Genomic DNA, 99036 nt, shown 5'->3' on the forward strand with positions numbered 1-99036 from the left:
AACCTCTGGTGTATCGGTTGTCTTACCAAAGGCATGGCCGAGTAGCCAAGTTTGGAAGGGATAAACGCTGAAGGCATCTAAGCGTGAAGCCCCCCTCAAGATAAGATATCCCTGCCGAAAGGCAATAAGACCCCTTGCAGACTACGAGGTAGATAGGTCAGAGGTGGAAGTGTGGCAACACATGGAGCTGACTGATACTAATAGGTCGAAGGCTTAATCAAAAAGTTTGGATGAATACAGTGTGTAGTTTTGAAGGTATAGGAAAGAGGCAGCCGAAAGGCTGTTTTTTTTGCGTGTAATAGGAGTTGAAAAGAAATTTCTAATAAAAAGGCGTTAAAAATAGCAATATAGCCATTTTTAACACCAATAGGAAATTTTAAAATAGTATTATTAGAAAAAAGAATCGTGATCACTAAGCTTTGAAACAAAGTTCTGCATTTCCTTTTTTGAATGAATGTCATGGGTTTTATTGATAATTTGCTGCTGCGACGGTTTATCTAACCCAGAAAAATAGGACATGGCATCCAGATTCTGTGCTAATGCCATACCAAATCCAATTGGAATATCCTGATCATTTAATATACTCATGCTAGTACCTCCAAATAAGTCATCAAAATAGAATTAATATATACTTTGGATAGTATTTGCACTTATACGATAAAATATAGAAAAAAATTCAGGATATTTCATCTTTTTTTAAAAAGTCCCAGAGACGAAATAGAAAACGATTTTTCTTTTTTGCAAGATGCTCTTGATAACTGGTAACTGCTGGGTCTTTCATGTTATATACTCGGGTATATTCTTTAGAATTTTCCATTTGTGCAGTTTCAGATTTGTTTTTACATAAAAATTTAGTTAATGCATAACAATCAATCCATATCTCATTATTGCCTTCTTTTTGAGATTCATTAAAAATAAGTTGTATACCAAAATGCAAATGCGAGGTGTCAATATTGTTTGTGTTTTCTTTGTTACTGTATCCAGTTCTTCCAAGATATCCAATTACATCACCTGCTGAAACGACACTGCCAATAGTTAAAGATGTATTATAAGGTAAATCCTTTCTTAAGTGTGCATAATAATAATAACGTTTTTTATCAAAACTTCTGATACCTAAACGCCATCCGCCATACTGGTTCCATCCCATTGCTTCAACATAGCCAGATTCAACAGCAATAATAGGTGTTCCAGTAGAACCCATTAAGTCGTGGCCAAGATGCTGTCTCTTAAATCCATAAGACCTGGAAACACCAAAATCATCATAATCATTATAATAATATCCTTTAGCAATTGGAGAAAATCCTTTTAGGCCGTATTTTTCAACCCATATTTTGTGTCCTGGTTCAGTTTCAGAATAGGTTTCAACTTCATACTCCCCGACTAATCCACCCAGCACAGCATTATATGCTTCCAGATAGTAAGAATAATACTTTAGATTTTCTGTCAGAGAGTCCATTGTAGCATCCTTATTTTTTAGTTCTTCAACAACTTTGCTCATCTGAGTGCTTGTCGAATTAGAAAATTGACCTCCTGTTTTTGCTGCACAATATGCCAGTAGTTCTATCCAGTTAATATGTACCTCTTCACCATAAGACTCTACATCATAAGTATATGCCAAATCTAAGGCATGATAACTTACTGTAAAATCAACCCATTTTATATAGTTCTTTTGAGGCGAAAAAGTAGGAATTATATTAGCATTTGTCTTTGATAAGGTAAGACATAGCACAAGTATTAATAGTACGGCTAACTCAGCAAAAATAGCTTTTTTAGTGAAATATTTTTTATTCATATTGACCTCGAATATGAAATGTGATACTATTCTATGATAAAAATAGAAATATATTACTAATATTGTTAGTTTGAATAACAGATGGAGAGGCAAATCAAATATGAATGCAATGGATAATTATATCATACAATACTTTAATGAATTTAATCAAATTAGTTTTATGGTTAAGTACAAGGGAGAAAAACATATAATTGGAAAAGATAAACCAAGGTTTACAGTAAACCTTTTGAAAGAAATCCCTAAGAAGGATTTATTAAATAGTACATCATTAGCATTAGGAGAAGCTTATATAAAAGGAGACTTGGTAGTGGAAGAAAATATATTTCAGGTACTGCCATATTTTTTGAGTCAGATAGATAAATTTTCTTTAAATAAATATTTATTAAAAAAACTTCAATTGAGCTCGCATAGTAAGTATCATGAGAAAGCCAATGCATCCTATCACTATGATATTGGAAATGATTTTTTTAAGTTATGGCTAGATGATACTATGAGCTATTCCTGTGGATATTTTAGACAAGATAATAACACCTTATATGAGGCACAAATCAATAAAACCCATTATGTCTTAGAGAAACTTTGCCTGCAAGAAGGGATGTCTGTACTAGACATTGGTTGTGGCTGTGGTTTTCTATTACTGGAAGCAGCAAAAAAGTATAAGGTAAAAGGATATGGGATTACTTTAAGTAAAGAGCAGTATAAAGAATTTCAGCAAAAAATCGAAGAAGAAAAGCTGGAGGATATGGTTACGGTCCGATATTTTGATTATCGAGATATTTCACGGTTTGACAAAAAGTTTGATCGTGTTGTCAGTATTGAAATGCTGGAGCATGTTGGGAGGGAAAACTATGATATATTTATCAAAACCTTATGTAATGTTCTAAAACCAGACGGGCTAGTACTCCTTCATTTTATAAGTTCCCTGGAAGAACGTTCAGGCGATCCTTGGATTAGAAAATATATTTTTCCAGGAGGCGTAGTACCAAGCCTGCGGGAAGTTGTCTGGCAATTGGGAGAAAACAAATTACAGATACTAGATGTGGAAAACCTAAGACTTCATTACTGTAAAACTTTACGATGCTGGTATGATCAATTTCAAAAAAACCGTCAGGAGATAGAAGAAAAATTTGGAGAAAGATTTGTACGTACATGGGAGCTGTATTTATGTTCTTGTGAGGCTGCATTTCAAAATGGAATTATTAGTCTGCATCAGATTTTATTATGTAATGGAACAGGAAATAAGCTGCCCGCTGTAAGGTGGTATTGAGAAGATAAAGGAATTGCATATTCCAATTTTTCCTGCTACAATAAAATAAGAATTAATCAGGAGGGAATATGCGAATATATTTAATTAGACATGCCAGGCAGGAAAGTATACTATGTAATGATAATACAGGATTAAGCGAAATCGGAAAAGAACAGGCAACACTGGTTGGACAGAGATTAAGCTCATATCATATTGATGCATTATATTGTAGTGATCTCATGCGGGCGAAGGAAACGGCACATATTATACAAGAACAGATTTGTAAACGGATGAACCAAATACTTTCTATACAAGAACGACGTGGATTAAGGGAGTCTGATTTTGGAGAATTGACGGGACAAAAAGATGAAGATATTCAGAGCAGATATGGCGAGTTTATGGAATCAAGGTATCATGAGAAGGAAGACTGGGCATATCCAGGCGGTGAAAGTGGTAAACAGGTTTTTAACAGAGTCAAACCTGTACTGGATGAGATAACGGCAGCAAGCTATAAAAATATTGCAATTGTTACACATGGTGGAACAATACGCGTAATATTAGCTGAACTGTTGCAGGGCAGTCAGGCAAACCGCCTGCTTTTTGGAAAATATCTTGAGAGAGGTGGCTTTACCGAACTATATTATGATGAGAAAAAGAAGAGATTCTATTTAGAACGCTTTAATGATTATGCACATTTAGAGATAAAGAACGATTTATTGATGAGAAAGGAATAGGAAGATGTTTACACTTATATTAGCGTCTGGGTCACCAAGACGAAAAGAAATTCTGGAACAATGCAAGATAGAATATAAAGTGATTGTCAGTGAGGTAGAGGAAAAAATCAGTTCATCAGAACCAGCTGAAGCAGCGAAGGAGCTGGCGTTTCAAAAGGCAGATGATGTTGCAGGAAAACTTGAAACAGAAGGAGAATATATTGTCCTGGGCGCAGACACGATTGTTGTATTGGAAGACGATATTTTAGGTAAACCCCTAAATGAAAAAGATGCATTCTTTATGTTAAAGAGAATACAAAATAACACACATGCAGTCTATACAGGTGTAGCTGTAATGGTAATAAGGGATGGAAAAGTGGTACAGACAATTTCATTTGCTTCTGAAACAAAAGTTTCTGTGTCGGAGTTAACAGAAGATGAAATATCGGAGTATATATCGACAGGAGAACCAATGGATAAGGCAGGGGCATATGCAATTCAAGGAATATTTGCCAAGTACGTGAAAAAAATTGAGGGTAATTATAATAATGTTGTTGGATTGCCAATTTCTGATATTTATGAAATGCTGAAAAGTCAAGGAATCAATCTTGATAAAAGGGAATTTTGCCAGAACTGATAAAGTGATTTATTGGATAGATATTTAAAAAGAATATGAAATGGGAAGAGTGGTTATGTTAAAAAAGAATTTTAGGGCAGGAGGAAAACTGAAAGGAACCCTTATTATTTTATTGTGCATTTTAGGGGGGATTTTCATATATAGAATAATAGGAAAGCAGTATAGTATAATGCTTTCACCTAAGACAGATGTCATACAAGAGACAGAAAGGATAGAAAAGACCTTAGCTCCAACTGAAAAAGTGGAAGTGATTTCTACCAAGAAACCAGAGGAAGATCAACATGTGGCGGCCTCAGAGGAACCAAGCGTGACAGTAAGTGAGATACCGTCTGAAAGTGAAGGAAGAGAACCAGTTAAAGTAAAAGGCATATACGTATCAGGACCTATGGCAGGTACGGGTGAACCATTTGATAAGCTGATTGAATTAGTAGATACAACAGAATTGAATGCAATGGTAATTGATGTGAAAAATGATAATGGTGAAATCACATATAAGATGAACTTGGAACAGGCAAAAGAAATGGAAGCTACAGTCAGATATATACCTGATATGAAAGAACTGGTTAAGCGTCTTAAGAAAAAGAATATTTATTTAATTGCAAGGGTTGTGGCTTTTAAGGATCCGATATTTGCAAAGAAAAATCCATCTTTAGCATTACAAGATAAAAATGGAACTCTATTTCAAGATAGAAATGGACTGGAATGGATTAATCCCTATAAAAAGAAAGCGTGGGAGTATTTGGCTGATGTAGCTAAAAACGCAGCTGAACTGGGATTTGATGAAATTCAGTTTGATTACATTCGGTTTCCAACAGAAAAAGGAATAAACCAGGTCATATTTGGAGAGGAAGCAGAGGGTAAAACAAAGAGAGAGGTGATTACAGAATTTGCAAACTATATGTATGAGACATTGAATCCATTGGGGGTATTTGTATCAGCAGATGTGTACGGAACTATTATCAATAGTGAAGTGGATAGTAAGTTAGTAGGGCAGAGCTATACGAAGCTGGCAGCTAAGTTAGATTATATTTGCCCTATGATTTATCCTTCCCACTATGCAAATGGAAGTTACGGAATAGATAATCCAAATGCAGAGCCGTACAAGATGATACGCAATGCGTTAGAGCAGTCAACACAGGTTCTTGAGGCTTCTGCGTTTCCAAAACATCAAGCAGTAATCAGGCCATGGCTTCAGGATTTTACCGCAAGTTGGCTAAAACCACGAATAGAATATAGTGAAGTGGAGGTAAGAGAGCAAATAAAAGCGGTTTATGAGGCTGGCTTTGATGAGTGGATTTTGTGGAATGGTTCTAATCAATATACAGAAAAAGCTTTAGAAAAATAGCGGTACCTTATAAAATAGGAATATGATATAATGTAGAAGTATGCTCAAGTGTAAAAGTGTTTGAAAGGGAAGGAGGATACTTAACAGATTGTTAAGTAAACAAATATGAAAAAAAGATTAAGACAGTTATTTTTAATTACTATTATTGCGGTATCTTCGGTCATTTTGTCAGGCTGCTATGGAGGGCAGACAGTAACAATGATGGTGAATGAAGATGGTACAGGTAAAATGGGGTATGAGGTTTGTATTGATGAAGAAACCTATAATGAATTATATGATGGGGAAGCGACAGATGAAAGCCAAATGGAACAAAGTGGATTTACAAAATCTACAAAAATGATTGAGGGTAAAAATTATGTTTGCTTTAAAAAGCTTATTGAAGTATCTTCTCTGGATGAAATGAAAGAAATTTTAGTATCTCAGTCAGCATTTAGCAAAACATTTATGTCCGAAGAGGAAGTAACGGAAAGTGATTCAGAGGGATTTTTAGAAAATGTAGAACTTAAAAAAGATTTTTTTAGGGGAGTTTATAAAGCAATTATGACTCCAGAGGAAAAAGAAGAATTTGACTCTTCAGAATATATGACGGATTATGATATGTTCACTAATATATCATTATCTTTTGCTAAGGAAATAACAGCTACAAATGGTGAGTTAAGTTCAGATAAGAAAACTGTCACATGGAAAATGGAGTACAATACCTATGACTTTTTGTGCTATGCAACTACTGCAAGTGAGGATATTGAGTCAGTGACTGGAAAGGATGAAACGGCACCAGTAATCTCAGGAGTTAAGAATAATCAGCTTGCAAGAAAAACAGTATGTATTAAATGTAATGATTATAGTGGTATTAAGAGTGTAACATTAAACGGAAGCAGCATTGGGAATGAACACTATGTGACAAAAGCGGGAACATACACAGTAACAGCAACAGATAATTATGATAATGCAACATCGGTAACTTTTACAATAGACACTACCCGGCCAAAGGTTTCTGGTGTTACAAGTGGAAAGACTTATAAAAAGAACAAAACCATTAAATTTACCGATAAGAGTGGAATAAAATCAGCTAAGTTAAATGGAAAGACGATTAAATCAGGATATGTTGTGAAAAAATCAGGTACATATACCTTAAAAGTTACAGATAAAGCAGGAAATGTAAAAACAGTTAAATTTAAAATTAAAAAATAACTTGTAATTCTAATAAAGGATCAGCGTGTGCTGATCCTTTATTGGTTGTACTGACAAATAGAGTGATGTGTGATATAATATTCAAAAATTTGTTTTTATTCAAGGAGGAAAAATGCTTCAATTATATGCTATTTTAGTGCCACAGCATTTTGACGAAGAGAACTTTAATTATCTGAAGACATTTGTTTCAGAAAAGAGACAGAATAGAATTGAGAAGTATTATAAGAGAGAAGATAAGCTTCGTTCCCTTCTGGCTGAACTATTATTACGGTATGTGTTGCAGAAGAATGTAAAAATGAATGGCCAGGAGATTCAGTTTTCTTATAACGAGTGGGGAAAGCCAGAACTATGTGGGCAAGATAGACTCTATTTCAATTTATCTCACTCTGGTAACTGGGTTATATGTGGTGTAGGTGATTCAATTCTGGGAGTTGACGTGGAAGAAAGCAGGGAAAAAAATTTAAATCTGGCAGAAAGATTTTTTGCAGCAGAAGAATATGAGGAGATACTAAGTCATCCGAAGGAGGAGCAGCTGAAACAGTTTTATAAATACTGGACACTGAAGGAAAGTTACACAAAAGCGGAAGGAAAAGGACTGTCTATCCCATTAGATTCTTTTTTGTTTCGTTTTTATAATGAAGATATTATGTTAATAACAGATGGAGTAAAAGCAGATGAATATTTATTTCAGGTTTACGAAATAGATGAACTACATACTGCGGCAGTCTGTTGGACAGGCAGCAGGGAAGAACTATTTCAGACAAAAATAAACTGTATTAGTGTGGATGAAATAATGCAATGGAAATTTAATTAAAAATAAAAATCTGTCCATGAATTTACAATATTTGTATGAGTGCGGTGGTATACTTTTTATACAAATATGGAAAGGAGTTTAATATGGGCAGATCTTTTTTTATTAAAAAAATTAACCTGAAGAGACATCAGATGTGTGTACTTCCTTTATTGCTATTAGGATTTTGTATATACTTATTTGATGTACCAATTCATTCACAAGATGAAACTATTAACTTTTATGAGAGCTTTGAAGGAACATTGTCTTCTAAGTCTGAAGAAGGAAGTTTTTTTCAAATGCATAATCTTGTTGTTGAGGAATCCTATCAGTTTCAAATGAAAATAGAGCTGGAGGGGATAGCAGCAGAAGGCACTTGTGAAATTCAGGTTAATCTTACAAAAGATGAGGCTCATTCTTTAAGTTTTAACGGGATTACATTATCAGAAAATACACGGGAGTATAGTTGTCAGCCTATTTTACCGAGAGGCAGCTATTTGATTGAAATTCATCTATTGAATAAAATAAACAAGCCAGTTAACTATAAAGTGAGTTTTTTTTATGAAAAGCAGATAGAAGAAAAAGATTACTTTGAGGAAGCGGATGTGTGGTTTACTAATCCAGAATTCAGACTGATTATTCCTGAAACTATAAAAAAAAGCAAAAAGTGCAGATTTGATTTATCGAGATACTTGAAGATTGATTCGTGGATTACTATCGATTCTGATGAGATATGCTGGAGCAGCAGTAATTCTGATATTTTAAAGATAAGTAGAGCTGGAAAGGCAACACCGGTGCATCAGGGGAGTGTATACATTTCTGCTGCATTGAGTAATGGAAAGATGGCAAGGTGTAAAATTATAGTTTCTGAAAAATAAGCGCATTTTATATTGACACGAACACTTGTTCGTGTTATGATATATATACAGCAGCGGTGTGCTACATAAGATACAGTTACTAAGGGACTAAGTGATTGTATCCATCTTGAAAGGAGTATGTATAATTCTTGAAGGGGGGAATTTTTCTAGTTGTCAATTACATGATGTGTTTGTTATCAAACGTGGATTTATGAGAATTTAAGAAGTGAGGGAATTTAAGTGGATATTTGTGCGGAATTTGATTTTTTTGTGGGGGATAACACAAGTGAGTCAATTAATATTGCAGATACAAATGATAACTTTGGGAAGATAAGTTTTTCCATTGGAAGTTTAGTGGAGCATATTTGCTCTAAGGATCACAAGTCTGGCAGTTCTGTTATTTTAGAGGGGATTTTTTTAGCAGAAGACTGGACAAGTGAATGTCCTTATCGGCAGACTGTGAAAATAAAAGGAATATCGTACTCGAATGGAGTAGAAATTATTGCAAAGGATAATATATCGAAGGAACAGGCGCTAGCTTATAAGCACGCTATGATATGTAGTGGTTCTCAAGGAATTGATAGTATCACAGTCAAAGCGTATGGTGATAAACCAATAGTAGATTTGCCATTTCAGGCAATTATCAAAAGGTAATATACAGTACAGGGATATATGGGAGAATATATGTGTGCAATAACGATTCTTGGAGAAGGAATTTACTTTCAGGGAAATTAGGAAAGCTACTGAATGATGCAAAGGATAAATTGGTTATGGGAAGTGGTTTTTACAAGGGGGATTCAAAAAGTACGGTTATGCGTTAAAAATATACAGGTAAAATTAGGGAAAAGAATAAAAAAATAGAACTTTGGGGGAAGTTCTATTTTTTTTAAATGTTTTTAAGTAAAAGTTTTTTACAAAAATGGCATTAAATTCTATAAACATATTATCAAATGTTCTACTTTGTGGTATACTATATACTAAGTTAGATTTTATGTTGGACATGCAATTATAACTAAATTTTAGTTTGAGGGGGGAATGTTACAGATAGCGGCCTTAGTGTAGACTGAAAGTAAAAAGTGTCATCAACAAAAATTATGAGCGTAAAATAGGCATTGGTCAAAATTTATAATGTGGAGGAAAGAATATGGAATTAACAAACAAACAAATTAAATCTTGTAATAAAGTTATGTTTTTTTCAATAATGTTTTTATGTTTCTTTTTTGCGTTAAACAATGTTCTTTATATTACTAAAAAAGGGATAATTCACGAAAATATAATTGGATTGGCAGTTACAGCTGCTGTAGTAATAACAACCATCATAATATATATGACAGGGCGTGAAAAAAAGAGTACCTTACATATTATTTCATATGTGTATTTAATTAATTATACAGTTGAATTATTTATATTTGATAATATAATGTATTATTCATATGGTATTCCAATTCTGATTATTGTAATGCTTTATTTAGATACCAAGTTGTTACACGAGATATCAATCGTAACTATGTTAATCAATATAGCTAAATTTATTTATAAAGCATTGACAATTGAAAATTTTGTGAGAGATGATTATGAATATGCTGTATTTATGATACTCATTATTTATGTAGTTTCTTTTAGCGTAACAAAGCTGCTTTTATTATTTATGAAGGAATCACATGCAAAAATTGTAGAAGCCGCCGAACAGCAGACAAAATCGGCAAACAAAGTAGTAAGTACAGTGAGTGAAATAAATATTAAATTCAATGATATTTTAAACGAATTGGTTGAAATAAATCAGCAGGCAGAGAACAATAGCATTTCAATGAAAGCAATTGCAGAAAGCACAGAAGAAACGGTAAATGAAATCAGTTATCAGGCAGATATGACTGGAAATATACAGGAGTCTATTGGAAAGACATTAAACAATGTTGAGACGGTGGACCAAACAACAAGTATGCTTTTAGATATTATTCGAAATGGTGTATTTTTATCAGAGGAACTTACAAAACAGTCACAAACTGTTGATTACAATGCAAACGAAATGAACAGCACGATACAAAAACTTGCAGAACGAGTAAAAGATGTTTCAGAAATAACAAATGCAATTTTATCTATTTCCAATCAGACAAATTTACTGGCATTAAATGCGTCTATTGAAGCAGCACGTGCTGGTGAAGCAGGAAGAGGTTTTGCAGTTGTTGCAGAACAGATAAGAACATTATCTGAGGAAACAAGAAAATCAACTCAGCAAATAACAGATATTATTGGTGAACTTAGCAATGCAACTGACAGTACGATGAAAATACTAGATGAATCAGTTAGTAATATTAAGAAGCAGAATTATCAGATTGGTGATGTGAATAATAGCTTTACAACAGGTGGAGAAAGCATTAAAACATTAAAGACGCTTACAGATGGTATTTTATCTGATGTTAATAAAATAACAGATTCTAATAAAACAATAGTAAATAGTATCAATCAGTTATCAGCGTCCACTGAAGAAATATCCAGTTGCTCACAGGAAAGTTATACTTCCAGTGAAAATATAATGGAAAAAATTGATAAATTTACAAAGGATATTAAAAAAATATATAGTGAGCTAGAGAAACTGGTTACTAACTTATAATTATAATAAATTTATGATAATTATAAAAATTTTAGAAATATATAATTAGTTTAATGATAAAACAAGAAATGAAGTTATCTGTCAATAGTTATTGGATTAGTAGATAAACATAGGTTTATATAAATAAACCCCATTCTTTTAAGATAAGTGAACTTAAAGGTATTGTAAAATCATTGAAAATAGGGCAACAAAACGATGGGAAAGGTAAAAACAATGAATTTGCAAGTAACAAAAATTAGAAATGTAAAAAATGTAAATATCAAATGATATACGTAAAATATATATAAATTCATAATAAATTTTTATTTTGTTGTATTTTATTGAATTGGAAAGATATAGTGATATAATGAAATCATAATAGTACAGTGAAAATACAAAAGAAAGAGAGAAATGTTATGATAACAAAAGTAGAATTTGAAAGAGTTTTTTTGTCTTCCCCTAGTATACACGTAATGTTTGTTGCAACAATTCAAGGATTTCCCTCAGAAAAGCATTTACAAATCGCAATCGAGAATGCAGTGAATCATTTTGACATGCTTCGGTGTAGAATTGAAACAGATTATAAAGGTGAATGTTATTATGTACCTTGTGAACATGTCAATATTGATATAGAAATGAGAGAATGGGAAGGTGAAGAAGGCAGTAATCTTCAGACATTAGTGAATGAACAGCAGCGAAAACCTTTTAATTTCAAAAAGGGAGAATTAATTCGGTTTATTGTTTTCCAAAACGAGCAGATTACAAAGCTTGTAGTTTGTGCCCATCATTTAGCTGGAGACGGGTTGTCGTATTCCTATTTAATCGAAAAAATAATGACTAATTTGATGTTGTTAGAAGAAGGAAAAGAGGATGAGGTATACAACATTAAAAAGACATATCCGGTTAAAGTATTAGGGGAAAAGGATTTCCCAAGTGATGTGAAGATCGGACCATTACATCGTTTTATATTCAAGAACATAAATAAAAAGTGGAATGAAAGACAGAGACACTTTAATTATGATGATTATTTAAATATGTTCAATAAGTTTTGGGAGGAACGTAAAACTAGAGTAATAACTGCTAAAATCAGAGGAAACAGTTTGGATAAAATTATTCAGTTATCTAAAAAGAATGGTGTTACAGTAAATAGTACACTGGCAACTACATTATTGAAAGCATTTGACGATAAAATTACCATTAAGTTTGCAGCTAGTGTGAGAGAAGACGGAGATAAGGGGATGGGTAACTACGCAACTGTAATTTCAATTAACCATTGCTATGATAAAAATATTGGCTTTTGGGATAACTGCAAAAAAGTCCATAAGATGATTCATAAGGAACTTCGTAGTAATAAAAGTAAATATTTCGGTTTGAAGTTTATTTGTAAGTTTGATGCTTCACTGTTAACCGCAATGTATTTTCATGCATTTTCTGATTATACAAATAAAGTTGCAGAAAAAATAGGAGAATTAATTGGCTACATAAAGCCAAAAAAGGGCTTGTTTATAAGTAACTTAACTAAAGCTAAAATAGCAGATAAATATGGAAGTTATGAATTAAAGGATCTTACCTTTTATTCACCCCTTGCTCCATCGGTTAATACCATGCTTTCCGTTGCAACCATTGGACATACCATGGTGTTGACTATGCAATACGATGAGAAACTGGCAGATACACATAACGACATTTTTTATAATGCAATTATGGATTTAGACAATTTGGAAGTAGCTGGTGACTTAGAATACGATTTATGCTAACTTACTTATTAGCAGGCTGTGTTGCAGCCTGCAATTTTTTTCTTGCCATTATAGCTTGTTGTTTGCTATTATATAAGGGTACCATTGGGAGTGGAATTTTTGAAATAGCTTAAGTGGCTTTGACGACTTATGATGTTGAAGTAACAATGAGTAATGAGGTATTATGAGACAAAACGAATATTTTATTCAAGTTTTAATGGAATTTGTTGAAAATAAAGATTTTGCATCAATGAGTGAATATACACAGCATGCAAGAGTGAGTTGTTTAGAACATTCAGTATTTGTTGCTTATGTAAGTTTTCTAATATGGAATGTATTTAGAATGAAGGAGGGGAAACGAAGCCTGATACGTGGAGCTTTGTTGCACGACTTTTTCTTGTACGATTGGCATGACAAGAGTCTGGGGCATAAATGGCATGGGTTTTATCATCCATCAGCAGCATTGGCAAATGCCAAAGGACAATTTCCTATTAATTTAGTGGAAGCTGACATTATAAAAAAGCATATGTTTCCTTTGGTGATATATCCACCAAAATATAGGCAAAGTGCAATTGTATGCATTGCAGATAAAATATGTGCAATATGTGAAATTTCTAGGATATATCCGAACCTATTTTGTATGCCTGAAGATATTACAAAAAAATTAGACTTATGAGGTGAAGACAGTGGAAAGCATTTGTATGTGGTTTTTATGGTTTATAATTTATAGTTTTATGGGATGGCTTTATGAATCGGTATTATGTTCCATTACTGGCGGCAAGCTAACCAATCGTGGATTTTTAACGGGACCAATTTGCCCTATTTACGGGTTTGGCGCAGTAGCAGTACTTGTCATGTTTTATCCATTTCCAATGAAGTTTTACTTGCTGTTTCTTTTTAGTGCAGTGATAACTACAACAATAGAGTATATTACATCGGTTTTGCTTGAAAAAATATTTCATACAAGATGGTGGGACTATACTGAACAGAAGCTGAATATTAAGGGAAGAGTATGTATTCTTGGAACCATTGTTTTTGGAACCTTTTCTGTATTGTTGGTTAAGATTGTCCATCCGTTTATTATAGAAGTAACTAGTGCAATTTCCAAGCTGCTCCTTTTTGGCTTGTGCGGTGTTATCGTTGCAGTTGGAACAGTTGATTTTATTGTTACAATTATGTCGTTTGTATCATTGGAAGGAAGATTAAAGGAATTAGAGGAGCAGATTCTTGGATTTCTGGATTCACAAAAGAAACGTACAGGTGAATGGAAAGCAACTTTGGTAGAAAAATTCGAGACCAGTGAGTTTTATACAGAGCGGGTAAAGAAATTACTTGACCATAAAAGCTTTCAGCAGAGTCGATTAATGAAAGCTTTCCCCAAGATGAAATCTATACGATATTATCATGCGTTGGAAAAAATCAGAGATAAAGTGAACGGAAGATTGAAATAGATGAATACTAGAAAGCACCCCAAAAACAGGGTGCAGAATGATGCAGTTTAGTTATCTATTATCAATTTTCTCAGGATACATATCATGCTTTGTCAGTCGCTCAAATGCAACTGTTTCCCATATGCTTCCCGGTATTCCATAGTTACAATAAGGATCAATGGAGATACCGCCTCTAGGAGTGAATTTACCCCAAACTTCAATATATTTTGGCTGCATGAGTTTTATTAAATCTTTCATTATGATATTAACACAATCTTCATGAAAATCTCCATGATTACGGAAACTAAACAAATACAGCTTCAATGATTTACTTTCTACCATGCGTTCTCCAGGAACATATGAAATATAAATAGTTGCAAAATCAGGCTGACCAGTTATAGGACACAAACTGGTGAATTCAGGACAGTTAAATTTTACAAAATAGTCGTTACCAGGATGTTTATTTGGAAAAGTCTCCAGAACCTCTGGAGCATATTGATCAGAGTATTTAATATTTTGATTTCCGAGAAAAGTAATGCCCTTTAATTCTTCTTTATCTCTGTTATTCATATGTGCACTTCCTCCTTATGTAATAATGTTTTTTCTATCATACTCACTAATAGAACACTACAAATACCAGGTACTGTCTGACCAATACATAAGCTTAAAGCTAAACCGAAATAAGGAAGAGCTAGCAAGTAAGATAACCATGTAGGAACAAGTAGTCCTGGAATTAATGTAATGGCAAGAGCCATCCACCATTTGCTAAGCTGATATTTTCGAATAAGGGAGGTGGAAAAGGTTGCCAGCATACCTACAAGGCATCCACCCAGCATATCCCATATGCCCAGGCCACCAAACAGCATGTTGGAAATGAAATTCGCAAGTCCCAGGGGAATGATAAGAAATGGACAAAGGTAGCCTAAGCCATATAAAGAAGTTGCAATCCTTATCTGGAATGCCCCAAAGGAAAAGCCCTGCGTTACATATAGGATTACAATGTAAAGAGCTGTAACCATTGCAGAGATAGTGAGTTTTTGAGTTTTTGTCAATTGATTAATGTTCATGTGGTTCCTCCTAAATGAGTACCACCCAGTAGTTTTACAATGAACAAAGTGTGTGTTCCACACACACTTTGCCGCAACCTGTGGGTGTGGCTGTCCTTTAGCCACAATATTCCTTACCCACACGTGTGCATAAAAAAATGGCATCTGTTATAAACATAAGCCATCAAAAAACACCATAGTATGTACTATGATATATTCCCTAGTTTTGTTTAACGACAGGATGGTCTCGAACTGTCTATTTATTTTTAATAATTATAGCCGATTCACAAAAAAGATGCAAGTAAAATTCTATTGTGCATCATATAAAATTGGATCAGTGTAATTGTTTTTTAAAAAAGCTTGAATGCGATCCCGGCAGGTTCCACATTTTCCACATGCCTTTTCATTCCCTTCATAACAGCTCCAAGTAAGTTCATATGGAACGTGAAGACTGAGTCCAATTTGGACTACATCTGCTTTAGTCATTCCAACAAAGGGGGCAATAAGTTGAAGAGCTTTTCCACTGCCTTCATAAATAGCAGTTGACATGGCATCATGAAAAGAACTACTGCAATCAGGATATGCATTTCCAGCAGCGTCATCTCTATGAGCACCGTAATAAATATAGCTGCAATCTTTTGATAAGGCAATACAGGCAGCAGCTGATAAAAAAAGTCCATTGCGAAATGGAACATAAGTAGTAACGGGAGAACCATTACTGTTTTTCAATTGTTCCTCATAGGACTGTTCTGGAATTTGCTCGTCGGAATGTTGTAATAGAGAACAGTTGCTAAAGGAAAACATTTTTGTTAAATCAATTTCTAACCCTTCAATTTTGTAATGGGTGAGAACCTGTCTGGCAGCTTCAAGTTCCTTTGTATGCTTTTGACCATAATAAATGGACAAAGGAATTACATGGTCTGCACCAAACCGTTGGATAGCCAGTGCTAGACAAGTTGTGCTGTCAAGACCACCGCTAAATAAAACCATTGCTTTCATTGGAATAACCTCTTTTCTTGTTTGATATTTTCTTATCATAGCATACTAATGAAAGGATTAAAATACATGTATGGGATTTTTTAGTTGTAGAAATGCCTGCTAAATGATAAAATAGCAAGTAGAATAGGAGGTTGTTCAATGGAAAATTTTATTTTTAATGCGTATACAAAAATTTATTTTGGAAAAGGAATGATAAGTAATTTACCAGAAGCAATAAAGAAGCATGGGAAAAATGTTCTATTAGTTTATGGTGGGGGAAGCATTAGAAAAAATGGAATTTACGATAAGACAAGGGAATTATTAAGTGACTGCAACATTATTGAATTACCTGGAGTTGAACCTAACCCTAAAATTGATACTGTTAGAAAAGGAGTGGAACTTTGCAGAGAACATAATGTGGAGGTAATTCTTGCAATTGGCGGAGGAAGTACAATTGACTGTTCAAAAGTAATAGGTGCAGGGTTCTATTATGAAGGAGATGCTTGGGAACTGGTTGAGTTTCCAGATAAAATTACAGAAGTCCTGCCTGTGGTGACTGTATTAACTTTGGCGGCTACTGGTTCAGAAATGAATAAAAATGCAGTAATATCTAATCCAGAGATTAATGAAAAGCTTGGAACGGCTTCTTCTAATATGATACCACAGGCTTCGATATTAGATCCAGAGTATTTGTATTCACTTCCGGCGATTCAGACAGCAGCAGGAACAGCTGATATTATGTCACATGTTTTTGAAAGCTATTTTAAGCAAGAGGAAGATACTTTTATTCAAAATAAATTTGCAGAGGGCCTTTTAGAAACTTGCATTAAATATTGTCCGATTGCATTAAAAGAACCTAATAATTATGAGGCAAGAGCAAACCTAATGTGGGCAAGTACACTTGCATTAAATGGATTAGTTGGTGCGGGGAAGGCAGGAGCATGGACTTGTCATCCAATGGAGCATGAGTTAAGTGCATTTTATGATATTACACATGGGACTGGGTTGGCAATTTTGACCCCACGGTGGATGAGATATATTTTAAGTGAAAAAACAGTGGATAAATTTGTAGAGTATGGTAAAAACGTATGGCATCTACCTGAGTTGGAAGACAAGTTTGCATATGCAAACCAGGCAATTGATAAGACGGAACAATTTTTCAGAGATTGTGGTATTCCTATGAGCTTTTCTGAAATTGGAATTGGGGAAGAATATTTTGATATAATGGCGGAAAAAGCAGTCCGTATTGGGTATTTAGCATATGCTTATGTTCCGTTGTCTAAGAACGATGTAATAAATATATTCAAAATGTGTATGTAAAGTGTTATTTAGAACAAAGTGTGTGTTCCACACACTTGCGATTTTAATCAACTATAAGGAACACACACTTTGCCACAACCTGTGGGTGTGGCTGTCCTTTAGCCACTATATTCCTTACCCACACGTGTGCATCATCCTGCACCCTGTTTTTTAGGGTGCTTTTTTGCGTGAATAGCAGCTTATTTGCTAAATACAAAAGATATCAGTTCAAAGAGCTGTCTGCCCTTAAACATTTCGGTAAAATAACCTCCAAAACTGTCTTCAACGACAAAAAATACAGCATGTCTGCCAGTTACATTTCTGACAGTTGTTGTAATGCAGTTGTCATCTAACCCAATATTGCAGCAGCCAATCTCTTCTCCATTTTCATAGTGATCAATGAAAATATGCAATTTAGACTTACAGCCAGAGCCGATTATACTGGCACTAAATTCCATGGTTTTACTTGAAAAATCCTCACCAAAGTCAAAATATTTAAATCCAATGATACAGCCACTGGTAATATTGGTAATAATTCTTGTAAATATATTTTTTTCTGTAATTATGCATCCGCCTTTCAGTACGCATGCAATATCAGCAGGTGTAATCTGATAAGGTGACAAAGCTTCCTCAAAGCCCAAAGAAGTCATCTCTACCTGCGGAATTGTTCCATCAGGCATTATGTCAATCCGTTCCACGCAGCCACGTCTTGACATAATGGTACCGTTTGTCATTCTGTGATAAAAAATATACCACTGGCCATTTATTTTGCAGATTGAGCCATGGTTATTCCCACCGGGGTAATCAATACCATTGTCTACAATGGTTCCACCATAAGTAAAAGGTCCTGTTGGGGATTTACTGGTAGCATATACAAGCCTGCTTCCTGTTTTGGGAGAATAGATAAGGTAGTAAGTATCTCCAACCTTTCTTGGTGAACAGGCTTCAAAAAATTCGAAAGGTGCTTCTACTGGGATAATATCATCCTGATAGGTTCCATCTATTACTTCATACATATTTTCTGAATTCAATTCAGCCATATAGGAGCTGAGGTATCCGCAATAGATATACACGCGCCCGTCATCATCTACCAGTACGCCTGGATCAATAAAGGAACCATGACCACAGAATTCTTCATTTTTTCCTTCAGGAATGTTGTATTGATAGGTTGAAATTAGTTTAAATGGTCCTTCAGGCTTATCGCTGACAGCAACACAGCCCCTTGCCCCTACAATATAGGCATAAAGATAATAGCTGTCTCCTTTTTTTACTACATCAGGGGCAAAAAGGCTGTGATCCGTCCAATCTGTATCACTTTTATGATCTCTATCGTCCTGGGTATGAAATATGTCACCATGGCAGATCCAGTCAGAAAGATTATGAACAGAAGCAGACCATACTTTTAGCTTAAAATCACAAAATTTATCTGAACCAGCACTGTCATGCGAACCATAAACATATACTCGGTCACCAAAGACACGGGGTTCTCCATCAGGTATATACTCCCAGTTTGGTAAATATGGATTTGGCATAGTATTTCCTCCTAGTTTTTTTATACTCAATATTGTAATATTATTTTATAGATAGCACAATGTAATATTGTGTTGATCGTACTGCACAAATGTGCAAGAATAGGACAAAACCAGGAGAGAATGTAATGGAAATAAAATGTATAGGATATAATCATCCACACGATAGTAAATTTGTGATTAACCGGCCCAATGGAGTGGATAGCTGGTTGTTTCTTCTTATTAAAACTCCAGCTGTTTTTATGAAAGATGGACAGAAGATAGTGACAAAGAAAAATTCATTTATCTTGTATAGTAAAGATACTCCACAATATTATCAAACCTATGGTGAAATATACATCGATGACTGGTTTCATTTTGTTGCAGACGAGAAGGATGTTCAGTTCTTTCAAGAATTGAACATACCATTTAATACAGTAACAGAATTAAGTATAATATCTGATTTATCAGCGTTTATCCGGACTATGACGTATGAGTTTTATTCAAATGAACTCTATAAGCCAGAACTTATGGATTTGTATTTAAGAACACTTTTTTACAAATTAAGTCAGAGAGTTAATTCTTGCTGCATCCCAGAGTCTGGAAGTGCTTCTAGACATTATGACTGTATGCAGCATATTAGAAATGAGATTTTCAATATGCCACAAAAAAGCTGGTCCATTAACGAAATTGCCAGAGAACATTCCATGAGCCGATCAGGGTTCCAGCATATTTACAAAAATACATTTGGTGTAAGTGCTACAACAGATATTATTAACAGCAGACTGCAAAGAGTGAAGTTTTTATTGCAGACTACGGACATGACATTGGACAAAATTGCCGAACAGTGTGGATACAGTAGTGAAAATTATCTTATGCGGCAGTTTAAAGAAAAATTTGGAGTGACACCTGGGCAATTTAGAAAAAACATATAAGAATGAATAACATGAATATTTTTACAGACACAGGAAAGAATAGGGATTAAAGGTAATTATGATTTTTGCCAAAAAAGTTATTGTATCATAAGGAGAGACTATGGCAATGAGACAGGATTATTGTTTAAATTTCTGTGAGATGATTCAGAATTTGTATGAGAAGTATGTAAACTTTGATGATGCAATTGAACACTGTTTGAAAGAGGAAGGCGAAGAAAACTGCCAGCGAATTTATTTTGGTTCCTCCTTTTGTGGACAGCATTTTTTGCATATTACAAACAAAATTGTTAGCAGTCTGGCAGAAGCTTGTATGAGAAAGGGGATAAAATTGACTTTAGTAATTCCCACCTTTTCAGAAAGAAATCTAGATAGAGGAAAAGATAAAATAAAGGAGTTTGCTGCTTTCTGTGAGAATTGTTTGGATGAAATGACAGTAAATGATTTTGGAATGCTGGATTTTGTGAGCAAGAATTATCAGGTGAACTTGAATTTGGGGAGGCTGTTTATGAAGGATTACCGAGATCCGAGATATGAACAATATTTTCATCAGATTCTGGCTCCCAAAATATTTACAGGTTATTTATTGAATTTGCTGGAACAGTACCCTATAACGGGTATGGAGTTTGATCCTACTCATGAAGGCATTGATTTCAGCGCGAAACCAGAAAAAATTCAAATCGGAATACATCTTCCATATTGTTATATGACAGTAGGACATATTTGTGAATTTGCCTCCATTCCAGTAGAACTAGAAAAGAAGTTTCGGCCGAATATCCAGTGTCAGAATGAATGTATGAAAAATCTGATTCGTTATCATTTTGACGATGAATACAAATGGATGCGGCTTGGAAAGACAATCTACTTTTGGAATAAATCATGTAAAATAGTGGGAACCGATCAGATAAGAGTTATTTATTTTCCTTATAAATGGGAGGTGGCTCAATGAAGGTATTAGTACCCCTTAATAACAGGGAACATATTGACGATTATCTGAAAGCAGGTGCAGGAGAGTTTTATATTGGCTTTTATGATAAGGCATGGGTAGAGCGCTTTGGAGATTATGCAGATATTAATCGGTTAACAGGGTATAAGGAGGATGCAAATCCTTTTGACTTTGATACAATACTGGAAATAATAGAAGAGGTAAAAAATAAAGGAATTATGATTTACGTAACCTTCAATTCCAGTATGTATTCAGGTGAACAGCTGGAATTTATCCGCCAATATTTTACCAGGCTTCAAAAAACAAGAGTAGATGGTGTCATTGTTTCTTGCATGGAACTGATGGAATTGGCGAGAGAAACGGGAGTAGCTGCTGTGGTTAGCACGATAAGTGGAGTATATAATTCAGATATTGTAAAATTCTATAAAGAACGTGGAGCAAAACGAATTATTTTGCCGCGGGATCTTTTAGTTGAGGAAATCGGAACAATTTCAGCTGCATTACCAGATATGGAATATGAAGTGTTTATGATGAGAAACGGCTGTTCTTTTTCGGATTCTAATTGTCTTGGACTTCACCGTCAGGAAATGTGTGCAATTTGCAGCAGCCTCCGTAACAGTAAAAAGGAAGTTCTTACGAATGAGAAAGGATTTCAGCCGCTGCATAATACAGAATGGAATAATTTTATCTACAACCATTTTTTTCACCAGGATGCCTGTGGGTTATGTGCGTTATATCAGTTTGTAAAGATGGGAATTGCAGCCTGTAAAATTGTAGGACGGTCAGATGAGTGGGAAGCAATTTGTCATGATATTGCATTTGTGAAAAAAAATATTGATATAGCAGAAAAATGTGAATCAGAAGAGGAATTTCTAGAAGAAATGGCTTTTCCAAACAGTCGAAAGGCAATCTGCAAAATGGGTTTATCCTGCTACTATCCAGAAATACGTTTTCAATAAAAACACATATTGCAGAGCACCAGGCTTACTGCAATATGTCCTTTTTTCTAAAACCATTCATTACACTTAATGCGAGAATTCCCTGTCCAGTATAATAAATTAATAAGTTAAGCGGTACCAGAATAAATGGACTGTTGTTATAATAAAAAACATGTACTAATATCAGATCTGAGATGTAAAACATAATTGCTCCAAGGATAGTTGTCATAACAGCCCAAGGGAAGGAGTGATAATGTTTTATCAGAGAAACAGCACTTCCTGTCATAAAAGTAATAATTAGTGTATAGGCTACAATCAGTGGATACATGGAACCAAATTCAAAACCGTCAACTACGGTAATGTATGTAATTGTAAAAACTGCAAGTATTGCGAAAACAATGAGCTGAATTTGATTGATTTTAGTAAAACGGTAAAAACTGATGGAATAAAATATGTGTCCAATTGCAAAACTTGCAACTCCCAAAATAAAAAAAATGGAGTTATTATTAATTGCCAAAAAGAAATCCCCAAATAGAGCAAAAATGAATCCAAGCAATAAGGTAATAAAATAGTTTTTATCGCAGGGAACAGCAAGATAGCTGATAACGATTAAGCTTACAAATAAAAGACTGGTAAAGGTTTTTAGAAAAACATAAATTATGCGAGGTTCTACCCCAATATTAAAGATTAAGGTCATCATAGACAGCAAAAGAACAAAAAATAAAAGGAAGGGTTCCTTTTTTAGTTTTATCATCATAATATTAATCTCCTATGTGGTATTTTATTTTAAATATAACATATAATTTTGAAATTGTGTAGAGAAAACTATTTCTTGTAATAATGCAAATAGTAGGATAAAATATAGAAATAGAAATGAAAAGTACAGAGGGTGAGTTATTGTGTTAGGTTTTGTTTTTGATGATGTGGTGGCAGAATGCCTGGGTAAGGTAAAGGATCCATTAAAGCAGTGTTATTTGGAAGAGAAGGATAAAAGAAGTATTCAGAAAATATTTGATGATTTTTTTGAAACCTCTTTTATGAGAAATATAAAAGAAGCAGACTATCAAATAGACAGTATCGATTTGGAACCATTGAGAGCAAAGTATGATGGTATCGCTTATAGCCTATGGAAATTAACTGCTATTACAGAACCAGGTGTATTACGAGAACAATATAAGAGAATTCAGGAAAAGGCGTATCAGCTTTCAAGAGCTGTGACAGAACCTCAGAAAAAAGTGGTCGATACAATACTAGATGTTTCTAGAAAATTGATCGAAGCCTTTTTGGTAAAGAAATTTTCACCCAGTGAAGCTTACCTTCTTCAAAAGATTAATTTATTAGAGGATACAGTTGTAGCTGTAAGTGGAAGGTTATCAGCGGTTGAAAATGCTTGTGCAGAAAAGGAATGCAGCAGGAATGACGAGAAATGGGATAACAAGACGGCACAGTTTTATCAGCGGAAGTTTGGTGCCAGTCTTTTTTTGGATAAAAGAGAGGGCATTACTTTAGAGGATGTTTATGTAGAGCCGATTGCCAGCCCGTTGAATCAACACGGATATCCAGTAAGATATGGAGAAAGAAAAATTTTATCTGTTATAGAAGAGTATTTGAATAAAAAGGATGGTTTTCTTCTATTCATAGAGGGGGACGCAGGAATTGGGAAAAGTAGTCTGGTTGCAAGGCTTTCCATCCATTACATAGAAAAAGATATTTATTATAAGCCGTTAAAAGACTTTTTGTCAGTGGAGGAAACCATTGATTTCAAAGAAAATATTTTAAAATCCTTTCATCTGGAGGAAGATGATTGGGGAAAGACACTGATTCTGGACGGGTTTGATGAAGTTTGCTGCCGGTTAGATCCTGTGCTGTTTGATACCCACTTACAATTTTTTCTAGAGCGTGAGTATAGGATTATCTTGACTACAAGACCCCGGTATTTGGAAAAAATTAATATTACAGTTCATTATGAAACTTTTGCATTACAGAAATTCAATACGGCTCAAATAGAAGAGTGGTTAAATAAATATAAGGCTAAAAGAGGGGAAGCGTTAAGCGAAGAGACAAAACATCAAATTCTACAGACAGCCAGGGAATCCATGGATTTTATGGATATTGTGGGAATCCCAATTATGCTTTATATTATAGCCAACCAGAATATTGATGTTTCATCATTGAAATCAATTGGACAGTTGTATGATACGGTATTTGCCAACTTAAAGGAGGACAAATCACCTTCTAAGAAGCAGCAGCTGGAGGAGGATTATGAGATTGCACAAAGGCTTGCCCTGGCAATGCAGAAGAAGGAAGTTTTGAGAATGTCCAAAGAGGAAGCACTAGATAATGGGGTAGGACCCTTTGACAGTACTTTTTATGGGTCTGTTTATATTATTGAGGGGCAGGCTGAAATGGAATTTGTACATAAATCAATACAGGAATTTTTTGCGGCACAGTGGATATGGAAAACTTTGAAAGCCATTAATAGTAAAGAAAATGGATTAGATCAGTATACCTTGCTCTTAAATGAATTATTTTTAAGAGATGAGGTAATAGAGTTTCTAAAGTATTTTTATGATACGGATCAGGAACGAGTTAGAATTGGTGAGTCAGTAGTGAATGTATTTGATGATTTCTTAAATGGAAATATGTCTTGTACCAGAAAAGAGTGTTCCAATCACATCAATGCAGTTCAATTTGTTGAAGAAGGAATTACCTGTATTTATGTCAATCACCTAATTCTTACAAATCAAATATTTCAGATACCGCCAATCAATAAATTTGCTCCTGGCTATTACGAAAAAATAACTGCGTTTGTAAGAGGAATGCGTTTGTTTTGGAATGATGAACAGCGTAGAGGATATCTTAGAGTCTTACAGGATATTATTTTTCAGAAGCACCCGTTATCCTATTTGGATTTTCGGGGAAAGCAGTTTACTAAATGTGATTTTTTTGGTTCAGTGCTTGAGTTGTGTAATTTTCATGAAGCGTATTTTGAACAGTGTACTTTACTAGAGACACATTTACGGGGAAGTATTTTTGAATATACCAGATTTGTTAATACAGTATGGAAAGCATTACATATTAGGGATATTGTACTAAAGGATAGTGATTTTGATAATTGCAGCTGGGAAGAAGTGGAAATTCAGTTTGTACGGCTTTGTCGGTGCACAGTCATTAAGGGGACATGGAGTAAGGTGGTTTTAAAGCAGCTTACAGTGGATCAGTTTTCCTATAGAAATATGACATTAAAAAACTGTAATTTTGAGAGGGTTCATTTTAACAATGTAAAATTTGAAAAGGCTATTTTTGCAAAATGCACTTTTAATAGTTGTACGTTTAAAAGGTGTACATTTGTTAATTGCCTATTTGAACAGCCTGTGTTTATGGGAGCTTGTATCATGGATCAGTATACACAAAATACCTGTAAAGCGGCTCTGGGAAAATCAGGAATTAATGGAGGCATTCGATCTGTAAAGAAATAAAGCTAAGGAGGAGGGAAGTATTACAAGTGGTAATACAATGAAAAACATATGACATATGAAGTATTTTCAATAAAGGATCAGAGCATAACAAAGAATAATGTTTATCTGATTATGGATAAGAAAACAAGGCATACAGCAATTGTTGACACAGGAGGGACAATGAAGCAGATTCGGGACATAGTGCTGGAAAAGGAACTTGTGTTGACAATGGTTCTGATTACGCATACTCATCCAGATCATATACGTAATGTAAATGAAATTGCAGACCAATATAACTGCAATGTGTATGTTTCTGAAAAGGAGGTTCAATACTATCAGTATCAATGCAATAATCTTCAGACTTTTCAGGACATGGAAGCATTAACACTAGGTGAAACAACTATAACTTGTGTTGTTACACCAGGCCATACTAAAGGCAGTACATGTTTCCTATTGTCAGATAGTTTCTTTACGGGCGATACTATTTTTATTGAAGGGTGCGGCATATGCAATACGCCAGGCGGTTCTGCTAACGATATGTATCAAAGTGTAACAAAAGTGAAACACCTTGTGGAGGATTCTGTATTGGTCTATCCTGGACATACTTACAAGAATTATCCTGGGAAAAGTATGCAGTTTGTAAAAGACAATAATATTTATTTTTGTATGGAAGAAGAAGAACATTTCGTCAGTTTTCGTATGAGAAGGAACCAAAATGGTTTAATGGATTTTATTTAAGAAAAAATTGACACTTTTCGGCGTGTACTATAAAATGGTAACTAATAAATATATGAAATTTTAATAAGGGGGCGGTCATTTTGACTAGTAGAGAGGTGGCCTGTTTAAATGATTAATGTAGTTGCGTTATTATTAAGTGGGTTAGTCTATGTTACAGTTGGAATTGTTTTTTTAAAAATATGTGCTCTTTCTGGCTTTGTCAAAGAAAAGGAAGTTCAGCAGCAGAGTGAGAGTCTGATGGGGCAGGAGCCAGATGAATGGCAGGAAGAAGGTAAAGGGAAGAAAGCAATATCAGCTCTAATCCAATGGGTAAAAGAACTGTTTCGATTAGAACCGCAGTATCAAAGTGATTCCGAGGTGAAATGGCCTACAGTTGCAAAAGTTTTTAGTTTTGCTTTATTATGGAGAATTTTCCTATTCTTTATTAGTGTTATTGCCATTAGGTTATTCTATTCGGATAGTTCATTATCTTTGAATTTTTCTAAAGTAATAGAACATTGGAGAAGGTGGGATGCTGGACACTATTTGGGAATAGCAGAGTTTGGATACAGCGGGTATCTTGAAAACGGAGAGCCACTGTTTTTAGTGTTTTTTCCACTATATTCATATTTGGTTAAATTACTTCACTTAATAATACCAGACTTTGAAGTAAGTGCTTTGGTGGTATCCTTCATATCCTATGCTATTGGATGTTGTTATTTTTATCGTCTGGTTTGTTATGATTATGGAGAAAAAATTGCAAAAAGAGCGGTGATTTATCTTTCTATTTTTCCATTTTCCTTTTTCTTTGGCGGAATGATGACGGAAAGTGTCTTTTTTATGACTTGTGCAGCTGCTCTATATTATATCCGAAGGCACCAATGGGGAAGAATGGCAGTCTGTGCAGCATTATGTTGTTTGTCACGTATGGCAGGATTATTGGTGGTAATGGCAGCAGGGATTGAAATGTGTATTTATTATAAACCAGTCGCTTTTATTTGGAGAAAAGAGTGGAAACAATTAGCGGTATTTTTTGTGGATAAAGTGACCTTTTTGTTTTTAGCGGTTTCTGGTACTGCTGGTTATTTGTTTATTAATAAGCAGGTTACAGGAAATCCCTTTGCATTTGTAAAATATCAAAGAGAACATTGGTTTCAGGGCAGTACGTATATGAAAAATACACTGGGGCTTATTATGCAGTCTTCTTTTGCTAAAGACGTAGACCATTTAAGCCGTGTGGCTATTTTTCTTCCTGAATTCATTATTTTTGTTTTTGCTGTAGGATGTATTTTATACGGATTAAAGAAACATTACATTGTATATGTTACCTTTTTGCTTATGTATGTTATGTTAAATTACTCTCTTTCGTTTTTAATTAGTGGAGGAAGATATATGTCCTGTGCAATTCCTATGTTTGTAATAATGGCTGAATTTTCCAATAAGCATCAGTGGGCTGACCGATTGATAACCGTTGTAAGTACTTTGCTATTGGGGATTTATTTGACTGGCTTTCTATTTCTAAAAAATATTATGTAAAAAACGTATGGAATAACTGGCTGTACCCAGGTGGTGACTACCATCTGGGTACAGCCTTTGTAACACTAATCTTTTGTAACCAAGACTTTATTTAATATCTGGGTTAATACTTCTTTGTCAACTTTTACAAGGTTCAGACTTGCCTGCTTCGCACTTTCAATGTGTTTAGCTACAAAATCTTCTATGGCAGTGGCAAAAGCAGCATCTTGTTCTGTCAATTGTTGATTTTCAGCTTCTTGTGCAGCAACTGGTTCAGGTGGTTGTTGGCCAGGAGCACCGCCGCCACCAGGAATCATCGGAATTGGAGGACGGCGTCTTTTACGATTTATTTCTAAATCAATATTGCCGGCAATACTTCCGCCATGGGCAGTGGCAATGTCATCTACTATAGCTGCGCTTCTTTCAATTTCTGCTTTTGAGTGGCTGTCTCCGCTGGCTGCTGAAGAGAGAAGTCCTAATGAATATGCTCTGGACGTATCGATGTCAGCGTGAACAGGAACAAATATAATATTGATGTCGTTTACGGAAATTTCAGTAATTGGTGAAAGAGGTCCAAAGGATACGTTATTATTGTTATTGTTGTCATCATTGTTGTTGTGAATAATGGTGTTGTCATCGTTGTCATTTCGGATTCTTGTGTTAATGTCTGTGTCAGTACGATTTATAGTATTGTTATCATTGCGGATAATGGTATTGTCGTCATTTCCAATGAAATTAGTTTCAATATCAGTTCGTCTGCCACCATTAAAGGTATTGTCATTTCCAGGTACAACATTCGAGTCATTTACGAAAGGAGCTGGACGGCAGCAATTTCTAAGAGGACAGCAGTTTCTTCTACAATTTTGGTTTGGATTAATTTGATTACACATAATAAAGACCTCCTAAATATTTGTGTTGAGATAATTTTTATTATCTATAGTACAATATATGTCGGAAGCCATAGAAATGTGTCAAAATATAAAGAAAAAAATAGATATTTATACTATAATTTTTCTTTTAACCTACTGGAAAGTTGAATGATTTCAAGTAATCTTTCCGAAACCTTTTTTACAGATCCATTTTGCTCTAATACTGCTTCTGAAATATTTTCTATCATAGTTGAATTTTCCTCTGATGTAGCAACAACCATTTCTAATTCATTACGTATTTCATTAAAATGTGTTTGTATATTTTCCATAACTAAAAATTCGTTTTGTACTAAAGTATTGCATTCAATTGCAGTATTCTGCAAGGATTGAAAAAATTGTACGAGAATTGATACTTTATCTTTTCCGTTCAATACAGAGCCTGCTCCAGAAGATACTTTATCAGATACCTCTTTTGTTGTAGTTGTTAATTGATCTAAAATTATTTGTATATTAGTCGAAGCCCGTTTGCTTTGTTCTGCCAAAGAGTGAATTTCATTCGCTACGATGGCAAATCCTTTCCCGTGCTCGCCAGCTCGAGCAGCTTCTATGGAGGCATTCAAGGAAAGTAAATTTGTTTGTACTGCAATTGCACTGATTTCTTCAAGTATGGAATGAATATGGTTCATTTGTTCTAATAAATATTTGGTAGCACTATTAGCTGTTGAAATCGTACTGTCAATATTATTCATTGAAGCTTGAACATCTTGGATTCCAGATTGCCCCTTAGAAACATTTTTAGTTAATGTAGAAAAGTTATCTGCTAAAGAAGTGGCATGCTGAACATTTATTTTCAACTGATCATCTGCCTCTGAAAATTTGTCATTTATATTGACAATTGAGGTAGCTGATTCTTCAGCTGCACCAGCCATTTGACTGGAAGATTCATAAACCGAATCAGATCCTAATGTGATAGCAGCCATAGCTGCTTTAATACCTTCGATTGAATTGTATAATTCATCTGAGATTTGATAGGCAATTTCAGTATTGTTAGTTATCTGCTCTTGTTTTTCCTGAATTTCATTAAGTACTTTTTTGCTATGGGATACTAAGTTTTCACCTCGCTTTGTAGCTATAAAAAGTAAAATTGCCATACATGTATAAGTAAAAATAAGTATTTTTACTGAGGATAAACTTAAACTATCGCCTCCGATATATTTAGGATTAATAAAGGCAGCTATAATACAAGCGGGTACATAGAACAGAGTATAAATACAAATAACAGCTGATTTAAAATAAAGAGTTGCCATTGCTAAAACAAAAAATGATACAATAAAAGTCTGTCCATTTCCTCCTTCTATTATAGAGGTTGCTAATGTTGCCAGACCTAATAAGGTAAGAATTATAGTACCTTTTATAACATCGTTAAAATGTAAAAAATAAATAATGGATACTATTATTGAGGTCATCAACATAAAGCCAATAATTTCAATGGATGTAGCTGACCTGCCTGCGTTACTGTAGGTTAAAATTGATAGTAATACAGTAGCTATCCATGTTGCGTAAATGTTTATTTTGTGAATGCGATTCATTTGTTTTTCCTCCAGTCATTCTAGCATTCTCTTGAAAGTACAATAGAACTTTCTCAAAATATTTTTATAGGTTAAATAACCTTTTTATATATCGACTATTTTCGACATAAAAATAGTGAAAAATTGTACTTCTTTTAAAACAAATATTAGAATGAAGAAATGAATCTGCAATATGTGATAAAAATATTAAAAGCAGACGTAAAGATAGTCTGCTTTCAGATGTTATAGTGATTATTTTACTCTTTTGAAAATATAAGAACTAAGATTTGTAATGTTCAGCACTTCAAAATCATCTGGGGAGTCGGTTTTGGGTGAAAAACCATAGTCATATTTTGGACTTCCCATTTCATTTTCTTGCCCATCAATAATATATTTTTCAGGGAAAAGGCAGACATAAAAACCACTGCCTTCAGCAATATTAAGAGAAGCGATCTGAATATCACAGCCGTAGGTACCGTAATGGACATAATTCATATCTTTGGAACTGTCTTTATACCAATAATAAGTACCGTCTGCATTCAGAACAACGTAACCGCCAGTGCCAGCATCGTATTCTCCTACCAGAGACTTTTTCGCTTCTTCCTCTGCCAATGCATTATCTGGTACAGCCATAATTGCGGAGTCCATTATCTTCAGTGCTTCTTCCTTTAAATCCTCATAGTTGGAGTCTAGTGCTGTATAGGTAATAGAATATGCATAATAATTTTTGCCGTAACAACGCTGAATTACTGTATTTTTATCCTCTCCAGTACCAAATGTATATGTACACTCATACCATGTTTCATTATTTACAGTTATTTTTTTTGACTCTTCTAAAAGTTCATAACCTTCAGATGTACTAATAATATCCTGAGATGCACGAATCATATCCAGAGGATGCTGATAGGAAGTTTCTTTTGAACAGGTAATTCCAATAAGTGCTTCCCCTTTTGTAAAAGCTAAACTTGCATCTTGACTTTGGCTTTCATCAAAACTCCATGACGCATCATAGTAAATTTTCAAATCACCTAAACCAGCTTCTAGCAAATCAGGACTTTGAGTTGTTAAATCTTGGATGGTAGAATTCGGAGTTTCTGTTCTGGTAGTGTCAGGTGATTTTGCTTTCTCTTTACATCCATACATAAAAAAACTACATAATAAACATAGTAAAAGAAAGATTCGTTTTTTCATTATCATTTCCTCCATTAATCATATAAAATAGCAGCTAACTAAGAGTATAGTACACTAAGGCAGTTTAGACAACTATTTCGTGTTATAAAATATATTAAAAATTTTTGTAAAAATATTTGTAAGAACAAGCTACTTACGTTATAATAGATGACATTGAAAAAGAATGGAGACATTAAAATGACAAAATATGCAATTTTTTTTGATATTGACGGTACAATTATTGATGAGAATTCAGGAATTATTCCGGCTTCTTGCATAGAAGGAATTAAGCAGGCACAGAAAAATGGGCATATGGTTTTTATTAATACAGGAAGACCATTTCCAGCTATTGATACCTGTATAAAAGATATTGGATTTGACGGATATGTTTGTGGCTGCGGTACTTATGTAAAATATAGAGGACAGGAATTGCTGCAAAGAACACTTGGAAATGAATTATCACAAAGAATTGTGGTGGACTTATTGGATCATAATATTGATGGGATTTTAGAAGGACACCAGAATATATATTATAGAAATCAGGTAATAAGTGAGGCAGTAGGTAATATAAAGGAAAGGCATCAGTCCATGGATACTGGTTTTTTAAAGGGGTGGGAAGATGAAAAAATTTCCTTTGATAAATTGGCAATTTGGACATTACCAGAGAGTAATTTTCAAGGATTTGAGGCAAAATATAAAGACACCTTTGAATTTATTCATCGTGATATCTGTTTTTATGAATTAGTTCCTCATGGATATAGTAAAGCAACTGGAATTCAGTTTTTAGAAAAACATCTGAATATAGATCATTGTCATACAATAGCAATTGGTGACAGCACCAATGATATTTCTATGCTTGGGTATGTGGGGATTAGCATTGCCATGGGTAATTCCAATCCTATTCTTTTTGAACAGGTGAATTATGTGACAAAAGATATTATGCAGGATGGTGTGTATTGGGGATTAAAACAATTTCAGATCATATAATTGCAGGTATACAAAAGAATTGACAAAGTTATGTAATGTTGCTAATATAGTGTTAATTGGGCAAAGGTGTCTGGAGGTTTTACGGATCACCGATGCCTTTTTTGTGATAATAAATATTTTAATTAAGGGAGAGATAGACTATGGGTAAGTACACCAAGCAAGACATTATAAGAATGGTAGAAGATGAAGATGTAGAATTTATTAGACTGCAATTTGTTGACATTTGTGGAACGTTAAAAAATATGGCTGTGACAATAAGCCAGCTGGATAAAGTGCTTAACAACCAATGTACCTTTGACGGTGCTGCTGTCATTGGTTTTAAGGATACCTGCAACGGGGAATTTTTTCTTTCACCTGATTTAGATACCTTTGCTATATTTCCATGGAGACCACAGCAGGGTAAGGTGGCAAGATTAATCTGTGATATTTTAAATGAAGACGGAACACCTTTTGAGGGAGATTCCAGATATGCTTTGAAGAGAGTTGTTAAGGAAGCAGAGGAAATGGGATATAGCTTAGATGTTGGCCCTGAGTGTGAGTTTTTCTTGTTTGATGTAGATCAAAATGGAAATCCAACGATTCAGAGTTCGGAAAAGGGAGGATATTTTGATGTTGGTCCATTGGATCTTGGGGAAAATGTGAGACGTGAAATGGTACTGTTTTTAGAAGATATGGGATTTGAAATTATTAGTTCCTATCATTCCAACGAAGTTGCCCAACATGAAATAGACTTTAAAAATGGGGATGCTCTTTCCACAGCAGATAATGTTATGACTTTCAAAATGGTAGTTCGTACTGCTGCAAAGCGTCATGGCTATCATGCTACCTTTATGCCAAAACCAAAGTATGGTATGAATGGTTCTGGAATGCACTTAACAATGAAATTGTATAAGGATGGAAAAAATATTTTTACAGATTCCAGTAAAGATAATAAAGTTAGTGAAGAAGCCTATTCATTTATTGCAGGAATTATGAACCATATTGAAGGAATGACATTAATAAATAATCCAATTGTGAATTCTTATAAGCGGTTGGTTCCAGGATACAATGCACCAGTATCAGTAACCTGGTCAGAGAAAAACAGAGATTCGCTTATTCGCGTCTGCTCTACGGGAATGGAAGGAACCAGAGTGGAATTAAGAAGTCCAGATGCCGCATCAAATCCTTATTTGGTAATTGCAGTTTGTCTTGCAGCAGGACTAGAGGGAATAAAAAATCAGATGAAATTAGGAGAAGGCATGGAAAGTGGTAACGAACATGTCAAAGCACTTCCAACATCACTTGAGGCCGCAATACGAGCATTTGAAGCAGATCCGTTTATTCAGCAGGTTTTAGGAAAACATATTGCTGAAAAATATGTGGAGACAAAAAAAGAGGAGTGGAATGAATATTGTAAGCACGTTTCTGATTGGGAAGTGGAACAATATTTGTATAGAATTTAAAGATCACCTTATGAAATCAAATATGAAGGCGGAGGTGATCGGGTGTGTTAAGTATTATTGTGGTTTTTCCTAAAATAGAGGATGCAAAAAATATTAGAAATGTTTTAATACGCAGCGGATATGAGGTACAGGCGGTGTGTACAACTGGTGCCCAGGCTATTACTTTAGTAAATGAACTGGATGAAGGAATTGTTTTGTGCGGTTACCGGTTTAGTGATATGCATTATAGTGAACTGCACAATATTTTACCAAAATCTTTTGAAATGTTATTAGTTGCATCTCCTACAAAATTAGAGGAATGTGTAAATAGTGATATTGTATGTTTAGGCATGCCAATTAAAACAAGAGATCTTATTAATACAATTGAGATGATGACACTCAATTATAATAGAAGAAAGAGGAAAAAGAAAGATACTGGCCGACAGAGGTCTAGTGAAGATCGTGCAACAATAGACAAGGCAAAAGCAATTTTGATGGACCGAAATAACATGTCCGAGGAAGATGCTCACCGGTACATACAGAAAACAAGTATGGACAGTGGGACAAATATGGTTGAAACGGCAGAAATGATTATTAGCATGATGCGGGAATATTAGATAAAAATAATCAACTATGGATATTGCATATTAAAATGGAATACGGTACAATGGAGTGAAAAAGGAATAGGGAGGCTGAATATGGTTAAGATTAATGATAATTTTTTGAAACTTCCTGGAAGTTATTTGTTTTCAACAATTGGGAAAAAGGTTGCTGCTTTTCAGGAAGCAAATCCGGATAAAAAAATAATTCGTCTTGGTATTGGGGATGTAACCCAACCTTTAGTTCCTGCAATTATTCAATCACTTCATAAGGCAGTAGATGAGATGGGAAGTGCAGAGACCTTCAAAGGGTATGCGCCGGATTTAGGATATGAGTTTTTAAGAACAGCTATTGCAGATGGAGATTATAAAGCTCGTGGCTGTGATATAAATGCAGATGAAATCTTTGTAAGTGACGGTGCAAAATGTGATTCAGGTAATATTCAGGAGATATTTGGGTTAGACAATAAAATTGCTGTCTGTGATCCTGTATATCCAGTATATGTGGATTCTAATGTAATGGCTGGAAGAACTGGTACTTATGATGCTGCTTCAGAAAAGTGGAGCGATGTTATTTATATGCCATGTACTATGAAGAATAATTTCGCGCCTGAGCTGCCAAAGGAAACACCAGATTTAATTTATTTATGTTTTCCAAATAATCCAACTGGTTCAACGATTACTAAGGCTCAGTTACAAGAATGGGTAGACTATGCGAATAAAACAGGTGCTGTGATTATATATGATGCAGCATATGAAGCGTATATTTCTGAGGAAAATATTCCTCATACCATTTATGAGTGTGAAGGTGCCAGAACTTGTGCCATTGAATTAAGAAGCTTTTCAAAAAATGCAGGATTTACAGGGGTACGGCTTGGATTTACTGTAATTCCTAAGGAATTAAAAGTAGGTGATGTTTCTTTACATTCTTTATGGGCAAGACGTCACGGAACAAAATATAATGGTGCGCCTTATATTATACAAAGAGCAGGTGAGGCTGTTTATTCAGAAGCTGGCAAAGCACAATTAAAAGAGCAGGTTGCATACTATATGAATAATGCAAAGGTTATATTTAATGGACTGAAAGAAGCAGGATATACAGTTTCTGGTGGTGTGAATGCACCATACATCTGGTTGAAAACGCCTGAACAAATGACTTCTTGGGAATTTTTTGATTTCTTATTAGAGAAGGCAAATGTAGTTGGTACCCCAGGGGCTGGATTTGGACCAAGTGGAGAAGGCTATTTTAGACTTACTGCATTTGGAAGCTTTGAAAATACAGTAGCTGCCATTGAGAGAATAAAAAATATATAGTGATAACCACATAGAAACTGGTATGAAAGTTTTTATGTGGTTTTTTTTGCAGTAAATCAATGGAAAGTAATTATTTTTACTAAAATACCATGGAAAATACAAAGATTATCTGCTATAATGAAAAAGGCAAGACAAAAAAATAATTGTTGAGGAGAGATGGAATATGGTAAATGCAGTCCATTTGGAGGGGCTTACATATATCCGCACAATCAAGAATACTGCAAATACAGAAGCAACAACAGATTTTAATAAAACGCTAGAGGAAGCTATGAGTGCAGGTGAAGATAATACTACAGATAGTCAGATTACATTATCCAGCGTACAGTCTCCACAATATCTGGATGAATTTTTTCAAAAAGCATCAGATAAGTACGGTGTACCGGTAGAATTAATTAAAGCGGTTGTTAAGGCAGAGTCAAACTTTAATGCGAATGCAGTAAGCAGTAGTGGTGCACAAGGACTTATGCAACTGATGCCAGCTACCGCGGAAGGACTTGGTGTGGAAGATTCCTTCGACCCAGAACAAAATATTATGGGAGGCACAGCATATTTGGCGAAGATGTTAAAGCAGTTTAATGGTAGTGTTAAACTGGCATTAGCGGCATATAATGCAGGGCCTGGTAATGTTACAAAATATGACGGCATTCCACCTTTTACGGAGACTCAAAATTATGTGAAAAAGATTTTAGGTTTTCTAGGGGTTTCTGGTAATTCCAGCGTAGAGGCAGCAACAGCATCCGGCGAGACAGAGCAGAATACATCTACTGCTGAAACAGGCACAGAAGCGGAATTGACAGAGCTAGTTGAAAAGTTTACCAGTCAGTCCAAGTGGTATAATATCCTGAATGGAACGGACAGTAGCGGCGACTCAGCTTTATCTATTTCAAATATGCTGTTATAATGTGTTAAGTAGTATATAAGCAGGATGGAGGTTTTCAACATGAGCAGTGGAACTACTACAATGAGGGAAAGGAAATATAACAACATAGAAGAGCGGAATGTCCGGCTGAATCAATACATTTTTTATGTATTGCTGGCCAGTTACGGAATATTTTCTATATATACTCTTATGCAGCCGGCGCATATGTTTCAGGCTGAAGTTATTTCATATGCATTAGTTGCTGTATCAGTTTTATCCGTTATTTTTCATTTTTTAATGCTGCGTAAGCATGCAACCAGCGAATCATTAATGTTTATTTCATATAGTGTATTTTTAATTTATTATGCTGTTATGCTTACAATAGGACAGAATTCTTTTATACAGTTTTCTGTAGTAGGGGTTCTGATGGTAGGCGTACTGTTTTATAAAGAAAAGAGAATACTTGTATTTGCAATTATAACACAGTTGCTGAATATCGGGTATCTGGTTCGGATTATAATTGGAACAGCAGATAAAATGATTATATATAACGAAAGTGTGAAGTGTATGATTATGCTTCTGCTGTTAACTTTATGTTATTTTTGTACAAAACTGGGGCATGAATTTAACCATGATGCAATTCATGCCCTTCGTGATGAACATCAGGTTCAGAATGAAATTCTAGAGGATGTATTAAGGATTGCTAAGAAAGTGAAGGAAGGAACGATTACTACAAATGAAATTGTGATGGAACTAGAAAATTCCACAAATATTGTGAATAATGCAGTAAGTGAAATTTCTTCAGGAACTCAGATTACAGCTGAAAATATTCAGGAACAGACAGTTATGACACAGTCTATTCAGAATTCCATTAATGATACGGTTATGGATTCAAAGAAGATGGTTAAGATTGCAAAAGATGCAAGAAAAGTAATTGACAGCAATCTGAAGGTAATGGATATATTAAAAGTTCAGTCAGAAGAAATTGGAAAGAAAAATGAGGTGGCAGCTGATTCCATGGTTAAGCTACAGGATAAAGCAGAACAGGTGAAGAAAATTGCAGCGATTATTTTTGATATCTCCAGTCAGACAAATTTACTGGCCTTAAATGCTTCCATAGAAAGTGCAAGAGCAGGAGAAGCAGGAAGAGGATTTGCAGTAGTTGCAGATCAGATACGGCAGCTGGCTGAGCAGACTAGAAAGTCTACTGAGAGCATTGCAAAGATTATTGAAGAGTTGTATGATAATGCAGAAGATGCGTCTCAGACGGTGCAGCACTCTATTGATTCCAGCCAGAAGCAGTCTGAAATGATTGTGGAAGCCTCTAATAGTTTTGAAAAGGTTACTCAAAATGTAAAAACTCTTATTGAGGATATTAGCAGTATTGATACAATGTTAGTAAATCTTGCGGATGCTAATAATAAAATTGTGGATAATATTAGTCAGTTAAGTGCCACTAGTGAAGAAATTACGGCAAGTTCAAATGAGGCGGCTGATGTTAGTGAGAATAGTAAGAAAGATGCCGATAAGGCAAAAAGATTATTAGCTGAAGTAATGGATTCTGTAAAGGGTTTTGATAAATACCTGAATTAATAGAGGAAAACTAATAGGAAACCGTCATAAATTGACTGCATTAAGCCAGCTTATGACGGTTTCTTAGAATATAAATAACGGCTTTAAAGTAACTGAGTACTATATCTTCATCATTTTCTTAAGGACTTCAAATTTAGCCAGTTCTTCTTGTGACATATCATGTGTTAATATAGTAAACAGCGTATCCCGTTCTTTTGGAGTAAAAGATAAGTTTTGAGATTTTAATTGAGTTTGTGCGGATAAAATCAAGGGAAGGGCTTGCTGCATCGACTTTCCTTTACTTTGCTTTGAAATATCCATCAAAATCTTTTTTTTTCGCGGATCCATTTTTTGAAATACGGGATCCTCCATCCATTTTTCTTGTTGCATACGAATCCCCCCTTTACATATTCATTGCTCGAAAGAGCATGTTCATGTTATCAAAGGTTGCCTTTTGCTCGGGAGAAAGCTGAGTAAGTAAAAATTCAATAATTGGGGCAACAGATGCATGCATCCCATTATTAGTGCTGGCTGCTTTCAATTCGGGAGTAGGATTGTTTTGTTTAAAGACCTCATATGACTGGTATAAATTTCTAGCTTTTATAAAATTAAGCACGGTATTAATGAGTTCTTTTTCAGAAGTGGTGCATACAGTTTGAATGCTGGTCAGCATTCCTTCTAAGTTAAATTGTGATTGTCCGATATCGCAAGCTTCTAGTTCTGGTGACTTTCCAATCGTTGCAAATGATTCAGCTAATTCACTGGTTTTTATTGCAACTTCCATGGATTGCTTTGTTCTGTTATCTACGTAGGGTAGTGCAGCTTTCAAAATATCGAAAATGTGATTCATAGAATTCTCATTTTTGTTTTTTTCCATACTAAAACCTCTTTATAGTTTTAGTATAGTATATTTGCCTACTAGAAAAAAAAGTACAAAATAATTGTACAAGTGAATAATTCTAAAAATCTATTGTGGATAAACTAGTCTGTCAGTTGAAATATCAAAAAGAACATTTTTTAGATAGTTTGCTGCCAGATATTTTGCCATTGGAAGATTCATGTCCAGATAGTTTCCACATTCAATAGCGGAAGCCCCAGGTACGTCACCATCAAAGTCAGAAATAAAGGAAAATAATTCTTTTAATAATTCAATAATAGCAGAGGATTCATAATCTCCAGCTAAAATTAGATAAAAACCTGTTCTACAGCCCATAGGTCCAAAGTATATAATTTTAGATGAAAAATCTTTATGGTTCCTTAGAAAAGTAGCAGCAAGGTGTTCGATTGTATGCATTTCTGCTGTATTCATAACTGGTTCATAATTAGGTCTTGTCATTCTGAGGTCAAAGGTAGTAAGGACTTCCTGACCAACCTTGTCCTTTCTGGAAACATAAACACCAGGCATTAATTTTAAGTGGTCTATTGAAAAGCTTGTAATTTGTTTCATACTATTATCTACTCCTTATCTCATTCATTTTATTGTAATCACTATATTATATCATAAAGAAATATTTACTAACAAGATAAAATGTGTTAAACTTATTTAAGAAAGATTCCACATTAGGAGGAAGAAAAATGTTAAATGATAAGAAAGTGTTATTTAGTGGAATGCAGGCTACTGGCAGTTTGACCTTGGGTAATTATTTGGGAGCTCTTAAAAACTGGGTGTCTTTAAATGAAGAATATGAATGTTTTTATGGTGTTATGGATTTACATTCTATAACCGTTAGACAAAACCCTGCTGAATTTAGACAAAAAGCAAGGGCTTTATATATTTTATATGTAGCAGCCGGATTAGACCCAGAAAAGAATTGCATTTATTATCAATCACATGTGTCAGGACATGCAGAATTGAGCTGGATTCTAAGCTGCTTCACCTATATGGGAGAGTTAAACCGTATGACTCAGTTTAAGGACAAGTCAGCAAAGCATGCAGATAACGTTAATGCAGGACTTTTTACCTATCCTGTTTTAATGGCAGCAGATATTTTATTATACCAGGCAGATGTTGTACCTGTAGGTGTCGACCAAAAGCAGCATCTTGAAATTACAAGAGATATTGCTGAGCGGTTTAATAGTGTATATGGTAATGTTTTTACAATTCCAGAACCTTATATTGGGAAAAAGGGCGCTAAAGTAATGAGTTTACAAGAGCCAGCCAAGAAAATGTCAAAATCAGATGAGAACCCCAACGCAAGTGTTTTCTTAATGGATGATCCAGACACGATAATCAGAAAGTTTAAGAGGGCAGTTACGGATTCAGACAGCGAAGTGCGCTATAGTGAGGAAAAACAAGGCATCAGCAATTTGATGGAAATATATAGTTCTGCAACAGGAAAAAGCTATAATGAGATTGAGAAGGAATTTGATGGAAGAGGTTACGGTGATTTTAAAGTAGCGGTTGGAGAAGCAGTCGTTTCCATTTTAAAGCCTTTACAGGACAGAGTGGCAGAACTTACAAAGGACAAGGTATATATAGACAGTATGATTAAGATGAATGGGGAAAAGGCACAGTACTTTTCCAATAAGACACTTAGGAAAGTCCAGAAGAAGGTTGGATTTACAGAAAAAATAAAGTAAGCAATTAACATCCATGCCATGGTAGTGATAAGGCATGGATGTTTCTATTTACTTTGACCGTGTACGCAAGTAAGTTGAAGTGAGGTAAGTCTATATCAAATAGCTGCAAAGCAACAGCTTTTAATATTTAAAATAGAAGCTAGAAAATCTTGTAAAATTTCTAATAATAACTTAAAAAATGCAGGAAAAAACGTGCATTTGTCTAATTTGTTTCCAGCGTATGTAAAAACAATGTAAAAGAACTTGAAATAAGGAATCTAATGGTATATAATGTAAAATGCATTTTACAAAATGTCCTATTTATTTCATAGGGCTGAAAAATAAAATAGAAAGTGGAAGGATAAAAATGAAAGCTAATATAAGAAATAATTATAGGTTTACGATATATGCCTGCTATTTAGGATATATTGTACAGGGAATCATTAATAATGTCAGCCCTATTCTTTTTGTTACATATCAAAATAGATTGGGAATTTCTCTTGATAAGATAGGAATTTTGATAGCTGTTAACTTTGGAGTTCAGATACTGATTGATATAGTGGCAGCAAAGTATGTAGATAAAATTGGTTATCGACTAAGTATGATATTAGCACATATTTTCTCAACAATAGGTTTGATTGGAATTGGAGTTACTCCATTTTTCTTTAATACACCGTTTGCGGGGCTTTTAACTGCAACTATATTAAATGGAATAGGAGGAGGATTACTGGAAGTATTGGTAAGCCCTATCGTTGAAGCGGCACCATCTGAAAAAAAGGATAAGGTAATGAGCATGCTTCATTCGTTTTATTGCTGGGGATGTGTAGGGTTTATTGCAATATCTACGATTGCACTTAGGATTATAAGTCAGGAATATTGGTACGTTTTGCCTATTGTTTGGTCTGCGGTTCCTATTCTGAACTGCATCTTATTTGGATTTGTACCAATTGGTGTACTGGTAGAAGATGGAGAACAAATGTCATTTCATAGTTTGTGCAGGAAAAAGATATTTTGGATATTAATAGTATTTATGTTATGTGCAGGAGCATCTGAAATGGGAATGTCTCAATGGGCATCCTATTTTGCCGAAATTGGACTTGGGGTAAATAAGACATTTGGCGATATATTAGGGCCATGTTTCTTTAGTTTTATGATGGGAATAGCAAGACTTATTTATGGAAAAAGTGATTCTGAAATAAATCTAAATCACTTCATGGCAGGTAGTTGCGTGCTATGCGTTTGTAGTTATCTTCTTGCAGTTTTTGCTCCGATACCTGTACTTGGGCTTATTGGTTGTGGCTTATGTGGCTTATCAGTAGGAATTTTATGGCCAGGTACTTTCAGTATTGCCGCCAGAGAGTGTAAGGCAGGTGGAACTACGCTTTTTGCATTGCTGGCTTTAGCAGGAGATATTGGCTGTATTTCAGGACCAGAATTGGTTAGTATTGTGTCTGGGAAGTTCCCATTCTATGGGCTAAAAGCAGGGTTACTTGCAGCAGTTATTTTCCCAGTAATTTTATTAATAGGAATACTGGTATTTGTATTGGAGAGAAAGTTCGTAAAACAATAATTATTGTAAAAAACAAGTAAAAATATGAAAAATATATTGAAATTCAAAATACAATGTAATATAATGTAAAAGTATTGAAAAAATGGAAATACAATAAATTAATACAAACTAACGAAAGGTAAATTAGCTTTAAAGAAAATTAAAGAAAAAAGGTGAAAGTATGAAAATTTTAGAGTACGAGGAGATAGGACAAAACAATTCTTTGGAAAAGTATTCGGGAAAAGGGATTAATTTGTACATCGATGGTAAAAGGTATATTGATTGTGCATCAGGAACGTTCAATTTATCACTTGGATACTCAACGGAAGAACATATTGAAGCATTGTGCAGCCAATTACATAAGTGCTGCCATCTTTCTTCAAGTTATACAACAGAAAAATCAAAAGAAATTTTTGAATTAATGAAAGAATATTTACCAGAACAAATAGGCGCTTTTTGGTTTCGTGATATTATAGGTTCAAGTGCTAATGAATGTGCTATTCGAATTGCTCAAAAGGCAACTGGTAAGACTGATGTGATATCTTTGTTTGTTTCACATCACGGACAAAGTAGCTTAACAACATGTGTGTCTGGTAATGCTTTTCGTCGTAAAAGTTTTTGTTTATCTGGTGTAAATAGTATTAAGATACCAGCTCCAGATTGTTATAATTGTTTTTATTCTCAATCTAATGAGTATTGTGATGTTCAATGTGCCAAGCGACTAGAAGATTTTATTGAGTATGCTTCTAGTGGCCAGGTAGCAGCATTTATAATGGAGCCTATATTAGGTAATGGAGGGAATATCGTACCTGACACTAGATATTATAAAATAATTAGGGAGATATGTGACAAGTATGGTATTCTTATTATTGCAGATGAAGTGCAGACAGGATTTGGAAGAACAGGTTCATTTTTTGCTACTACTGGATATGCAAAAGATTTAAGACCAGATATTATAACTTTTGCTAAGGGAGCAGGGGGAATTGGAATTCCAGTTGCAGGTGTACTAATGAGAAAAGAGCTTGATGTATTGGAAGCATGGGAACATTCGACCACATCAGGTGCTAATCCATTAGCTCTTGTTGCAATAGAAGAAACAATTAAGTATATTAGAAAATACAATATACTGGATAATGTAAATGAACAATCTGTTCTATTAGAGGATGGTTTGAGATATTTGGCATTAAAATATCCTTTTGTTTATAATGTGAAAGGAAAAGGATTAATGTTCGGATTTGATCTTGCTGAAAGAAAAGATGTAGATGAATTTATTAGGATAGCATACGAAAATGGTCTCATTGTCAGAGCTAGCCGTTATGTATTCGGAAATACCATTAAGGTAAGACCACCTCTAATTGTGACAGAATCAGAAATAAATGAGATATTAGAAAAATTAGAACTATCAATGATTCAATTCAGCAAGGAGAAAGAATATGAGAGCATTAAAATATAAAGATATGTGGGATGTTTCAATTGAGGAGGTGGAAGATCTCCATGTGATTAATCCAGATGATGTAATAGTAGAAGTAAAATATTGCGGAATATGCGGAACAGATATTGGTATTGTTTCAGGAGAATATCCTGTAGCGGTAAAGGGTGTCACGATTGGACATGAAGCAACAGGTATTATTGCTGAAGTTGGTAAGGATGTAAAAAATGTAAAGCCAGGAGACAGAGTTGTGATTAATCCAACTACATATTGTGGCACTTGCAGAATGTGTAAAACATTAAGAATCAATCATTGTGAAAATAAGTTTGGAACAGAGAGTGGCGTAAGTTATGATGGGACTTTTGCCCAACGATATCGGACAACATCAGGGTATGTACATAAAATTCCAGATCACATTTCTATGAAGGCAGTTGCATTAACAGAACCATTAAGCTGTGTAGTGACAGGATTACGAAAAATTCAGCCTACAACAATGAATTTAAATAGCTATGTATTTGGTGCAGGCACTATGGGAATTCTTTATACATGGGGTTTGACTTTAAAAGGGATTGTACCTGTAGTTATAGAAAAATCACCTGCACGATTTGAGTATGCTAAAAAATGTCTTCCAGAAGGAGTTAGGATATATCAGTCCCTTGAGGAAGCTAGAGCTGATTATTTTCAGGATCCAAAAGCGCCTTTGGACATAGTGGTAGACACAACATCTGGACTTTTAGAAGAATTGTATCCTCAAATGGCATGTGGTGGTACTTATATGAGTATTGGGTTAAAGAAAAAATATGCTAGAATTAATACAATGGAGTTAGCGGATAAAAGTTTATCCATTGTAGGTTCTATTGATTCTATGCATGGTTCTTTCTTAGAGGCATTTCATCTTATTACAAAGAATGTAATTCCGACAGAAAAGCTAATTAGTCATGTAATTCCATTGTCAGATTTTAAACAGGCATTTTCTATTATTGGCTGTGATATAGAAGCAAAGTCTATGGTTCCAGCCAAGATTGAAAATGCAAAAATCCTTTTAGAAATATAAGTAATTATACTTAAATGAGGAGGTTTGATATGCTTCAGGGGATAATATTTGATATTGATGGAGTCATTGTAGATAGTGAACCATTGCATATGAAAGCACTGATCGAAACGCTTAAAAGAGAATTAGATGTGGAATCAGATATAGATGAAAATGAACTGATAGGGTTGAGTCTAGATGATACCATAGATAAATTTAATATACCAAAAGTTAAAGAAGAAGTAATTAAAAGGCTTACCATTGAGTATTATTTAGAAAATGTAAGTGCAGATTTAATACGTCCAGATATTAAACAATTGTGGCTTTCTTTAATAGAAAAAAATATTAAATTTGGATGTGTGTCATCAGCTGAAATGAGTATTTGTAAAAAAAACATTAGTTTATTAAACTTAAATGATAAGATACAAGTTCCTATAGTTGCCTTTGAAAGTGTGGAAAAAACAAAACCACATCCTATGCCATATTTAAAAATGTTAGAAATATTAGGACTGAATCCAGACCAAGTGATTGTACTGGAGGATTCTGATACAGGAATACGTTCTGCTTCATTAGCAGGTATTCACAATATTTATGCATGGCCACATCAATTATCCTATTCTCAAAATTATGAGCAGGCAAAGATGGTAATTCAAAACTTAAAAGAAATCGACTTTTTTGTAAAAATATTGGAGGAAAGGAATAACTATGTATCAAAATATGATTTGGTTCAATGAACCTCCTAAATGGAAGGTGGATAACGGCCTATTAAAGGTGAAAACAGGCAATAAGACAGATTTCTGGGTACAGACATTTTATAAATTTGTAAGAGATGATGGGCACTTTTTGTATCAGAATGTCAAAGGTGATTTTACAGTACAGGTTACTTTCACTGGAGACTATAATGATTTATATGATCAGGCAGGGCTTATGCTCAGAGCGGATGATAAAAACTGGGTGAAGACAGGAGTTGAATATACCGATTCTGAAATTCATCTTAGTGCTGTCGTCACGAGAGAATACTCAGACTGGTCGGTTTTAAATTTTCCTGATTATTCAGGTGAATTGACAATTAGAATGACAAGGCATGGAGAAGCAATACGTATTCAATACTTAGATAATACGGGTAAGTGGAGATTGATGAGATTAGGCTATATAAATATGCCAGAAGAATGTCAGGTAGGGATTATGTGCTGTTCACCTCAAAGAGAAGGTTTTGAAGTGAGTTTTAAGGATTTTAAAATATCTGATCCGATATCTACAAGGCTGCATGAGTAGAAAAGAGAAAAGTTGCACCATAGCTTTCGTATGTATTATACGAAGTTATGGTGTGTTTTAATAGGTAGCTTTGAATTAAGTGTATTCTTTTGTTAGTTAGTCTATGGGAGGTCTATTCATTTGGGAAAATAACACCCCACTCTTTTCGAAAGGAATCCATAAGTTCCATGACAAAAATAATATCTTGATGAGGCATTTCATCACATTCTGTTTTTCTCTGTTGAATCGCTTTTATACAAGCTGATACTTCATATTCATATCCTGTTATTTGCACAGGTGCTTCATAACAGGCAATTTCTTTGCGGGCTTGATCAAATACTCTTATACGTTCACAATTATTAATATTTTCTGCTAAAAGGAATCCTTTTGTGCCACTTATAATCCCCTGCCGGTCTGTCATTGCCAGCATTGTACTGCTTAATACAGCCATTCTGCCATCCTGATAGAGCAGTGTCATATTATTTTGGGCATCTACACCTGTATCTGTCAGAAAAGCAGAAGAGGTTATTTTATCAATCTCTTTCCCAAATGCCATAAGGGCAAAGTTCAAAGGATATACTCCAAGATCTAGGAGAGCACCTCCAGCTAATTCAGGGTCAATTAAGCGTTGTTTGTGCTGAATGGCATACCCTAAATTTGCAGTAAGCATTGTGGCATCTCCAATAATTTTGCTTGCAAGAAGTTCATCTAGAGTTTTTCGTAGTGGCATATATCTGGTCCAGATTGCTTCGGCCAAAAGAAGATTTTTTGCGCGGGAGATAGAAATCATCTCACGAGCTTCTTTGGCATTTCTTGCAAAAGCCTTTTCACATAGAACATGTTTACCGCTGTTTAAACAGAGCTTGACATGTTGGTAGTGATGTGAGTGAGGAGTTGCTACATATACAAATTCTATTTCAGGATCGGATAACATTTCTTCATAGGAACCATAAGCCTTTTGAAATCCAAATTCTTTAGCAAAAGCATCAGCTTTTGTATAATCTCTTGAAGCGATTCCGTAGTTTGTTACATCATTCATTTTTTGTGTGGTAGCTGCCATAGTTCGAGCTATAGCACCTGCGCCTAATATTGCCATTTTCATTTTATTATGCCTCCTTTTATATGCTAGTTATATTTTATACAGGATTGAATGATATAGTCAATGTAGTATATTAATTTGCCAATAGATTTTTATATGATATAATAGTAATTGCGAAGATAAAAACACAGTTCTGGTTGGTAGTCCAGACGTAATCATAAACATTCATGTAGTTAAGGTTATCAGTAACCTGCCTCCGGGTTGTCCGTTCTTTGTTATTTATTTTCAAGGAGGAAATTAGAATGGAAAAAGAAATCGTAAAGTTGCAGGTATTTTTTGAAGACCCCTTTTGGATTGGTATTTTGGAAAAAGTATCAGATGGTAAATTGAATGTAACGAAAATAACCTTTGGTGCAGAGCCAAAAGATTATGAAGTTCAAAAGTATCTTATGAAAAACTGGTTTCAGCTTCGATTTAGTCCAGCTATTGAAGCCGAGATGAGTGAAAAGGACCGGTTGAATCCTAAGCGTTTACAGCGTGACGTGAAGAGGCAGCTTCTGAGTGCCAGAATAGGAACAAAATCTCAGCAGGCTTTAAAATTGCAGCAAGAGCAGAACAAGGCAGAAAGAAAGAACCGTATTCATAAAAAAAGTGAAGAAGAAAAAGAGCAGAATTTTGAACGAAGACAGCAAAAGCGAAAGGAAAAGCATAGGGGAAGATGATGTGAAGACTTTGTAATAATTAGAAACTTTACTCTTTGTGTACTGAAACAAATAAAAATCCAAAGAAATAAAGGATTTATTCCTTTTTTTCTTTGGATTTTTTTATGAATAATAAGAAAAAAACAATAAATATGTGTTCAATGTTAAATATATATTACAAAACAATATTATATATTGATAATAATGGAAAAAATGATATAATATATGTAACATATGAAGAAAAACAAATTATTTATTTTAATTCTATTTATAAGTTGATATTTATTTGGGTATTGAACCAATCGGGTTCATAATGTGAAAATCTCTTTCGTGTACATATAATAGGAATTTTATTTCTATTGGACATGAAGTGATTTTATAAAAAGTATCAGAACAAAAAAATCAGTTTTAAAAAGGAGGAAAAATTATGTCAAAAGTAAGTAGTTTAATCGATGTAATTAGCGCATGTAGTCCAGTGAATGCATGCAGCCCAGAAAGCGCATGCAGTCCAGTGAATGCATGTAGCCCAGAAAGTGCATGCAGTCCAGTGAATGCATGCAGTCCAGAAAGCGCATGCAGTCCAGAAAGTGCATGCAGCCCAGTGAATGCATGCAGCCCAGAAAGCGCATGCAGCCCAGTGAATGCATGTAGTCCAGAAAGCGCATGCAGCCCAGTGAATGCATGCAGTCCAGAAAGCGCATGCAGCCCAGTGAATGCATGCAGTCCAGAAAGCGCATGCAGTCCAGTGAATGCATGTAGCCCAGAAAGTGCATGCAGTCCAGAAAGCGCATGCAGTCCAGTGAGTGCATGTTCACCAATGGGATTTACAATTCTGGAAACACAAGGATGGGCAGTGGCTGTCTAGCGAAAGGAAAAGAAGTGGATGGAAAAATTACGAGTATTATGGTTGGAAGATGGGCAATGTATTCTGTTTAATGCCTTAGATAAAAGGATATCTAAAATTTGTCCTTCATATGTTGGTAAAGCTGCTGAAGAGGCAGCATCAGGTAAAGACCTGGCTGTTGTAATAGAAGATGTGATTGCTGAAAAGGCATTGCAGGAAAGTACGGAAAAGCTTATTACATATATTGCAGGAAGTAAGATAGAAAAACAAAAAAGACTGCCTGTTGAAGTTAAGAGGTTTAACCGCACCCTTGTTTTATGTGTAAGCGCTCTGTGCAATTTAAGATGTGTATATTGCTCTGGAAATGCAGGCAATCGATCGGATAATATGATGAGCTGGGATTTGGCAAAGGACAGCATTGATTATTTTTTCGACCATTGTAGTGAATCTGGACCATACACTTTACAATTTCATGGAGCTGGCGAACCAATGACAAATCCAGATATTGTTATGAAGTCGGTAGAATACGCAAGACAACTGGCAAATCAAAGAAATCAGAAACTTCTTACCAGAATGTCAACCAATGGTATTTTTTCTAGTGATGTGGCAGAATGGATGGCAGAGAATATGAATCATGTAAGCCTGTCATTTGATGGTCCACCTGAGATACATAATAAACAGCGTCCTAAGCGGGATGGAAGAGGAAGTTATGATACCGTTGTAAATACTATTAAGATATTAACTAGGACGGGTTCTTTAAGAAGAATGAATACTGTGGTTACCAATGAAGGAACTGACAGACTGGAAGAAATTATTCGCCATGTATATGGGATTAGTCAGGTTAAGGAAATTCGTATTCTACCGATGGAATATTGTGGACGATGTGAGGTTAGCGGTGTCCAGCCAATCAATCTGGAAAAATATAAGAAGAGCTTTGAAAATATTATTCCAGTGGCACAGTCTTTAGGAGTAAAGATTATCACGAATCTGGAGCAGTTGAATTACTACACAGAACATTATTGCGGAGCCTGCGGATTTAATATGTGTGTTACCCCTGCTGGCGTAGTAAGTACTTGTGTTGAAGCAATGGATGAACGAGAAGAAGGTATTGATGAATTATTTATTGGAAAATATGATAAAGAAATTCACTCGTTTTCCATTGACTGGGACAAAGTGTTTAAATTGCGAAGCAGAACATATTATAATCTGGATGAGTGCGGTAAATGTGTGTTTCGAACCAATTGTGCTGGTAATTGCCTGATTCGGTCTGGAAGAAAAAATAAAACAGTTATGTCTGTTGACAAGGATGCTTGTGATATGACAAAGCTTACACTGACAAAGCAGTTAGTTGATATGGCTAAAAGCGGAGAAACCTTGGCTGAAAAAAGTGCTAATGGTGAAAAAACTCAGGTGAGTTTTCAGGAATTAGTTGATCTTTCAAGGAAGGTTGCAAAACAATTTGACCAAGTAGAGCTACGCCCATGGACAATTGAGACAATGCTGTTAGAATTGACCAAGCAAGTAGGAGATTTGACCAAGTATTTTATGACATTTGAAAACTATTACCTTGGAGACAGAAAACTACATCCTAATTATAGGGCTTCCAAGGATTCTATTGGAAACGAATTGGCAGATATTATGCATGCGGTTATTCGCATAGCAGATTATTACCAAATAGATTTGGAAGATGCTTTTCAAAAAGCACGTATGGCAGAACTTAATTATTGCAAGCGTGTGGAGCAGAACATATAAAGTATATGAACAATGAAAATAACCAACTTACTATCCCCCTTTAATGGGGGATCTATTTATGTGATAGGAAATTACTCCGCATTTGTTTTCAGACAACTTTAGGAGGAAGGATCAGAATGAAATATAATTTTGATAAAATAATTGACAGACGTTTTACAGAAAGTACAAAATGGGATGGTATGACAGATTATTTTGGAAGTAACAAACCTTTGCCAATGTGGATTGCCGATATGGACTTTATGACACCCAAACCTATTATTAAGGCAGTGAAGAGACGATTAAAGCATCCGATTTATGGGTATTCCTTTCCTGGGGAATCATGCTATGATGCTATTATAAAAAAAATGGCCAGAGATTTTTCGTGGAAGATAAAGAAGGAATGGATCGTTTTTACCAATGGAGTAGTAGATGGACTGGATACAGGAATCAAATCATTGACTGAGCCGGGAGATTCTGTAGTGATTCAGCCTCCAGTGTATTTTCCATTTACAAGCGTAATTAAAAATAATAAGTGTGAGATATTAAATAATGTGCTGCTGAATCAAAATGGCCAGTACACGATGAATTATGATGATTTGAGAAGTAAATTGAGTAAAAAACCAAAAGCAATTATTCTTTGCAGCCCCCATAATCCTGTTGGAAGGGTATGGAGAGAAGAAGAGTTAAAGGAATTAGGGGAAATGTGTTTTGCAAATAATTGTGTGATGATAGCAGACGAAATTCATAATGATATTGTTTTTAAATCAAATCAACATACTGTACTAGCTAGTATTAATACAAGGTTGGAACAGAGTACAATTTCTTTGTTTTCCTCTAGCAAAATATTTAATACACCAGCTTTTCATACAGCTTTTGCAGTGATTCCAAACCCAGAACTGAGGGAGAAGTATTTACAGGCAAGAATGGGTCAGAACGGAGGGAACTTATTTGGATATATTGCGCTGGAAGCAGGATATAATTGTGGGGATAAGTATAAGAGAAAAGTTGTAAAGTATATAGAAGCTAATATCGAGTATTTTGTAAAATACATAAATAAAAATATTCCTCAATTGCAAGTTGTAAAGCCAGAGGGAACTTATTTGGTTTGGGTGGATATGAAAGATTTAAATATATTGCCCGAGCAGCGAAATAAGTTTCTAATTCAGAATTGCAGGCTTGCATTAGACGAGGGCGGCATTTTTGGAGAAGGAGGAGAGGGGTTTTACCGCTTTAACCTTGCTTGTCCACGCGTTTATGTGGAAGAAGCACTGTTACGATTAGAAGAGGCTATAAAAAATCTTTAGTTTTGGTATGCTGTTAAGTTTGCTCATTTGTTGCAAATGCATTATAATAAGAATAACAGAATATGACAGAAGGGAAACGACAGATGAAGAATATTGATTTGACACATTGTATTACTGAGAATATGACTGTATACCCAGGAACAGAAAAACCAAAATTAGAAGCAGCAAGCACCTATGAGAGAGATGGTTTTAAGGAAACATTATTAACAATGTTTTCACATACGGGGACACATATGGATGCACCAGCACATTTGTTTGAGCAGGGAGCATCCCTTGATTCCTATCCAGCAGATCAATTTGTTGGCAAAGGTTTAGTAATTGATTGCAGACAATATAAGGAGGGACAGCGGATACCCATGTCCTGTATAAATGCAGTAAGAGAAAATGCAGATTTAGCAGAGTTTATCTTGTTTTATACTGGATGGGACAGTAAATGGGGGACAGAAGAGTATTTCAGAAATTATCCTTGTATAACCGAAGAGGTTGCAGATTATTTAATTGCAAGCAAGAAAAAAGGAGTTGGATTAGATGTAATTAGTATCGATCCCATTTCAGATGCAAATCTGACAATTCATCGTAAAATATTTAGTGAATCCAATATGGTTATAATTGAAAATTTAACAAGAGTAGGAGAAATTGGAAACGATATATTTACTTTTTGTGCGTTGCCAATGAAATTTAAAAATGCAGACGGGGCACCAGTGCGGGCAATTGCTATAGTAAAGTAAAAAAATAACATATTAATCAAAAATATTGCAAAAACAGACACGATAATATATAATGAAATGGCAGATGTAAAATTAATTTTACTTTATAAGAGGAGAGTTGACATGAAATTCAAAAAAATGAGAACCAAAATGTTAGCATTTATACTGCCAGTTATTGTAGTAGCTTTTCTTGTTTTAACAGCTATTAGTGTAAGTTCAAGTGAAAAAATAATTAATGAGAAAATACGAGACTATATGGATTCTGAATTGAATGCAAAGCTTGGAGAAATGGAAAGAAGTTTAGAGGTTGTATCGAATACAGCCATTACCTTGTCACGGGTAGTGGGGAATACGTATGAAAATATGGAACTTAAAACATATGAAGAAATGCTTTCGCAAATCATAGATGATAATAGTCTTGTATTGGGAAGTGGTATCTGGTTTGAACCTTATGCATACGATAGTGAACAAGAATACGTAGGACCATATGTTTATAAATACGAGGGCGAAAAAATTGTAACATATGACTACAGTAACGAAACATATGATTATTTTAACCAGGAGTATTATTTACTTGCAAAGGGTTCAAAGGAAGCAGTTATTACAGAACCGTATTATGATGCAACATCTAATATGATTATGTCATCTTGTACGATGCCGATTTTTAATAAGGAAGGAGTATTCCTTGGATGTGTTACCGTGGACATGGCACTGGCAGATATTCAGGAAGTGGTAAATAATATCAGGATTGCTGGAAATGGAAAAGCCATGCTTGTGGGATCTACAGGCACATATCTGGCTGGTGTGGAAGATGAGATGATTCAGAATGCCATAAATATTACTTCTGACGAAAATACATCTTTGGCTGATGCAGGAAAGATGGTGGTCGAAAGTGATAAGGGTATTACAAATTATAATCAATCAGGAGAGAATTACCGGGTTTATTTTGATACACTTCCGATTACAGGTTGGAAACTGATGATTCAGATTCCAGAAAAAGAAATGATTCGACCGGTGAACCAACTAATGATTCAGCTTATTATTGTGGCTATTGCTGCAATTATTATTTCTGTGCTAATTGTATTGTATCAGGTAACTTCTATTTCAAAAGGCATAAAAAAAGTAATGTCACTTGCTGGTTTACTTGCTCAAGGAGATTTTACAGTAGAGCCAGTAGAAGTGAAAACAAGAGATGAGATTGGACATCTGGGAGAATCCTTAAATGTAATGTATGGGAATAATAAGCAGGTAATAAAAAATATAGCAGGGCATGCAGCAGAAATGAACACATCTAGTGGCAGATTATATGAATCAGCGACAGAATTAATACAACAGTTTAAAAATATTGAAGGTTATATGGGACAAGTTAATGAAGCAATGATGTCAGCAAGTGCGGCAACAGAAGAAGTGAATGCGTCTGTGGAAGAAGTGAATGCATCAGTATCTGTCCTTACAGTTGAGACTGAGAAAAGTAAGGCAATGTCAGATGAAATACGGCAACGTGCGAAGGATATTGGATTTACAAGTCAGAAATCATATGAATGTGCTACCCAGATTTCCACTCAGTTTAATGAGAATCTGACAAGGAGTATTGAAAATGCAGAGGTTGTTGAAAATATTGGTGAGATGGCGGAAGTCATTTCTGGTATTGCAGAACAAATCAACCTATTAGCATTAAATGCATCAATTGAGGCAGCCCGTGCTGGTGAAAATGGAAAGGGTTTTGCAGTTGTAGCGTCAGAGATAGGAAAGCTTGCCAATGCAACTACAGAAGCGGTAGGAAAGATTCAGGTGACTATAACAGATGTAAAGGAAGCGTTTGGACATTTGACAGAAGAAGCTGGCGGATTGCTTGACTTTATCCAGCATACGGTTACGCCAGATTATAATAATCTGGTCAGTATTGCAATGCAGTATAGTAAAGATGCTGAAACCATTGAGGGGAATGCCGTTACCATATTTGATATGGCAGAAAGTATTAAACAGATAATGAATGAAGTAAGTGAGGCAATACAAAACATTGCAGAATCTTCACAGGATACAGCAGACAATAGTGCCAATATTATGAAGTCTGTGAATGGCGTGGCAAAAGTAATAGACGATGTTTCACAAATGTCAGAGGCTCAGCAGAATATTTCAGATAATTTGAACGAAGTAGTAGGAAAATTTAAAATAGAAGAATAAAGAATCAAGAAAGCTGCCAAAAATTCTGGCAGCTTTTGTTTGCTTTATGATTTGACTTCTTTCCACAGTTCGTTGTATAGTTCATCTGCATCTTCTCCAAGATACTGAAAGGTTTCACAACGTGCAAGAGTAGCATTATCAGGAAAAGCCACAGTACTGTTTTTAATATTTTCGTCTTCAATTAATGCTTTGGCAGCTTCATTTGGTGTTGAATACGTTATATATTCAAAATTCATAAGAGCAATATCAGCACGGCATAAAAAGTTTATAAATTTTTCTGCGTTTTCTTTATGAGCAGCATTTTTTGGAACAACCCAAGAATCAATCCAGAGATTAGAACCTTCTTTTGGAACTACATACTCTAAATCAGGATTTTCACGCTGTGTAAAAATTGCCTCACCAGAGTAAATAACTCCAAGAGCAGCAGATTCACCAATCATTTTATCGCGAACTTGATCAACAACATAAGCCTGAACAATTCCGTCTTCTTTTTGTTCAATTAATTTCTCTTTTGCTTCTTCCAGTTCTTCTTTATCGGTTGAATTTAAGGAATAACCAAGATATTTAAGAGTAATTCCAAATGCATCCCTTACACTGTTCTGCATAAGAACGTTATCCTTATATTTTTTATCCCAGAGAATAGACCAGCTATCTACTGGTTCTGTAACCATTTTCTTATTGTAGAGAATACCAACTGTACCCCAGCAATAAGGAACAGAATATTTATTATCAGGATCAAATGCTTTTGAACTTTCCATGTACTGAGAACCAATATTGCTGATATTTGGAATGTTATTAAAATCCAATTCAGCCAGTAAATCCTCTTCAATCATATGTTGAATCATGTAATCAGATGGACAAACTAAGTCATAAGAACCTGCGCCATTTGCCACTTTAGGAAGCATGTCCTCGTTTGTTTCAAAGTTTTCATAAGAAACGGTCAGGCCAGTTTCTTTTTCAAATTGCTTAATTACTTCAGGATCCATATATTCACCCCAATTGTAAACATATAGATCGTATTTCTTGCTACAGCCTGAAAGGGCAAAAGCAGAAATAATCAGTAAAACTACAGAAATAAATTTTTTCATAGGTCTCCTCCTCAAATCATTTTTTAGTAAAATCAGTTGCTTTATCTTTATTGGTCCTGCGGTTTAGTAATATAAGCAGGATCAGAACTGTAACAAATAAAAGCGAGGATAAAGCATACATTTCAGGTTTGATTCCTTTCCGGACTTCTGTATATATTTTAGTAGAAAGAGTATCAATACCTGGGCCTTTCGTAAAATGTGTAATTACAAAATCGTCCAGCGACATAGTAAAAGCCAATAAAAAGCCAGATAAAATTCCTGGAAATATGTCAGGCAGCACTACTTTAAAAAAGGCATATAACTGAGAAGCCCCTAAATCCAATGCGGCTTCATAAGTATTTCGGCTGGTTTGCTTTAATTTAGGCATAACACTTAAAATAACATAGGGAATGTTAAAGGTTATGTGTGCAATCAAAACGCTGGAAAAACTCAATGTATAGTGAAGTCCAATAAATAAAAGCATTAGAGAAATACCAGTTACAATATCTGCATTTAGCATGGGGATATTTGTTATTCCAAGCAAAATGGTTCTAGGCAGACGCTTCATGCTATTGATTGCAATGGATGCTATTGTACCAATTATCGTTGCAATAAAAGCAGAAAAAAAAGCAATGGTTAATGTGGTATATAAAGCACTTAAAATGGCATCGTTTTCAAACAGTGAAGTATACCATTTTGTTGTAAAACCACCCCATCTGGAGATGGATTTTGACTGATTAAAGGATAAGCCAACTAAAGTAATAATCGGAGCATATAAAAATAGAAGTATAAGTATAATGTAAAATCGCTGGGCAGTTTTCTTTACCATATATTCCCCTCCGATTCTTTGTCATATTTAGACACAAGTGCCATGCTAATTAATATAAAAACCATAAGTACAAGGGACAGCCCTGATCCTGTATGCCAGTTATTTGCATATTTAAATTCCTGTTCAATTACATTTCCGATTAATAAAATTTTACTTCCTCCCAGAATATCAGAGATAACAAAAGTAGTCAGTGCTGGAACGAATACCATTGTAATTCCACTGATTACACCAGGAAGACTTAGTGGAAATGTAATACGCAAGAATGTCTGAAATTCGTTTGCTCCCAAATCTCTAGCAGCATCCACTACGCTGGAATCAATTTTTGACAAAGTATTGTAAATAGGAAGTATCATAAAAGGCAGAAAATTATAAACCATGCCTAGAATGATAGCTCCAGGTGTATTAATAATATTTATTAATGGCAAATGAAAAAAGGTTAGTACTGTATTAATTACCCCATTCTTATCTAAAAGTGTCTGCCATGCAAGGGTTCTAAGTAAAAAGTTCATCCACATTGGCAGGATGAAAATAAAGACCAAAATACTTTTATTCTTCATTTTGATTTTAGTCAAAATACTTGCAAGTGGGTAGGCAAGTATAAGACATAGTATGGTACTAAGCGTAGACAATTTTAAGGACAGCCATAAAGCCTTTAGGTTACTGGGTTCTGCAATGATAGTCAGATTTTCAAAAGTAAACTGTCTGTTCCGGTTTGTTAGTCCATAGTATATAATCATAAAAAGCGGAATAATAATAAAGGCAGCCATCCAAAGGACATAAGGAAAAGCGAGATACTTCTTTCTTTTATTATTCACTTAGAACCACCGCCTGTTCATCTTCGGATTCTGGTTTATTCATGATTTGTATGTCAAAAGGATCCACAAAAATACCTACTTCTTTGCCAACTGGAGATAAATCTGTGCTATGAACAAGCCATTCGCGGCCATTTGCCATTACTTCCATTTCATAGTGAACCCCTTTGAAAATAAGTGATGTAACATGTCCAGTGAGTAAGCCTTGTTCTGGAGGAACAAGGTCGATATCTTCAGGACGAATTACTACGTCAACTGGTTTGTTATGGCCAAATCCCTCGTCTACACAAGGAAAATTAGCACCTAAAATATTCACCAGCTTATCTTCCAGCATAATTGCCGGGATAATATTACTTTCGCCTATAAAATCAGCAACAAAAGCATTCACAGGTTCATTATAAATATCTTCAGGACTCCCAATCTGCTGGATATACCCCTGATTCATAACAACAATAGTATCAGACATAGTAAGTGCTTCTTCCTGATCATGAGTAACATAAACAAAAGTAATTCCCAGTTCATTTTTTAATCGAATCAATTCATACTGCATATCTTGGCGCAGCTTTAAATCTAAAGCACCAAGAGGTTCATCTAATAACAGAACGCGAGGTTCATTTACAATTGCCCGGGCAATGGCAATTCGCTGCTGCTGTCCGCCACTTAAGGATTCTGTAGTTCTGTTTTCATAATCATCCAAATTAACAAGCTTTAAAGCATACTTGATTTTATCATTGATATATGCTTTACTCTTCTTTTTTATTTTTAATCCAAAAGCAATGTTCTCTGCTACAGTCATATGATGAAAAAGTGCATACTTTTGAAATACGGTATTCAGATTACGTTGGTTAGGAGGAAGAGCGGTTATATCTCTTCCCTCAAAAAGTATTTGTCCCTTATCTGGTGTTTCAAAACCGCCTAAAATGCGAAGAGTTGTAGTTTTGCCGCAGCCACTTGGACCAAGAAGGGTTAAAAATTTATTTTCATTCAAATATAAATTCATATCATCTAAAATAATATTATTTCCATAGGATTTTGAAATGCTGATTAGGTCAATTAATTTATTTGCCATGTGTACCTCCTGATTCTACTGTAACTAATAGAACGCATTAAAAACTTGGTGGAGTAGAAACCCAGATTAATGATGCGCCGTTTTTCCCAAGTGCTTTCATATAATGCTTTTTATTTGGAGTAAAATAAAAAGCCTCTCCTTTTTTTGCTCTGTAAGTTTTGTTACCAATGCAGATTGCAATCATTCCACTTAATACATATCCAAATTCTTCTCCTTCGTGAGGGTTATCTGGGTAAGTAGAACCATCAGGTTCCAGAGTTAGTAAAATTGGTTCCATCATATGCTTTTGTGCATTTGGAATAATCCATTCAATGGTATTATGTAGTTCGGTGTCTTCCTTTTCAAAAAAATCTGTCTTTTTAAAAACAACTTCCTCGTCCGTTGTATTAGAAAAGAACTCTTCAAGGTTTGTGCCAAGGCATTGCAAAATGTCAACTAAAGTGGCAATAGAAGGAGAAGTGAGATCACGCTCCAGCTGGGAAATAAAGCCTTTAGATAATTCACAGCGATCTGCCAGTTCTTCCTGGGTTAAGCTCTTTTGAATCCGAAGTTCTTTGATTTTATGCCCTATTTTCATTTTGATACCTTCTTTCTAAAAATAAATCCACTTATATTAACAGTATTGTTTTCCAGTGTATAGAAATAATAAACTTGAACTTTAGTTTTACTAAACAAACACTAGATCTTATTATAAACATTTTTTCAAAACTGTCAATTATAAAATGGGAAATGCCAAGCAATTTTGGAACACATAAAAAAAGCACATTCCGCTGACGCTGAAAATGTGCTTTTGGAGCTTTGACATTACTATTATAGGTAAAAATCTCTAATTTTATTCATACTTGATGTCATATTGATAAATAAAAGATCAACAAGAGATATGGCAGCCATTGCTTCTACTACTACAACAGCTCTTGGAACAATAATAGGATCATGTCTTCCCTTAATATTTACCTTTATATTTTCGTTGTTATTATTAATGGTATCCTGAGTTTTAAAAATAGAAGGAGTAGGCTTAAAGGCAACTCGGAAAATAATATCATCTCCATCACTAATGCCGCCTAATACGCCTCCGGCATGATTCGTTTTCTTATGAATCTTTCCAGAATCATCTGCATAAAAGCTGTCATTATTTTCAGAACCAAACATTTTACTGGCTTCAAAGCCACTTCCAAGTTCAAAGCCTTTCACACCACCAATTGAAAATACAGCCTTTGCAAGATTGGCATCCAGCTTATCAAATACAGGTTCCCCTAAGCCAACAGGAACACCAGAAATTTTACACTCGATAATTCCGCCCACAGAGTCCATTTGTTCCATCTGTTGTTGTAGAAATTCTTCTGCTCTTTGTGCGGCCTCTGAGTCAGGCATATAAAGTGGGTTATTTAAAATAGTTTCTTTATCAAATTTATCATAGTCAATACAAATAGGACCAATTGATTTTGTGTAGCAGGTGAAGGTAATGCCGAGTTCAGCTAAAATAGCGTTGGCAATAGCACCAGCAGCAACCCTTCCAATGGTTTCACGTCCAGAAGATCGGCCTCCTCCCCGGTAATCACGAAATCCATATTTTTGATCAAAGGTATAATCAGCATGACCAGGACGGTAGCATGATGCTATTTCAGAATAATCATTGGAACGCTGGGATTTATTATAAACGATTAAGGATATAGGAGTTCCTGTTGTTTTACCATCAAAAACACCAGATAAAATTTCTACCAGGTCATCCTCCTTGCGAGGAGTCGAGTACTTAGATGCACCAGGCTTTCTTCTATTCAAAAATGTCTGAATATAAGACTCATCTATTTTTAAACCAGCAGGACAACCGTCAATTCCAACACCAATCCCTTTTCCATGGGATTCCCCCCATGTTGATATTGTGAATATATTTCCGTATACAGAACCAGACATTATCACACCTCTTTCATTTGTTCTAGTTTTTCTGTGTTTTCTGTTTTATTATACCCAATAACTTCATATGTTTCAATGCAAAATATAAGAAGTCATGTATAAAGGAAAAGGAACAAATGTAGAAACGTGTCATATATTAAAGTATAAACCATTTGGAATCCTCAATAGGAGGGGCTGAGTATGGGTGAGTACAGTGATTATGACGAATTGATTCTTAATGATGAATTAGTGATAGAAGATAATACAATTTATGAAATGGACTTAGATTGCTTTGAGTGTCTCAGGAAGGAACGACAAAGAAGAATGAAGGATGATTAATTAGAGTTGCGGCGCCAGAATGCGCCGCAAGATAGCATGAAATTACTTGATGAAATGTACTTTGCCTGTAATTAACAGCAGCAGCTGCTACCGCCGCCACAGCAGCAAAGGAGAAGAAGAATAATGCAAATACAGCTATTACCGCCGTCAAATAATCCACCGCCACCGCAGCCACCGCCGCAGTTACCGCCGCCGAATCCACCACCACAGCAGCAGCAAAGAAGAAGAATAATGCAAAGACAACTGTTACCTCCGTCAAATAATCCACTACCGCCACCACAATGTGTTGCTGCTAAATCGCTCATGTTTTAGTCCTCCTAATTTCTTTTCATTTACATTGATATGATATGATTGACTACTTGTCTGATTTCCTACTATTTGTAAAAACCATACAAAAGATTTCGAGTTTTTTATTCATAACTAGACAAAACGAAGAGATTTTAATTAATTGGGAAAAGTACTTGACTTTGGGATTACAGAAAATTTATAATTATGTAACAAAGAGTAAAATGAGGAGAGCGTGAGAGGAGTGTGATTTTATGAAGGTTTTATTAATTGGAGGAACTGGAACAATAAGCCAAGCAGTTACTGAGCAGCTTCTAACACAAGAATGTGAACTTTATCTATTGAATCGGGGAACCAGGAATCACATGTTACCATTTCCAGTAAAAGAAATAATTGCAGATATTAATCAAGAAGAAGCTCTTGTTTCTGAGAAAATAGAAAACTTGAGTTTTGATGTAGTAGTAAATTTTATTGGTTATGAAAAAATACAGGTAGAAAGAGATTATCGGTTATTTCATGATAAAACAAAACAATACATATATATAAGCAGTGCCTCTGTCTATCAGAAGCCGCTGCTAAATTATATTGTGAATGAAGATACTCCTTTGGGAAATCTATATTGGGAATATGCAAGAAAGAAAATAGTATGTGAGGCGTATCTAATGGAGCGGTTCCGAAAGGATGGATTTCCAGTGACTATTATCAGGCCCAGTCATACCTATGATGAAAGAAAATTGCCTGTAGCACTTCATGGAAGAGATGGGGGCTGGCAGACAATAAAGCGAATGCTGGATGGAAAACCAGTTCTGGTACATGGGGATGGAATGAGTCTTTGGACAGTAACCCATAGCAAGGATTTGGCCAGAGGCATTATTGGACTAATGGGAAATTCGTCTGCAATTGGAGAGGCTGTGCAGATTACGTCCGATGAATGTTTAACCTGGAATCAGATTTATGCAATGATTGCAAAGGCATTAAAGGTTCCATTGCAAACAATACATATTGCTTCACAATCTTTAGTACAGTGCAGTAAGTTTGATTTTAGGGGTTCACTAATTGGAGATAAGGCAAATTCAGTTGTATTTGATAATCGGAAATTAAAGCGTCTTGTGCCTGGTTTTAAAGCAGAGATTCCTTTTGAGAAAGGGATCCGAGAAACAGTTTCTTATATGCTGTCACATGAAGAGTGCCAAACAGAAGATGAGAGGTTTGACAAATGGTGTGATCGGGTGATATTATCACTGGAATCCGCGCTGATTATGATTGAGAAGAAAAAAATTAATATGAAGGATTTATAGTTTGATAAACTGGTATGATTAAAAAGAGTTGTTTTGGTTCTTATAATCATTCCAGTTATTTATTATAATCCAAAATATAATAATTTTGCTAATAGCATTGGAAAATAAATGATAGAGAGGAATAAAAAATGGAAAGATATAGTTTGAACAAACAACTGGCACAGATGTTAAAGGGGGGAGTCATTATGGATGTAACGACACCTGAGCAGGCAAGAATTGCAGAGCAGGCAGGAGCATGTGCCGTTATGGCACTAGAAAGGATTCCAGCAGACATTCGTGCAGCAGGAGGTGTTTCACGAATGAGTGATCCTAAAATGATTCGTGGAATACAGGAGGCAGTTACAATACCAGTAATGGCAAAGGTAAGAATTGGTCATTTTGCAGAGGCACAGATACTAGAAGCAATTGAAATAGATTACATAGATGAAAGTGAAGTGCTTTCTCCAGCAGATGATGTATATCATATTAATAAACGAAAGTTTAATGTTCCATTTGTCTGTGGGGCGAAGGATTTGGGAGAAGCATTGAGAAGAATTAATGAAGGTGCTTCTATGATACGAACAAAGGGAGAGCCAGGAACAGGAGATATTGTACAAGCAGTCCGTCATATGAGAAAAATGAATGGGGAAATAAAAAGGCTTGTTTCCATGGAAGAGGATGAGTTATACCATACTGCAAAGGAGTTACAGGTACCTTATGAGCTTGTACAATATGTACATGAAAATGAGAAGCTTCCCGTTGTGAATTTTGCAGCAGGAGGAGTTGCAACACCAGCAGATGCTGCACTTATGATGCAGTTAGGTGCGGAAGGAGTATTTGTTGGTTCAGGAATTTTTAAATCCGGTGATCCAGCGAAACGAGCTGCTGCTATTGTAAAGGCAGTTACTAATTATAGTGATGCCAAATTGCTTGCTGAATTATCAGAGGATTTGGGAGAGGCGATGGTCGGAATCAATGAAAATGAAATTCAGCTGTTAATGGCTGAAAGGGGAAATTGAGATGACAATAGCGGTATTAGCACTACAGGGGGCATTTTTAGAACATGAGCAGATGCTGGAACGCCTTGAGGTGGATTATTTTGAAATAAGAAAAAAAAGTGATTTAAAAAGGTCCTTTGATGGGCTGATTTTACCTGGAGGGGAAAGTACAGCGATGGGAAAGCTGTTACAGGAACTGAAGATGATGGATGACCTGAAAGAACAGATTGAACAGGATATGCCAGTATTAGGTACTTGTGCAGGTATGATTTTACTGGCAAAGGAATTTTCAAATGATGCCAATACGTATTTTGCCACAATGCCTATCTGTGTAAGGAGAAATGCATACGGGAGGCAGCTGGGAAGTTTTGAAACAAGGGGAACATTCGCTGACAGCACGGATATTCCTATGATATTTATCAGGGCACCTTATATGGAAGCGGTATATGAGGGAACAAGGGCATTATCTGTTGTTAATGAGAAAATTGTAGCTGCCCAGTATAAAAATCAGGTAGTGACTTCTTTTCATCCAGAGCTTACAGGAGATATTACTGTACATCAGCATTTTCTGAATTTGATTTAAAAGCAGTGGAAAAGGTTGTTTATACATAACCTTTTCCACTACGGTATTTTTTAGGTGATACGCCCTTTTCCTTTTTGAAAGCATCTCCAAAATAATTACTATCGTTATAACCACATTGCAATGCAATTTCGGTAATACTCAGATTTGTTTCTAATAAAAGCTTCTCGGCCTTTTTAATGCGGATTGAATTAAGATATTCTTTAAACCCAAAGCCAGTTATAGTTTTGAATTTTTTTGAAAAATGAGATGGACTCATGTTGTATTTGGCAGCAACAGAGTCTAAAGTAAGTACTTTCTCATAATTGTGAAAAATGTATTGAGCAGCATTTTCAATTAAGGTATCTGTTGCAGACAAATGCTGGGATGGTGTATTAGTCCTCTTTTGGCAGCGGATTAGAAAAGTCAGAAGCTCTGTCATATAATTTTGTAAAAGCAAGCTTGAAAATTCATCCAGTGAAAGATATTCCCGTTCTATTTTACTAAACAAATCTTCCATGTAGGTTCTTCTGTTTAAGGGAATTGAAATCTGGTTAGGCATAAGAATATCAGAAAGCATTTCTGTATCGTAGTTTTGATATAAAGGTAAAAGCAGATGATCATGATATTCAATTACAATTCTTTCATGGGTCATATTTGACATATAGGTTGTTCTGTGAATGTGTTCTTTGGGAATTACAATTAAATCACCTTTATTCACATTATAAATGCGGTGATCAATGAAAAATTTCCTTGAACCTGAAATCAGATAATAAAGTTCATGGTAAGGATGGTAATGTGCTTCAGGCATATTGAAAAAAGGATCTCGTTTAATACGAGTATAAATTAGATTTTCAGAGGAATTCAAAATATTGTTTTTAATCATGTTCATTTTCTCCTGTTCCTGTGAAATAGTAATAGTTACAGTATAACATATTTTATACAAAAGAACAAAAAAACTGTATTTTGAATTAAAATAAACTTATTTTATGTAGAAAAAACAGAAAAACTGTTGTATTGTAATTACAGTTCTATTAAATAAAATGAATTGGCAGGAGAGAATATGAATAAAGCAGCGTTATCAAATAAGGATATACAATATCGGGACTTTGCATTAAATGGAAATTTGTGGAAAGTTACATTTCAAGTAGGATTTCCGCTGGCGCTTTATCAGAGTCTGAATATGATATTTAAAATATTAGATACCATGATGGCCGCCTATATTGGAGGAAGTTCCGTTTCCGCAGTAGCCTATCTGTCACAAATTAACTTAATGATATCTGCCATAGGAGGAGGGCTGGCAATAGGAGGAAGCTTGAAAATCAGTTCTGCATATGGAGCTGGAGATTATGAAATGGTAAAAAAACGGGTATCCAGTCTATTTGGGATGTGTACTTTTTTAGGAATGGCAGTACTCCTTATCATACTTCCTTTTACGAAACAGTTTTTAGCATTTGCCAACACACCAGACGAACTGATTGAGTTAGGAAGTAAATATTTTTCCATTGAGTTGATTTCCATGGTCATTATGTTTTTCAATAATGTTTATATTGCAATAGAACGTTCACGAGGCAATTCCAAAAGAATACTATACTTAAATACAGTAGTAATTGTAGTAAAGCTTGGCTTAACAGCATTATGTGTGTATATTCTTCGGACAGACATTACAATGATTGCAGTAGCTACCTTGGTATCTCAGTTTCTATTTTTTATGATTGCCATAAAAAATATGAATGTAAAAGATAATGCTTTTGGTTTTTCCTTAAAAAGTATGACCTTTCAAAAAGAAGTAATTCAACCAATGGTTAGTATTTCATTCCCTGTAATTGTGGAAAGGGCAGCCTTTCAGTTAGGAAAGGTTGTTGTAAATGCTATGAGCGGTGTATATGGATCGTTAACAGTGGGGGCTTTAGGGATATCCAATAATATTGGTGGTCTTACTACAAGTCATCAATCAGGAGTCCAAGAAGGTGGAGCAGCAGTAATTAGTCAGAACCTGGGAGCAGGAAAAGTGCAGAGAGCTTTGGATGCATTTAAATGTGTACTGGCATATAATCTGGTGATTGGCATTTTAGGTCTGATTTTGACAACTGTGTACATGGAACAAATCAGTTTTCTTTTTGCAAACAATGTAAATGGAGTTGATCGTAGTTTTCAGGAACTTATTATGAAGGTTTATCACTATGAGTCATTGGGAGGATGTATTCCCCTTGGAATCAATGCAGCAGTAGTGGCACTGCTCTTTGGCTTTGGATATACTAAGCATACACTTTTTCTGAACTTCTCAAGAGTATTCTTGTTTCGTATTCCAATATTATGGGGACTTCAAAATTTTACTGACTTAGGAAGTGAAAGTGTGGGAATTGTAATGATGGCAAGTAATATTTTAGTAAGTTTGTTATCTGTGGTTGTAGGAATCAGTGTAATTAGACGAATATGCAGAGAATACAATGTAAAGTTCAGGCTAATCTAATAAGACATAATTAGTGGATAAAGGTGATGTTACTACAATATATAATAGTAGCATCACTTTTTATCTTTTGTTATACTAATCATATCATATGTGGAATAATGAAGATGAGGGGGTAATTTATGAGTATAAAAATTCAAGTAAAATTAATTGATTTCTTTTTAAAAATGCTAAACGGGACAATGCATACAGTGGATAACATAAAGTATATACCACAAAAGGAGTTAATGAATAATAGTATTTCTTTAGATGTAATACCCCAGAAGCTCCCTAGATGTACTCCAGAAGAGCAGGGGGTAGAATCAGGTTATGTCAGTAGGTTTTTTAAAAGATTACAAGAGGCTGAAGATGTAAAGGCGCATGGAGTAATGATTCTAAGAAATGGATTTGTCATTGCAGAGGGTGAATTTGCACCTTATCGTAATGAATTGTGGCATATAACCCATTCTATGAGTAAAAGTATTACTTGTTTGGCAGTGGGGATTGCAGTGGATGAGGGGTTTTTTACTATAGAGGATTCAGTTGCAGAAATATTTAACAAGACATATCTTCCGATTATCGGAAAAAGGCAAAGGGAATTAAAAGTGAAACATCTTTTAAGTATGAGTTCAGGAGTAACTTTTAATGAAGCTGGAACTGTGACAGAAAGCGACTGGATTAAGTTCTATTTAGATTCAGGAATTGCATTTGAACCAGGAAAAGAATTTCATTATAATAGTATGAATTCGTATATATTGTCTGCCGTTATAAGAGAGCGGACAGGTATGGGGCTAATGGAGTATTTAAAAGAAAAAGTATTTAATAAGATGGGCATTTACAATGTATACTGGGAGAAATGTCCTAAAGGAATAGAAAAGGGAGGATGGGGGCTGCTTATGACAATAGAAGACATGGCTAAGGTCGGACAGCTCTTTTTGCAAAAAGGCAGATGGGAGCAGCAGCAGCTTGTATCCGAAGCATGGATTGACTTGGTGACAAGTAAGCAGATTAATACACCAAAAGAATTAGGGGCGGAAGGATACGGATATCATGTCTGGATAGGAAAGCGGCCAGGAGCATTTCAATTCAATGGGATGTTAAGCCAAAATGTAATTGTACTACCAGATATTCAGATGGTGATTGCTACAACAGGTGGTAGTTCAGAATTATTTATGAATTCTCATTTTATGGATATTATTAATGATTTTTTTGAAAAAGATTACATGCCAGCTGAAAAGCTTGCTGAGAATCCTGCTGCTTATGACAATTTGCAGAGAGTATTAAGAAATCTATGTTTTGAAAAGGGATTTTCAAGTAAGTCACAAAATTCAAATAAAAGAATAGAATTATTTTATCGAGGCGGTTGGAAAAGAAATACAAGATGTAATCGGCTAGAAGGCAGAACGCCGGATTTAGACGAAGAATACTGGAAGTTTATTGCCAACAGGGTATTTACAATAGAGACTACTGGAATTCATGTATTTCCATTGTTCTTACAAGTTTTACAAAACAATTTTGCCAGAGGATTAAAAGAAATATCATTTTTAAATAAAAAATTTCAAAAATATATGATACTGACGGAACAGGGGAGAGTACTGGAGATTCCAATAGACTTTAAAAAGTATTGCTATTGTCAGATAGAGATGAACGGTGAAATTTATGAAGCAGCCACTGCATGCCGATTTGTGAAAAATGAAGATGACGTTTTGGTTTTAAAGGTAATGGTTAGTTTTCTTGAAACTTCAAACAGCCGTGTATTTAAATTCTTTTTTGAGAAGGATAAAGTGCTGATTCGATGTGATGAAATACCTAAAATCAGCAGTATTATGGAGGGAATTTCTATGATTGTCAATAATAACCGAAGTGGTAAATTTGACAGTATTGCAAATAGTGATTTTGTGCAATATAAATTGATAAAGATTATTGAACCAGAAGCAGAATGCGAGGAAAAGGGCACAGATGATAAAAAACTAAGATAGAATATTAAATTCTTGTATAATTGCTATTTCAAAAATAGAAGTAAGATGATACAATACTAATTAGGTATCCCTAATAGTTAATTTCAGAAAATTTTATAAGATTTTTATTACGAAAGAGAGTTGGGAGGTAATAGTATGAAAATAGTTGTACTGATGGATAACACTGCTTCCAGTGCCAAATTGGTAAAGAAAAGTGGAATGAGTTTATATATCGAAACTAGTAATCATAAAATACTGTTTGATTTGGGTCCCAATCATTTATTTTTTGAAAATGCAAAGAAGCAGGGTATAGATGTGAGCAAGGTGGATACAGTTATACTTTCTAGCGGTCATAATGCCTATGGAGGCGGACTAAGGCGGTTTTTAGAAGTAAATGGGATGGCTAAGATTTATGTTAGTGAATATGGCTTTATGCCATATTATGAGCAGCATCTAGGGGTAAAGTTACCTTGTGGCTTAGAAGCAGCATTAGAGAGTAATGAGCAGATTGTAAAAACTCGTAATCTGTACTTTCTGGACGATGAGATGCAATTATTTTCAGGTGTAATTGATATGAATGAATTACAGAAAAACAAAAGTAAGTACTTTGTAAAAGTAAATGGGGAAACAGAGCAGGATACTTTTGTTCATGAACAGTATTTGATGATTAAAGAAAATGGAAAAACAATTATTGTAGCAGGTGGTATTCACAATGGTATTCAAAACATTCTTCGTAAGGGAGAGCAAATGAATAATGGAATGATTGATGTGGTGATTGCTGATTTTCATTTGTACGATGCCAGTTCAAAAAAAGGGATGAAGAGGGAAGAAGTGAAGGAACTAGGAGAAATGATTTCTAGATTTGCAGGAAGACTGTATACATTAAACTGTTCCATTGGGGATGGTTTTCAGCTGTTTCAGTCGGTATTAGGTGATAAAATAAGAAATCTTTCATTAGGAGATTCAGTAGTAATATAATGGGAAAATTAATTTATTTTGACATACATTATATAGTAGTGTATAATGAATTGAGTTATAACAAGTGAATATTTACGCGGGGGGACTTTTATAAGTTGAGAAGGTAAAACCTGACCCTTAGAACCTGTCAGTTAATACTGTCGTAGGGAGCACTTACAGAAAGTCTGTATATCTGAATTAGCATTGGATGCTCTATCAAACGATAGGGCATTTTTTTTATGTAATAGGAAATTGCTCCGCATATCCTATTACATAAAAAAGCACCCTAAAAAAACAGGGTGCAGGATGATGCGCACTTGTGGGCAAGGAATATTGTGGCTAAAGGACAGCCACATCCACAAGGCGCGGCAAAGTGTGTGTTCCTTATAGTTGATTGAAATCGCGAGAGTGTGTGGAACACACACTTTGTTCTGTAATAGGAAATTGCTCACCAATTTTGTTCAGAGGAAGGAAATGTATATGAATAATCAGAAGCTGTTAGTAGATTATAGTTTATATTTGTGTACCGATCAGGGATTAATGAGTACAAGTACCTTAGAGGAAGCGGTGGAGGAAGCAATACTTGGTGGATGTACCGTTATCCAGCTACGTGAAAAGGATTGTTCCTCAAAAGATTTTTATGAATTAGCATTACGTATCAAGAAGATAACTAAGAAATACAAAGTGCCTCTTATTATTAATGACAGGGTAGATATTGCCTTGGCAGTAGATGCGGAAGGGGTTCATGTAGGGCAAAATGATTTACCAGCAAGGGTTGTTCGTCAAATCCTGGGCCCAGATAAAATTATTGGTGTATCTACAGCAAGAGTGGAAGAAGCAGAGCGGGCGGCAGCAGAGGGTGCAGATTACATAGGTGTTGGTGCAATGTATGAAACAGCAACTAAAAATAATACCAGGCCTGTTTCGAAAGAAGAATTACTGCGGATTCGCAATGCAGTTACGATTCCAATTGTAGTCATTGGTGGAATTAATAAGGAAAGGATACAAGATTTTCACGAAACTAAAATAAATGGAATTGCTGTGGTTTCTGCTGTGATTTCCCAGAAAAATATCAGAATGGCAGCAAGTGAATTGAAGGAAAGATTTTTGAAATTATAAAGGAGTTCTAGATGAAAAATGTACTTACGATAGCTGGAAGTGATTGCAGCGGTGGAGCTGGAATTCAGGCAGATATTAAGACTTTTCAGGCACATGGAGCATTTGGGATGAGTGTTATCACAGCTGTTGTAGCAGAAAACACCTGTGATGTGATTTCCATACATGATATACCAGTTATCAATATATCAGACCAGATAGATGCTATTTTTCTGGATATTTCGGTTGCTGGGGTTAAAGTTGGAATGTTATCAGGGGAAGAAATTATGAATATGGTTGCCCAAAAGCTGGCTCAGTATCAGCCTAAAAATGTTGTAATCGATCCTGTGATGGTTGCTAAGGGAGGATGCTCCTTAATGGATCCTGCTGCTCTCAATGTGCTTCAGAAAAAAATGATCCCTCTTGCATTTTGCCTAACCCCTAATATCCCAGAGGCAGAGGTGATTACAGGGAAAAAAATTAGAACCATAGAAGATATGAAAATGGCAGCAAAAGCGATTTATCAGATGGGGGCGAAAAATGTGCTTGTAAAAGGAGGACATTTTTTGGGAGAGCCAACGGATATTTTATATGATGGAACAGAATTCCATTCATATAAAGGAAAACGTATTCATACAAAGAATACTCATGGAACAGGATGTACATTGTCATCAGCCATTACAGCAAATCTTGCTAATGGAAAAACTATTTATGAGGCAGTAAGAAGCGCAAAGGAATATGTTGCCGGGGCAATTCAAAATGCTTTGGAGATTGGAAAAGGACATGGTCCAACCAATCATTTTTATAAATATTATGAATTAGAGGAGAAATACAAAAATGAGAACTTATAAAACCCAGATGGAAGCAGCAAAAAAGGGAATTGTTACACCTGAAATGGAAATTGTGGCGAAAAAAGAATTTATGGATGAGAATAAGTTAAGAGAGCTGGTGGCAATCGGGCAGGTTGCCATTCCCGCTAACATAAACCATACTTCATTATCCCCAGAGGGAATCGGAACTGGACTGAGAACAAAAATGAATGTAAACTTAGGAATTTCGGGTGATTGCAAGGATTATGCAGTAGAAATGGAGAAAGTTAAGCTTGCCATAGATTTTGGTTGTGAAGCTATCATGGATTTAAGCAATTACGGAAAAACAAATACATTTCGAAAGGAATTAATTGAAATATCACCAGCCATGATAGGTACTGTGCCAATGTATGACGCGATTGGTTATTTGGAAAAGGAACTACTGGAAATTACAGCACAAGATTTCTTGAAGGTAATAGAGGCACATGCCAAAGAAGGAGTCGACTTTCAGACAATACATGCAGGAATTAATCGCAGAACGGTAGAAGCTTTCAAAAGACAAAAGCGTTTGACCAATATAGTATCCAGAGGTGGTTCACTACTTTTTGCATGGATGGAGATGACAGGAAATGAGAATCCATTTTTTGAGTATTATGATGACGTTTTGGAAATTTTAAGAGAATATGACGTTACTATTAGTATCGGAGATGCGTTAAGACCAGGTTCTATACATGATAGCAGTGATGCAGGACAAATCAGTGAGCTAATTGAAATAGGAAATCTTACAAAAAGAGCTTGGGAAAAGGATGTACAAGTATTGGTGGAAGGACCAGGTCATATGGCAATGAATGAAATCGCTGCTAATATGGCAATGCAAAAGCGAATTTGTCACAATGCACCTTTTTATGTACTGGGCCCATTAGTGACAGATATTGCACCAGGGTATGATCATATTACTTCAGCTATTGGAGGTGCCATTGCAGCAGCCAACGGTGCTGACTTCTTATGCTACGTTACACCAGCAGAGCATTTAAGACTGCCAGATGTGTCTGATGTAAAGGAGGGCATTGTAGCTTCTAAAATTGCAGCTCATGCCGCAGATATTGCGAAAGGTATTCCTCATGCAAGAGACATTGATAATAAAATGAGTGATGCCAGACGGAGAATTGACTGGGAAGAGATGTTTTCCTATGCCATTGATGGGAAAAAGGCAAGAGAATATTTTGAGAGTAAGAGGCCAGAGGATAATAAAACATGTACAATGTGTGGCAGAATGTGTGCCATGAAAACAACTAACAAGATTCTTGCTGGTGAAAAGGTAGAAATGAAATAGGAACAAGCTTCATCAGATAGAGTTAATATCTGGTGAAGCTTGTTATTATTTAAAAATGTATTCTGTTGTAAATCCAAGAGGAGCATGATCAGCACCAACCTGAGCAACAGTTATGGAATCTCCTTCTTCCATAGAAATCTCTTTAGCAGTCAATAAATTAGAATTAATGAATTCCGTTTCAATCTGCTTATCATTAATATAAATTGTACTATACTGGTTAAAATTACGCCCTGTTACCGTTAGAACAGTATCATTCAAATTGGCAAATGTAATTGCTATGTTGTCTATACCGTATTTTAAGTTAGAAGGTTCATAAGGAACAGTCTGGTTAAATGTATAATTTTCACCATAAAGCATATCGTATTCTAAAAGCTGCATGTTTTTCTTATAATTTTCACTATCTATATAAGTAGAGTGATACTTCTGCATAATACCCTTTTTCAAATTAAGCATTTCAAACAAGTGGTTACTTAGTTGATAAGCATATAAGTCGGTATGCTGTTTCTCCAAACCAATATTATCCCAAACAACATATTCTGTCTGGAACATATTACCCTTTGTCAGCATTTCATCCGTTATCCCTAAGGTTGGGAAGTGATCCCCGTACATAACAAGAACAGTAGGTTCTCCAGATTTTTCCAATGAATCAATTAAATCACCAATAAACTCATCCATCTCATGTATCTGGTTAAGGTAATATTCAAATGGAATTTTGTATTCATCGTAACCAGTTACAGTAATGGACTGGGTATCATCTACTACCTTTTTAGGATATCTTCCATGACCCTGTACGCTGATCGTATATATGAAATCACTGCTGATGGAAGAATTCAGACATTTCATAATTTCTTCCGTTAAAACATCATCTTTTGCCCACCCAATTGGATTGTTAGTTGCATGATACATGTATTCTATTGGAGTAAAGGTATCAAATCCCATATTAGAAAATACAGTGTTTCTATTGTAAAAGGTACCGTCATTATTATGGATAGCATGTGTGCTGTAGCTTTGTTTCTTTAACAAATTACTAATGCTTTCACATGGGACATCTGTAAGTATTGTCTTATAAGGATATTCACCAGCGCCAAAGAAATCAGTACTCATTCCGGTTAAAATCTCAAATTCTGTGTTAGCAGTACCAGCACCAATGGACGGAACTGTTAACAGACCAGTACTATAATTTTCCTTTAAGTATGTGAAGTTAGGTACTGGATTTTCAGATAATGTAATATTCTTCAAAATGTTTGGATCAATAAAGGACTCTAATTGAATCATAATTAAGTTTGGTCTGGAAGTTGTTATAACGGCAGCATCATCTGTCATATCTGATAAAACAGATAAAACGGCATCTTCTGAGTAGTCATCTGGTTTTTCTATGCCAACGTCCAGAATGCTGTTTGAAAAGCAGTATGCAAATCCGTAATTTTCATAAGCATAGGCAAGGTTTTCAAAGTCATCTGAAAGAACCTTTGCATTCACGCCTACGTTGGTAACAAAAGCATCAATAGAAACTAAGCCTATAATAAATATAATACCAAAAATAATGTTTGGCTTTTGTGATACCTTAGGTGCTTTTAAAAATAAAACAATCAGCCCAATTAAAACCATTACTAGTAAAATACCGCCTAATACTAATTGCACTGGAGTAACATAAACGTCCATAATTTCAATTGCATTCTTAAGCATCATCATGTCGATGGCAGAGAATGGTGTTGAACGAAACCCTTTAATAATACAGTTGGCACTTCCACAAACAAGCCAGCATAGTACAATTAAGGAAGAGGCAAAAAAACGACGCTTAACTAAAAAACTGATAGAAAGTGTCACAAAAATTATTAGTGCATTATATAAGAAAACAAGCGGATAGTCAAAAATAAATAAAATTCCCTTAATAAAAGATCTACGGTTCAGCATTTCCAAAATGAGATTAATCACCAGTGTAAGAACAAGATAATTGGCCCACGTTTTGCCAGGAATTTTTTTAATTTGTTCTTTCATAATTTAACATCCCTTTTACTTTATATTTTTTGTTACATAACATTATATCAAATTATTATGAATTATCAATAGATTTAAAAAAGAAATAATATACAAAATTGTATAATAAAAAGCATTGGTAACGGTTTTTTTGCACATGAATAAAATAAATGATAGGAAAAAATGCATGGAAAAGGAGGAAAAAACCTATGAATCGAGCAGCGGAAGTTATTCATTTAAGATGGGCACACGAAAGAAATTATCTGGGGCAGGGTATTGGAGTTGCTGTTTTAGATACTGGTATTTCAAAGCATCCGGATTTTGTTCAGCAAGGGAACAGGATTGCTGCATTTTATGACGCAGTGAATGGAAGAAAAGAAATATATGATGATAATGGTCATGGAACGCATGTATCAGGAATTCTAGCAGGTGATGGAAGTGATTCAAGGGGAATGTACTGTGGGATTGCACCATATAGTAATATTATTTCTGTAAAGGTACTTAATCATAGAGGAAATGGGGAAATTGCTCATGTTTTGGATGGACTGAACTGGGTTTTGGAAAATAAAATAAAGTATAATATAAGAATTGTAAATATATCAGTAGGCACTACTACAAAAACCCAGTTGGACGAATTTTCGGCACTGGTTCGAGGTGTAAATGAGGTATGGGATAGTAATATTGTTGTAGTTGTTGCAGCGGGGCATGGTGAAATAATAACACAAAAGCATAAAAAAACGAACAAACCAAATGAAAAATGTGTTATAATAGATAAGGTAATAAAACGAATTTCAGGTAAAAAATAACAGCAATACTTTGAGAGGGAGATAACATGAAGATAGCTATTTGTGATGATGAAATGAAGGAGTTAGGCGAGATAGAAGATATTATTTACAGCTGTTTTAATAAAGAAAGCCAGAGAATTGAATGTGATGGTTTTTTATCAAGTGAAGAGCTGCTTGAGGTAATTACAAGAGGTGATAGAAAATACCAGATATACATATTAGATATTGAGATGCCAGGAATGAGTGGTTTGGAGCTGGCAGAGCAGATTCGCCAGAGGGATCGGAAGGCGGTCATTATATTTGAAACAAGTCATAAAGAGTTGATGCAGAAAGCCTTTGACGTCCTTGCATTTCATTTTATACTTAAACCAATTGATAAGTTACAGATGAGCCGCATTTTGCAGAAGGCAGTGGAGCATGTGAATTCAACCAACGCACTGTTTCATTTTCAGTTTTCAAAGAAAAAATATAGTATAGCATATCAAGATATTTTATATTTTGAAAGTTACCGGAGATTAATCCGCATTTATCTAATAGATAAGCAGTATGAATATTATGGGACAATGGCTGATTTGAAAAGCAGGCTCAACATGTCTGTTTTTGTTCAAACCCATGTGGCATTTGTTGTAAATATGGAGTATATTGAGACATACCAAGGTGATTATGTCTGCTTAAAGGGGGGAATTTCTGTACCGGTAAGTAAGGGGTATTCTAAATATTTTAATCAGACGTATCGAGATTTTGTTTTGACAAGGATGTGATTCTATGAGTGAGATTGTAACGCAGTTTTTAATTAATATATTAGAGATTATTTTAATGATTCGGTTTATGGGAAGCTTTCTAAAAGGAAGTCTGACTAAAAATAAGATATTGGTCACAAGTTTTGTGATTTTTTCCGCTGTTTGTTTTACAGCTGTAAATGTGCATCATGAGCAGAATGTTCTAAATCTTATTGTATCCATTAGTATTATTGCCTTAGTAAGCTTTTTTTTCGAGGGTAAATGGGGAAGAAAAATATTGTTTAGTGTTTTTTATGTGATACTGAGCATGGTATTGGAAGTATTAGTGTCCCTTATTGTTGCAACTATTTTTGCATCAGCATTAATTAAACAAGACAGCGAGGATTATTTAATCTATATTACTATGATAACGGTATACTCATTAAAAACACTTGTTATTTTGATTATATACTATAGAAGAAGAAAAATGTATGCAGAAGGAGATTTGAAAATATATCTTCATTTTACAATTGTTCCTATTTTTAGTATTTTTCTTGCTTGTATAGTCGTTAATAAGCTGATTCAATATGATGACAGGGATTTTGTATTTTATTCCTTTTTAATTATTTCCCTGGCATTTGTAAATGCAATGCAGTATTTTATTTTTGAGAGAATGAATGTTTTGTATCGAAACTCCTATGAGAATAAGCTTTCGGAGCAGGAGTTAAAACATAAGGATGAATATTATAACCGGATCGAAATGGATCAGCAGGAAATCCGTATGATACGGCATGATTTGAAAAATCAGCTGATTGTGTTAAAAAGCGTTATTGGAGAAAAATCATGGGAAGAGGCGGCAATAACAGTAGATTCTATTATTAATGGTATTATTCGTGTTGAAAAGAAAATATTTACACAGCATAGAGGGGTTAACATTATTTTAAATGCTAAGATGGAAGAGGCAGAAACTTATAAAATTCAGTGCGATTTTAATGTTTCTGTTCCGGAACAGCTAAAACTTACGGCAGGTGATATTGGAGTGCTTTTGGGTAATACATTAGATAATGCCATAGAGGCATGTCAGATGATGCCAGAAGGAGAAGGGATCATTCAAATGAAGCTGGTGTATTACAATAAAAATTTAGTGTTGTCCATCAAAAATACGGTTTGCTCGCCAGTAACTAGTTTTGAAACAAGGAAACTGGATAAGCATAATCATGGATTAGGAATAAAAAGCATTCGGAAGGTAGTCGAAAAATATAATGGTTCACTTGAATTTCAGCAAGAAACTGGTTTTTTTATTACACAAATTAATTTGTGGGATATATAAATGAAAAGTATTACATTTTTCAGGCCAATTATTACATGTAAAAGGTGCGGTTATAACTCTATGCTATATTGTTTCATTGTAAACAAGAAACTCTGTAAAGTGGGAATCTTGCTTACATGTCTTATACAAAAGAAAATTATAGTATGTGAGGTTATGCAAATGAGAAAAGGTTTTTTGGAGGCAAGTGCCGTCTTTGGAATCTTTATTACGAGATACGTAGTAAATGTTTCCTGCTTTTGGCTGATTTATCAGGAAAAGCTACCGGCAAATGCCAAGAAACTAAGAAAATTTTAAAAAAGGTTTTGCAATCTTGTTCTTTCATGTAAAATAGTATAACAGTCAGATTACTAATTGTATTATATTATTTTTTTGTGAGGTGGGAAGAATGAGAGTAGCGCTAAGTCAGATGGACATTAAATGGCTGGATAAAACAGCTAACTATGAGAAGGCAAAAACTTATATTGTGGAGGCTTCTACACAGAAGGTAGATGTAATTTTTTTTCCAGAAATGAGTTTTACTGGATTTTCGATGGATATAGAGAAAACGAAAGAACAACAGGAAGAAAGTATTGCATTTTTTCGAGAGTATGCAAAGGAATATCAAATCCAGATTGGCTTTGGATGGGTGAAAGGAAACGGACAAAAGGCAGAAAATCATTATTCGATTTTGAATAAGGAGGGAGAGACAGCTTTAGATTATGTGAAAATACACCCATTTAGTTTTGGAGGAGAAGATAAATATTTTGTTTCTGGAGAACAGTTATGTTATTGCAATATAAATGAATATTGTCTGAGTGTATTCATTTGTTACGATTTGAGATTTCCAGAATTGTTTCAGGCGGCATCAAAAGAAGCAGCTGTAATCTTGGTACCAGCCAACTGGCCTGTGGAGCGAAGAGAACACTGGAGATGTCTGTTAAGAGCAAGGGCAATTGAAAATCAAGTGTATATTTTAGGAGTTAATTGTGTAGGAGGAAGTAGTAGGCTATCCTATTCAGGAGATAGTTGTGTAATTGATCCATGGGGAAACTGTTTACAAGAGTTATCAAATAGAGAGGGATTAATTATTCAAGATATTGTAGGTAATGTATCTGCAACGAGAGAAGAGTTTCCAGTAAAACAGGACAGAAAAGTTGAGTTTTACAAAAAAATATTAAGGTAGCCAGAAAGGGCTTTTGTCTGATAGAGTAAAATCTACTGGACAAAGGCCTTTTTCGTTTTCAAAACCAATGGGTATAAGAACAAGCGGAGAACGAATAGAATGATAAAAAAGGTGTTTTAATAGCAGATGAACCAGATTTTTATTGCAGCAGCTTATATTAGACTGTCACGGGAAGATGAGGAAAGCTCAAGTATAGAAAACCAAAAAGCATTTATACAAGAATTTGTAAAGCAGAATCTAGATATACGGCTAATGAAAGAAAAAGTAGATGATGGGTTCAGCGGTGTGAATTTTCAGCGTCCTGCATTTCAGGAAATGCTAGAAGAAGCAAAAAGAGGAGAAATTAACTGCATTATCGTAAAGGATTTATCTCGGTTTGGACGAAATTATATTGAAGTGGGAAATTATCTGGAGCGGATTTTCCCCCTGCTAGGAATCCGTTTTATTGCTATAACTGACCAATATGACAGTGAAAACAGAAGTGGCAGGAGTGATTACTTTTTACTGCCAGTGAAAAATCTAATAAATGATTCATATAGCAGAGATATTTCTATTAAAGTGAGAAGCCAGCTGGAAGCAATGCGAAGAAGAGGGGAGTTTACAGGGGCTTTTGCCGTTTATGGATATTGTAAAGATCCTGAAAATAAAAATCAGCTGGTGAAGGATCCGTATGCAGCAACTATTGTTAAAAAAATATTTGAATGGAAGCTGATTGGGATGAATCAGCAGGAAATCTCAGAAAGGCTGAACCAGATGAAAATATTGTCTCCCTTGCAATACAAAAAGGCAATGGGACTAAAATTTGAGTCGGGTTTTTGCCAAGGTACACAAGGAAAGTGGACTGTGACGGCGGTTAATCGGATTTTAAAGAACGAAGTATATATTGGAACGATGGTTCAGGGCAGGGTGACAACTCCTAATTATAAGGTTAAAGTTCGAACAATGATAGAGGAGAAGGATTGGATTAAGGTTAAAAACAGGCATGAACCAGTGGTGGGAGAAGCTGTTTTTAGAAAAGTAAATAAAATGCTGGAAAAAGATACCCGCACAGCACCAAAGGAAAAAAAATTGTATCTGTTTGCTGGTATGCTTTTTTGCAGAGATTGCAGACAGAGTATGGTTCGTAAAACAACGGTATACCAGGAAAGAAGATATGTGTACTATGTCTGTTCTTCTTATAGGGGAGGTAACTGTAAAAGTAATCATAAAATCAGAGAAGATGTTTTGGAAAAAACAGTCTTGCTAGTAATCAGACAATGGTTTCTGCATACTGGCAAAGAAAAAGCAGTACTAGAAAAAAGGTGTTTGGTTATGTGGCTGATAGATACAATTTTTATTTGTGAAAATAATGAAATAGAAATTTTGGCAGATTTTTCAGACTTATATCAAAGTCAAGACCATTAGCGGCGGAGGTGGCAGAATGTCCCGTAGGAGTAGAAAAAGTATAGGCAGGGAGGGAAAGAATACGAAGGAAAGCAGAACCCAGGCTGGAATTTATGTACGTCTTTCCAATGAGGAACTGGAAGAAAGTGATTCCATTGAAAATCAGATGCAGCTGCTAAGAGAATATGTGGATAGTAAGCCAGACTTTCAGCTAGTTGATATTTTTTGTGATAATGGTTATACAGGAACACATTTTGCCAGACCTGGGTGGAAAAGGTTAATGAAAGCAGTAGAAGATAAAAAGGTGAACTGTATTATTATAAAGGATTTATCTAGACTGGGTAGAAATTATATCGAAACGGGAAAATATGTAGAACAGTATTTTCCAGAAAAAAAAGTTCGGATTATTTCGGTGAATGATGGAATAGATAGCTGCAACAAATCCTTTGAAACAATGCATATGGAATTTGCATTACGCAATCTTGTAAATGATTTTTATGCAAAAGATATATCAAGAAAAGTTGCAAATGTAATGGAAGCAAAACAAAGGCAAGGACATTTTATGGGAGGATGCCCGCCTTATGGGTATTTATGGTCAAAGGAAGGTAAGCACAAGCTTGTTGTAGATCAAGAAACGAAAGATGTTGTAAGAGAGATTTTCAACCAAATCATTGAGGGAAAAGGTTATTCACAAGTGGCAAGGAATTTAAATGAGAGAGGAATCGTATCACCAGCAGGATACCGGTTTCAAAAGGGGTTCTATCGCAAGGAGTCAATGAAAGAGATGAAATGGTGGTACCCTTCTACGGTTAGAAGGATAGTTGATAATCCAGTATATATGGGTGATATGGCTTTTGGAAAATCCCAGTCAAGACTATTTTTGGGAGAAAAGCGAATACGGTTGACTGAAGATAAGTGGGGAATTTGCAAAAAGACTCAGGAACCTTTAGTGACAGCGGAAATATTCTGGAAAGCAAAAGAAGTCAGAAGGAAGAAGGAGGTCTAGAGTGAGAAATAAAGCAGGGATTTATTTACGTATTTCAAAGGAAGAAAGACTGGCAGAGAATCAGGGCGAAAATAGTTTAGCACATCAAAGACAGTATATTCTGGATTTCATTCATAGAAGAGAAGAATTTATAGATTGGGAAATCATTGAGTTTGCTGATGACGGGTTTAGCGGAACTAGTTTTCAAAGAGACAGCGTGCAAAAAATGCTTCAGTGGGCGGAAAAAGGAATTCTCCAGTGTATTATTGTAAAGGATATTTCTAGGTTTGGAAGAAATTACATTGAAACAGGAACCTATCTGGAGGTAGTATTTCCTCAATGGAATATTCGATTTATTGCAATTAATGATTTCTATGACAGCTTTTCAGTGAAAGGAAATATTGCAGGAATAGACGTTTCATTTAGAACAATTGTGTATGATTTGTATAGTAAAGATATTTCGCAAAAGGTAAAAGCTGCACTGGAAATAAGAAAGAAAAGGGGGTGCTTTATGGGAGCAGCAGCCCCTTTTGGATATTTAAAGTCAACCCAGAACAAAGGGCGTCTGGAGGTGGATAGAAAAAGTGCTGTTGTGGTAAAAAGAATCTTCCAATTAAGAAGTGAAGGATTGAAATTAGATGAAATTGCCAGTCTGCTGAATCAGGAAGGGATATTACCGCCATCTGAATATAGAAAAGAGAGACTCAGCCAGGCAGGCAAAGATAAAAAGGAAGGCAACAACGGAAAGACGATTTGGAGTAAAAGCACAATTTCTCGAATATTAAAAAACCCTGTTTATATTGGAACCATTGTGAATGGAAGGCAGCAGGCGGTTCAGATTGGAATGAAAAAGAAATGCAACAGAAAAAGAAGTCAATGGATATGTGTAGAAAACTGCCATGATCCAATTGTTTCAAAGAAATTATTTGACTTTGTGCAGAATATTTTGTGTAAATAGAACACCAGCGGGGAATGGCGGCCCAAAGCCAAAAACAATTGGTGCACCAGGAATCAGCCGTAAAATAATTACAGTGGGAGCCTCAGATGATGATGTGTCAGTGGATTTGATGGGAAGTACAGCTAAAAATTATTCTGGAAGAGGACCTACGGAAGCATGTGTTAAGAAACCAGATATTGTTGCACCAGGCAGTAATATTGTCAGCTGTAATCTAATCCGAAGAAATACGGGTTTTCTATGGGGTATTAGGCCGTCGGGCAGTTATATTGCCAAAAGTGGAACTTCAATGTCAACACCGATTGTGTCAGGGGCAATTGCATTGCTGCTTTGCAAGTATCCTGATATGACCACCAGAGAAGTAAAAATCCGCATTAAAAATTGTGCTGAAGATTTAGGCTGGCCACATGAAAAGCAGGGTTGGGGGCTATTGAATATAGAAAAATTATTAAAATAATATACATGTACAAATAGCTAAAAAGAGTTTATAATGAAAATTCAAATATGCATGGACAGAAGGAAAAGGTGACTTATGGAAGAAACAAATGATTTAGATAAAATGAAAACAAACAGCTATGTTTTTAAAATGTCATTACCAATTTTTGTTGAATTGTTATTACAGCTTTTAGTAGGAAATATCGATCAGATAATGGTCGGCCATTATAGAAAAATGTCAGTTGCGGCAATTGTAAATGGAAATCAGATAATGAGTATTGTTATTATTGTGCTGAACATGATGAGCATGGCAACTACCGTAGTGCTTTCTCAATTTATAGGAGCCAGAGATCAGGAAAAAGCTAATCAGACTTGTACGTTATCTGTTTCTATTATTACATTTTCCAGTTTTCTGGCGACTCTTATTATATTTGTTTTTCGTTCTAAAATTTTTGCAGCCATGAATGTGGATGCTGAAATTTTAGGAGAAACCACAGGATATCTGCTGATTGTGGCATCTTTTATTATTGTACAGGGACTCTATTTGAATATTGCCGCTATTTTACGAAGTCATACATTTCTAAAGCAGGTTATGTATGTTTCTGTTATTATGAATATTTTAAATGTTTTTGGGAATTTTGTCTTAATAAACGGATGGTCTTTCTTTCCACAATTAGGGGTTGCAGGAGCAGCCGTTTCTACGGGCATTAGTAAAACCATTGGCTTAAGCCTAATTACTATATTATTATTTCGCAAAACAAAGATCAAATTCCGATGGATGTACCTTAAGAAAAATCCATTCCCTATTTTTAAAAAAATAATAATGATTGGACTTCCGTCTGGTTTGGAAAGCTTATCGTATCAGGTTTCCCAGCTTTTTATTTTAGGAATGATTAATTCATTTGGAAAAGTAATGACCATTACAAAAGGGTATTGCAGCATACTTGCTAATTTTTCCTATGTATATGCCATAGCCATAGCCCAGGCGACCCAGATTATAGTGGGATACCTTTTAGGTGCAAGGCGAATTGATGATTTGACAAAGCGGGTATGGGATACTCTGAAAATTGCTTTTATCTGTTGTGTTGGGTTATCTACCTTATTGTATTTCAACAGTAATCTGATATTCAGGATTTTTACAGATATACCTGAAGTTTTTGAAGTGGGGAAAAAGCTGCTGCTGATTGAAATCTTTTTGGAATTTGGACGTGCTGTTAATATTGTAATGACTAGAATGCTAATTGGGGTAGGGAATGTAAAAGTACCTATTACCGTAGGAATATCAGGACACTGGATACTAGCTTGCTTTTTGTCCTACTTGTTTGGTGTTGTTTTGCACTGGGGCATACAGGGGATATGGGTTGCCATGGCTGTGGACGAATGCACTCGTGGTCTTATCTATGTTATCACGTTCCGTCGAAACAGATGGAGGAAAAACCTGTAAGGCAGATAAGCATTCAATACAAGTAGTTGAGTAATTTAGTATAGCGGATTACAGCGGTTTATGTTATAATATGAAATATTTAGGCGTGTAAAGGAGACATACGATGGTAAACGACGATTACATTTATTTTACAATACCAAAACAGAAGCATATCGCGTTGATTGCTCATGATAATATGAAACAGGAATTGGTTGCGTGGGCAGAAAGAAATAAGGATATTTTAAAAAATCATTTTTTATGTGGAACAGGAACTACGGCAAGATTAATTGCTGAAAAAACTGGATTACCAGTAAAAGCTTATAATAGTGGTCCTCTTGGTGGAGATCAACAGATTGGTTCCAGAATTGTAGAGGGAAACATTGATTTTGCAGTGTTTTTTTGGGATCCATTAGAGTCACAGCCTCATGATCCCGATGTGAAGGCATTGCTAAGAATTGCAGTCGTATATGATATTCCGATTGCAAATAATAAGTCCACCGCAGATTTTCTTTTAAGCTCAGAATATATGTTAAAAGAGTATGAAAGAAAGGTTGAGAATTACAACAAAACAATTCAAAAGCGTTACGACAGCTTTTGTGAAGAAATGTAGTAAATGAATAAAAGAAGCATGAGCAGGGTATGACTGTGAATGCTTCTTTTTATGTGATAATCGTTCAAATTATGCGTGATTTTCCAGATGGTTTACACATAAATATTTATATGATAGAATGACTAAGAAGTTTTGAGGTATAGAATGGGACAGGGAGAACAGAAGATAAAATAGGAGTGGAACAAATGAATTTATCAATTAAGGCCAAGGCATTACTCTTCGTGGAAGTACTTTCGATTGTTTTGTGCATTTCCATTGGCGTATTTTCTATTTATGAGTTATCAAAAACGGGAGAAAAATTAATTGGGGAACAGGCATTGTCTATTGTTAAAACATTTAGCTATCAGCTGGATGGGGATGAATTTAAACGACAAGCAGAGCTTCAGAATGAATCTGACGATACTTTTCTTAAAATGAACGATTTAATACGGCAGGTGAAGGAGAGTACAGGATGCACGTATTTATATACGATGACAAAGGTTAGTGATGACGAATATAGCTATGTGTATAGCAGTGATGAAGAAATTGTACTTGGTGAGGTGGAAGAGGTTGACGAGTACGATGCAGCTTTTTTTAATGCAATGGATAAAGGGCTTAGTGGTTATACAGAAGTCGGGGGAGACCCAGAATATGGGAGAATGCTTAGCGCGGTAGTACCTATAAAGGATTCTTCCGGGCAGGTAGTGGGGATTTTAGCCTGCGATTTTCTAGTAAATGTTATTTCACGTGAAATTAGTTATGCAAGGAAAGCAATGGTGGCACTGGCTTTGGTTATATTGATTATTTCCAGTGTAGTTACCTGGTTTTTTACTAAGAAGTTGTTTAAGCGGCTTAGCTGCATAATTGAATCCACTACGCAGATTGCAGAAGGTAATCTGACAGTAAGACTTCGTGATATTAGAAAAGATGAGTTTGGAATACTTGCAGAAAATTTTAATCATATGGCAGAAAAGCTTCGTCTTTTAATTGGTGAAATCAAGCAGATGACATATGTTCTGGATCAAAGTGCAGGTAGCTTATCCGCAGCATCCAATGAGGTATCGGTATCTGCAAATTCAGCTGGAGGATACATTGGAGAAATAAACAAGGGCATTTTAGAACAAACGGAAGAACTGGATCAGATTCATGTATTTATAACAGACTTTGGACAAAACATGGATGACATGGTAGTGCGTATTAGAAATATCGAGAGTAACACAGGAAATATTTCTGATAAATCCACAAGTGGAACTGCTGCAATACAAAAATTATCAGCGTCGGTTCTACAAGTAGAGGATACATTTTCTAAAACAAGAGATAAGATTCGTTCTCTGGATGAAAGTATTCATAAAATTACAGAAACAACAGCATTTATTAGTAATATAGCAAATCAAACGAATCTGCTTGCGTTAAATGCGTCCATTGAAGCAGCAAGAGCTGGTGAGGTGGGAAAAGGCTTTGCTGTAGTGGCAGAAGAGATTAAAAAATTATCAGAGGAAACGAAATTGTCGTCCAATAAAATTGCAAAGGTTATGGAAGAGATTTCAACTGAAACTGCATTGGTGCTAAATGATTTCTCAGATTTGGATAGTAGGATTGAGGAGGAAATGAAAGTTTCAGATGAGTTTATGTTGACATTTCGGGAAATTATGGGCGAGGTAGGTGAAATGATTCCTCAGATTAAATATGTTGCAGATAAAATGACGGTATTAAGCGAAGATAAAGGAGAGGTTGTTTGCAAGATAGAAGCAGCTTCGACTATATCAAGAGAAATATTAGAAGCATCGAAAGATATATATGCATCTTCCCAGGAAATACATGCAGGCTCAGAGGAAGTGGCATCAAGTGCGGGATTGCTAAATAACATGACCAATACCGTAATTGAAAAAGTCAGTGTATTTCAGATTTAAAGAACAGATAATAATGTTTTATTCATAATTATTCATAAATATCCTCTTTTTATTTAAAATTCTTACGGTATGATTTAAGATAAGAATAGAAAATGAAAAGAGGATTTTTTATGTGGATAAAGAAACTAAGAAAAAGAAAACTGCAAAGTATTCTGATTGTATTCATTATTATGTTATGTAATATGCTGATGACAAGCTCTCTTGTTATTATGAGCTCGTGGAAGGCACCCTATAAAGAACTGGTACAAGAATGTGGTTCTCCAGATTTAAAACTGTATTTGCATCAGGAAAAAAAGGAACAGGCTATAATTTAAAAGAAGGAGAGTGCCTTATTCCAGCTGTTTTGGCAAATTAAAAGAACCAGGTATTCACAAAGGAGCAGATATATGATAAAATCTGGGGTATGAATGAGTTCGGAGACATATGAATCAAAAAGCATTTTTTAAAAGGCAATGTATGCTTGATTTGGTAATCGTGATTGTATTAGGAGGGGGATTTGACAAGTTCTGGTATGGGAAAGTAAGGTATCCTGTTGTAATTACGGATACCAGCGGAGTAATTGTATATAGTGAGGAAGAAGCCTTAAAGCGAAGTGAAAAGGAATTAATTACATGTATTTCCCATGACTTTAAGGCCCCTATTTCTACAATAAAGGCATATGGAGGGAACAGAGTTTATTGTCTGGATTCCCGTATAGAGGAGGAGAAAATGCGCTTAAAAGTAAATGTAAAGCATCTCGGTAAGAGGAAAAACACAGTAGATGCTGCCTATTTTGAATTGGAGAAAACGCCAGGAACAGTTGGAGAACTAATTGAAGAAACGGTAAAGGCGTGTGTAAAGGAATATCAGGAAAGACAGGAGAAGAAGGAAGTTCTGACGGTGTTTACCAAGGAAGAAATTGAGGATAAAGCTATGTCGGGAAAGGTTTCTTTTGGTGTTAATTATGGAACGAATGTCCCGAACGAAAAGGATGCAGTGGAGAATGCAAGGCAGTCTTTCTTAGATGGTATAGTGGTTATATTTATAGATGATGTGGAACAGGAGCATCTGGAGGATAAAATAATCCTTAAAGAAGATACCAGTGTGACATTTGTACGTATGACAATGTTAAGTGGAAGATTATGGTGATGAACAGGAGAAGACTATGAAAGAATATAATTACACAACGCGAAGACAGCTGCTGGATGAGTACAAAAAGAGATGGGAAAAAAAGTGTTCCACTGTTAGTGAGGAAGTAAAAGAACTGTTTAAGGAAAATAATACCAGTTATTATGAAGGTAAGTTAGAGGTTGAAAAAGTAATTGCCGCTATGAAAAAACAGGATAATTTATGCCCAAGTCAGTATATGGAAGAGAACTATAAGGAACTGATAGACTTATATGTTCCTAAGAAAGAACAAAAGGATTTTTATTATATTATTGATAAGTATAATAAATTTCAGTATGCAGAAGGAATAAGCCGCCGCAGTGTCAGAAGTAAAGAATATGAACCTCATTTTCATACAATCTTTCGTCTGCTGGATACTTATTATCAATTTGGAATTTATGAATGTGATTTGAATAGTTATCTCCTTGATCAGATGGATGAGGAAAAGAGAGATTATAAATATAACTATGGATATTACAGCAGGCTAAATCAGCTGGACGATATAATTGCAGCAAAACTTGATTTGGGTGATGCTGTTTTGAAAAAATCCATACAAGATATGATACTCAGCGAAAATAATACAGGGATTGTTACTACAGATATCATTCGTGGAATTATAAAAAGTGATGATAAGGATTTACATACGTTATTAGGAGATTTTCTATTAGCAGCAAGGCTTCAGGAGGGCATACGGCAGGCAATTTGTGAAAATATGGATTGTGGTGTGACAGAAGCTTTTCTGACTCTTTTTGATGTGATATATGAAAATAATCTGATACGTTTTTCTTCTGTAAAAAGAGCAATTGCAACATGGACGGGCATTTGTGACGAAAATAATGTGGACAGAATCACAGGAAAAATGTTAGACCTAATGAAAGAAGGCGTTCATAATAAGGAAAAGGCTCTTGCGTATACCAAGAGTAATGACAGCATTGAAATTATGATTGGTTTGTGGTCACTTGGTTTTTTTGAGGTTGGGGACGCTGTTGAAGTTATGAAAGAGTACGTAGAGTCTGGAACAAAAAATCAAAAGCTGACTATGTCCTATTATAACCGCTGTTTGTCCTATCAAAGATTTAGTGAAATTGCAGCAAAAAAAATGATAGAAAAGCATTATGAAGATATGGAATTTGTGGCTGCTTTTATACCCACTTATTTAAGCGAAGTAGAAAATTTGGTATATCATGCAATGAAGAGTAAAACAGCAGAGAATGGAACAGTAGAAAAAATATATAAAAAGGTTCCAGTTACAGAATTGTTTGAATCGAGAGAAGAGGCACAAAGTCATTTTGAGATGCTGAAATACATGTATGAAAAAATGAAAAAGAAGAAAATGGAGTATAATCCATGTATTTTTCCATGGTACAGTATCAGCATAAGTAAAAGTCAGCTGGCAAAAAGAATTTGTATGACAGCTTATATGTTACAGGAGGATTTGTATATTGATTATGCAGTTTCGGTACTTTCTGCTGTTGACAGCTCTGATTATTATTCGGGACGAGATTCTTTTTTGGAACTGCTTTTACATAACCCTAAGAACGAATTCCAAAAAGAAACATTGATCAAAGCTGTTTCAGACAGAGAAACCAGTACAAGAGAAACAGCATTTACTTTGGTAGAAAAGATGCAGTTGGAACAGCATCAATATATCATGTTGGAAGATATGATGAAATATAAGAATGCAGATGTCCGTAATTTTGTGATTGGTATGCTTTGTAAAAGAAATGGGGAAGACTTAATAAATTCTGTGGGCAGGCTTTTACAGTCTAAAAAGGAAGAAAGCAGAATTGGTGGATTGGATTTAGTACTTCAATGTCAGAAGGAAGAGTCACAAAAGCTGCTGACAGAAAGAATGGTTGAACTGGTAGAGGCAATAGAAAATCCATCAGCCAAAGAGCAGATACTGATTCAGGAAATCTGTGAGGGTGGTGTTTCAAATAGTATTTTAAATGAAAAGGGCTATGGACTTTATAATCCAGACGCATTGGTAGAAATTCCTGTAATGAAGGGAGAAGAAAAGGTATTTAAAGATTTCTTTAGTTTATCAAAAAAGAAAATACAAAAATTGTTTGATAAATTGGATCAATTTATTGAGGAACATAGAACATGCACTTATGAAAACCGATGGGGAGAAAAAAGACTTCTTGGAAATGGTTTGGAACAATTAACCTGGGGGGATGGGGTTGCCTATGCGGATCAATATCCGTTTAAGGAGCTTTGGTGTGAGTTCTATAATAAGGAAATCAAAGACTTTAGGACCCTTTATAATATGTATCTTGCAGTACACACTGGTTTAAAAGAAATTAATAATCAGGATGTGTATAAGAAATATGAGACTGCTATTTTTGGAAAAGCACTGGAAATTGACTTGTCAAGCTATAAATATGGCAGCGATGGTACCGGGGTGATTTATCAGGCGCTATGTATTATAATCAGCTTATACTTTGATGAGAAAACAGCGAAGGAGTTAAGCCGGAATATCTTGATATACATTATAGAGAGTTTTCCAGAAGAGGCATTATGGTATCAGGAAAGTAAATATCAAGAGAAAGTGTCATTCCTCAATTCCTATCGCATGAATAAAATATTAAGTAACTGGAGGTCATGGGATGGAGAAGAAGAATTTAAAATACATTTTTATCTGTTTTATCAGATAGATCAGAAGTTCCAGTTGAATGGTGCCAGGACAGATCAAAATGGACATCAGGTTTACTGTTCTACCCAGCTTAATATATTTGATTATATTATGGCATATTGCTACAATCTTATTTCAAAAGATGAGGTATATAAAGCTTCTTTTGAGTATTTCCGTTTGACAGAAACTATTAAATCGTATTCTTATTTGTTGATGGAAACGGTACCTTCGTATGATAAGGAGAAAACAGAACCTTATGGATTGGTTGGAGAAATCAACAAAGAAAGTCCTTTTTGTAAAGCAGGGATTTCCTTTTACAAAAATATCATTGATGTGATTTTAAATGTTGAATTGAAGCGTGGAGATACACCAACAATTTTTTCAGAGAGCATTTTGAAAATAAATGAAATCTATGGAATGGAGAGAATGGTTGAAGTATTGACGGCTTTAGGCAAGGATAAGCTCGACCGAAATACGGATACCAGATGGCGAACAGATACCAGAAAAAGTTCTTGTCTTAGTCATTTATTGCAGGTATGTATTCCGAATCCAGAAGACAAAGCAGAGACTTTAAAGGAATTGTTAACAGGAAGGGAAATTACAGAACAGAGACTAGTAGATACCGCTATGTATGCTCCACAGTGGATAGATATCGTGGAAGAATATCTAGGCTATAAGGGGCTGAAGAGTGGATGTTATTATTTTATGGCACATATGAGCGAGTATTTTGATGAGCGAAAGATGGCTATGATTGCCAAATTTACGCCACTTTCCAGGGAAGAGCTGTACCGTGGAGCATTTGATTTAAATTGGTTTAAAGATGCCTATAAGCAATTAGGAGAAGCTGTTTTCTCTATGCTTTACGAAGGTGCAAAATATATTTCGGATGGAAGCAAGCATGCCAGAGCAAGAAAGTATGCAGATGCTGCCCTTGGAAAGGTATCTATTGCAGAGTTAGAGGAGGCAGTCAATGAAAAGAGGAATAAGGATCTGGTTATGAGCTATGGGCTAGTACCTCTTTCTGGTAAAAAGGACATGCTTCACCGTTATGTGTATCTACAGAAATTTTTAAAAGAAAGTAAGCAGTTTGGTGCGCAAAGAAGAGCAAGTGAGGCAGAGGCGGTGGAGATGGCCATGAAGAATCTTGCAATGGTAGCAGGCTATAGTGATGTTATGCGACTGACACTTTCCATGGAAACGGAACTGATAAAATCTTGTGAAAATTATTTTGAGTGGAAAGAGCTTGGAGAGGTATCATTAAGAATTCAGGTAGATGAGTTTGGAAAAAGTTCTATTTGCTGTATGAAGAAAGGAAAGGCTTTAAAGTCTGTTCCAGCTACATTGAAAAAGGATGAATACGTGGCTGCTATGAATGAGGTCCATAAAAAATTGAAGGACCAATATTCCCGTACGGTGAAAATGTTTGAGCAAAGTATGGAGGACAGAGAAGTATTTCTTCTCAGTGAAATTCTGGAGTTAAATGAAAATCCAGTGGCTGCTCCTATTATTCGTAATCTGGTATATGTGACAGTAGGAAAGGAAGACGTTGTTTTAGGATTTCCATCTAAGTCTGGTCTTGTGGATTATGCTGGAAACGAACAGCCGGTTACTAAGAAGGAAAAAATTCGTGTTGCCCATCCATTTGATTTATATCAGGCAGGATACTGGACGGAATATCAGAAATATTTCTTTGAAAGTTCTGAGGGAGATTTGGTGAGGAAGCAGCCATTTAAACAGGTTTTCAGGGAACTGTACGTGAAAATGCCTGAGGAACAAAAGAACAGAAGTTCTCAGATGTTTGCAGGAAACCAGATTCAACCTCATAAAACAGTAGCTTGTTTAAGAGGAAGGAGATGGATTGCTGACTATGAAGAAGGGCTTCAAAAGGTATATTATAAAGACGATATTGTGGCAAGAATATATGCCATGGCGGACTGGTTTTCCCCAAGTGATATAGAAGCACCTACTTTAGAATGGGTCGATTTTTCTCATAGAAAGACGTTTCAATCACTTACCATTGAAGAAGTTCCAGATATTGTGTATTCAGAAGTCATGAGAGATGTGGATCTGGCTATCAGCGTTGCACATGCTGGCGGTGTAGACCCAGAAACAAGTCATTCTACAATAGAAATGAGAAGTGTTATTGTCGGATTTAACCTTCCGATGTTTGGAATCAAAAATGTTACTTTGGAAGGCAGTCATGCCATTATTAAAGGAACTAGGGCTGAGTATAGTATTCATCTTGGAAGTGGTGTGATTCATAAAATAGGAGGTCCACAAATTAATGTTCTGCCAGTACATTCTCAGAGCAGAGGAAAACTGTTCCTTCCGTTTATTGATGAAGATCCTAAGACAGCTGAGATTATGTCGAAAATAGTACTATTTGCGAAAGATGAAAAAATTAAGAATCCATTTATTTTAAATCAGTTATAATTTTGTAACCCTCATTTGCAAATATCATATAGTAAAGTATGATTTTGAAAAATGAGGGATTGAAATGAATGATAATTACGTCCGCATAATGCATGCAGTTCCAGATGCACCGGGAGTAGATATTTATGCAAATAATAGATTAATAGTTGAAAATATTGCATTTGGTGAATATACACCATATTTAAGTATTCCAGATGGTGAGTATAACATAACTATATTTCCAACTGGAACCAACACTACTCCTGTTTTAAATAAAATATTAAATGCAGAAAATGATGTTATGTTGACGCTTGTGGCAGCAGGAACTTTAGATGAAATAGGATTATATGCTATCTCAGATAAAGAAGACTCTTCCAAGATGAATCAGGCAATGGTTCGTTTTGTGCATCTTTCTCCAGATGCACCAGCTGTTGATATTACGCTTCCAGATGGAACAGTAGTATTTGGAAATGTTTCATTTATGGAAATGACGCATTATATGGAAGTTATGCCAATGGACTACACACTTCAAGTAAGAGCAGCTGGAACGTCAGACGTAGTGTTAACAGTACCAGGCTTGACACTTATGCCAAATCAGAATTATACGGTTTATGCAATAGGATTTTTAAATGGAGAACCAGAATTAGAGGCTTTGCTGCTAGAAGATGGAAATGTGGAAATGTAAGAATAGATAATTAAGTCTACTTAATAAAGCATAGGAAGAGGTTTTGTTGAACTTTCAACAGGGCCTTTACTTATGCTAATATAAGTACTAAAAATCAAACAAACTTAACTGACGTGGGCGTGGAAGTGATTTATAAGTACGTATAATATCTGGCATTTTATAAAGAAGACCATATTTTTCGCACTCTTTTGCAAACAGCCCCCATAGTTTTCTTGCTTTTGGACTGGTACAACAATAGCGGTTACCATAAGTACGCATATATTTATCTTGTAAAGAAGGAAAGTGCTGCTGAAGCATGTTATAATAGTGATCACGCTGATTAGAACGAAGAGTGACACCAAAGGAGGCGTAGACAAACTTTGCTCCACATTCATAGGCTTGTTTTACAATGGAGAGAATATTTTCTTCAGTATCCGTAATAAAAGGTAGAACAGGCATTAGCAATATGCCAGAATAAATGCCTGCATCTGATAATTTTTGAACTGCTTCAAATCGTTCTGATGAGGACGCAACATTGGGTTCAATTATTTTGCACAGTGAGGCATCAGCTGTAGTAATCGTAATCTTACAAAGGACAGGAGAAAAATCTTTTATTTCAGTTAATATATCTATGTCACGAGTTACAAGAGGACTTTTGGTTGCAAGTGCCACACCAAAATCAAAGGCACTGATTAACTCTAAGGCATGACGAGTCAGCTGTAGTTCCTTTTCAAATGGATTATAGGGATCACTCATAGAACCTATTCCAACAACTCCTTTTTTGGTTTTACGTCTAAGGTCATTACGAGTAAGTAAAAGAGCATTTTCTTTTGCTCGCACATTATCAAAATTTTCAATTCTATAGCAGTCGCTTCGGCTGTCACAATAGATACAACCATGACAGCAACCCTTATATATGTTCATAGTATAATTTGTTCCAAACCAGTTAGGATTAGTTTGATAGTTGGATACAATTGTTTTGGCTGGAATATAATCCATACACATTTCCCCCTTAAATATAGAGATTCTTAATATTATTCAGTATATCCTAATATAGAAAAATATGCTATAATATTTTGAAAGTAAAGGAGGACAAACTGTGAATATACAAATATTTGGGAGAAGTAAATGTTTTGATACAAAAAAAGCAGAGCGGTATTTTAAAGAAAGAGGAATTAAATATCAGTACATTAATTTGGCAGAAAAGACAATGAGCAAGGGAGAATTTCAAAGCGTAAAGCAAGCGCTGGGCGGATACCAGAATATGATTAATTCTAAGAGTAAAGATAAGGATACAGTAGCACTGCTTCAGTATCTGGCAGAAGAAGATAGAGAAGAAAAATTAATGGAAAACCAACAGGTACTCATTACACCTATAGTTCGGAATGGAAAGCTGGCAACAGCGGGATTCTGTCCGGAAGTATGGAAAAACTGGATAGAATAAGGAAGGAGATATCGAGATGAAAATTATAGAAGGAACCGTATCATTTACACCAGAAGAGGCTGGTTATGACGGAACAAGATTAGAAAAACTGAATGAACATTTTATAGAAATGATCTCTAAAAAGGAAATCGTATCAGGAAGTTATTGTTTATCTAGAAATCATAAGGTGTTTGTTGACAATGCAGTAGGAAAATTTAGCTGTGAAGAGGATGATGACAGGCCATTTACACCAGATACTATTTTTGGGATTGCTTCTATTACAAAGGTATTTACAGCAGTGGCAATATTAAAGCTTGCGGAGGATGGAAAGCTTCGTCTTGACCAGGGAGTGGGAGAATTTCTGGATGAATTTAATACACCACCTTATAATACCGTTCAAATATGGCATTTGCTTACCCATACGTCTGGTTTAATTGCAGATCCTGGTGTCCATGAAAATGGTCATTATGTAGGCTGGTGGGAAATGATAGAGGAGAATAAGCCAGAGTCTTGGATAAAGGCTGTTTTGAAGCTGGGTCTGCATAGTAAGCCAGGGGAAGAGTGGAGCTATGCGTCTATAGGATATATGATATTAGGGGAATTGATTACCAGAATAAGTGGTGTACATTGCCACCAGTACATAGAAAAAAATATTATAGAACCATGTGAAATGAAGGATACCAGGTTTGGACAGAAATATGAGTGGGCAGACAGGTATAATATGCCTGCGGAATATAGAAAACAAAAGGTGGATCAGTTAAAGAGAGATAAGAAAGATCCAGATGAGGAGGATATCATACCAAGTACTGGCGGGGGCATTTATTCCACCTGTAATGACTTAATTAAATTTGGTAATATGCTTTTGAATAATGGAACTTACAATGGAAAAAGAGTAATCGGCAGGAAGGCACTGGAAACAATGCGGCGTGTTCATACTTCGGACAAAGTAATCAGTAATTGCTGGGGAGCTAAGGCGGAGCCACATCCATATGGATTAGGCCCAGAGGTAGTCCAGGCAGATTGTAAGTCACAAATGATTACACCAGGTACTATCAGCCACGAAGGTTTTGGTACATGCTGTCTGATGATAGACTATGAAGAAAAATTTGTTGCCGTATGGACGGCTCAGTTTTACGAAGGAGACTGGTATGCACATGGATTAAGAAATGTGGCATCGATTATCTGGTCAGGTATCCTGTAAAGAGGTAAATAGAAGATGAAAAAAGTATTACATTATTATAATGTAGCAAAAGAAGTGGCGCTTGTAACTTACAAAGAATGGAGTGCGTATCGTACCCACTCTATGATTTCAATTATTGTAGGACCAGTTTATTTTCTAGTACAGTATTTTATCTGGACAGCAGTTTACGGGGGAAAGGAAACACTAAATGGAATGGAACTACAGCAGATGCTTCGCTATTTTGGAGCATCTGCGCTAATTGGATATTTAACGATGGATTTTGCTGATTGGAATCTTCAGATGCTTGTGAGAACAGGTAAATTCGTAACCTTTCAGTTAAGACCAGTGCATCATCGATTTTTTGCATTATCTCAAAAATTAGGTCACAGGGTGCTGGGACTTTTAGTAGAATTTATACCTTGTTTTTTTATTTTTCACTTCATATTTCATATAAATATGGTTCCTGAATACATAGGCTGGACGGTGCTTTCTGTTCTGCTTGCTTTTTTCATGAACTTTTATGTGAATTACTGCATTGGCTTAACTGCATTCTGGCTTGTACAGTCTTCTGGAATCCGCAGTGTATTTCAGGCTCTTGCCAGCGTATTTTCAGGGGGACTTATTCCACTGGTGTTTTTTCCGAAATATATGCAGAAACTATTATTTTTTCTTCCGTTTCAATATATTTTGTATGTACCATCCAGAGTCTTTTCTGGAAGTTACAGCTTGGCTGGTATATCTATGAAGATTTGGCAAATAGTACTTTTACAAGGCGTCGCAGTCGTAATTACAATGCTGCTAAGTGAAATATTATATCGAAAGTCCTTGAAAAAATTCACTGCGGCAGGAGGGTGAAAAGGTTTGAAAAAATACATAATCTTATATAGAGAATCCATTCGGATTGCTTTTGCAGCTGCCAGTACCTATCGGGCAGATTTTATTTTACAAAGTGTAATTATTATTTTAAGCAATATTTTATTTCCACTGATGACATGGTTAATCTATGGAGCAGGTGCTTCTTTTGAGGGGTGGACATTGTACCAGGTACTTTTAATACAATCTGTTTTTACCATGTCAATGGGGGTGTCCAGCATGCTGTTTACTGGAATCGTCTGGAGTACGATGGAGCATGTAAGGGAAGGAACATTGGAAATTATACTGATAAAACCAGTGGATTGTATGGGATATCTTTTGGCTGCCACATTCAGCATAGAAAATATAGGAGTAGTATTTGGCGGTGCTGTTCTTTTTGGTGTGGCGCTTTTCCATCTCCCAGTTCCCAACTTGTTTCTGTGGTTCCAGTTTCTATTTTTGTTTCTATTAGGAGTATTAGTTATGTTGGGGATTAATCTGCTGATGGCAGCGACTTCTTTCAAGTGGGTGGCTAACTCTAGAATTCCAGAATTATATCAAAGTGTACTGCGCTTTGGGAACTATCCTCAAAAAATATTTTCTAAATCCATTCAGGCAATTACGTCTTTTCTTATACCAGTTGCTATGGTTGGATTCTTCCCAGCTGCGGCATTGCTTCAGAAAACAGATTCTAAAATGTACATAGCTGTTTTGCCTTGCATCTTATTTGCATGGGTGGGGATTGCCCTGTACAAATACATGATTAGACAATACGAAGGAGTAGGGGGCTGAAAAATGGAAAAAATTATTACGGTAGAGAATTTATCCAGAAAATATGTTACCTATACAAGAGGAAGTGGCTTTCGAGAAAGCCTGAAAAGCTTTTTCAGACGGCAAAAGGTATCTGTTGATGCCGTTAAGGATGTAAGCTTTTATGTAGGAAAAGGAGACATCATTGGAATTTTAGGACCAAATGGAGCAGGTAAATCTACCACAATCAAAATGCTGACAGGAACCTTATATGCAAGCACAGGAAATATTCAGGTAATGGGGTGTGATCCATGTAGAAACAGAACTGAATATGTGAAAAATATAGGGGCTGTTTTCGGACAAAAAAGCCAGTTGGTTTTTGATATTCCGCCTATAGACAGTTTTCGGATGAACAAAGCAATTTATGATATTTCAGACAAGGATTATAAGGAGAGACTTGATTTACTAGTAGAACTATTGGGACTTGAGGACAAAATTTTCCGACCTACACGTGTTCTTTCTCTGGGTGAGCGTATGAAATGTGAGTTTATTATGGCTATGTTGCATAATCCTGATATTGTGTTTCTGGATGAGCCAACCATTGGACTGGATGTCATTGCAAAGCAGACAATCCGCGATTTTATTAAGAAAATGAATGAAAAAGGGACTACGTTCATTTTAACGACTCATGATTTGCAGGATGTGGAACAGCTGGCAAAGAACATAATCATTATTAATAAAGGGGAAAAAGTATTTGATGGTTCCATTGATGAGTTAAAAAGAAACCTGGGTAATAAAAAGATTATTGAGCTTACGTTAACTAAAAAAGCAGATGTTAATAGAACTGGTGAAACATATGATTTAGGAATAGAGGGGGCAGCTGTAATTGCAGTAGAGGAGGAACATAAGCTTACTATTGAGGTAGATATTGACAGAATCTCAATTAATCAGTTTATTATCCGATTAGCAGAGCTTTGTGAATTTTCTGATATTTCAATTAAAGAACTGCCTATGGAAAAGGTTATCACTACCATATATAAGGGATAGTATGGAGTGGAATATCTTGACAACAAAATTGCGAAATTCTATAATTAATATACAAAATATGAAAAAGTGGAGGATAACAAATGAAAAGAATGCTTCCATTGGGAACGGTATTAAAGCTTAATCCAGCGGAAAAGGAAAAAGTAATGATTGTTGCTCGTTTAGTTAAGAAAACTGAAGATAGTGAGGTGATATGGGACTATTGTGGATGTAATGTGCCGCAGGGACTTGCTGACAATAAGTTAATCTATTTTCAACATGAGCAGGTTAAGCAGTTAATTTTTTTAGGACTACAGGATGAAGAGGAATTAGCATAATCTTTTCCATTGGGGGAAGAAAGAGAAAAACTGAATCATACCAGCTTTAATTAAGAGGAAAGGGGAAGTTACCATATGTCAGATAATACAGAAACTGGACTTGAGTTGGATCCTGCATATGCGGAAACATTATTTCATGCAATTAACGAAAAATTAGTTGTTAGTTCTTGTGAAAAAATACAAGAGGCAGAGCAGTTAATACGGACATGTATGGAAGAGCATGTGAAAGGAAATTTTGCCGATCAGCTAAGTAGTATGATTACAAATTCATTAAATCCTATTGTTATTAATGAATTATTTTATTTTGATGTATTCAATATGTGTGAATACTTGATATATGCAGCAGATACTATATGTGAATTGGATTTACGGTTATCTCAGGATTTAAATGTGACAAAGCAAAAGTAAGGGGAGAATATTGATGACAGATAAGGAAAAGGAAAAGCAGAGGAGAGAAGAGGAGGAAAGAAGGGAAGAAGGGAAGAAGAAGCAAAGCAGAGGGAATATGAAAGATTGTCCAAACAATATAATGAGGCAAAAGAAATGGAAGAGAAATATTATCAGAAACTTTATATCGAGAATATTTGACATATGGTACACGAGCATATAATATACATAGACAAATGATGGAGGTATGGTAAATGAAATGTGATTTTTACATAAACCCCCAGGCGGTTGCAGAAACGATCGATAAGCTAGATTTGGTGATTCAAGATATTATTTCTAATCTTAAAGAGGTAGAAGCAATTATTGCACAAAATGATACAAAGAAATTATGGAAAGGAAAAACATGGGATAGTTTCCTGGAACAGTATAATCAATGGCACGAGTTATATTATCAGAAAATTTCGGAGCTGATTCTATTTCAGTATTGTTTAGT

General features: G+C 35.2%; 94 protein-coding genes, 1 rRNA gene, 2 pseudogenes and 1 riboswitch. Of the genes and pseudogenes, 74 read left to right on the forward strand and 23 right to left on the reverse strand.

The window, feature by feature from the left end; genetic code table 11:
* Positions 1-221: ribosomal RNA gene (locus BM305_RS08535) — 23S ribosomal RNA — on the forward strand; the annotation flags it as partial.
* Positions 222-390: 169 nt separating this feature from the next.
* Here the strand turns inward: BM305_RS08535 and BM305_RS08540 are convergent.
* Positions 391-588, reverse strand: a complete 198-nt coding sequence (locus BM305_RS08540; protein ID WP_092560284.1) for a hypothetical protein — start codon at positions 586-588, stop codon at positions 391-393.
* An 88-nt stretch (positions 589-676) separates the two neighbouring features.
* The gene (locus BM305_RS08545) at positions 677-1792 is read right to left on the reverse strand and encodes a M23 family metallopeptidase (RefSeq protein WP_092560285.1); all 1116 of its coding nucleotides are present in this window, start codon (positions 1790-1792) and stop codon (positions 677-679) included.
* Positions 1793-1892: 100 nt separating this feature from the next.
* Between BM305_RS08545 and BM305_RS08550 the strand changes: the two genes are divergently transcribed.
* The 13 genes from BM305_RS08550 (at position 1893) to BM305_RS08605 (ending at position 14348) form a co-directional block, all read left to right on the forward strand.
* Positions 1893-3059, forward strand: coding sequence for an SAM-dependent methyltransferase (locus tag BM305_RS08550; protein WP_092560286.1), 1167 nt, complete (start codon positions 1893-1895; stop codon positions 3057-3059).
* 68 nt (positions 3060-3127) lie between these two features.
* Positions 3128-3772 (forward strand): histidine phosphatase family protein, encoded by a 645-nt coding sequence (locus BM305_RS08555; protein WP_092560287.1) that lies wholly within the window; start codon positions 3128-3130, stop codon positions 3770-3772.
* A gap of 4 nt (positions 3773-3776) precedes the next feature.
* Entirely contained in the window at positions 3777-4388 is a 612-nt protein-coding gene (locus BM305_RS08560) for a Maf family protein (RefSeq protein WP_092560288.1), read from the forward strand.
* A gap of 55 nt (positions 4389-4443) precedes the next feature.
* Complete coding sequence (locus tag BM305_RS08565) at positions 4444-5733, forward strand: putative glycoside hydrolase (protein WP_177214639.1); 1290 nt, start codon at positions 4444-4446, stop codon at positions 5731-5733.
* 105 nt (positions 5734-5838) lie between these two features.
* Positions 5839-6924 carry a hypothetical protein gene (locus tag BM305_RS08570; RefSeq protein ID WP_092560290.1) on the forward strand — a complete coding sequence of 362 codons (1086 nt, stop codon included), beginning with the start codon at positions 5839-5841 and terminating at the stop codon, positions 6922-6924.
* A 112-nt stretch (positions 6925-7036) separates the two neighbouring features.
* Positions 7037-7738, forward strand: a complete 702-nt coding sequence (locus BM305_RS08575) for a 4'-phosphopantetheinyl transferase family protein (protein ID WP_092560291.1) — start codon at positions 7037-7039, stop codon at positions 7736-7738.
* A gap of 83 nt (positions 7739-7821) precedes the next feature.
* Positions 7822-8592, forward strand: a complete 771-nt coding sequence (locus tag BM305_RS08580) for an Ig-like domain-containing protein (protein WP_092560292.1) — start codon at positions 7822-7824, stop codon at positions 8590-8592.
* A gap of 219 nt (positions 8593-8811) precedes the next feature.
* The gene (locus tag BM305_RS08585; RefSeq protein ID WP_092560293.1) at positions 8812-9225 is read left to right on the forward strand and encodes a hypothetical protein; all 414 of its coding nucleotides are present in this window, start codon (positions 8812-8814) and stop codon (positions 9223-9225) included.
* Between the two features lie 32 nt (positions 9226-9257).
* A complete protein-coding gene (locus tag BM305_RS19635; protein ID WP_272481956.1) occupies positions 9258-9392 on the forward strand; it encodes a hypothetical protein in 135 nt (44 codons plus the stop codon).
* Positions 9393-9715: 323 nt separating this feature from the next.
* Complete coding sequence (locus BM305_RS08590) at positions 9716-11182, forward strand: methyl-accepting chemotaxis protein (protein ID WP_092560294.1); 1467 nt, start codon at positions 9716-9718, stop codon at positions 11180-11182.
* 395 nt (positions 11183-11577) lie between these two features.
* On the forward strand, positions 11578-12918 hold the full coding sequence (locus BM305_RS08595; protein ID WP_092560295.1) for a condensation domain-containing protein: 1341 nt from the start codon (positions 11578-11580) through the stop codon (positions 12916-12918).
* 163 nt (positions 12919-13081) lie between these two features.
* The gene (locus BM305_RS08600; RefSeq protein WP_177214640.1) at positions 13082-13573 is read left to right on the forward strand and encodes an HD domain-containing protein; all 492 of its coding nucleotides are present in this window, start codon (positions 13082-13084) and stop codon (positions 13571-13573) included.
* A gap of 25 nt (positions 13574-13598) precedes the next feature.
* A complete protein-coding gene (locus BM305_RS08605; RefSeq protein WP_207649468.1) occupies positions 13599-14348 on the forward strand; it encodes a putative ABC transporter permease in 750 nt (249 codons plus the stop codon).
* 51 nt (positions 14349-14399) lie between these two features.
* Here the strand turns inward: BM305_RS08605 and queF are convergent, their stop codons facing one another.
* The 3 genes from queF to queC form a co-directional block, all read right to left on the reverse strand.
* The gene (gene queF / locus BM305_RS08610; RefSeq protein ID WP_092560297.1) at positions 14400-14897 is read right to left on the reverse strand and encodes a preQ(1) synthase; all 498 of its coding nucleotides are present in this window, start codon (positions 14895-14897) and stop codon (positions 14400-14402) included.
* The gene (locus tag BM305_RS08615; protein WP_092560298.1) at positions 14894-15394 is read right to left on the reverse strand and encodes a QueT transporter family protein; all 501 of its coding nucleotides are present in this window, start codon (positions 15392-15394) and stop codon (positions 14894-14896) included. The genes queF and BM305_RS08615 overlap by 4 nt, the downstream gene beginning before the upstream one ends.
* Positions 15395-15682: 288 nt before the next feature.
* Entirely contained in the window at positions 15683-16372 is a 690-nt protein-coding gene (gene queC / locus BM305_RS08620; RefSeq protein WP_092560299.1) for a 7-cyano-7-deazaguanine synthase QueC, read from the reverse strand.
* A 138-nt stretch (positions 16373-16510) separates the two neighbouring features.
* On the opposite strand from queC, the gene BM305_RS08625 reads away from it, so the two are divergent.
* On the forward strand, positions 16511-17671 hold the full coding sequence (locus BM305_RS08625; RefSeq protein ID WP_092560300.1) for an iron-containing alcohol dehydrogenase: 1161 nt from the start codon (positions 16511-16513) through the stop codon (positions 17669-17671).
* 179 nt (positions 17672-17850) lie between these two features.
* Here BM305_RS08625 and BM305_RS08630 read toward each other — a convergent pair whose 3' ends face one another.
* Positions 17851-19182: a family 43 glycosylhydrolase gene (locus BM305_RS08630; protein ID WP_092560301.1), complete on the reverse strand. Its 1332-nt coding sequence runs from the start codon at positions 19180-19182 to the stop codon at positions 17851-17853.
* Between the two features lie 125 nt (positions 19183-19307).
* On the opposite strand from BM305_RS08630, the gene BM305_RS08635 reads away from it, so the two are divergent.
* From BM305_RS08635 to BM305_RS08645, 3 genes are all read left to right on the forward strand, one after another.
* Positions 19308-20093, forward strand: a complete 786-nt coding sequence (locus BM305_RS08635; protein WP_177214641.1) for an AraC family transcriptional regulator — start codon at positions 19308-19310, stop codon at positions 20091-20093.
* Positions 20094-20193: 100 nt separating this feature from the next.
* Positions 20194-21039 carry a hypothetical protein gene (locus tag BM305_RS08640; protein WP_092560303.1) on the forward strand — a complete coding sequence of 282 codons (846 nt, stop codon included), beginning with the start codon at positions 20194-20196 and terminating at the stop codon, positions 21037-21039.
* On the forward strand, positions 21036-21995 hold the full coding sequence (locus BM305_RS08645) for a peptidase U32 family protein (protein WP_092560304.1): 960 nt from the start codon (positions 21036-21038) through the stop codon (positions 21993-21995). The genes BM305_RS08640 and BM305_RS08645 overlap by 4 nt, the downstream gene beginning before the upstream one ends.
* Positions 21996-22020: 25 nt before the next feature.
* Here BM305_RS08645 and BM305_RS08650 read toward each other — a convergent pair whose 3' ends face one another.
* Positions 22021-22731, reverse strand: coding sequence for a lysoplasmalogenase (locus BM305_RS08650; protein WP_092560305.1), 711 nt, complete (start codon positions 22729-22731; stop codon positions 22021-22023).
* Between the two features lie 142 nt (positions 22732-22873).
* Here BM305_RS08650 and BM305_RS08655 point away from each other — a divergent pair, with 142 nt between their 5' ends.
* From BM305_RS08655 to BM305_RS08665, 3 genes are all read left to right on the forward strand, one after another.
* The gene (locus BM305_RS08655) at positions 22874-25453 is read left to right on the forward strand and encodes a pentapeptide repeat-containing protein (RefSeq protein WP_092560306.1); all 2580 of its coding nucleotides are present in this window, start codon (positions 22874-22876) and stop codon (positions 25451-25453) included.
* Between the two features lie 48 nt (positions 25454-25501).
* On the forward strand, positions 25502-26170 hold the full coding sequence (locus BM305_RS08660) for an MBL fold metallo-hydrolase (protein ID WP_092560307.1): 669 nt from the start codon (positions 25502-25504) through the stop codon (positions 26168-26170).
* 108 nt (positions 26171-26278) lie between these two features.
* Positions 26279-27685, forward strand: a complete 1407-nt coding sequence (locus tag BM305_RS08665; RefSeq protein WP_092560308.1) for an ArnT family glycosyltransferase — start codon at positions 26279-26281, stop codon at positions 27683-27685.
* Positions 27686-27750: 65 nt separating this feature from the next.
* On the opposite strand, the gene BM305_RS08670 is transcribed toward BM305_RS08665, so the two are convergent.
* From BM305_RS08670 to BM305_RS08680, 3 genes are all read right to left on the reverse strand, one after another.
* Positions 27751-28554: a hypothetical protein gene (locus tag BM305_RS08670; RefSeq protein WP_092560309.1), complete on the reverse strand. Its 804-nt coding sequence runs from the start codon at positions 28552-28554 to the stop codon at positions 27751-27753.
* Positions 28555-28667: 113 nt separating this feature from the next.
* Positions 28668-30122: a methyl-accepting chemotaxis protein gene (locus BM305_RS08675; RefSeq protein WP_092560310.1), complete on the reverse strand. Its 1455-nt coding sequence runs from the start codon at positions 30120-30122 to the stop codon at positions 28668-28670.
* Positions 30123-30353: 231 nt separating this feature from the next.
* Positions 30354-31292, reverse strand: coding sequence for a hypothetical protein (locus BM305_RS08680; protein ID WP_092560311.1), 939 nt, complete (start codon positions 31290-31292; stop codon positions 30354-30356).
* A 177-nt stretch (positions 31293-31469) separates the two neighbouring features.
* Between BM305_RS08680 and BM305_RS08685 the strand changes: the two genes are divergently transcribed.
* The 6 genes from BM305_RS08685 (at position 31470) to BM305_RS08710 (ending at position 38044) form a co-directional block, all read left to right on the forward strand.
* Positions 31470-32258, forward strand: a complete 789-nt coding sequence (locus BM305_RS08685; protein WP_092560312.1) for a Cof-type HAD-IIB family hydrolase — start codon at positions 31470-31472, stop codon at positions 32256-32258.
* Positions 32259-32398: 140 nt separating this feature from the next.
* The gene (glnA, locus tag BM305_RS08690; RefSeq protein ID WP_092560313.1) at positions 32399-33700 is read left to right on the forward strand and encodes a type I glutamate--ammonia ligase; all 1302 of its coding nucleotides are present in this window, start codon (positions 32399-32401) and stop codon (positions 33698-33700) included.
* Between the two features lie 44 nt (positions 33701-33744).
* Positions 33745-34296, forward strand: coding sequence for an ANTAR domain-containing response regulator (locus BM305_RS08695; RefSeq protein ID WP_092560314.1), 552 nt, complete (start codon positions 33745-33747; stop codon positions 34294-34296).
* Between the two features lie 81 nt (positions 34297-34377).
* Positions 34378-35592 carry an LL-diaminopimelate aminotransferase gene (locus BM305_RS08700; RefSeq protein WP_092560315.1) on the forward strand — a complete coding sequence of 405 codons (1215 nt, stop codon included), beginning with the start codon at positions 34378-34380 and terminating at the stop codon, positions 35590-35592.
* Between the two features lie 163 nt (positions 35593-35755).
* Positions 35756-36493 (forward strand): lytic transglycosylase domain-containing protein, encoded by a 738-nt coding sequence (locus tag BM305_RS19640; RefSeq protein ID WP_092560316.1) that lies wholly within the window; start codon positions 35756-35758, stop codon positions 36491-36493.
* A gap of 39 nt (positions 36494-36532) precedes the next feature.
* Positions 36533-38044 (forward strand): methyl-accepting chemotaxis protein, encoded by a 1512-nt coding sequence (locus BM305_RS08710; protein ID WP_177214642.1) that lies wholly within the window; start codon positions 36533-36535, stop codon positions 38042-38044.
* Between the two features lie 99 nt (positions 38045-38143).
* Here BM305_RS08710 and BM305_RS08715 read toward each other — a convergent pair whose 3' ends face one another.
* The 3 genes from BM305_RS08715 to BM305_RS08725 all read right to left on the reverse strand — a co-directional run bounded on the left by BM305_RS08715 (position 38144) and on the right by BM305_RS08725 (position 39470).
* Positions 38144-38413 (reverse strand): hypothetical protein, encoded by a 270-nt coding sequence (locus BM305_RS08715; protein WP_092560318.1) that lies wholly within the window; start codon positions 38411-38413, stop codon positions 38144-38146.
* A 13-nt stretch (positions 38414-38426) separates the two neighbouring features.
* Positions 38427-38900 (reverse strand): hypothetical protein, encoded by a 474-nt coding sequence (locus BM305_RS08720; protein WP_092560319.1) that lies wholly within the window; start codon positions 38898-38900, stop codon positions 38427-38429.
* A gap of 90 nt (positions 38901-38990) precedes the next feature.
* Positions 38991-39470, reverse strand: coding sequence for an S-ribosylhomocysteine lyase (locus BM305_RS08725; protein ID WP_092560320.1), 480 nt, complete (start codon positions 39468-39470; stop codon positions 38991-38993).
* Between the two features lie 128 nt (positions 39471-39598).
* Here BM305_RS08725 and trpS point away from each other — a divergent pair, with 128 nt between their 5' ends.
* The 6 genes from trpS (at position 39599) to BM305_RS08755 (ending at position 45865) form a co-directional block, all read left to right on the forward strand.
* Positions 39599-40603: a tryptophan--tRNA ligase gene (gene trpS, locus BM305_RS08730; RefSeq protein ID WP_092560321.1), complete on the forward strand. Its 1005-nt coding sequence runs from the start codon at positions 39599-39601 to the stop codon at positions 40601-40603.
* Between the two features lie 346 nt (positions 40604-40949).
* Entirely contained in the window at positions 40950-42152 is a 1203-nt protein-coding gene (locus BM305_RS08735) for an MFS transporter (protein WP_092560322.1), read from the forward strand.
* A gap of 160 nt (positions 42153-42312) precedes the next feature.
* Entirely contained in the window at positions 42313-43584 is a 1272-nt protein-coding gene (locus tag BM305_RS08740) for an aspartate aminotransferase family protein (protein ID WP_092560323.1), read from the forward strand.
* Positions 43565-44614, forward strand: a complete 1050-nt coding sequence (locus BM305_RS08745; protein WP_092560324.1) for a zinc-dependent alcohol dehydrogenase — start codon at positions 43565-43567, stop codon at positions 44612-44614. Before BM305_RS08740 ends, BM305_RS08745 begins: the two co-directional genes overlap by 20 nt.
* A 29-nt stretch (positions 44615-44643) precedes the next feature.
* Complete coding sequence (locus BM305_RS08750) at positions 44644-45324, forward strand: HAD family hydrolase (RefSeq protein ID WP_092560325.1); 681 nt, start codon at positions 44644-44646, stop codon at positions 45322-45324.
* Positions 45308-45865, forward strand: coding sequence for a DUF1349 domain-containing protein (locus tag BM305_RS08755; RefSeq protein WP_207649469.1), 558 nt, complete (start codon positions 45308-45310; stop codon positions 45863-45865). The genes BM305_RS08750 and BM305_RS08755 overlap by 17 nt, the downstream gene beginning before the upstream one ends.
* A gap of 112 nt (positions 45866-45977) precedes the next feature.
* Here BM305_RS08755 and BM305_RS08760 read toward each other — a convergent pair whose 3' ends face one another.
* Positions 45978-46946, reverse strand: a complete 969-nt coding sequence (locus tag BM305_RS08760; protein ID WP_092560327.1) for a Gfo/Idh/MocA family protein — start codon at positions 46944-46946, stop codon at positions 45978-45980.
* Positions 46947-47185: 239 nt separating this feature from the next.
* Between BM305_RS08760 and BM305_RS08765 the strand changes: the two genes are divergently transcribed.
* From BM305_RS08765 to BM305_RS08795, 6 genes are all read left to right on the forward strand, one after another.
* Positions 47186-47605 carry a YjdF family protein gene (locus BM305_RS08765; RefSeq protein WP_092560328.1) on the forward strand — a complete coding sequence of 140 codons (420 nt, stop codon included), beginning with the start codon at positions 47186-47188 and terminating at the stop codon, positions 47603-47605.
* 406 nt (positions 47606-48011) lie between these two features.
* Positions 48012-48449 (forward strand): hypothetical protein, encoded by a 438-nt coding sequence (locus BM305_RS08775; RefSeq protein ID WP_092560330.1) that lies wholly within the window; start codon positions 48012-48014, stop codon positions 48447-48449.
* 18 nt (positions 48450-48467) lie between these two features.
* The gene (locus BM305_RS08780) at positions 48468-50180 is read left to right on the forward strand and encodes a radical SAM protein (RefSeq protein WP_092560331.1); all 1713 of its coding nucleotides are present in this window, start codon (positions 48468-48470) and stop codon (positions 50178-50180) included.
* A 116-nt stretch (positions 50181-50296) separates the two neighbouring features.
* Complete coding sequence (locus tag BM305_RS08785; protein WP_092560332.1) at positions 50297-51463, forward strand: MalY/PatB family protein; 1167 nt, start codon at positions 50297-50299, stop codon at positions 51461-51463.
* An 83-nt stretch (positions 51464-51546) separates the two neighbouring features.
* Positions 51547-52191 (forward strand): cyclase family protein, encoded by a 645-nt coding sequence (locus tag BM305_RS08790; protein ID WP_092560333.1) that lies wholly within the window; start codon positions 51547-51549, stop codon positions 52189-52191.
* Positions 52192-52293: 102 nt separating this feature from the next.
* Positions 52294-54354 carry a methyl-accepting chemotaxis protein gene (locus tag BM305_RS08795; RefSeq protein WP_177214643.1) on the forward strand — a complete coding sequence of 687 codons (2061 nt, stop codon included), beginning with the start codon at positions 52294-52296 and terminating at the stop codon, positions 54352-54354.
* A 44-nt stretch (positions 54355-54398) separates the two neighbouring features.
* Here the strand turns inward: BM305_RS08795 and BM305_RS19825 are convergent.
* The 5 genes and pseudogenes from BM305_RS19825 to aroC all read right to left on the reverse strand — a co-directional run bounded on the left by BM305_RS19825 (position 54399) and on the right by aroC (position 60042).
* Positions 54399-56250 (reverse strand): annotated as a pseudogene (locus BM305_RS19825) (extracellular solute-binding protein).
* The gene (locus tag BM305_RS08810) at positions 56244-57017 is read right to left on the reverse strand and encodes an ABC transporter permease (RefSeq protein WP_092560516.1); all 774 of its coding nucleotides are present in this window, start codon (positions 57015-57017) and stop codon (positions 56244-56246) included. The pseudogene BM305_RS19825 and the gene BM305_RS08810 overlap by 7 nt, the downstream one beginning before the upstream one ends.
* A gap of 40 nt (positions 57018-57057) precedes the next feature.
* Positions 57058-58131 carry an ABC transporter ATP-binding protein gene (locus tag BM305_RS08815; protein WP_092560337.1) on the reverse strand — a complete coding sequence of 358 codons (1074 nt, stop codon included), beginning with the start codon at positions 58129-58131 and terminating at the stop codon, positions 57058-57060.
* Positions 58132-58168: 37 nt separating this feature from the next.
* Positions 58169-58708 (reverse strand): helix-turn-helix domain-containing protein, encoded by a 540-nt coding sequence (locus tag BM305_RS08820; RefSeq protein ID WP_092560338.1) that lies wholly within the window; start codon positions 58706-58708, stop codon positions 58169-58171.
* A 233-nt stretch (positions 58709-58941) separates the two neighbouring features.
* Positions 58942-60042, reverse strand: coding sequence for a chorismate synthase (aroC, locus tag BM305_RS08825; protein ID WP_092560339.1), 1101 nt, complete (start codon positions 60040-60042; stop codon positions 58942-58944).
* A gap of 180 nt (positions 60043-60222) precedes the next feature.
* On the opposite strand from aroC, the gene BM305_RS19030 reads away from it, so the two are divergent.
* The gene (locus tag BM305_RS19030; protein ID WP_177214644.1) at positions 60223-60360 is read left to right on the forward strand and encodes a hypothetical protein; all 138 of its coding nucleotides are present in this window, start codon (positions 60223-60225) and stop codon (positions 60358-60360) included.
* Positions 60361-60431: 71 nt separating this feature from the next.
* Here BM305_RS19030 and BM305_RS08830 read toward each other — a convergent pair whose 3' ends face one another.
* Entirely contained in the window at positions 60432-60665 is a 234-nt protein-coding gene (locus tag BM305_RS08830) for a chorion class high-cysteine HCB protein 13 (RefSeq protein WP_092560340.1), read from the reverse strand.
* Positions 60666-60899: 234 nt separating this feature from the next.
* Between BM305_RS08830 and BM305_RS08835 the strand changes: the two genes are divergently transcribed.
* The 3 genes from BM305_RS08835 to pdxT all read left to right on the forward strand — a co-directional run bounded on the left by BM305_RS08835 (position 60900) and on the right by pdxT (position 63503).
* Complete coding sequence (locus tag BM305_RS08835) at positions 60900-61943, forward strand: NAD-dependent epimerase/dehydratase family protein (RefSeq protein ID WP_092560341.1); 1044 nt, start codon at positions 60900-60902, stop codon at positions 61941-61943.
* Between the two features lie 128 nt (positions 61944-62071).
* Positions 62072-62941 carry a pyridoxal 5'-phosphate synthase lyase subunit PdxS gene (pdxS, locus tag BM305_RS08840; protein ID WP_092560342.1) on the forward strand — a complete coding sequence of 290 codons (870 nt, stop codon included), beginning with the start codon at positions 62072-62074 and terminating at the stop codon, positions 62939-62941.
* A gap of 1 nt (position 62942) precedes the next feature.
* Positions 62943-63503: a pyridoxal 5'-phosphate synthase glutaminase subunit PdxT gene (gene pdxT, locus BM305_RS08845; RefSeq protein ID WP_092560343.1), complete on the forward strand. Its 561-nt coding sequence runs from the start codon at positions 62943-62945 to the stop codon at positions 63501-63503.
* Positions 63504-63522: 19 nt separating this feature from the next.
* Here pdxT and BM305_RS08850 read toward each other — a convergent pair whose 3' ends face one another.
* A complete protein-coding gene (locus tag BM305_RS08850) occupies positions 63523-64365 on the reverse strand; it encodes a helix-turn-helix transcriptional regulator (protein WP_177214645.1) in 843 nt (280 codons plus the stop codon).
* A gap of 177 nt (positions 64366-64542) precedes the next feature.
* On the opposite strand from BM305_RS08850, the gene BM305_RS08855 reads away from it, so the two are divergent.
* The 6 genes from BM305_RS08855 (at position 64543) to thiC (ending at position 72080) form a co-directional block, all read left to right on the forward strand.
* The gene (locus tag BM305_RS08855; protein WP_092560345.1) at positions 64543-65952 is read left to right on the forward strand and encodes an MATE family efflux transporter; all 1410 of its coding nucleotides are present in this window, start codon (positions 64543-64545) and stop codon (positions 65950-65952) included.
* Positions 65953-66071: 119 nt separating this feature from the next.
* The gene (locus BM305_RS08860; protein ID WP_092560346.1) at positions 66072-67907 is read left to right on the forward strand and encodes a serine hydrolase domain-containing protein; all 1836 of its coding nucleotides are present in this window, start codon (positions 66072-66074) and stop codon (positions 67905-67907) included.
* 135 nt (positions 67908-68042) lie between these two features.
* A complete protein-coding gene (locus BM305_RS08865; protein WP_092560347.1) occupies positions 68043-68864 on the forward strand; it encodes an MBL fold metallo-hydrolase in 822 nt (273 codons plus the stop codon).
* Positions 68865-68932: 68 nt separating this feature from the next.
* Positions 68933-69030: riboswitch (TPP riboswitch) on the forward strand.
* Positions 69031-69323: 293 nt separating this feature from the next.
* Positions 69324-69962, forward strand: a complete 639-nt coding sequence (gene thiE, locus BM305_RS08870; protein WP_092560348.1) for a thiamine phosphate synthase — start codon at positions 69324-69326, stop codon at positions 69960-69962.
* 11 nt (positions 69963-69973) lie between these two features.
* Positions 69974-70789, forward strand: coding sequence for a bifunctional hydroxymethylpyrimidine kinase/phosphomethylpyrimidine kinase (gene thiD, locus BM305_RS08875; protein ID WP_092560349.1), 816 nt, complete (start codon positions 69974-69976; stop codon positions 70787-70789).
* Entirely contained in the window at positions 70776-72080 is a 1305-nt protein-coding gene (gene thiC / locus BM305_RS08880) for a phosphomethylpyrimidine synthase ThiC (protein WP_092560350.1), read from the forward strand. The genes thiD and thiC overlap by 14 nt, the downstream gene beginning before the upstream one ends.
* Before the next feature lie 45 nt (positions 72081-72125).
* Here thiC and BM305_RS08885 read toward each other — a convergent pair whose 3' ends face one another.
* Positions 72126-74078, reverse strand: coding sequence for an LTA synthase family protein (locus BM305_RS08885; RefSeq protein WP_092560351.1), 1953 nt, complete (start codon positions 74076-74078; stop codon positions 72126-72128).
* A 188-nt stretch (positions 74079-74266) separates the two neighbouring features.
* Here BM305_RS08885 and BM305_RS08890 point away from each other — a divergent pair, with 188 nt between their 5' ends.
* From BM305_RS08890 to BM305_RS08965, 16 genes and pseudogenes are all read left to right on the forward strand, one after another.
* Positions 74267-74863, forward strand: a complete 597-nt coding sequence (locus BM305_RS08890) for a S8 family serine peptidase (protein ID WP_177214646.1) — start codon at positions 74267-74269, stop codon at positions 74861-74863.
* Between the two features lie 26 nt (positions 74864-74889).
* Entirely contained in the window at positions 74890-75603 is a 714-nt protein-coding gene (locus BM305_RS08895) for a LytR/AlgR family response regulator transcription factor (RefSeq protein WP_092560353.1), read from the forward strand.
* Between the two features lie 4 nt (positions 75604-75607).
* Positions 75608-76891 carry a sensor histidine kinase gene (locus tag BM305_RS08900; protein ID WP_092560354.1) on the forward strand — a complete coding sequence of 428 codons (1284 nt, stop codon included), beginning with the start codon at positions 75608-75610 and terminating at the stop codon, positions 76889-76891.
* A 159-nt stretch (positions 76892-77050) separates the two neighbouring features.
* Positions 77051-77185, forward strand: a complete 135-nt coding sequence (locus tag BM305_RS19035; protein ID WP_177214647.1) for a cyclic lactone autoinducer peptide — start codon at positions 77051-77053, stop codon at positions 77183-77185.
* Positions 77186-77276: 91 nt separating this feature from the next.
* Positions 77277-78053 carry a carbon-nitrogen family hydrolase gene (locus BM305_RS08910; protein ID WP_092560356.1) on the forward strand — a complete coding sequence of 259 codons (777 nt, stop codon included), beginning with the start codon at positions 77277-77279 and terminating at the stop codon, positions 78051-78053.
* Between the two features lie 126 nt (positions 78054-78179).
* On the forward strand, positions 78180-79457 hold the full coding sequence (locus tag BM305_RS08915) for a recombinase family protein (RefSeq protein WP_092560357.1): 1278 nt from the start codon (positions 78180-78182) through the stop codon (positions 79455-79457).
* Between the two features lie 16 nt (positions 79458-79473).
* Complete coding sequence (locus tag BM305_RS08920) at positions 79474-80442, forward strand: recombinase family protein (protein WP_092560358.1); 969 nt, start codon at positions 79474-79476, stop codon at positions 80440-80442.
* Between the two features lies 1 nt (position 80443).
* Positions 80444-81379, forward strand: coding sequence for a recombinase family protein (locus tag BM305_RS08925; RefSeq protein WP_092560359.1), 936 nt, complete (start codon positions 80444-80446; stop codon positions 81377-81379).
* 7 nt (positions 81380-81386) lie between these two features.
* A pseudogene (locus tag BM305_RS08930) lies at positions 81387-81833 on the forward strand (S8 family serine peptidase); the annotation flags it as partial.
* 75 nt (positions 81834-81908) lie between these two features.
* A complete protein-coding gene (locus BM305_RS08935) occupies positions 81909-83255 on the forward strand; it encodes an MATE family efflux transporter (protein WP_092560361.1) in 1347 nt (448 codons plus the stop codon).
* A 103-nt stretch (positions 83256-83358) separates the two neighbouring features.
* Positions 83359-83844, forward strand: a complete 486-nt coding sequence (locus BM305_RS08940; RefSeq protein ID WP_092560362.1) for a methylglyoxal synthase — start codon at positions 83359-83361, stop codon at positions 83842-83844.
* A 185-nt stretch (positions 83845-84029) separates the two neighbouring features.
* Positions 84030-85733 carry a methyl-accepting chemotaxis protein gene (locus BM305_RS08945; protein WP_092560363.1) on the forward strand — a complete coding sequence of 568 codons (1704 nt, stop codon included), beginning with the start codon at positions 84030-84032 and terminating at the stop codon, positions 85731-85733.
* Positions 85734-85843: 110 nt separating this feature from the next.
* On the forward strand, positions 85844-86047 hold the full coding sequence (locus BM305_RS08950; protein ID WP_092560364.1) for a hypothetical protein: 204 nt from the start codon (positions 85844-85846) through the stop codon (positions 86045-86047).
* A 109-nt stretch (positions 86048-86156) separates the two neighbouring features.
* Positions 86157-86861 (forward strand): histidine kinase, encoded by a 705-nt coding sequence (locus tag BM305_RS19480; RefSeq protein ID WP_242940503.1) that lies wholly within the window; start codon positions 86157-86159, stop codon positions 86859-86861.
* A 16-nt stretch (positions 86862-86877) separates the two neighbouring features.
* Positions 86878-91947: a DUF4132 domain-containing protein gene (locus tag BM305_RS08960; protein ID WP_092560365.1), complete on the forward strand. Its 5070-nt coding sequence runs from the start codon at positions 86878-86880 to the stop codon at positions 91945-91947.
* A 64-nt stretch (positions 91948-92011) separates the two neighbouring features.
* Entirely contained in the window at positions 92012-92611 is a 600-nt protein-coding gene (locus BM305_RS08965; RefSeq protein WP_092560366.1) for a DUF4397 domain-containing protein, read from the forward strand.
* Between the two features lie 87 nt (positions 92612-92698).
* Here BM305_RS08965 and BM305_RS08970 read toward each other — a convergent pair whose 3' ends face one another.
* On the reverse strand, positions 92699-93589 hold the full coding sequence (locus BM305_RS08970) for an SPL family radical SAM protein (RefSeq protein WP_092560367.1): 891 nt from the start codon (positions 93587-93589) through the stop codon (positions 92699-92701).
* 100 nt (positions 93590-93689) lie between these two features.
* Here BM305_RS08970 and BM305_RS08975 point away from each other — a divergent pair, with 100 nt between their 5' ends.
* From BM305_RS08975 to BM305_RS19040, 9 genes are all read left to right on the forward strand, one after another.
* Positions 93690-94034, forward strand: coding sequence for an arsenate reductase family protein (locus BM305_RS08975; protein ID WP_092560368.1), 345 nt, complete (start codon positions 93690-93692; stop codon positions 94032-94034).
* Between the two features lie 16 nt (positions 94035-94050).
* Complete coding sequence (locus BM305_RS08980; RefSeq protein ID WP_092560369.1) at positions 94051-95214, forward strand: serine hydrolase domain-containing protein; 1164 nt, start codon at positions 94051-94053, stop codon at positions 95212-95214.
* 15 nt (positions 95215-95229) lie between these two features.
* The gene (locus BM305_RS08985) at positions 95230-96048 is read left to right on the forward strand and encodes an ABC transporter permease (RefSeq protein WP_092560370.1); all 819 of its coding nucleotides are present in this window, start codon (positions 95230-95232) and stop codon (positions 96046-96048) included.
* A gap of 6 nt (positions 96049-96054) precedes the next feature.
* On the forward strand, positions 96055-96837 hold the full coding sequence (locus tag BM305_RS08990) for an ABC transporter permease (protein ID WP_092560371.1): 783 nt from the start codon (positions 96055-96057) through the stop codon (positions 96835-96837).
* Between the two features lie 3 nt (positions 96838-96840).
* Entirely contained in the window at positions 96841-97842 is a 1002-nt protein-coding gene (locus BM305_RS08995; RefSeq protein WP_092560372.1) for an ABC transporter ATP-binding protein, read from the forward strand.
* An 80-nt stretch (positions 97843-97922) separates the two neighbouring features.
* On the forward strand, positions 97923-98156 hold the full coding sequence (locus BM305_RS09000; RefSeq protein WP_092560373.1) for a DUF4176 domain-containing protein: 234 nt from the start codon (positions 97923-97925) through the stop codon (positions 98154-98156).
* A 75-nt stretch (positions 98157-98231) separates the two neighbouring features.
* The gene (locus BM305_RS09005) at positions 98232-98564 is read left to right on the forward strand and encodes a hypothetical protein (RefSeq protein ID WP_092560374.1); all 333 of its coding nucleotides are present in this window, start codon (positions 98232-98234) and stop codon (positions 98562-98564) included.
* Between the two features lie 13 nt (positions 98565-98577).
* Positions 98578-98766, forward strand: a complete 189-nt coding sequence (locus BM305_RS09010; protein ID WP_092560375.1) for a hypothetical protein — start codon at positions 98578-98580, stop codon at positions 98764-98766.
* 31 nt (positions 98767-98797) lie between these two features.
* Positions 98798-99036: hypothetical protein (locus BM305_RS19040; RefSeq protein WP_177214648.1), on the forward strand; the 239-nt coding region annotated here is incomplete at its 3' end.

The sequence above is a fragment of the Anaeromicropila populeti genome, from assembly GCF_900112775.1.
In the GTDB taxonomy this organism is placed as follows: Bacteria; Bacillota; Clostridia; order Lachnospirales; family Lachnospiraceae; genus Anaeromicropila_A; species Anaeromicropila_A populeti.

Excerpts from the sequence above, each read along its gene's own strand:
- BM305_RS08965 (WP_092560366.1), top strand. The coding sequence starts at position 92,012 with ATGAATGATAATTACGTCCGCATAATGCATGCAGTTCCAGATGCACCG.
- BM305_RS08855 (WP_092560345.1), top strand. The coding sequence starts at position 64,543 with ATGAATAAAGCAGCGTTATCAAATAAGGATATACAATATCGGGACTTT.
- BM305_RS08605 (WP_207649468.1), top strand. The coding sequence starts at position 13,599 with ATGTGGTTTTTATGGTTTATAATTTATAGTTTTATGGGATGGCTTTAT.
- BM305_RS08785 (WP_092560332.1), top strand. The coding sequence starts at position 50,297 with ATGAAATATAATTTTGATAAAATAATTGACAGACGTTTTACAGAAAGT.
- BM305_RS08685 (WP_092560312.1), top strand. The coding sequence starts at position 31,470 with ATGACAAAATATGCAATTTTTTTTGATATTGACGGTACAATTATTGAT.
- BM305_RS08575 (WP_092560291.1), top strand. The coding sequence starts at position 7,037 with ATGCTTCAATTATATGCTATTTTAGTGCCACAGCATTTTGACGAAGAG.
- trpS (WP_092560321.1), top strand. The coding sequence starts at position 39,599 with ATGTTAAATGATAAGAAAGTGTTATTTAGTGGAATGCAGGCTACTGGC.
- BM305_RS08680 (WP_092560311.1), bottom strand. The coding sequence starts at position 31,292 with ATGAAAAAACGAATCTTTCTTTTACTATGTTTATTATGTAGTTTTTTT.
- BM305_RS08615 (WP_092560298.1), bottom strand. The coding sequence starts at position 15,394 with ATGAACATTAATCAATTGACAAAAACTCAAAAACTCACTATCTCTGCA.
- BM305_RS08740 (WP_092560323.1), top strand. The coding sequence starts at position 42,313 with ATGAAAATTTTAGAGTACGAGGAGATAGGACAAAACAATTCTTTGGAA.
- BM305_RS08540 (WP_092560284.1), bottom strand. The coding sequence starts at position 588 with ATGAGTATATTAAATGATCAGGATATTCCAATTGGATTTGGTATGGCA.
- BM305_RS08650 (WP_092560305.1), bottom strand. The coding sequence starts at position 22,731 with ATGATGATAAAACTAAAAAAGGAACCCTTCCTTTTATTTTTTGTTCTT.
- BM305_RS08725 (WP_092560320.1), bottom strand. The coding sequence starts at position 39,470 with ATGAAACAAATTACAAGCTTTTCAATAGACCACTTAAAATTAATGCCT.
- BM305_RS08910 (WP_092560356.1), top strand. The coding sequence starts at position 77,277 with ATGAGAGTAGCGCTAAGTCAGATGGACATTAAATGGCTGGATAAAACA.
- BM305_RS08935 (WP_092560361.1), top strand. The coding sequence starts at position 81,909 with ATGGAAGAAACAAATGATTTAGATAAAATGAAAACAAACAGCTATGTT.
- BM305_RS08945 (WP_092560363.1), top strand. The coding sequence starts at position 84,030 with ATGAATTTATCAATTAAGGCCAAGGCATTACTCTTCGTGGAAGTACTT.
- BM305_RS08780 (WP_092560331.1), top strand. The coding sequence starts at position 48,468 with ATGGAAAAATTACGAGTATTATGGTTGGAAGATGGGCAATGTATTCTG.
- BM305_RS08670 (WP_092560309.1), bottom strand. The coding sequence starts at position 28,554 with ATGTGTAATCAAATTAATCCAAACCAAAATTGTAGAAGAAACTGCTGT.
- BM305_RS08760 (WP_092560327.1), bottom strand. The coding sequence starts at position 46,946 with ATGAAAATGGCAATATTAGGCGCAGGTGCTATAGCTCGAACTATGGCA.
- BM305_RS08710 (WP_177214642.1), top strand. The coding sequence starts at position 36,533 with ATGAGCAGTGGAACTACTACAATGAGGGAAAGGAAATATAACAACATA.
- BM305_RS08860 (WP_092560346.1), top strand. The coding sequence starts at position 66,072 with ATGAGTATAAAAATTCAAGTAAAATTAATTGATTTCTTTTTAAAAATG.
- BM305_RS08560 (WP_092560288.1), top strand. The coding sequence starts at position 3,777 with ATGTTTACACTTATATTAGCGTCTGGGTCACCAAGACGAAAAGAAATT.
- thiC (WP_092560350.1), top strand. The coding sequence starts at position 70,776 with ATGAGAACTTATAAAACCCAGATGGAAGCAGCAAAAAAGGGAATTGTT.
- BM305_RS08985 (WP_092560370.1), top strand. The coding sequence starts at position 95,230 with ATGAAAAAAGTATTACATTATTATAATGTAGCAAAAGAAGTGGCGCTT.
- BM305_RS08565 (WP_177214639.1), top strand. The coding sequence starts at position 4,444 with ATGTTAAAAAAGAATTTTAGGGCAGGAGGAAAACTGAAAGGAACCCTT.
- BM305_RS08700 (WP_092560315.1), top strand. The coding sequence starts at position 34,378 with ATGGTTAAGATTAATGATAATTTTTTGAAACTTCCTGGAAGTTATTTG.
- queC (WP_092560299.1), bottom strand. The coding sequence starts at position 16,372 with ATGAAAGCAATGGTTTTATTTAGCGGTGGTCTTGACAGCACAACTTGT.
- BM305_RS08820 (WP_092560338.1), bottom strand. The coding sequence starts at position 58,708 with ATGAAAATAGGGCATAAAATCAAAGAACTTCGGATTCAAAAGAGCTTA.
- BM305_RS08775 (WP_092560330.1), top strand. The coding sequence starts at position 48,012 with ATGTCAAAAGTAAGTAGTTTAATCGATGTAATTAGCGCATGTAGTCCA.
- BM305_RS08645 (WP_092560304.1), top strand. The coding sequence starts at position 21,036 with ATGAAGGTATTAGTACCCCTTAATAACAGGGAACATATTGACGATTAT.
- BM305_RS08790 (WP_092560333.1), top strand. The coding sequence starts at position 51,547 with ATGAAGAATATTGATTTGACACATTGTATTACTGAGAATATGACTGTA.
- BM305_RS08865 (WP_092560347.1), top strand. The coding sequence starts at position 68,043 with ATGAAAATAGTTGTACTGATGGATAACACTGCTTCCAGTGCCAAATTG.
- BM305_RS08940 (WP_092560362.1), top strand. The coding sequence starts at position 83,359 with ATGGTAAACGACGATTACATTTATTTTACAATACCAAAACAGAAGCAT.
- BM305_RS08850 (WP_177214645.1), bottom strand. The coding sequence starts at position 64,365 with ATGATTAAAAACAATATTTTGAATTCCTCTGAAAATCTAATTTATACT.
- BM305_RS08795 (WP_177214643.1), top strand. The coding sequence starts at position 52,294 with ATGAAATTCAAAAAAATGAGAACCAAAATGTTAGCATTTATACTGCCA.
- BM305_RS09000 (WP_092560373.1), top strand. The coding sequence starts at position 97,923 with ATGAAAAGAATGCTTCCATTGGGAACGGTATTAAAGCTTAATCCAGCG.
- BM305_RS19030 (WP_177214644.1), top strand. The coding sequence starts at position 60,223 with ATGGGTGAGTACAGTGATTATGACGAATTGATTCTTAATGATGAATTA.
- BM305_RS19480 (WP_242940503.1), top strand. The coding sequence starts at position 86,157 with ATGAATCAAAAAGCATTTTTTAAAAGGCAATGTATGCTTGATTTGGTA.
- BM305_RS08720 (WP_092560319.1), bottom strand. The coding sequence starts at position 38,900 with ATGGAAAAAAACAAAAATGAGAATTCTATGAATCACATTTTCGATATT.
- BM305_RS08765 (WP_092560328.1), top strand. The coding sequence starts at position 47,186 with ATGGAAAAAGAAATCGTAAAGTTGCAGGTATTTTTTGAAGACCCCTTT.
- BM305_RS08735 (WP_092560322.1), top strand. The coding sequence starts at position 40,950 with ATGAAAGCTAATATAAGAAATAATTATAGGTTTACGATATATGCCTGC.
- BM305_RS08920 (WP_092560358.1), top strand. The coding sequence starts at position 79,474 with ATGTCCCGTAGGAGTAGAAAAAGTATAGGCAGGGAGGGAAAGAATACG.
- aroC (WP_092560339.1), bottom strand. The coding sequence starts at position 60,042 with ATGTCTGGTTCTGTATACGGAAATATATTCACAATATCAACATGGGGG.
- BM305_RS08745 (WP_092560324.1), top strand. The coding sequence starts at position 43,565 with ATGAGAGCATTAAAATATAAAGATATGTGGGATGTTTCAATTGAGGAG.
- BM305_RS08970 (WP_092560367.1), bottom strand. The coding sequence starts at position 93,589 with ATGGATTATATTCCAGCCAAAACAATTGTATCCAACTATCAAACTAAT.
- BM305_RS08635 (WP_177214641.1), top strand. The coding sequence starts at position 19,308 with ATGGAAATAAAATGTATAGGATATAATCATCCACACGATAGTAAATTT.
- BM305_RS08550 (WP_092560286.1), top strand. The coding sequence starts at position 1,893 with ATGAATGCAATGGATAATTATATCATACAATACTTTAATGAATTTAAT.
- BM305_RS09005 (WP_092560374.1), top strand. The coding sequence starts at position 98,232 with ATGTCAGATAATACAGAAACTGGACTTGAGTTGGATCCTGCATATGCG.
- BM305_RS08755 (WP_207649469.1), top strand. The coding sequence starts at position 45,308 with ATGATTTGGTTCAATGAACCTCCTAAATGGAAGGTGGATAACGGCCTA.
- BM305_RS08830 (WP_092560340.1), bottom strand. The coding sequence starts at position 60,665 with ATGAGCGATTTAGCAGCAACACATTGTGGTGGCGGTAGTGGATTATTT.
- BM305_RS08590 (WP_092560294.1), top strand. The coding sequence starts at position 9,716 with ATGGAATTAACAAACAAACAAATTAAATCTTGTAATAAAGTTATGTTT.
- glnA (WP_092560313.1), top strand. The coding sequence starts at position 32,399 with ATGGGTAAGTACACCAAGCAAGACATTATAAGAATGGTAGAAGATGAA.
- BM305_RS08640 (WP_092560303.1), top strand. The coding sequence starts at position 20,194 with ATGGCAATGAGACAGGATTATTGTTTAAATTTCTGTGAGATGATTCAG.
- BM305_RS08580 (WP_092560292.1), top strand. The coding sequence starts at position 7,822 with ATGGGCAGATCTTTTTTTATTAAAAAAATTAACCTGAAGAGACATCAG.
- queF (WP_092560297.1), bottom strand. The coding sequence starts at position 14,897 with ATGAATAACAGAGATAAAGAAGAATTAAAGGGCATTACTTTTCTCGGA.
- BM305_RS08950 (WP_092560364.1), top strand. The coding sequence starts at position 85,844 with ATGTGGATAAAGAAACTAAGAAAAAGAAAACTGCAAAGTATTCTGATT.
- BM305_RS08895 (WP_092560353.1), top strand. The coding sequence starts at position 74,890 with ATGAAGATAGCTATTTGTGATGATGAAATGAAGGAGTTAGGCGAGATA.
- BM305_RS08995 (WP_092560372.1), top strand. The coding sequence starts at position 96,841 with ATGGAAAAAATTATTACGGTAGAGAATTTATCCAGAAAATATGTTACC.
- BM305_RS08665 (WP_092560308.1), top strand. The coding sequence starts at position 26,279 with ATGATTAATGTAGTTGCGTTATTATTAAGTGGGTTAGTCTATGTTACA.
- BM305_RS08570 (WP_092560290.1), top strand. The coding sequence starts at position 5,839 with ATGAAAAAAAGATTAAGACAGTTATTTTTAATTACTATTATTGCGGTA.
- BM305_RS08810 (WP_092560516.1), bottom strand. The coding sequence starts at position 57,017 with ATGGCTGCCTTTATTATTATTCCGCTTTTTATGATTATATACTATGGA.
- BM305_RS08890 (WP_177214646.1), top strand. The coding sequence starts at position 74,267 with ATGAATCGAGCAGCGGAAGTTATTCATTTAAGATGGGCACACGAAAGA.
- BM305_RS08885 (WP_092560351.1), bottom strand. The coding sequence starts at position 74,078 with ATGAAAGAACAAATTAAAAAAATTCCTGGCAAAACGTGGGCCAATTAT.
- BM305_RS08815 (WP_092560337.1), bottom strand. The coding sequence starts at position 58,131 with ATGGCAAATAAATTAATTGACCTAATCAGCATTTCAAAATCCTATGGA.
- BM305_RS19035 (WP_177214647.1), top strand. The coding sequence starts at position 77,051 with ATGAGAAAAGGTTTTTTGGAGGCAAGTGCCGTCTTTGGAATCTTTATT.
- thiD (WP_092560349.1), top strand. The coding sequence starts at position 69,974 with ATGAAAAATGTACTTACGATAGCTGGAAGTGATTGCAGCGGTGGAGCT.
- BM305_RS08915 (WP_092560357.1), top strand. The coding sequence starts at position 78,180 with ATGAACCAGATTTTTATTGCAGCAGCTTATATTAGACTGTCACGGGAA.
- BM305_RS09010 (WP_092560375.1), top strand. The coding sequence starts at position 98,578 with ATGACAGATAAGGAAAAGGAAAAGCAGAGGAGAGAAGAGGAGGAAAGA.
- BM305_RS08660 (WP_092560307.1), top strand. The coding sequence starts at position 25,502 with ATGACATATGAAGTATTTTCAATAAAGGATCAGAGCATAACAAAGAAT.
- BM305_RS19640 (WP_092560316.1), top strand. The coding sequence starts at position 35,756 with ATGGTAAATGCAGTCCATTTGGAGGGGCTTACATATATCCGCACAATC.
- thiE (WP_092560348.1), top strand. The coding sequence starts at position 69,324 with ATGAATAATCAGAAGCTGTTAGTAGATTATAGTTTATATTTGTGTACC.
- BM305_RS08900 (WP_092560354.1), top strand. The coding sequence starts at position 75,608 with ATGAGTGAGATTGTAACGCAGTTTTTAATTAATATATTAGAGATTATT.
- BM305_RS08835 (WP_092560341.1), top strand. The coding sequence starts at position 60,900 with ATGAAGGTTTTATTAATTGGAGGAACTGGAACAATAAGCCAAGCAGTT.
- BM305_RS08980 (WP_092560369.1), top strand. The coding sequence starts at position 94,051 with ATGAAAATTATAGAAGGAACCGTATCATTTACACCAGAAGAGGCTGGT.
- BM305_RS08960 (WP_092560365.1), top strand. The coding sequence starts at position 86,878 with ATGAAAGAATATAATTACACAACGCGAAGACAGCTGCTGGATGAGTAC.
- BM305_RS08675 (WP_092560310.1), bottom strand. The coding sequence starts at position 30,122 with ATGAATCGCATTCACAAAATAAACATTTACGCAACATGGATAGCTACT.
- BM305_RS08715 (WP_092560318.1), bottom strand. The coding sequence starts at position 38,413 with ATGCAACAAGAAAAATGGATGGAGGATCCCGTATTTCAAAAAATGGAT.
- BM305_RS08545 (WP_092560285.1), bottom strand. The coding sequence starts at position 1,792 with ATGAATAAAAAATATTTCACTAAAAAAGCTATTTTTGCTGAGTTAGCC.
- BM305_RS08630 (WP_092560301.1), bottom strand. The coding sequence starts at position 19,182 with ATGCCAAATCCATATTTACCAAACTGGGAGTATATACCTGATGGAGAA.
- pdxT (WP_092560343.1), top strand. The coding sequence starts at position 62,943 with ATGACAATAGCGGTATTAGCACTACAGGGGGCATTTTTAGAACATGAG.
- pdxS (WP_092560342.1), top strand. The coding sequence starts at position 62,072 with ATGGAAAGATATAGTTTGAACAAACAACTGGCACAGATGTTAAAGGGG.
- BM305_RS08595 (WP_092560295.1), top strand. The coding sequence starts at position 11,578 with ATGATAACAAAAGTAGAATTTGAAAGAGTTTTTTTGTCTTCCCCTAGT.
- BM305_RS08625 (WP_092560300.1), top strand. The coding sequence starts at position 16,511 with ATGGAAAATTTTATTTTTAATGCGTATACAAAAATTTATTTTGGAAAA.
- BM305_RS08555 (WP_092560287.1), top strand. The coding sequence starts at position 3,128 with ATGCGAATATATTTAATTAGACATGCCAGGCAGGAAAGTATACTATGT.
- BM305_RS08750 (WP_092560325.1), top strand. The coding sequence starts at position 44,644 with ATGCTTCAGGGGATAATATTTGATATTGATGGAGTCATTGTAGATAGT.
- BM305_RS08600 (WP_177214640.1), top strand. The coding sequence starts at position 13,082 with ATGAGACAAAACGAATATTTTATTCAAGTTTTAATGGAATTTGTTGAA.